Origin of the sequence: Xanthomonas sp. 4461, assembly GCF_024806475.1 — a bacterium.
Classification (GTDB): Bacteria; Pseudomonadota; Gammaproteobacteria; order Xanthomonadales; family Xanthomonadaceae; genus Xanthomonas; species Xanthomonas arboricola_F.
Window position 1 is genome coordinate 114,217 of record NZ_JANTYV010000001.1, and the last position, 115,343, is coordinate 229,559.

The following is a 115,343-nucleotide window of genomic DNA, read 5'->3' on the forward strand; positions in this document are numbered from 1 at the left end:
GAACAATCACGGTCGCCATCCAGACAACCCGTCCTGCGTCATCACCTGCGCCTACTACGACGGCGACGGCAAGCGGCACGACATCAGCCTGGAGCAGATCAGCGATGTGCTGCAGCGCCCGGACGGCTTCGTCTGGGTTGGCTTGTACGAGCCGCAGGAGTCGGTGCTGCACAAGCTGCAGGAGGAATTCGGCCTGCACGACCTGGCCATCGAGGATGCGCTCAAGGCGCATCAACGCCCCAAGGCCGAGAGCTACGGCAATTCGTTGTTCGTGGTGGTCAACACCGCGCAACTGGTCAACGAACGCATCCGCTACGGCGAAACGCATGCGTTTCTGGGCGCACGCTTTTTGCTCACCGTGCGCCACGGCGCGTCGCTGTCTTACACGCCGGTGCGGCACCGGGTCGAACGCGAACCGGCGATGCTGCGCATGGGCGCGTCGTTCTGCCTGTACGGCGTACTGGACTTTGTGGTCGACAACTATCTGCCGATCATGGACGAGTTCCGCGACACGCTGGAAGGCCTGGAAAAAGACATCTTTGCCGACAATTACAAGCGCGAAACCGTGGTGCGCCTGTATGAGCTCAAGCGCGAACTCAACAAGATGCGCCTGGTGGTCGCCCCGCTGCAGGACGTGTTGTCGCACCTCAAGCGCAATCCGGGCTCGCTGATCCATGACGAGGTCGGCATCTACCTGCGCGACGTGCTCGATCACGCCGTGCGCATCAACGACGCCATCGATACCTTGCGCGAGATGCTGGGCACCGCCTTGAGCGTCAACCTGTCGATGGTGACGCTGGCACAGGGCGAAACCGTCAAGCGCCTGGGCGCCTGGGCCGCCCTGCTCGCCGCTCCCACGCTCATCACCAGCTGGTACGGGATGAATTTCACCCATATGCCCGAACTGGACAAGCCCTACGCCTACCCGTTGCTGGTAGGCGGTGTGGTGGCCTCGTGTCTGGTGCTGTATCGCCTGTTCAAGCGGGCGCGGTGGCTTTAGGCCGCTTTGCGGCCCGGGAATGGGGAGTCGGGAATAGGGAATTGGTAGGGCGGCTCACAGGGAGCTTTGGCCTGAATGCGAAGGGGTCCCCTCATCAGTTCCTTCCCCGGCAGATCGACGGAACCGCTCTTACGATTCCCGATTCCCTACTCCCGATTCCCAGCTTTCAAGCTACATAGATCGTCTTGATGTTCATGAACTCGTGGATGCCGTGATCGGCGAGCTCGCGGCCAAAGCCTGAGCGTTTGATGCCGCCGAACGGCAACCGTACATCGCTCTTGACCACCGAATTGACGAAGGCGGCGCCGCACTGCAGTTGCTGCGCCACGCGTTCGCCGCGCTTGGTATCTGCGGTCCACACGCTGCCGCCCAGGCCGAAGGTGGTGTCGTTGGCCACGCGTACCGCGTCGGCTTCGTCGGCCACGCGGATGATCGAGGCCACCGGGCCGAAGAATTCTTCGTCGTACGCCGGCATGCCGGGGGCGACCTGGTCGAGGATCGTGGCCGGGTAGCCCGCATGCGAGCCCGGTACTGGTTCGCCGCCAAGCAATACCTTGGCGCCCTTCTGCACGCTGGCCTGCACCTGCTTGTGCAATTCGTCGCGCAGGTCGGCGCGTGCCATCGGTGCGAGCGTGGTGCCTTCCTGCTGCGGGTCGCCGAGCACGCGCTTGGAGGCAGCGGCGACGAAGCGTTCGATGAACTGGTCGGCGATGGCATCGACCACGATGAAGCGCTTGGCTGCGATGCAGGTCTGCCCGCTGTTGTCGAAGCGCGACTGCACTGCCGATTGCACGGTGTGCTCAAGGTCGGCGTCTTCCAGCACCACGAAAGCATCGCTACCGCCCAGCTCCATCACGCATTTCTTCAGCTGATCGCCGGCATTGGCGGCCAGCGAGCGGCCAGCACGTTCGCTGCCGGTCAGCGTGACTGCAGCAATGCGGTCATCGCGCAGCACATCGGCGGCCTGATCATTGTCGATATGCAGCACGTCGAACACGCCCGGCGGGATTCCGGCAGCGTCGAGCACCTGCTTCATTGCATCGGCGCAACGCGGCACGTTGCTGGCATGCTTGAGCAGCGCCACATTGCCGGCCATCAGACCCGGTGCAAGAAAGCGAAACGCCTGCCACAGCGGGAAATTCCACGGCATCACCGCAAACACGCAGCCCAGCGGTTCGTAACGTACATAGCTGGACTGCGCTTCGGTTGGAATCTCGCGCGGCGCCAGGTACGCGGCGGCATGCTCGGCGTAATACGCGCAGGCCTGCGCGCACTTGTCGACCTCGGCCAGCGCCTCACCGCGCAGTTTGCCCATCTCGGCGGTCATGATGCGCTGCAGATCGTCGCGCCGCTTGGTCAACTCTTCGCCGACCCGGCGCAGCAGTGCACCGCGCTCGACCAAGGGCAGCGCTACCCACTGCGGAAACGCCTTGGCCGAAGCAGCAAGACGCGCCTCGATGGCGGCGGCGTCCAGCGTCTGCTGGGTGTGTTCGACCTGGCCATTGGCCGGGTTGACGGTGTCGTAGGACATGATGGTCTCCTGTTACAGACCCCTCATGCTAGTCGCCGGGAAGTTGCAGCCGCGTCACAACTCCCTGAAATCTGTGCAACGCTGTGTTTACCGGCGCCGCGACGCAATGCCGCACCTCCAGCGCGCAGCCCGCGGACGAGCAGCAGCGGGGATCACACTCCGGACAAGGCAATGAAAACCGCCCTGCCCTGTTCCAACGGTCCAACGGTCCAACGGTCCAACGGTCCAACGGTCCAAGATGCTCTAGCATTGCGCAGTGGCATAGCTATTCATTCATGGAAGACCACCACGATGCGCAGGGATCTCATTGTTCTGGTTGTACTTGGCAGCAGCGCGTGCCTGCCCGGATGCGCCGCCTTCCAGGACCTGTTGCGTGGCCCGCGTCCCGGCCCGGCCGGGTTTGTCACTGTGAGCTGCACCAGCCTGCAGGCCGATCCCGCGCAACCCTGCGAGGACGAAGCACTGCGTGCGTGCTCGGACACGGCCATCCGCCAACTCATCACCGCGCAGTCGTCGCCGAACTTGGTCACGATCTTTCCAGATAAGCGAAAGTCCAAGGACGACAACAAGAACGACCGCAAGGACCGCGCCGACGAACAACCCCGAGTCGAGCAACACGGCTATGACATCCGGGCCGAATATCAGTGCTACCTGACCAAACCGGAGCCCTGGGACAACGGTTACACGCCACCAGCCAGGTAAGAGCCGCACATCGAATTGTTGCGCGCATCGGCCAGCAGACACCTCGAGCGGCCTGACGCGACGTGCAGCCTTCGCACACGTCGGTGGCTCAAGCGTTTGCGTCTATCCGGCAGCGGGCCTCCGCGGTTCATCGGCAGGCTGGCGCTGGCGCGCGCTCAGGGAATAGCTTGCTGCGCCAGTTGCGCATCGCGCTGCCGGCGTTTTTCGCTGCGCGCCAGCAGCCACCACCCGATGACCGCCGCAACCGACACCGCCAGCACCATGACCGTGGCCAGTGCGTTGATCTTGGGGCTGATGCCCAGCCGCACCGAGGAGAACACCTTGATCGGCAGCGTGGTGGAACTGGGCCCGGCCAGGAAGCTGGCGATCACCACATCGTCCAGCGACAGCGTGAACGCGAGCAGCCAGCCTGACGCCAGCGCGGGAGCAATGATCGGCAAGGTGATCAGGAAGAACACCTTCAGTGGGGTGGCACCCAGGTCCATCGCGGCTTCTTCCAGCGAGCGATCCAGCTCCTGAAGACGCGAGGAAATCACCACGGTGACGAACGAGACGGTGAAGGTGACATGCGCCACCCAGATCGCCACCGCACCGCGCGGGGCGATACCGAGCACGCCGCCCATCGAGACCAGCAACAACAGGATCGACAAGCCGATGATCACCTCCGGCATCACCAACGGTGCGGTGATCAGCGCGCCGAACAACGTCTTGCCGGGAAACCGTCGCATGCGCACCATCGCCATCGCGGCCATCGTGCCCAGCACCGTCGACGCACAGGCGGTCCAGAACGCGACTTCCAGGCTGACCCAGGCCGCCTCCAGCAACTGGCGGTCGCGCAGCAGCTCGCCATACCAACGTGTCGAAAATCCGCCCCACACCGTGGCCAGGCGCGAGGCGTTGAACGAGTACACCATCAGCAACAGGATCGGCAGATACAAAAAGCCGAACCCCAGCGCGAGCACGCTGCCGCCCAGCACGCGCCCACCGCGCGAGGCGCGCATCATGTCAGCCGCCCTTCCAGCTCGCGCTGCTGGTAACGGTGGAAGATCACGATCGGCGCGAGCAACAGCAGCAGCATGACGGTGGCCACTGCAGCAGCCACCGGCCAATCGCGATTATTGAAGAACTCGCCCCACAGCACGCGGCCGATCATCAAGGTGTTCGGGCCGCCCAGCATCTCGGGAATCACGAACTCGCCCACCGCCGGGATCATCACCAGCATGCAGCCTGCCACGATGCCGTTGCGCGACAGCGGCAAGGTGATGCGCACAAACGCCTGCCACGGACGCGCGCCCAGATCGTAGGCCGCTTCCAGCAAGCGGTTGTCGTGCTTGACCAGATTGGCGTACAGCGGCAACACCATGAAGGGCAGATAGCAGTAGACGATGCCGATGTAGGCGGCGATGGGCGTATACAGCAACTGCAATGGCTGCTTGATCACGCCCAGTGCCAGCAGCGCCTGATTGAGCAGGCCGTTGCCATCGAGTATGCCGATCCACGCGTAGACGCGAATCAGGAACGAGGTCCACGACGGCAGCACCACCAGCATCATCGCCACGTTGCGCGTGGCCAGCGGCAGGCGCGCGATCACATACGCCATCGGATAGCCTAGCAGCAGCGCCAATGCGGTGGAGATGGCCGCGATCCTGATCGAGCTCAGGTAAGCGGCCACGTACTGGCTGTCGCGCAGCAGTGCCAGGTAATTGCCCCGATGCAGCTTGACGCTGACTGCGCCATCGGCCGCATACGCGAACAGCGGCGTATACGGCGGCATCGCAGTGGCGCGTTCGGCAAACGAAATCTTCAGCACGATCAGGAACGGAATCGCGAAGAACACCAGCAGCCACAGGTAGGGCGCGGCGATCACGCCCCAACGCGCACCCGGCAAGCCGCGACGGAAAAGACGCGGTCTCATGCGGTGAGCACCACGCCATCGTCCTCGCCCCACCCCACCCACACCACATCGCCCCAGGTCAGCGCTTCGCTGGCCCAGCGCTGGCGATTGGCGAAGTTGGCCATCAGCTTGACCCCACTGGGCAGGCGCACGTGGTAGACCGAATGGCTGCCGAAATAGGCGATATCTTCGATCACGCCCTGCGCCTTGTTGCAGGCCTGCGCCGGCTCGTCCTTGCCGATGGACAGTTTTTCCGGGCGCAGCGCAAACGCCACCGCCTGTCCTTCGAACCCGGTGATGCCGTGGCCGATGCGGATACGGGCGTCGAAGGCCGGCGTCTTCAAGGTGACGTAGTCGGGCGCGTCTTCGGCGATGACGGCGTCGACCAGATTGACCGAGCCGATGAATTCGGCGGCAAAGCGATTGGCCGGTTGTTCGTAGATTTCATCGGGCGTGCCGACTTGCTGGATCCAGCCCTGATCCATCAGCGCGATGCGTGTGGCCATGGTCATCGCCTCTTCCTGGTCGTGGGTGACCATCACGCAGGTAACGCCGGAGGTTTCGATGATGTTGACCAGTTCCAGTTGCATCTGCGAGCGCAGTTTCTTGTCCAGCGCGCCCATCGGTTCGTCCAGCAGCAGCAGCTTGGGCCGCTTGGCCAGCGAGCGCGCGAGCGCAACGCGCTGCTGCTGGCCGCCGGAGAGCTGATGCGGCTTGCGCCTGGCCAACGCGCCCAGCTGCACCAGCTCCAGCATCTCGCCGACGCGCGTGGCGATGGCGGCCTTCGCCAAGCCTTCCTGCTTCAGGCCGAAGGCGATGTTCTGCTCCACGCTCATGTGCGGAAACAGCGCGTAGGACTGGAACATCATGTTGATCGGACGCTCGTACGGCGGCAGCGCGTCGATCGGCTGGCCATCGAGCACGATGCGCCCCTTGGTGGGTCGCTCGAAGCCGGCCAGACAGCGCAGCAAGGTGGATTTGCCGCTGCCCGACCCGCCCAGCAACGCGAAGATCTCGCCCTTGCGGATCTGCAGGCTGACATCGTCCACCGCGACAAAACCATCGAACTCCTTGCGGACCTCGCTGATGGACAGGTAGCCGGCATCCGCAGGGCTGGACAGGGGCGGCAGGGCGTCGGTCAGTGACATGATTCCTCTCGATGACGGCGAGCGCAGACTCCGGGGCCAGAGCCTGCGCGCCATGATGGCAAAAGCGTGTGTCGGCTGCCGGGCGCGTGCAGGTCTGCGCGTCTACGGCTGAGAGTGACGGTCAGGCGGCATTGCGGCAAGAGCACGTGACTGTCTCGTTGGTGCCCTGCCTCGATTGCCGCAGACATCGACGGGCATGCCAGTCAATCAAGCGCAGCCAGCGCTGAAGTTGGTCTGATCAACCGCCTGCCCGGATGCAAACCGCACGCCGTCCGAGCCTATGGCGATGCGCAGACCGGCATGTAGGTCGTCATCGTCCGTGCGTGGTTGACTCCAGCAACGTCCAGGCCCGACCACTGATTGACGCGACGTCTGCCCCCCATCAACCGACGGCATCCGTGCGACCAAAGACCGCACTGTCGACCTCACGCGCAACCATCACGGACGGGCGGCAATGGGTTTGGGAGCGCAGGCATCCATGCTGGAGCGCTTCATCGACGATCGGCACTCAAGGCGTCTGCTCCGGTGCCTGGCTCCAACCCAGGCCCAGGCTCTTCTGTAGCGCGACATAATTGACCAGCAACTGCACCTGCGCCTGCGCGGCCGCGTCCTGCGCGGACAGTTGCTGGCGCTGTACGTCGAGCAGATCGATCGACGACGTCGCTCCGGCATCGCGCCGTTGTTGCATCAGCCCGGCCGAGCGCGTGGCCGACGCTTCGGCCTGGCGTGCGACCACCAGTTGCTTGCGCGCCGAGCCGAAACGCGACAGCGCGGAGTTGGCGTCCTGCAACGCCGCCAGCACCGCACCCTGGTAGGCCGCCTCGCGGCCGGCGTTGCCGGCACGCGCCTGCTCCACCTGCGCGCGGGTCTTGCCGAAATCGAAGATCGACCAGCGCAGTATCGGCACCGCCAGCGTGGTCAACGCGTCGGAGTTGAAGTCGCTGGGCGAGCCGGCGACCCAGCTCAGGCCGCCGAGCAAGGTCACCTGCGGGAAATAGCCATTCAACGCCTCGCCGATCTGCGCGCTGGACGCCGCCAGCTCGCGCTCGGCCTTGCGCACATCGGGGCGGCGGCGGATCAACGCGCCGGCATCGTCCACGCGCACGTCGGTGGGCAACATCGGCAGCGGCCGCACCGCAGCCAGTTGCGCGTCCAGCGCACCCGGCTCGCGGCCGACCATCAAGGCGAGCTGGTCCAGCGCTTCCTGCAACTGCATGTCCAGCGGCAGGCGCTGGGCTTGCTGCTGCTGCACCTGGGTGGCGATCTGCTCGACCTGCAGGTCCGAGGCCGCACCGCGCTCGCGGCGCTGCCGGGTCAGCGCCAGCGATTGGCCGATCTTGTCCAGGTTGGCATCGGCAATGGCCAGCCGTGCCTGCAGCCCGCGGTAGTTCAGATACACCTGCCCCACTTCGGCAGCCAGTTGCACCTGCGCATCGGCCAGCTCGGCTTCGGAGGCCTGCGCTTGCGCCAGCGCACCTTCGGCGGCGCGACGGCGGCGGCCGAAGAAATCCAGCTCCCAGCTGGCATCGAAGCCGGCGCTGTAGATCTGGGTCTTGTCCAGATCCAGCGCCTCGCTGCCCTGTGCCGGTGGCTGGCCGTTCTCACCGTTCTGCAAGCCGCCCAACGTGTCGACGATGGTCTGCGGCGGCTCGGCATACGCATACACCGCGCTCGCGTTGAGCTTGGGCAGACGCTCGGCACGGCGCTGGCTGGCCAGTGCACGGTTGGCGCGCAGCCGTGCCTGCGCCGCACGCAGGTTGGGACTGTCGGCCAGGGCCTGGGTCACCAGCTGGGTAAGCTGCACATCGTTGAGCTGCTCCCACCAGTGGTTCAACGGCGCGGCGGCAACCACGTCGGCGCCACCGGCGCGATGCAATGCGGGCGCCTGAATCGCCGCATCGGCCACGGGCGGTGCCTTGGTGTAGTTGGGGCCGAGCATGCAGCCGCCGAGCAACACGGCGCTCAACGCCGCCGCCAGCGGCATGCGGACCAGGCGCATGGAATCAGTGCATTGCAAGGTGCGCCCCCTTGGGTAACGGCTTGAGCAAAAAGGCCAGCGGAATCGTGCAGACCACGATCACGCCGAAGATCCAGAACAGGTCGCTATAGGTCATCACCAGCGCCTGCTGCTGCACCAGGCGCGCCAGCTGCGCAACCGAGCGGATGGCCGCCTCGCCGCCGGCGCTGCCCTGCATCTGCGCGGTCAGGCCGGACAGAAACTCCTGCGCGCGTGTCGCATTGGCGGTGATCGCGCTGCCGATGGTTTCGGTGTGGAAGGTCATGCGGCGCTCCTGGAAGGTGGAGATCAGCGCAAGCCCCACCGAGCCGCCCAGGTTGCGGCCGGCGTTGAACAGGCCTGACGCATCGCCGGCCAGCTCCGGCGGTACCGAAGAGATGGCCGCCTGGTTCAGCGACATCATCGCCAGCGCCAGGCCGCAGCCCTGCAGCAACTGCCCGGCGACAAAATGCGTGCCGACGGTGTCGGCGGTCAGCGACAGGTTGACGAAACAGGCCGCGGCAAAACAGATCAGCCCGGCGATCACCAGGATGCGTACGTCCACCACCTCCAGCAGCTTGGGCATCATCGGCATCAGCAGCACGGTCGGCAGGCCCGACAGCAGCAGCACATAGCCGGCCTGCTCGGTGTTGTAGCCGGAGATCACCGCCAGGAACTGCGGAATCATGTACATGACGCCGAACAGGATCATGCCCACTGCCATGATCATGATGAACACTGCGCCGAAACTGCGGTGCAGCAGCAGCGACAGGTGAATCACCGGCGGCCGCTTGCGGAACTGGCCGATCACCAGGGCGATGAAGCCGCTCAAGGCGATCACGCTCAGCATGTTGATCTCGCTGGATTCGAACCAGCGCTCACGCTGGCCTTCTTCCAGCACCACGGTAAGCCCGCCCAGGCCGGCGGTCAGGCCGTAGATGCCCAGCCAGTCCGCATTGAGCAGGCCGGCCCAGTCGCCTTTTTCATGCTTCAGGCCGAGCAGCAGCAAGGCCACCAGGCCCACGCAGATCGGCACGTTGATGAAGAACGCGTAGTGCCAGCTGACGTTCTCGGTGAGCCAGCCGCCGAGCAGCGGGCCGATCACCGGGCCCATGATCACGGTCATGCCGAACAAGGCCGTGCCCATGGTCTGCTGGCTCGGCGGCAGCCGGGTCGCAACGATGGTCAGCGCGGTGGGAATCAGCGCGCCACCGGCCAGGCCCTGCCCCACGCGGCCGATGATCATCATCGTCAACGAGGTCGACAGCCCGCACACCACCGAAAACGCGGTGAACATCACCGCGCAGATCAGCAGGAAGTTGCGCAGGCCCAGCGTGCGCACGAACCAGCCGGTCAGCGGGATCATGATGATCTCGGCGACCAGGTAAGCGGTGGAGATCCAGGTGCCTTCGGTACCGCTGGCGCCGACCTCGCCCTGGATGGTGGGCAGCGCCGCGTTGACGATGGAGATATCCAGCGTCGCCATGAACGAGCCGATGGTGCCGGCCAGCACCGCCAGCCAGGCGCCCGGCTCGGCCTTTTCGCTGGCAGCGCTGCCGCCGGCGCTCTGGCCGGTGGCTGCCGCTGCACTCACTGCGCGCGCTCCTGCTCCTGCACGCGGTCGGATTCTGCTTCGGCCCGCTGCTTGGCGTCCTTGGCCGAGCGCGTATCCACCGTCACCTCCACCGACATGCCCGGCACCAATACCTTGCGTGCCTCTTCGCCGGCCAGCACACGAATGCGCACCGGCACGCGCTGCACCACCTTGGTGAAGTTGCCGGTGGCATTTTCCGGCGGCAACAGCGCGAACTGCGAGCCGGTACCGGGCGAGAGGCTTTCGACCTTGCCGTGCAGCTTCACGCCGGACAGCGCATCGACCTCGATTTCGGCCGGCTGGCCGGGACGCATCAGGCCGACCTGGGTTTCCTTGAAGTTGGCGATCAGGTACAGCGATTCCTGCGGCACGATGGTCATGGTTCGGGTGCCTGCGGCCAGGAACTGCCCAACCTGCACGGTCTTGTCGCCGACGCGGCCGTGGATACGGCTGGTCAGGCGGGTGTCTTCCACCGCGATGCGGGCCTGGTCGGCGTCGGCGGTGGCCTGCTTCACGCCGGCCTGGGCCTGCTCCAGCTGCGCGGTGCTGGCCTGGATCTGACTCTGCGCTGCCTTGGCCTGGGCCTGGGCGGCGTCGTACTGGGCGCGGGCGCGGGCCAGGTCGTGCTGCAGGCTTTCCTGGTGCTCGTGCGTGTCCGCGCCGGAGGCCGCCAGCGGCGCGAAGCGCTTCACCTCGGCCTGGGCAAACGTGAGGCTGGCAGCGGCGGCAGCGACCTGGGTGCGCGACTGCACCAGCGACGATTCCTGCGCGGACACATTGGCCGTGGCGGCAGCGATGTCGGCCTGGCGCGCGGCGATCGCGGCCTCGGCCTGCTGCAGCGTGGCCTGATAGGTGCGGTCATCGATCTGCAGCAACGGCTGGCCGGCGTCCACGATCTGGTTGTCGCCCACCATCACCCGGGTCACATAGCCGCTGACGCGCGGCGCCACCGCCACCGAATCGGCCTGCAGATAGGCGTTGTTGGTGTCCTGCATGTAGCGGCCCTTGATCAGGTAATAGGCCAGCCAGACCACCAGCAAGACCAGCACCAGCACGCCCACCAGGATCAGCGTCCACTTGACCTTGGGGTTCTTCAAGGGTGAAGGCTTCTGCTCCTGGTCGTCGTGCGCGTCTGCGGCCTGGCTGCGGCCATCGTTGGACTGGCGGTCTTCTTGGTTGCTCAAAGGAAGCGTCCTGTAGGTCGTGGGCGAGGCGCGCGGCGGCATGCCGGATCAGCGGCAGGGCGAAAGCGGCAGAACCATACAATTATTTGAACCCACCAGTACAGGTTGCGTGACGAGCCCGGTCAGCTGGTGCTGAGGCTGGCCGGACGTGCGCTATCGGTCGGTTGATTCACGTCGGCCAGCCGCGTGCTGCGCGCCGGCACGCGCTCGCAGTGCAATCGATGACGATGGCCCAGCTGCGCGCTGCCGCGACCGGGTCTGCAGTCTCTCAGCCAATGATTGGCGATTGATGAAGATGCGGCCACCTGCGCCGCATCGTCGCCCCGCCCCGTCTCAACGGCCGGTCTTGATCTCGGTCCACAGCCGCGTGTACAGGCGATCGACGTCCGGCGAATTGATCGCATAGGTGAACATCTTGGCGGTCACCTCCGGCGGCGGGTAGATGGTGGGGTCGTTGCGGATCGCCGCATCCACCAGCGGCGTGGCGGTGCGCACTGGGTTGGCGTAGTGGATGAAGTTGCTGTTGGCCGCGGCCACCTCCGGCTTCAGCAGGTAATTGATGAAGGCGTAGGCGTTTTCAGGATGCTTGGCATCCTTGGGGATGGCCAGCATGTCGAACCATTGCGGCGCGCCTTCCTTCGGAATGGCGTAGGCCACATTGACGTTGTTGCCGGCCTCCTTGGCACGGTCGCGCGCCTGGATGATGTCGCCCGACCACCCCACCGCCAGGCAGGTATTGCCGTTGGCCAACGAGGTGACGTATTGGCTGGAGTGGAAGTTCTGCACGTACGGGCGGATGGTCTTGATCAGCGCCGCGGCTTTCTCGATCTCGGCCGGCACGCTGCTGTGCGGGTCCAGGCCCAGGTAGTTCAGCGCGATCGGGATCATGTCCGAGGGCGTGTCCAGAATGGTCACACCGCAATCCTTCAGCCTGGACAGATTCTCCGGCTTGAACACCAGATCCCAGCTGTTGGCGACATCGGTGCTGCCGAAGATCGCCTTGAGCTTGTCGACGTTGTAGCCGATGCCTGTGGTGCCGATCATGTACGGCACGCCATAGGCATTGTTGGGGTCCTGTGCGGCGATGCGGCGCATCACGTCAGGATCCAGATTGGCCAGATTCGGGATCTTGCTCTTGTCCAATGGCAGGAACACACCGGCCTGGATCTGCCGGCCGAAGAAGTTGAGCGTGGGCACCACCACGTCGTAATCGCTGCCACCGGCCAGCAACTTGGTTTCCACCATCTCGTCGCTATCGAACACGTCGTAGGTGACCTTGATGCCGGTGCTCTTTTCGAACGCGGGGATGGTGTCTTCTGCGATGTAATCGGAGTAGTTGTAGACGTTGAGCACCTTGGCCTGCGCCTCGGCCTTGCCCGGGGCGCCACCGCCGCCGCAGCCGGACAACAGGGTGATGGACAGGGTCAGTGCGAGCAGTCGCAGCGTCATGTGGGTCTCCAGGGCAGCGCGATGGGGCGGCCCGGCATCGCGGCCGGTCTGCGCCCAGCCTACCCACCGCGCCCGGGTTTGCACAGCGTGCGGTGTGTGGGCGGCGGTGCGCGGCGGCGATGCGCTGCAGCGTCGTGATTGGCGAAGGTCATTGCCGTCGGTGGCGCTTGCTGCACGGCAGCTGCGCGGCCCTGGGGCCGAAGGCAAGCCGCCGCGGCTTACCTGCCCAAGGCGTGGGCGGTATCGTCCAACGCCGCCCAGGCCTTGTCGAACAGCTCATCGACCTGGTCGCAGGTGATGATCAACGGCGGCGACAGCAGCATCGCATCGTAGGTCGCGCGCAGGATCAGGCCCCGCCGCAGCGCGAAGTCGCGACACATCGCGCCGACCCGTCCGCGCCCGGGGAAATACCTGCCGCGCCGGCGCTTGTCCGGCACCAGTTCCAGCGCCCCGACCAGGCCCGCAATCCGCGCCTCGCCGACCAGCCGATGCGCGCCCAGCTCGGCCCAGCGCTGCGCCAGATACGGCGCGATCTGCGTACGTGCGGTGTCCACGATGCCCTCGTCCTGCAGCAGGCGCAGATTCTCCAGCGCCACCGCCGCGCACACCGGGTGCCCGGCATAGGTGCCACCATGCGCCAACTCGCCGCCTTGCTGCTTGAGCACCCCGGCCACGCGATCGCTGAACATTGCCGCCGCCAGCGGGATGTAGCCGGAGGTGATGCCCTTGGCCAGCGTCATCACATCGGGCTGGAAGCCGAAGTAATCGGCGCCGAACCATTCGCCGGTACGCCCGAACCCGCAGATCACCTCATCGGCCACCAGCAACACATCATAGTGTCGGCAGATGCGCTGGATTTCCGGCCAATAACTGCGCGGCGGGATGTACACCCCGATCGCACCCATGATGGGTTCGCCGATGAAGGCCGCCACGTTTTCCGGCCCGATCTCGAGAATCCTGGCTTCCAGACGGCGCGCGGCAAGCAGCCCGTAGTCCTCCGGCGCCATGTCCCCGCCATCGCCGAAATGATTGGGCGGCTCGATATGCACGATGCCCGGTATCGGCAACCCGCCCTGCTTGTGCATGCCCTGCATGCCGCCCAGGCTGGCACCGCCCATGGTGGTGCCGTGATAGCCATTGTGGCGACCGATGAAGACCTGTTTCTGCGGCTGCCCCTGCACGGCCCAGAAATGCCGCACCAGGCGCAGGATGGTGTCGTTGGCCTCCGATCCGGAATTGGCGAAGAAGGCATGATTCAAGTCGCCCGGCGTCAGCTCCGCCAGCTTGGCGGCCAGATGGATGGTGGGCTCGGTGGTGCACTGGAAAAAGCTGTTGTAGTAGGCCAGCTGCTCCATCTGCCGCGCCGCGGCCTGCGCCAGTTCGGTACGCCCATACCCCACATTGACGCACCACAACCCTCCGAACGCATCCAGCAGTTTGTTGCCGTCGGCATCCCACACATACACGCCCTCACCGCGCGTGAGGATGCGCGTGCCCTTGCCCGCCAGGACCGCGTTGTCGTTGAACGGATGCAGATGATGCGCGGCATCGAGCTGCTGCAACGACCTGAGCACAGAAGAATCCACGACCTGCTCCACGCATGAGGAACCAGGAGCATACCCACGCCCTGTTGCCGGACCGTGGACGGCACTGCAGAGTGCCCCGCCAATCCCCTGCATGCCCGACAGACAGGTGGGCCACGAGAACTCGCCCTGCCACCGACGTCGCCCTCATCCGCCCTTGGGGCACCTTTTCCCCATGAAGGAGGACAATGTCCCGATGGGAGAAGGAAACGTCTGACGACGTAGGTGGCCTGCACATTTCGACTACGCTTCCGGCCTCCTGCCCGGCACTGCCTGGCCTGCGCATGGCATCGCCGCACCTTCGAGCGGCGCCCATTGCAGCGCTTGCCTCGCCTTGCTTCGCCCTGCCTTGCCTTGCTTTGCTTGCGCTTTTCCGGGGCCCCATACCGCAGCGGCAAGGCCGGCAGATACAACCCGCAGGGCGGCGCGCATGGATGCGCGACGTTTTTGTAAGGGACATGGATGTCCCTTACAAAAATTTCTGCCGGACTTGCGCACCCGCAGCGCCGAAGGCGCGCAGGGCGCGAGGACGGGGTGTGCTTTCTTTTTGGTTACTTTTTCTTTGCACAAGCAAAGAAAAAGTAACTCGCGCCCGAAGGGCGTGAAAGCTCTGCTTTGGGTTCAACTATCCAGAACATCCCAACGGAGGTGAAGCCCTGCTCTGTTTTAAACCCCCAGAACCGCGCAAGCACACAAACCACGCCACGCTTCAACATCACCCAGCGCCGTACCCTCATCCGTCCTTCGGGCACCTTTTCCCGGCGGGAGAAGGGAAACGCCCGGCACGGGCTTCGGTCACGTCACTCACACATTCAACAACAGGAATTCGCGCTCCCACGAGCTGATCACCCGGAAGAACGTCTCATATTCCTTCCGCTTCACCGAGATATAGGCCCGCACAAACCGTCGCCCCAACATCTCCTGCAACGCATCGCACCGCTCCAGCCCATCCAGCGCCTCGCCCAAGGAGCGCGGCAGATCGTAGCCCTGCTCCTTGCCGTTGCTGCTGATCGGCGCGGTCGGCTCCAGCTTTTCGCGGATGCCCAGCAACCCGCAGGCCAAGGTCGCCGCCATCGCCAGATACGGATTGGCATCGGAGCCGGCAAACCGGCTTTCCACCCGCATGTTCTGCGGCGCATCGATCGGCACCCGCAACCCGCAGGTGCGATTGTCGAAGCCCCACAGCACATTGCTTGGCGAGACTTCGCCGAACATCAGCCGCCGGTACGAATTGACGTTGGGCGCCAGCAGCCCCATCGCCAGCGGAATGTATTTCTGCAGCCCGCCCAGATAGTGCGCGAAGGTGTCGCTGAACCCGCCCTCGCGCTTGCCGCTGAACACGTTCTTGCCGGTGCCGGCATGCAGCAGGCTCTGGTGGATATGCATCGCACTGCCCGGCTCGGTTTCCATCGGCTTGGCCAGAAACGTGGCATAGACGCCGTGTCGCAACGCGGCCTCGCGCATGGTGCGCTTGAACAGGAATACCTGATCGGCGCGCGACAAGGCATCGGCGTGGGTGAAATTGACTTCCAGCTGCGCGGCGCCGGATTCGTGGATCAAGGTATCCACGTCCAGCTCCATCGCATCGCAGTAGTCGTACATCAGGTCCAGGATCGGGTCGAACTCGTTGACCGCATCGATCGAGTACGACTGCCGCGCGGTTTCCGGGCGTCCGGAGCGCCCGGCCGGCGGCAGCAGGGGGAAATCCGGATCGGTGTTCTTCTGCACCAGAAAGAACTCCAGCTCCGGCGCCACTACCGGTTGCAGCTTGACCTGCGCATACGCATCGAGCACGCGACGCAGCACATTGCGCGGTGCCAGCTCGTGCGGCTGGCCATCCTTGGTGTAGCAATCGTGGATGACCTGCGCGGTCGGGTCGGCTGCCCACGGCACCATGCGCACGGTGGACGCGTCCGGGCGCAGATGCATGTCCGAATCCGATGGCGAGGTCAGCGCGTAATAATCGTCCGGGAAATCGCCGGTGACGGTGGTGGCGAAGATGCCTTCCGGCAAGCGCGTGCCGTAGTCGTGCGAGAACTTGTCTGCCGGAATGATCTTGCCGCGCGCATTGCCGGTGATGTCCGGCACCAGGCATTCGACCTCGGTGATGTGGCGGTCCTTGAGCCAGCGGCGCAGTGCGCTTTCCGGCTGCTTGGGTGTGGATTTGCGCGAACGTGTGCGGATCGACATACAACCTCACTGACCGCGCTGAGCGGCATAACGGCGACAGGCCTCGCCGAAGGACTGGAAGATGGCACGGTAGAACGGATGCTGTGTGACACGCCATTCCGGATGCCACTGCACGGCGAGCAAGAATCCCGGTCCCGGGCCGCGAAAGGCCTCGATCAGGCCATCGGGAGCGGTCGCCTCGACCAGCAGGCCATCGGCCAGCGTGGCGATGCCCTGCCCGTGCAGGGAATTGACCCACACCTCGGCTCCGTCGCTCATCCCGGCCAGCCAGCCGCCGGGCTGCAGCTGCAGCGGATGCGCGGGGCCGTATTGCGCCTCCAGCGCCGCGCTGCGGTCTTCGCGATGGTCGGCCAGTCCTGGCACCGCATGCACGCGTTGATGCAGGCGCCCGCCAAGCGCGACATTGACCTCCTGCAGGCCACGGCAGATCGCCAGCAGCGGCAGGCCGCGCGCCAGCGCCTGCGGAATCAGCCCCAGGCTGGTGGCATCGCGCGCCGCATCGTGCGGATTGCCCTCCCAGCTGGATTGGTCGCTGTAGTGGTGCGGTTCGATATTGCTGACCGCCCCGGTCAGCAACACGCCGTCCAGCCGATCCAGCCACACGCCGGCATCCAGGCTGGGCTGCAGGCTCGGCAGCAGCACCGGCATGGCACCGGCCGCGTCCACAACCGCGCGGATGTATTTTTCGCCTGCCGCCAGAAACGGATGCGGCCCTTGCGCGATGCGATCGGTCGGCAATCCGACCAGCGGTACGACAGCCATGCAGACATCCCGATGCGGTGCGTTGAACGGCAGATGCGTTCGAACTTACCGCGCCGCTGCTGCCATTGCCACCGGCCGCGCCCTTGCATGGCCGCAAAAGATCACGCGTGCTTTGCTAGGCTGGGCGGCGACTTCGCAGGTGGTGCCCATGGCTTCCGAGACTTCCGTCGCATCGCTGCCCGCTGCCGATGCCGCCACCCTGGCGCGCATCGCAGGCTGCCACTCCGTCGACCTGTTGTTGCCCGACACCAACGGCGTGCTGCGCGGCAAGCGCGTCACTGCCGATGCGCTGCACAAGGTCTACCGCGATGGCGTGTGCCTGCCGATGTCGCTGATCGCCACCGACATCACCGGCAACACCGTGGAAGAAACCGGGCTTGGCTATGCCATCGGCGATGCCGACCGCATCTGCCGGCCGATCCCCGGCTCGCTGCGCCCGGTACCGTGGGCGCCGCAGCCCATGGCGCAGCTGCTGCTGGCGATGCACACGCCGGACGGCAGCCTGTTCGAGGTCGCACCGCGCGCAGTATTGCAGCGGGTGGTGCACGGCTTTGCCGCACTCGGGCTGACCCCGGTGGTGGCGGTGGAACTGGAGTTCTACCTGTTCGATGCGGTGCCCGATGCGCAGGGACGCCCGCAGACGCCGCGCGACCCGGTCACCGGCATCCGCGGCGACAGCACGCAGGTGTATGCGTTGCAGGACCTGGACGATCACCGTGGCTTTACCGATGCGGTCACCGCTGCATGCCGCCAGCAAGGCATTCCCGCCGATACTGCCGTGGCCGAGTCCGCACCGGGCCAGTTCGAGATCAACCTGCAGCATCGCGCCGATGCGGTGGCCGCCTGCGACGAGGCGATCCTGCTCAAACGCACCATCAAGGCCATCGCGCAGCAGCAGCGCATGCTGGCCAGCTTCATGGCCAAGCCCTTTCCCGGGCAGGCTGGCAGCGGACTGCACCTGCATGTCAGCCTGCTCGATGCCGACGGGCACAACGTGCTGGCCGGCCCGGCCCGGATGCCTGCCGAGAGCCTGCGCCACGCCATTGCCGGGCTGCAACGGCATGCAGACGCGTCGCTGCTGTTGTTTGCCCCGCACGCCAACAGTTACCGACGCTTCGTCAGCAACGCCTTCGTGCCGCTGGATGCCAGCTGGGGCTTCAACAACCGCACCGTGGCGCTGCGTATCCCGCATAGCGATGCCCGCAACACGCGTATCGAACATCGCATCGCCGGCGCCGATGCCAACCCGTACCTGGCCGCGGCCGCGGTGCTGGCGGCCATCCTGGATGGCCTGCAGCAACCCGCCGAGCCCACGCCGCCCATCAGCGGCAATGCCTATGCGCAAGAGGTCTTCGAGCCACGCACCTGGCAGGGCGCGGTCGATGCGTTCGTGTCCAGCGAGTTCATCGGCACGCAGTTGGGCACACAGTTCCGGCATGTGTTCGGGCGGCAGAAGCAACGCGAGCTGCTCGACTATCAGGCGTTGGTGCCGGACATCGATTACGCCCGGTATCTGCGGACCGTGTGATGGGCAGCCCGGCCAACCCGCTGCCGCATGCCGACACCGCGGTTGGCGGCTATCCGGACAGCTGGTACGCGCACAGCGCACCTGCCCTGCCCGCGCAGCCACGCCTGCGCGGCGCCGAACGCGCCGACGTCTGCATTCTCGGTGCCGGCTATACCGGCCTGACCGCGGCGCTTGCGCTGGCCGAAGCCGGCTACCGGGTCGTCGTGCTGGAGGCACGGCGCATCGGCTGGGGCGCTTCCGGTCGCAACGGCGGCCAGGCCATCGTCGGCTACGGCTGCGAACAGGAAACCCTGGAAGCGCTGGTCGGCGATGCAGATGCGCGGCTGCTGTTCGATTTCTCGCGCGATGGCATGCGCCTGCTGCGCCAGCGCATCGCGCGCCATGCCATCGCCTGCGACTGGCGCGATGGTCATGCCCATGTCCCGCTCAAGCCGCGCCAGGTGCGGGCACTGCAGCACGGCATCGTGCGCATGGCCGAGCGCTACGACTATCCGCTGGAGTGGTGGGACCGCGCCCGCACCCGCCAGATGCTGGACAGCCCGCTGTATCTGGGTGCGATGTTCGACCCCGCCAGCGGCCATCTGCATCCGCTGGCCTACGCCTTCGGCCTGGCGCGGGCGGCGCTGGCGGCCGGCGTGCGCATCTTCGAGGACGCGGCGGTGACCCGGCAGGACGCTGGTGCACAGGTGACGATGCACACCGCCGAGGGCAGCGTCACCGCGGACTTCGGTGTGATTGCCGGCAACGCCCTGCTGCACGGCATCGCCGCGCCGCTGGAGCAGCGCATCATGCCGGTCGGCACCTATGTCGGCGCCACCCCGCCGCTGGGCCAGGCGCGTGCGCGTGCCCTGATCGGCAACGACATGGCGGTGGCCGATACCAACTGGGCGCTGGACTATTACCGGCTCAGCGCCGATCACCGGCTGCTGTTCGGCGGGCGTGCCAGTTATTCCTCGCGCCCGCCACCAGGCCTGCAGCGCCTGATGACCCGGCGCATGCACACCGTCTTCCCGCAGCTGCGCGATGTGGGGCTGGAGACCGTCTGGGGCGGCTATGTGGACATCTCGCGCAACCGCGCGCCGCATTGGGGGCGGCTCGCGCCGAATGTGTATTTCGCCCAGGGCTTCTCCGGCCACGGCGTGGCGGCCACGGGTCTGGCCGGTCAGGTAATCGCCGAAGCCATCGCCGGCCAGAGCCAACGACTGGATGTGTTTGCACGTATTCCGCACCGCCCGTTCCCTGGCGGGCAGCGGCTGCGCACCCCGCTGCTGGTGGCGGCCATGAGCTGGTACCGCCTGCGCGATGCGCTGTGGTGACCGCCACCGGGAGAATCGCAAGCTGCGACGAAGCGCTCAAGTTTTGACGAGCAGAGCCGTTAGCTGATCTGACGGTTCGATCCACACGGCCAGCCGATGTCCCCAGGTACCCTACATCGCAATAGTGAGAGCGCAGTCCTGCCGCAACGCGTGTTGCTGGTGGAGAACTCGCGCACGTTCACCAGCATGCTGCGCGAAGCCATCGAGCAACGTGTGGAACTGCCGGTCACGGTCGTATCGACCCTGGCCGAAGCCGCACGCGTGCTCGACGAAGAAGACGGTTGGTTCCTGGTCCTGACCGGCCTGGTGCTGGTCGACGGCGACCGTGACAAGGTGGTGGAGTTCTTCCTCTCGCGCAACCTGCCGACCGTGGTGGTCAGCGGCGTGTACGACGAGGATCTGCGCCAGCGCGTGCTGCAGCAGCAGATCATCGATTACGTGCTCAAGAACGCACCGGGCAGCATCGAATATCTGGCCTGGCTGGTGCAGCGCCTTGAACGTAATCGCCGTATCGGCGCGCTGGTGGTGGACGATTCCTTGTCTGCTCGCACGTATGCCGCCGCCCTGCTGTCGATGTACGGCTACCGCGTGGTGCTGGCCGCCGACGGCGCCGCCGGCCTGGAAGCGATCGAACGCGACCCCGGCATCCGCCTGACCATCGTCGACCAGGAAATGCCGGGCATGGAAGGCGTGGAATTCACCCGCCGGTTGCGGGCGCTGCGCTCGCGCGACAAGGTTGCGGTGATCGGCATTTCCGGCAACAGCGACTCGTCGTTGATCCCGCGCTTCCTGAAGAACGGCGCCAACGACTTCCTGCGCAAGCCGTTCTCGCGTGAAGAATTCTTCTGCCGCGTCTCGCAGAACGTCGACCAGCTGGAATTGATCGGTACGCTGCAGGACCTGGCCACCCGCGATTTCCTCACCGGCCTGCCCAATCGGCGTTATTTCCTGGAACAGAGCCAGCGGGTGATCCCGCAGTTGCTGTCGCAGGACCAGACGGTGACCGCGGCCATGCTGGACATCGACCACTTCAAGCACATCAACGACACCTGGGGCCACGAAGCCGGCGACCAGGCGTTGCGCGCGGTGGCCGCATCGGTGTCCGGGCATGCCCGCCCGCAGGACCTGGTGGCGCGTTTCGGGGGCGAAGAATTCTGCCTGCTGGTGCCGGGGCTGGATGCAGCCAATGCCACCAGCTACTTCGAAGCCCTGCGCGAAAGCATCAGTGCGCTACGTGTGCGCATCGGCGACGACACGCTGAGCATGACGGTGAGCATCGGCGTGTGCATCGCGACCGAAGGCGACCAGTCGCTGCACCACCTGTTGAACGAAGCCGACAAATATCTGTACCTGGCCAAGGCCGGCGGGCGCAACCAGGTGCGCCTGGCGAGCTGAGCGCCGCACGCCCGCACCAACAAGGCAGCTGGCCTGGACGCAGCTCAAAGTGCGTCTTCTCCAGCACCGCAGGAGCGCAGCGGGGCGCGACCAGGCGTTAGCGATCACCCACCATCTCAGGCCGACACCCGCGCTTACCGCAATCGCGTATCGAAGAGCATCGAGCGACGCGAACGCCGCGCCACCATCAGCGCGAGCAGGCTCAGCACCGCGGCTGCGCCAAGGTAGTAACCCACCGCCTGCACCCCGTAGCGTCCCGCCAATTGCGTGGCCACGTACGGCGCCGGTGCCGCGCCCAGGATGCTGGCCAGATTGAAGGATAACGACGCGCCGGTGTAGCGCACCTCGGTGGGATACAACTCCGCCAGCAAGGTGCCGCAGGGCCCATAGGTCAGCCCCATGAAGAAGAAGCCCAGCCCAAGGAAGGCCAACACCTGCAATGGGTGATGGGCCTGGAACAACGGCGCAAACGCCAGCCCGAACGCAATGATGGCGACGCTGGCTAGCATCATCGCCAACGGTGCGCCGTGCCGATCGCCGAACCTGGCCGACAGCGGGATGCCCAGCGCAAAGAACACGATACCGGCCATCTGCAGCAGCAGGAATTGTTCCTTGTCGTAGCCCAGCGTCTTTGTGCCATAGCCCAACGCGAACACGGTCATCAGATAGAACAGCACGAAGGTGGCGAACGCGCCCAACGTGCCAATGATCAACGCCGGCCAGTGCTGCGAGATCACGGTACCCAGCGGCAGCCGCACGCGCGTCTTGCGATCCAGGGCTTGTTGAAAGTCCGGCGTTTCGGTGATGCTCAGGCGTACCCACAGGCCGGTGATCACCAACAGGGCGCTGGCCAGAAACGGCACCCGCCACCCCCATTGCATGAAGGCCGCATCGTCCAGCAGCGCGCCCATCCCCAGGAAGGTGCCGGTGGACAGCAGAAAGCCCAACGGCGCACCCAGCTGCGGAAACATGCCGTACCACACGCGCTTGCCCGGCGGTGCGTTCTCGGTGGCGAGCAACACCGCTCCGCCCCACTCGCCGCCCAGGCCCAACCCCTGACCGAACCGGCACAGCGCCAGCAGCAGCGGAGCCCAGACCCCGATCTGCGCATAGCCGGGCAACAGACCAATGGCGACCGTGGACAGGCCCATGGTCAACAGCGCCGCCACCAAGGTGGCCTTGCGGCCTACCCGATCGCCGAAGTGGCCGAAGACGGCCGAGCCCACCGGACGCGCGATGAAGGCCACCGCAAAGGTTGCCAGCGACTGCAGCATCGCCGCACTGCCGTCGCCGGCAGGAAAGAACAAGGTCGGGAACACCAGCACCGCAGCGGTGGCATATATGTAGAAATCGAAGAACTCGATGGTGGTGCCGATCAGGCTGGCGAACAGCACGCGCGCGGCGGAATTGCGCGAAGTCACGGCAGGGGTCATGCGGAGCGAATCGTCGGGCAGGCCGTCGATTCTGTCAGATTCATGGCGACATCACCCGGATGGTTTCTGCCGACAACGATCCGCGCAGCAGACCTCATGCCACGCAGGCGCGCGCCCGGCCCTCCTGCTTGGCCTGGTAGAGCTGGATATCGGCGTGTGCCAGCACCGTGGCAGGCAACAGTGCCGGTGTCGGCAGCACGGATGCGCCGCCGATACTCACGCTGAGCCAGGGACCAACCGACGAGTCGGCATGTGGCATCCGCAACTGTGCGATGGCCTGCAGCATCAGCCGCGCCACTTCGCGCACGCCGTCGGAATTGCTGTCGGGCAATAGGGCCACGAACTCCTCCCCGCCATACCGCGCCAGCAGGTCCAGCGGACGGGCCAGGCAGCCAGCCAACTGCTGGGCGACCTCGCGCAGGCAGGCATCGCCGCTCAGGTGGCCGTAATGGTCGTTGTAGCGTTTGAAATGATCGACATCGATCATCAATACCCCGCACGGTCGGTTCTCGCGCTGGCAGTTCTTCCAGGCGAGCTGCAACGCCTCGTCGAAGCGGCGTCGGTTGGCAACGCCGGTCAACCCATCCAGCGAGGCCATGGCGCGCAACAGATCGCTCTGCAACTTCATCACCAGTTGGTTCTGCACCCGTGCACGCACCACCACCGGTTGCATCGGCTTGCTGATGAAATCGGCCGCACCGGCCTGCAAGGCGGTCACTTCCTCCTCCGGGGTGTCCTGGCCGGTGACGAAGATCACCGGGATGTCGGCCGTGGCTGGATCGGCCTTCAGATGGCGACAGACCTGCAGGCCGTCCAGCTCGGGCATCACCACGTCCAGCACCACCAGGTCCGGCGGCTGCTCCCGGCACAGTTGCAGCGCCCGCTGCCCGTCCAGGGCCATGCTCACGTCGCAGTCTTCGCGCAACAGCTCGTTGAGCGCATGGATGTTGATCGGCTGGTCGTCCACGACCAGCACGCGAGGACGCCGGCCGTCGGGCGCGAGGCGGCGGTAGGTATCGAACAAACTCATAGGTGCTCCATCAAATCGTCCAGCGTGCGCAGCGCGGCGTCGAATTGAAGCTGCTGCACCTGTTGGCGGAACTGCAGGTAGCGCGCAGCCTGCGCGCCGGCGATGGCAACCGGCGCCTGCGCCAGCAGGTCCAGCGCGTGAAGGTTGGAGGCACGCAGCATGGGCGCCAGCACGTCCAGAAGGTGCAGCACCGTGTGCGCCGAGCCATCGGCCGGCGCCATGGCGGCGCTGTCGAGTTGGGAGTGGCTGTGAGCCAGTGCATCGCGCAAGGCACGCAGCTCGCCATCGGCCAGTCCCGCCAGCGCGTCCAGCGTCGCCGCCGCCGGCAGGCGGCCGCCACGCGCGTCCTGCTCCAGCGCCGATGCAGCGAGCGCCAGACGATCGGCCCCAAGTGTCGCTGACGTCCCCTTGAGCACATGCGCGGCATCGGCACACGCGGCGGCGTCGTTGTCGGCGAGCGCGGTCTGCAGGCACTCCAGCATTGCGTGACGGTCGGTGTCGAAGGTGTCGAGCATGCGCGCCAACAGCGCGCGATTCTGGCCAAAGCGCGCCAGCACCGCATCCAGCGCGATCGTGTGCGGTGGCGATGCATCTGCCTCGACATCGCCGGGTACCACTGCGGCGTTGCGACCGCTCAGCCGCAGCAGTGCATCGACCATGCGCTCCAGGTCGATCGGCTTGCCGATGTGCGCATCCATGCCGGCCTCCAGACAGGCACTGACATCGCTGCTGGCGGCATTGGCGGTCATGGCCAGGATCGGCAGTCCGGCAAAGCGCGCATCGGCGCGGATGCGCCGGGTGGCCTCCAGTCCATCCACATGCGGCATCTGCATGTCCATCACCACCACATCGACCCCCGGGCCCTCGCGCAGGCGCTGCAAGCCTTTTTCGCCGTCCTCGGCCAGCGCCACCCAGGCGCCTTCGCCGCGCAGCAGCTCGTCGGCGACCTGACGGTTGAGCGCATTGTCTTCCACCACCAGCACGCGTAGCCCCTGCAGACGCTGCGGGAGCGCAGGCACCGGCACCGGCACCGGCGGCGGGTCGGTGCGCAACGCCTGTTCGATCGCGTCGATCACCTGCCGGGGCGTGACCGGTTTGACCAGATGATCGACGAAGGGGACCTCGCCGTGCCGTTGGGCCTCGGCCAGCAGTTCGCGCTGGTAGGCGGTGAGCATCAGGATCGCCGGCGACACATGACGGCCGCAGCGCTCGCGGATGCAGGTCGCCGCCGCGATCCCGTCCATGCCGGGCAGGCGCCAGTCCATCAGCACCACATCGAAGGGCCGGCCGCTGCCAGCCGCCTCGACCGCGCGCGTCACTGCAGCCTCGCCGGACGCCACCGCCGCCACCGTCCACCCCTGCGCGACCAGACCCTCGGCCAGTACCTCCCGCACCAGGGCACTGTCGTCGACCAGTAACAGGTGCCGGGCTGCATCGCTCCTGCGGACAGGCAACTGCAACGCCGGCGCCTCACACTCCAGCTGCAGGTCGAACCAGAAGCGGCTGCCCTGCCCGGGCGTGCTGTCCACCTGCAGGTTGCCGCCCATCAGGCCGATCAGGCGGCGACTGATCACCAAGCCAAGCCCGGTGCCGCCGAACCGACGGCTGATCGACGTTTCGGCCTGGGTGAAGCTATGGAAAATCCGCTGCTGCTGCTCGGCGCTGATGCCGATCCCGGTGTCTTCCACCGCCACGCGCAGCGTGACCGCCTGCGCGTGGATGGCCAGCAATTCCACCCGCAACAGCACATGGCCGTACTGGGTGAATTTGAGCGCGTTGCCGGCCAGGTTGATGAGTACCTGCTGCAAGCGCAGGCTATCGCCGACCAGGCGGTCGGGAATGCCCTGGTCCAGGTGATAGGCGATTTCGACCTCGGGACGGTGATGGTTGCCCGACAGCACCACCGACAGATCGCGCAGCAACTCCTCCAGCTGGAAGCCATGCGGATCCAGCTGCAGCTTGCCGGCCTCGATCTTGGAGTAATCCAGGATGTCGTTGAGCAGGCCGAGCAGAGACGTGGCGGCCTTCTGCGCCTTGCCGGCGTAATCGCCCTGGCGCGCATCCAGCCCGGTGCGTTGCAGCAGTTGCAGCATGCCCAGCACCGCGTTCATCGGGGTGCGGATCTCATGGCTCATGTTGGCCAGGAACGATGATTTGGCTTCGCTGGCCTCGTCGGCGCGCGCCTTGGCCAGGCGCAACTCCTGTTCGGCCTCCAACTGCGAGGTGATGTCGCGGTTGATGCCGATGACCCGCGTGATACGGCCCTCCGCATCGCGTTCGGTATGCGCTCCGGCCTGGATATGCCGCAGCCGGCCGTCGCTGCGCAACACACGGAATACCGGATCGTAGACGCCGCGCCCTTCCATCGCGGCCTGCAGGCTCTGCTCGGTACGGTCGATATCGTCCGGGTGCACCTTGCAGCGCCAATCGGAGTAGTACAGGCCGCGCTCGGACAGGCCGGGCGGCCACTCGTACATCTCGTACATGCGCGCATTGCACTCCAGCGCGTTGGTGCCCGGGATCCAGCTCCAGATCCCCAGTTCCGCGGCATCGGCCGCCATCGCAAGCTGGTCGCGCGCGCGGGTGAGCGCCTGCCGCTGACGGTGCCGCTCGGTGATATCGGCGATCACGCCGACCACCAGACGCTGGCCATCCACCCACATCGTGCCCAGGCTGATTTCCACCGGGAACTCGCTGCCGTCCTTGCGCCTGGCCAGCGCCTCGCGGCCATTGTCGATGCCGGTCGGCTGTCCCGCACCGGACTGGCGATAACGCTCCAGGATGGCGTCGTGACGGCCGGCGTAGGCGTCGGGCATCAGCATGCGCACGTTCTGGCCGATGACGTCGCTGGCCGCATAGCCGAACACCCGCTCGCCGGCATTGTTGAACGAACGCACGCCGCCGTAGGTATCGATGGTGATGATGGGGTTGACTGCGGTGTCCAGGATCGCCTGGGTCATCGCGTTGCTGCGCGCGAGCGAGCGTTCGGCCGCCTTGCGTTCGCTGATGTCCAGCGCGATGCCAAGATACCCGGCGATGGCGTTGTCCTCGGAACGGATGGCGGTGACCACCAGACTGACCTGGCGGGTGCTGCCGTCGCGGCGCACATAGGTCCACTCGTAGGTATCGGCGCCGTCGCGCTCGGCTTTCTCCACGAATACGCGGAAACCTTCCACCGGCTTGCCCAGCTCCTGGACCAGAACGCGCGCGCGCGCGTCCACCTCCTCGGGCAGATGGAATAGCGAGGCGCTCACGCGGCCGACGACCTCCTCGCCCTGGTAGCCGAGCATGCGCTCGGCTCCGGTATTGAACAGCGTGACCAGGCCATTGGGATCGGTAGCGATGATCGATACCTCCGAGGCCGCACTCAGCACGCCCTCCAGCATCAGCGTGCTGCGCTGCAACTCTGCGGTGCGTGCGGTCACCTGGTTTTCCAGGCTCGCGTTGAGCGCCAGGATCTGGGAACGCGCAGCTTTCTGCTCGGAGATGTCGCGCACGGTCTTGGAGGCCCCGATGAGGCGGCCATCGGCGCCACGGATCGGCGAGACACTGACCAGCACGTCCAGCAGGCGGCCGTCGGCGTGCCGACGCACCGTTTCGAAATGCGGAATCTCCTCGCCACGGGAAATCCGCTGCAGCACCGCAAGCTCTTCATGGTGAAGATGTTCCGGTACGATCAGGTCGAGCAGGCGATGGCCGATGGCCTGCTCGGCGCTATAGCCGAACAACTGTTCGGCGGCGCGGTTCCAGCTATGCACCACGCCTTCGGGCGTCTTGCCGATAATGCCGTCGGCCGAACTCTGCACCACCGCCAGCAGATTGGCTTGGCCGCGCGCAGCCTGACGGCGGCGCTCCAGGCCGCTGCACAGTGCGCCGGCCAGGGCGGACGCCAGCACGCTCATCAGCAGACCGATGCTCAGCACGCCGCTTACCGGCAAGACCTCCGCCGCCGCTGCGAAGGCTGGGCTGGCCTGCATGTCCAGGCGCCAGCGGCGCCCCATGACCTCGCGTTGCACCCAGGTGCTGGCCACCACGGCCGGCGCGGCGGCGGTGCGATTGCTGTAGAACGGCACCGCCGCCCCGCTGGCATCCACATCGCTCAGGCGCAGGTGCAACCGTTGCGGGTCCAACCGCAGCGCCTGCATCACCTCGGGCATCAGCAGCGGTGTGTAGGTCCAGCCCACCAACCCGTCGCGGCGCTGCGCCGGCGTGGGCGGAGTCGCTCCGCTGCGATAGACCGGCAACAGCATCAGGAACGATTGCGATGGGTGGCCGCCGGCCTGTACCAGGGTGATCGGCCCGGTCAGCTGTGGCGCACCGCTCAGCGCTGCGGCCAAGGCGGCGTGGCGCCGGTTGGACTCGGAGGCGATGTCCAAGCCGACCGCAGCAGCGTTGCTCCGCATCGGCTCGATGTACTGGATGACGAAGCGGTCGCCGTGGTGCGCAGTTAGCGTGCGAATCTGGAAATCCGGCTGCCCGGCTGCGCGGGCGGCGGCCACAAAGCGCGCCTGCTCTGCCTCGGGCACGCGGCGGATGACGCCGAAACCGCGTGCACCGCGAAATTCGCGCGCCAGATCGCGGCTCTGGCTGTAGCGCTGCACCTGCGCGCCGTGCAGGCCCTCCTCGGCGGTGAGCACCACCCCACGCATGCCGCGCAGGCCGTACTCATAATGATTGAGCAACTCCTGGATCTGATCGAATGTCGCCTGCGCCGACGCCGCCAGCTGTGCCTGCGCACGGTGCGCGTTGACCTGGCGCAGCTCCAGCGCGGTGCCGGCAGTGAGCGTTGCGCCCAGCGCGAGCACCGCCGCCGCCCAACGCAGCGGCCTGCGGTTGGCAGCCAGCAAACGCATCATCCGTTCCGTCCTCCCTAGATGGATCCGCCATGAGCACCGCAGCAACATCGCAGCGGCGCGCGTGGCGCACGCCTATGCGGCGTATTCCCCAGATCGGCGCGCCGGCTGCGAACTTGATCGCAACAGCAGAAATAATTCGCGGAAATAGCCGCCAAGCGGACGCGACCGCGATACCGCTCGGAGCTGGGCGGCGTGCCCGTGCGGCCGCTCAGCGGCATCGGGATGGGAGCATCGGCGTGCACGCGCGACAGACCGAACCGCCCCGAGCAGGGCAGCGCATGTCGCAAGGTGCTGCGGCATCGCCAGGGCCTGTCCACGTGGCGCGGGCACGATCAGCCCATGCGCACGGCTGTGTCGCAGGCGCCGCCGACCAGCGCTATCGCCGGCCCGACCGGACTCACTCCTGTTCGCGCGCCCGGGACGTCGTGGCGCCGCGTCCGGCCTCGGTCAGCACCGCGAATTGGCGCTCGCCGCGATCTTCCACCTGGATCCAACCCGGGCCAGGCTGGCCATCCAGGCTGGCGTTGCCCAGCCACGCCAGAGTGCGCAACAGCACGCTCATACGTACGCCTAGCTTTTTGCACAGCCGCGCCAGCGACACGCCGTCGGGCGTGTCAGCCAGCGCGGTGAGCAACTGTGCCGTGAGCTGTGGATCAGCGGACAAGCACCGCTCCGATATCGCGCGGCGCCGCATCGGCAGTCTCGGCGCGATGCGGCAGCACGATCACCGGAATCGACTTGGAGGTGGGCGTGCGCGCTTCGTCGGCGAAGCTGGACAGCGGCACCAACGCGTTGGTTTCCGGGTAGTACGCCGCCAGGCAGCCACGCGGAATGTTGTAGTCCACCAGCAGGAAGCGGCGCGCCTCGCGGCGCACACCGTCCTCGCATAGGCTTTCCAGGTCCACCCAGTCGCCGGCCTTCATGTTCAACGCGGCAATATCGGCGCCGTTGATGAACAGTACGCGGCGCTCGCCGAAGACGCCGCGGTAGCGATCGTCCAGCCCGTAGATGGTGGTGTTGTACTGATCGTGCGAGCGCGTGGTGGCCAGCGTGAACACCATCTGATCGCCACGCGAACGCCGCGCACGATGGATCGGGTTGTCGATGGGCACTGCGTGCGATTTGAACACCGCACGCTGTTCGGGCGTGATCCAGTTGCGGTCGCGCGCGGTGTTGGACAGGCGAAAGCCGCCCGGCGTGCGCACGCGCTGGTTGAAGTCGGCAAAGTCCGGGAACACCTGAGCGATCAGGTCGCGGATGCGATCGTAGTCGCCCACCAGCCAGCGCCAGCGGATGGCGCTACGTGCACCCAACGTGGCTTCGGCCATGCGCGCCACGATCGCCGGCTCGGACAGCAGGTCCGGCGAAGCTGGCGGATTGATGCCGGCCGACAGGTGCACCATGCTCATCGAGTCTTCCACCGTCACGCCCTGCGAGCCGGCGTCCTGGATATCGATTTCGGTACGCCCCAGGCACGGCAGGATCAGCGCATCGCGTCCATGTACCAGGTGGCTGCGATTGAGCTTGGTGGTGACGTGGACGGTGAGCTCGCAGTTACGCAGCGCACGATGCGTGGCGTCGGTATCCGGCGTGGCGGCGGCAAAGTTGCCGCCCATCGCGAAGAACACCTTGCCGCGCCCGTCCAGCATCGCTTCGATCGCGCCGACGGTGTCGAAGCCGTCTTCGCGCGGCGGCGCAAAGCCGAATACCGACTGCAGCTTGTCCAGGAACGCGGCCGGCGGTTTTTCGTAAATCATCATCGTGCGGTCGCCCTGCACGTTGCTGTGCCCGCGCACCGGGCACACGCCCGCGCCGGGACGGCCCAGGTGGCCGCGCAGCAGCAGCAGGTTGGTGATCATGTGGATGGTGGCCACCGAGTGCTTGTGCTGGGTGATGCCCATGCCCCAGCAGGCGATCACGCGCTCGGCCTTCAGATAGATCTCGCCGGCCTTGCGCAGCGCCGCCTCGTCCAGACCGGACTCTTCGACGATGGTGCTCCAGCTTTCCGCATGCACATCGGCAGCGAATGCCTCGAAATTGGCAGTGTGCTCGGCGATGAAATCCAGATCCAGCAGACGCGGCGTGCCGTCGCGCTGGGCCTGCGCATCGCGCTCCAGCACATGCTTGATGATGCCCTTCAATGCCGCCAGGTCGCCGCCGATCTTGAGCTGGAAATAATCCGAGGCGATGCGGGTGGAGCCGTTGTGCAGCATCTCCAGCTTGTCCTGCGGGTCGGCGAACTTCTCCAGCCCGCGCTCGCGCAGCGGATTGAACGCCGCAATCGCCGCGCCGCGCTTGGAGGCCTGGCGCAACTCGCCGAGCATGCGCGGGTGATTGGTGCCGGGATTCTGGCCGAAGATGAAGATGGCATCGGCCAGTTCGAAATCGTGCAGCGACACCGTGCCCTTGCCCACGCCGATCTGCGAACGCAGCGCGGTGCCGGACGGTTCGTGGCACATGTTGGAGCAGTCCGGGAAGTTGTTGGTGCCGAATTCGCGCACGAACAATTGATACAAAAACGCCGCTTCGTTGCTGGTACGCCCGGAGGTGTAGAAGATCGCCTCGTCCGGCGTCGCCAGGCCGTTGAGATGGCCGGCGATCTGCGCAAACGCGTCGTCCCAGCTCACCGGCACGTAGTGGTCGGTGGCGGCGTCGTAGCGCATCGGCTGGGTCAGCCGGCCCTGCCCTTCCAGCCAGTAGTCGCTGTACTGCGACAACAGGCTGACGCTGTGCGAGGCGAACAGTTCCGGCCCGGCGCGGCGCGCGGTGGATTCAGCGGCCACGGCCTTGGCGCCGTTTTCGCAGAATTCGAAGGTGGAGGTATGGTCGCGATCCGGCCAGGCGCAGCCCGGGCAATCGAAGCCGTCCGGCTGGTTGGCGTGCAGCAGCGTCTTGGCGCCCTGCACCGCGATGTCCTGTTCCATCAGGTGCTTGGCCACCGAGCGCAATGCGCCCCAGCCGCCCGCGGGATTGTCGTACTGCTTGATGGTTTTCTTGCTCATGCGGGCTCTCCCACGGCAACGCCCAGATCCAGGCGTTGTGGATGGCTGTAAACGACACAATCGTGATTGCGGGCAAACCCGATCAGGGTCAGTCCCGCGCTGTCGGCCAGGCTGATCGCCAGCGCGGTCGGCGCGGAAATCGCTGCCAGCAGCGGAATCCGGGCCTGCGCGGCTTTCATGGCCATTTCGTAACTGGCGCGGCTGGTGACCACCGCAAACCCTTGCGATGCATCGATGCGCGCGCGCGCCAATGCACCGATCAATTTGTCCAGGGCGTTGTGGCGCCCGACGTCTTCGCGCACGAGCTGCACCACCCCGTGCGCATCGGCCCAGCCGGCCGCATGCACCGCGCCAGTCTGCGCGGCAATCGGCTGCTGCGCATGCAACGCGTCCAGCGCACGCGCCAATGCATCGGCATCGATCTGCAGCGTCGACTGCAGCCGCGGCGGCACGCGCAGCACCGCCTCGATCGATTCGTTGCCGCACACGCCGCAACCGCTGCGTCCATCCAGGTTGCGCCGCCGCTGATCCAACGCGGCCGCGCGCTCGGGCGGGATTTCGATCTGCAACGAAGCGCCTTCCAGAAAGGTTTCCACCGCGACCACGCGCAGGTCCTGCGCATGGTCAACGATGCCCTCGCTCAATGAGAAGCCGAGCGCGAAATCCTCCAGGTCCTCCGGCGTGGCCATCATCACCGCGAACGGCACCTGGTTATAGATCAGGGCAACCGGCATTTCGGCCGCCACCATGTCCTGCACCGTGGCACCGCGACCGCCACGGTGGCGGACCACCGTGCGCACCACACTACCGGGGCGCACTGCGCGGGAAGACGGACTGGTCATCTCACCTCAATGGAACAGCACGAAGGCTTTCTGCAGCGTCACCCAGATACCGAACGCCATCGGGATGCCGACCGCCAGCCAAGCGAACGCGACCAGCGCGGGATTGCCGCCATGCCCGATGCGCGCCATCTGTTCCGGCGGCAGCACCGCATGCCCGCTGCGGTCGACCTTCTCGTGCGCCAGCTGCTTTTCGCGTGCCAGTTCTTCCGGCGTCATGAAATGACGCGCGGCCACCGGGCGCACCAACAGATTGCAGATCAGGCCGAGCACGAGCATGCCGGCGAGGATGTACATGGTGGTGTTGTAGACCTGTGACGGCGGGCTGCCGTGCGCCAGCTGGTACTCGCGCATGTACCCCACCACCACCGGGCCCAGGATGCCGGCGGTGGCCCAGGCGGTCAGCAGACGGCCATGGATGGCGCCCACCATCTGGGTGCCGAACAGGTCGGCCAGATACGCCGGAATGGTGGCGAAGCCGCCGCCATACATCGACAGGATGATGCAGAAGATGCCCACGAACAGCGCAATGCCGCCCACGCCACCGGCCGACGGCGCCGCCGCATACAGGCAGATGCCCAGCACGAAGAACAGCGTATAGGTGTTCTTGCGGCCGAGCTTGTCGGACATGCTGGCCCAGAAGAAACGGCCGCCGATGTTGAACAAGCTGAGCAGACCGGTGAAGCCGGCCGCGATCGCCGCGATGCTGGCCAGCTGGGTCGGATCCAGGCTGCCGAAGCCGATATCCACGCCGATCAGGCGGCCGCCGAACACTTCCTGCAGCATCGGCGAGGACATGCCGATCACGCCGATACCGGCCGAGACGTTCAGGCACAACACGCCCCACAACAGCCAGAACTGCGGGATGCCCCAGACCTTTTTCACGTGCACGTGATTGGCGGTGATCATGGCGTTGTTGCTGGCTACCGGCGCGGTCCAGCCGGCGGGCGTCCAGCCGCTCGGCGGCACGCGGTAACCGAAGGCGCCGGCCATCATGAACACGAAATACAGCGCAGCCATCACCAGGAAGGTTTCCATCACGCCCACCGAGGTGGGGGTGGCGAAGTGGCGCATCAGCGCATCGGCCAGCGGGCTGCCGATCATCGCGCCGCCACCGAAGCCCATGATGGCCATGCCGGTCGCCATGCCGCGGCGGTCGGGGAACCATTTGATCAGGGTGGACACCGGCGAGATGTAGCCCAGACCCAGACCGATGCCGCCGATCACGCCCGAGCCCAGCCACAGCATCCAGATCTGATGGAAGTGGATGCCGGCTGCTGAGATCACCAGCCCGCCGCACCAGCACAGCGCCGAAACCACGCCGGCCTTGCGCGGACCGGCGCGTTCCAGCCAGCCGCCCCAGATCGCCGCCGAACAGCCCAGCAGCACGAAGAACAGCGTGTACATCCACTGCAGCTCGCTGATCTTCCAGTCGCAGGTGGTCGCCACCATGCGCGCGAACAGGCCCATGTCGGCCGGACACGCGATCGACTCGGTGATGCCCAGCGCCTTGGACAACGGCAGCCAGAACACACTGAAGCCATAGGCCATGCCGATGCACAGGTGGATCGCCAATGCAGCCGGCGGCACCAGCCAACGATTGAACCCCGGACGCGCAACGATGCGCTCCTTGGACAGCAGACCGGCGTCAGCGCCGCTGGCTGTCGCCACGGTGGACCCTTGCGTCATTCCCATTTCCCCCAAATAAAAGTGCGATGAACTGCGATGAATACGATTGACGGCTGCGATGGAGTGGCGTGCTGCGATCAGGCCGGCGACAACAATCAGCCCCGACAGGCGCCGGTCTGGCGCATCATCGGCGATCCTCGCGTCATTGCAATGCTCGGCATCGCCTCGCAGCGTTCCATCGCGCTGCCACAGCCGCGCCACGCAAGCCTTCCTTGACGTTAGCGGCAGGCCTTGCGACTAATTGACTAGTTCTTATGGACTAGATCGCGCGCCCCGCCCGGCCCGGCTGGTGCGGTGCCGCGGTCGGCCAGGGTGACCGCCACCGCACAGGCTGCCGTAGAGTCGTGGCATCCCCGTCACGGAGACCGCGATGCACGACCACCCTTCGCACGATACCGCCGGCGCGCTGGCGGCGACGTCGCAGCTGGATGCATTCTGGATGCCGTTCACCGCCAACCGCCAGTTCAAGGCGCGTCCTCGCCTGCTCGCCTCCGCCGCGGGTATGCATTACCGCGATGTCGACGGCCGGCAGATCCTGGATGGCACCGCCGGCCTGTGGTGCTGCAATGCCGGACATGCGCGCGAGCGCATCGTGGCGGCGATTCGCGCACAGGCCGGCACGCTGGATTTCGCCCCGACCTTCCAGATGGGCTCCCCGCTACCGTTCGAACTGGCGCAACGCCTGGCCGCCATCGCACCGCCCGGCCTGGGCCATGTGTTCTTCACCAACTCCGGCTCGGAGGCGGTGGATAGCGCGATGAAGATCGTGCTGGCCTACCACCGCCTGCGCGGCGAAGGCCAGCGCACCCGTTTCATCGGCCGCGAGAAGGCGTACCACGGGGTCGGCTTCGGCGGCATGTCGATCGGCGGGCTGCCCAACAACCGTAAGTGGTTCGGCCCGCTGCTGGCCGGCACCGACCATCTGCGCCACACCCTGGACCTGCAGCGCAACGCCTACTGTCGGGGGCTGCCGGCGCACGGCGCTGAACTGGCCGACGACCTGGAGCGGCTGATCACCCTGCACGACGCCTCCACCATCGCCGCGGTGTTCGTCGAACCGGTGTCCGGCTCGGCCGGGGTGATCCTGCCGCCGGACGGCTACCTGCAACGGCTGCGCGCCATCTGCGACCGCCACGGCATCATCCTGGTGTTCGACGAGGTGATCACCGGCTTCGGCCGCGTGGGCGAGGCGTTTGCCGCGCAGCGCTTCGGCGTCACGCCCGACATCATCACCGCCGCCAAAGGGCTGACCAGCGGCACGGTGCCGATGGGCGCGGTGCTGGTGGCCGATGCGATCCATGACGCCTTCATGCACGGGCCGCAAAACGCCATCGAGTTGTTTCATGGCTATACCTACTCCGGCCATCCGCTGGCCTGCGCGGCCGCGATTGCGACCCTGGACACCTATGCCGAGGAAGGGTTGTTTTCGCGTGCGATCACGCTGGGCCCGCAGTGGGAAGACGCGCTGCACAGCTTGCGCGGGCTGCCGCACGTGATCGATATCCGCAATATCGGCCTGATCGGTGCGATCGAGCTGGCGCCACGCGACGGCGCGCCCGGGGCACGCGGCTATGAGGTCTTCGAGCGCTGCTTCCACGACGGCGGCCTGCTGGTGCGCGTCACCGGCGATGTGATCGCACTGTCGCCACCGTTGATCGTCACCGCCGAGCAGATCGGGCAGATGGTCGAGACCCTGGCCGGCATCCTGCGCCAGGTGGACTAGTGCGGCGGCCGGCAGGAGTGCGCTGCAGCCGGTGACAGGCGGTCACTGATCGAGGCCGCATGGCCGCGTCGCACTGCTCACGGCACACGCGCCGATTTGCTGGCCAGCCCCACCGCGGCGCGTCGAGGCCGCGCCCGACGTCGCTCGCGTGTCACGGCGCGGGTACCACGTCAAGCGCGCAAAGCCGGAGCAGGCTCTCTACAATGCCGGCCCCGCACTCCCCCGCAGTTGCCCCATGAACCTCGTTGTCAAAGAAGAACTCAAGGCCTACATCGACCCGCTGACCCCCGACGAGCACGAGGCGCTGGAGCGCAGCCTGCTGGCCGAAGGCTGTCGCGATGCCTTGGTGTTGTGGGGCGATGTACTGGTGGACGGCCACAACCGCTACGGCATCTGTCAAAAGCACGGGCTGCCGTTCCAGACCGTGCAGAACCCGCGCTTTACCTCGATGCAGGACGTGCACCTGTGGATGATCGAACAGCATCTTGGCCGGCGCAGCGTGTCGGACTTCCAGCGCGGCGTACTGGCGCTGCGCAAGCGCGAGATCCTGGCCGCACGCCAGCGCAGCCAGCGCGACGCCGATGCCGCCGCCGAAGCGCCGGTGGTGGACGCCGAACAAGCCGACACCGGCCTGGACGACAGCGCGGCCCGTGTGGCCGACGACACCGACAGCCCACCGTGGGAGGAAACCTCCACCCCGGTGAGCCGCGCCGAGCTGGCACGCGAAGCGCGCCTGAGCAGCAACCAGGTGGTGATGATCGAGCGCATCCACAAACAGGCCGCACCGGAAGTGGTGCAGGCAGTGAAGGCCGGCGAGATCTCGATCAGCGCCGCGGCCGCCGTGGCCACCTTGTCGGAAGACGAACAGCGCGCTGCCGCGCAGGCCGGCAAGGCCGAACTCAAGCAGGCCGCCAAGCGCGTGCGCGATGCCAAGCGCAAGCCCAAGCCGGACGAGGCCGAAGGCGGCGAAGCCGAGCGCCGCGACGTCAAGGCCTTGCAGCGCCGCGTCACCGAACTGGAAAACGAAAACGCCGCGTTGCAGGCCAAGGTAACGGCATTGCAGGCGCAGCTGGAGCGCCTGCGCGGCTGAGCGCGCGCCCACCGGCCAACCGCATCCCGTAGGATGCGCACCAGGGCGCGACGGGCAGTCCCGATAAAGCCCCTCGCGCCCAGGTGCGCTCCTACAACGGCAAGAGTCTCGTGGTCGCTCCGTTGCAAGCGCAGCGGTTACATCTGTGCGGCTGAGCGCCCCCGCCCGCCAACCGCATCCCGTAGGAGCGCACCTGGGCGCGACGGGCAGTCCCGATAAAGCCCCTCGCGCCCGGGTGCGCTCCTACAACGGCAAGAGTCTCGTGGTCGTCCCGTTGCAAGCGCAGCGATTACATCTGTGCGGCTGAGCGCACCCGCCCGCCAACCGCATCCCGTAGGAGCGCACCTGGGCGCGAGGGGCAGTCCCGATAAAGCCCCTCGCGCCCGGGTGCGCTCCTACAAAGGCGACAGACACGTGCTCGCCCCGTTGCGAGCGCAGCTGGAGCACAGGCACAGGCACAGGCACAGGCACAGGCACAGGCACAGGATGATCGGCCACCACCAACCGTGTACGACGGCGCCATCTGCCGTGGACATGCCCTGGTCAAACGACTGGGTACACTTCGCGGATGGAACCCAGTCTCGGCACTCCCCGCCCCATCGATCCCCGTCGCGCCCAGCTGCAGCGCATGAAGCTGCTGGCGGTGGCCTTGCTGCTGGCGATGTTCGCCGGCTTCGTCGTCAGTCACCTGATGGGCGAGCAAGGCATCTGGGCGTGGGTGTCGGCCTTCTGCGAAGCGGCCACGGTCGGCGCATTGGCCGACTGGTTTGCGGTGGTGGCGCTGTTTCGCCGCCCGATGGGGCTGCCGATCCCGCACACCGCCATCCTGCCGCGCGGCAAGGAACGATTGGCCGACGGGTTGGCGGTATTCGTGCGCGACCAGTTCCTCGCCCCGGCTGCGTTGATGGAAAAACTGCGCGTGTTCGACCCCGCCACCCGCCTCGGCGAATGGCTGGCCAAGCCCGAGCAGGCGCGCATGCTCGCGCAGATGGCGCGCGGCTGGATGTTGCAGGCGCTGGAGCTGCTGGACGAAGCCGCGGTACGCCGCGCCATCCAGCGCTTCGTGGTCGATCGCCTGCGCAAATGGAATGCCGCCGCCACTGTCGGCGATGTGCTGGCCTTGCTGACCACCGACGGGCGCCATCAGAAGTTGCTGGACGAAGTGCTGCTGCGGCTGGGCGAATGGCTGGACCAGGAGCAGGTCAAGACGCGCGCGTCTGCATTGATCGTGCGGTATGCGCGCCGCGAGTGGCCCAAGCTGGTCGGCACGGTGAACTGGGTCAAGCCGATCGAGGAGATCGGCGACAGCCTGGCCGACCGCATGGCGCGTGCGGCCATCGAAGAACTGCAGGACATCCTCAAAACGCCCGAGCATCCAATCAGGCTCGACTACGAAGCGTGGTTGCAAGGCTACATCGCGCGCCTGCGCGACGAGCCGGACATGGCTGCGCGCGTCGAAGAACTCAAGCAACGTGCGATCGAACATCCTGCGCTGCAGGAATACGTGCAGGGCCTGTGGGGCGAGATCCGCGATGCGCTGCGCAACGATCTGGCACGTGAGGACTCGTCCATGGCCGCGCACATGGAGCGCTCCATGCAATCGCTCGGCCAGGCCTTGGCGCAGGATCCGTCGCTGCGTGACGCACTCAACCAGCATATGCTGCAGGCAGCCGACAAACTCACCACGCGCCTGCGTGCATCGGTGACCGACCATATTGCATCGACAGTGAAAAGTTGGGACGAACGTCACCTCGTCGAACAATTGGAATTGGGTGTGGGACGCGATCTGCAATACATTCGCTTCAACGGGACCTTGGTCGGTGGATTGATCGGCCTTGCCCTTCACGCATTATCGATCTGGCTATCGTTCTGATGCATTGAAATGACGTTGATCGCCCAACAGGCCGGCATGCAGCGACTGGGGACACTGCACGCAGCCGGATGATCGTCAGGCGGTACCACGAGGTCGACGTTGCCGTCGGCCAGCACACTGGGCACGCAACAGGCAAGGCGAAGGAACGAAAATGCCGAATGGCCGCTGGGATCTGCGCAGGAAATACGGGCGCCGCGCCTTTATCAGCGCACTGCTGATCCTTACCGCAGGTTTGATCGCCGCCATCGTGACCGGTGTCTGGCTGCAGCGGCATAACGAGCTCGAGCGCGAGCAACGCTTCCAGTATGTCGTGCGTGCCCTGGCGCGTAACATCAGCGAGCGCATGTACACCTTCGAGCACGGCTTGCGCGGCGCCCGCGGCGCGGTGATCGGTGCCGGCAGCGGGGTGATCAGTCGAGAACGCTTCACCCTGTACAGCCGTTCGCGCGATTACGCACGCGAGTTTCCCGGCGTACTGGGCTATGGCTATATCCATCGGGTTGCGCCTGCCGATGAAGAGGCGTTTCTGCAGACCGCGCGAGCCGACGGTGCGCCGGATATCCATCGCCGCGTGCTGGCACCGTGGGATGGGGAGCGCTACATCGTGCTGTACTTCGAACCGGAGTCCTCGGGTAACCGTCCCATCGGCCTGGACATCGCGTCAGAACCCCGCCGCCGCGCCGCCGCATTGCAGGCCGCGCGCAGCGGCGAGCCGATCATGACCTCGCCGATCTCGCTGTCGGGCTATCGCGTTCCCACCGAGAGCGGCTTTCTGGTGGTGTTGCCGGTGTATCGCGAAGGCATGCCGTTGCAAACGCCGCAGCAGCGCATGGCCGCCACCAACGGCTGGGTGTACGCGCCTTTCAGCGTCGAGCAGATGGTGCAAAGCGCGCTGGGCGAACGCGACGACGTAGCGCTGGACCTGTCCGACCGCAACGAGCCCACGCATAACTTCTACCGCAGCGGCACCCCGGCCGCCGCCAGCGCGCGCTGGCGGCCGGTGGTGCAACAGTTGCCCATCTATGGGCGCACCTGGATCATCACCGCGCACCCCACGGCCAGCTTTGTGGCATCGCTCAATCAGACCTCGCCGTGGCTGGTGGGCAGCCTGGTCATGGCAGCGTCCGCCTTGTTTGCCGCGTTGCTGGGGCTGTACTTCAGCAACGGGCTGCGCCGCGAAGAAGTCTTGCGCAAGCAGATGGAGCTGGCCGCACTGGTCAGCCACTCCAGCGAAGCCATCGTGGCCGAAACCCCGGATGGCCGCATCACGCACTGGAATCCGGCCGCGGAAGCGATGTTCGGTTACACCGCCGAGGATGCGATCGACCAGGACCTGACGCTGCTGCTATCGCCGCAACCGTATGCGATGCCGCGCATCGACCACGCCGATGAAGCGTTCCCGGCCAATCCCTCGGCTGCGCAGAGCATGCGGCACCGCGATGGCCATCACGTGCATGTGCTGGCGAGCAAGGCGCCGATCATCGAACCGGATGGCACGCTCAGCGGGCACTCGCATTTTTTCCGCGATATTTCCGAGCGGGTGCGCTCGCATCAACGCATCCTCGACCTCAATGCCTCGCTCGAACATCAGGTGGCCGAGCGCACCAGCGAACTGGTGAAGTTCTCGGTCCTGCAGCGCGCGATCCTGGCGCATGCCGGGTACGCCATCATCGCCACCGATTCCAGCGGTTTTGTCACGCTGTTCAATCGCGCCGCAGAAAAGCTGCTCGGCTATCACGCAGAGGACGTGATCGGCCGGCGCAAGGCCAGCCAGTTCGTCGAACCGGAAGAACTGCAGGAACGTGCGCACCTGCTGTCCGAGCAGACCGGGGTGCCGGTGGCGCACACGCTGGAAGCGGTGGCCGCCCTCACCAGCCTGGGCCGCAGCGACACCAGCGAATGGACCTATGTCGGTCACGACGGTCGCCGCCTGCCGGTGCTGCTGACCTTGAGCACGCTGCGCGACGACAACGATCAGGTGATCGGTTACCTCGGCGTTGCGGTGGATCTCACCGAGCAGAAGATGCACGAACAACAGCTGCGTCTGGCGATGGATGCGGCCAAGAGCGCCAATCAGTCCAAGTCCGATTTCCTGGCCAACATGAGCCACGAAATCCGCACGCCGATGAATGCCATCCTGGGCATGCTGTACCTGCTTCAGCGTAGCGAGCTGCCTGGCGCGGCGCAGGACATGGTCACCAAGATCGACCGCTCCGCACGTACCTTGCTGGAAATCATCAACGACATCCTGGACTTTTCCAAGATCGAGGCCGGGCGCATCGACCTGGAACGCGCACCGTTCGATCTCAATCAATTGTTCGACAACATCGCCGACCTGATGCGCTCCTCGCTCAGCGCCAAACCGGTGGAGATGATCGTCGAGCCGTTGCCGCGCGACAGCCGCTGGCTATTGGGCGATGCGCTGCGGATCAACCAGGTGCTGGTCAATCTGGTCGGCAACGCGATCAAGTTCACCGAGCAGGGCGAAGTGGTGCTGTCGGTGCGACGCTTCCCCAGCGGCGATCCGAACAAGGTCAAGCTGCTGTTCTCGGTGCGCGACACCGGCATCGGCATTTCCAAGGAAAAGCAGAGCCTGATCTTCTCGCCGTTTCTGCAGGCCGACACCTCTACCAGCCGGCGCTATGGCGGCAGCGGGCTGGGGCTGACCATCAGCCGACGCCTGATCGAACTGATGGGCGGCGAGCTGGAAGTGGAAAGCGTGCCCGGCCGCGGCAGCGAGTTCTATTTCGTGGTGACCCTGGAAAAGGCCGCGCCACCCAAGACGCAGCAGGACCTGCCTGCGCTGCCGCCGGAAGCGATGCCGCGCGTGCTGATCGCCGACGACCACGATGCCGCGCTCAGCAATCTGGTGCGCATCACCACCGACCTGGGCTGGCGCGTGGACGCAGTGGCCAGCGGCCAGGCCGCGCTGCAGGCGATCGAACAGGCTAGCGAGCCGTACGACATCTTCCTGCTCGACTGGCGCATGCCCGACATCGACGGTGTGGCGATCGCACGCGAAATCCGCGCACGTGCCGCACCTGGCCCGCATCCGGTGATCGTGATGGTCACCGCCTACGAGCGGCGGTTGCTGGAGCAGCATCCCGAACAACAGGATCTGGACGCGGTGATGACCAAGCCGGTGACCAGCGCCGCACTGCATCGCCTGGTGGAGCAATTGGTCGACGAGCGCCCGGGCGCGCGCCCGGTCACGCCTACCTTCGTGAGCCGACGGCTCGAAGGCACGCACCTGTTGCTGGTCGACGACAGCGAGATCAACTGCGAAGTGGCACAGCGCATTCTCGAAGGCGAAGGCGCCATGGTCACCGTCGCCCACGATGGCGAGCAGGCGGTCAGCACGCTCAAGCGCGCGCCGGATCTGTTCCATCTGGTGTTGATGGATGTGCAGATGCCGGTGGTGGATGGCTACGAAGCCACCCGGCGGCTACGGCAGATCCCTGCCCTGGCCAGCCTGCCGGTGATCGCGCTGACCGCCGGCGCGTTCCGCCCGCAACAGGAAAAAGCGCTGGAGGCAGGCATGAACGGTTTCATCGCCAAGCCATTCAACGTCGAGGAACTGGTCACCGCCATTCGTCACTTCATGCATCCCGGGATCAAGCGCATTCCCTCGCTGCCGCACGAAACCGACCTGGCTAACGGCCCCGAGTGGCAGCACGACGACCCCGAGCTGCTGGACGCTGCGCGCGCGCGCAGCCTGTGGCGCGAGCGCGAGCCGTACGCGCGTTACCTGAGCAAGCTGCTGCGCGACAATCCGGACCCGGCCGAGGTCGCGGCCGAGCACCTGCGCCGCAACGAGTTGTCGGCCATCGGCGCAATGGCGCACAAGTTGCGCGGTGCGGCGGGGTCGCTGGCGCTGCCGGCGCTGGCCGGGGCGGCAAGTGACCTGGAAACGCGCATCGAAGACGGTCACGACATCAGCGCGTCGCTGATCGCGCTCAAGGACGTCATGCGCCGCACCGCCGAGGCGATTGGCGCCTTTCTGCAACACGACCAAGCCACTGCAGCAGCCAACGAAGACGATGTCGCACTGGACGCCAGCAGCCTGCAGATCCTGGAGGCCGCCCTGTCCACCGACGACGCCGACAAGATCGACCAGGCGCTACTGACGTGTGCGCCGCACCTGCCACCGACGTTGCAGGAAGAACTGCAACGCGCCGTGGAAGATTTCGACTTCCGCCGTGCCCAGGCCACCCTGCACGACTGGCAGGCCACCCACCCACGCTGACGGCGATCTCGCGTGCCGTCGGCAAGGACTTCCCATGCCGTCCCGTCCCCTGCTGTGTGTCGACGACGAATCCAGCAACCTGGCGACCCTGCGCCAGCTGTTGCGTGACGACTTCCCGCTGGTGTTCGCCAAGACCGGCGGCGAAGCGCTGGATGCGGTGGCGCGGCATGCGCCTGCGTTGATCCTGCTGGACGTCGAGCTACCGGACATGGACGGCTACGCGGTGGCACGCACGCTCAAGCAACATCCCTCCAGCAATGCCATCCCGATCCTGTTCGTGACCTCGCGCAACAGCGAACACGACGAGCGTGCCGGGCTGGACGCCGGCGCGGCCGATTACGTCAGCAAGCCATACTCGCCGGCCCTGCTCAAGGCACGCATCAACACCCAGCTCAGGCTGGCCGAAAACGCGCGCCTGGCACAGCAATACCGCGATGCGATCCATCTGCTGGGCACTGCAGGCCAGGGTCAGGACGCGGACACCGGCGCGCATATCTGGCGCATGGCGGTGTATGCACGCGTGCTGGCCGAAGCCGCCGGCTGGTCGCCGCAACAGGCGCAGACACTGCAGGATGCCGCGCCGCTGCACGACGCCGGCAAGATCGCCGTGCCCGGCAGCATCCTGCACAAGCCTGACGCACTGGACGAACACGAACGCTCGGTGGTGCGGCAGCACCCGCAGGCCGGGCACGACCTGCTGCGGCACGGCCGTGGACCGGTTTTCCAGCTAGCCGCCGAAATCGCGCTGCATCACCACGAATGCTGGGACGGCAGCGGCTACCCCAGCGGCCTGGCCGGCGAGGCAATTCCGGAATCGGCCCGCATCATCGCAGTGGCCGATGTCTTCGACGCACTGTGCGGACGGCGCGCATACAAGGCGCCGTGGACGGTAGAAGACGCAATGCGCAAGCTCGAAAGCATGTCGGGCAAGCAACTGGAACCGCGCCTGGTGCAGCACTTCCGCAATGCCCTGCCACGCATCCTGGAGATCAAGGACGCCTGGGACAGCCGGAGCGCGCAGCGCTGATCCAGCGCTTCAAGCTGCATATTGCGTGGTACGTAGTACTTGCTGCTTGGTACTTGCTGCTTGTTACATGGTGCAAGATGCTGGGCGGTGAGTGCTCGCGAGCGAGCCACGATCGGCATGCACATCACTTCCCTTCTCCCACGGGAGAAGGTGGCGCGTAGCGCCGGATGAGGGTACGACTCAACCATCGTCCCCCTCGTCCCCCGACATCGCCCTCACGCAATACGGTCGCTTCGCCGTACACGCTGCCGCACGACGAACGCTGGCAGCTCCTTTTCGGCTGAGAACAGGACCATGGCGACAACGAGCCAGCGATCCAGCGCGCTTCATCAAGCCCTTGAAGACCGACCCACCGCGCCTACGCCACCCAGCGGCTCGCCCACCAGCCAGCGCGCAACCGCGCTCTCAAACGCACGCAGCGTTGCCGACACGCGCTTGAACCGCGCGCCACACCGGCGGACAATGCATATGTTGCGCCGCACAACACCGTGCGACGCGGGCCGATCCAGCGCTGTCAGGTGCCGTGGACACGGCCCGGCAACCGAGAGTCCGATGTCTTCCAGCGTGTCCGAGGCCGGCGTGACGCCGCCGCGTTATCCCGATTACCGCATCATTTCGCTGATCCTGGCGTGCGCCATCTTCATGGAGCAGATGGACGCCACGGTGCTGGCGACCGCGCTGCCGACGCTGGCGCGCGACTTCGGCGTGGCCGCGCCGGCGATGAGCATCGCCATGACCAGCTATCTGCTGGCGCTGGCGGTGCTGATCCCGGCCAGCGGCGCCATCGCCGACCGCTTCGGCCTGCGCCGCGTGTTCGGCGCCTCGATCTGGGTGTTCGTGGGTGGCTCGATCCTGTGTTCGCTGGCCGACAGCCTGCCCACCATGGTGGCCGCACGCGTGCTGCAAGGCGCCGGCGGCGCGATGATGGCCCCGCTGGGACGGCTGATCCTGCTGCGCACCGTGGAGCGCCGCCATCTGGTGTCGGCGATGGCCTGGACGCTCGTCCCCGCCTTCATCGGCCCGATGCTGGGCCCGCCGCTGGGTGGCTTTTTCGTGTCGTATCTGGATTGGCGCTGGATCTTCTACATCAACGTGCCGATCGGCATTGCCGGCTTTTTGCTGGTACGCCGTTTCATCCCGGAAATTCCCACCGAAACCGCGCCGGCACGTTTCGACCTGCGTGGTTTCGTGCTGTGCGGCACGGCGCTGGGCTGCCTGCTGTTCGGCCTGGAAATGGTCAGCCAGCAGGACGGCATCGGCATGGCAAGCTGGTTGCTGGCCATCGGCGCCGCCGCGTCCGTGGGTTATCTGTGGCATGCGCGTCACCACCCGGCGCCGCTGCTGGATCTGACCCTGCTGCGCATCGACTCGTTCCGGCTGTCGGTGATCGGCGGTGCGCTGATGCGCATCACCCAGGGGGCGCACCCGTTCCTGCTGCCGTTGCTGTTCCAGATCAGCTTCGGGTTCAGCGCCGCACACAGCGGGCGGCTGATTCTGGCCACCGCACTCGGCGCGTTGCTGATGCGCAGCGTCACTCCGCAATTGCTGCGCCGGTTCGGCTACCGCAACAGCCTGATCGGCAACGGCATCCTGGCCAGCCTGGGCTACATGGTGTGTGCGCTGTTCCGGCCCGACTGGCCGCCGGCGCTGATGTTCGGCCTGCTGCTGTGCTGCGGCGCCTTCATGTCGTTCCAGTTCGCCGCCTACAACACCATCGCCTACGAAAACGTGCCCGGCGCGCGCATGAGCCGCGCCAGCAGCCTGTACACCACCTTGCAGCAACTGATGCTGTCGGTGGGCGTGTGCGCCGGCGCGATGATCCTCAAGCTGGCGATGCTGGCCGGCGATCACACCCAACCGGCGCAACGCGATTTTTCGCTCGCGTTCTGCGTGGTCAGCCTGATTTCGCTCAGCGCCACCTGGTGGCATGTGCGCTTCGACAAGAACGCCGGGCAGGAAATGAGCGGACACCGGGCTTCGCGTGGCTGACACAGCTGTTGCGTAAACGGCGGGCTGCAGTGCCGTCAGCCGGCCTTCGCGCGTCCTCCGCAGCTGCTGCACTCCGCCAGCATCCTGGATTGCCAGGTGCCCAGCACAGTGGGTCAGCCACCCATGGCACCTGCGCATGCCCATCGATTGCATGACGGTACCCACCGGGTGCCGTCATGCCTCGATCAACGCGCGTGGTTGGCGCGTCGCTGCGCCGCTTCGGCACGCGTCACCAGCAAAAACGCCAGCGGAAACGCGATTTCGATGGCAACCGCCGGGAAGATACCGGCGTTGACATGCCCGGCCGCCCATTCCGACACGCCCAACACTGCCAGCAACAGGCACGCGGTGGCAAAGCCGGCAATCACCGCGCTGCGCCCCGGCGATGGCGGCGCAGCGCGCACCAGCAACAGCATCACGCCGATGGCCGCATACATCGGCGCGGCGCGTCGGCCGACCACGCCCAGCGCATCGCTGTCGAAGGCGACGCCCCAGTTGGCGAGCATGCTTGCAGGCGCCAGCAGCCAGGCCGCGCCCAATGCAAAAAACAACAGTGCCGACAGCGTGGCCAGGTAGCGGAATGCACGCGATGCAGTTGGCGCGCTCATGCGTTCACATCCACGACCGTGCGCCCCTGCACCTTGCCGTCCAGCAGCTGGGCGGCAGTCTGCGCCACCTCCGCCAGAGCGATGGTAGTGGTGGTCAATGCCAGCTTGCCCAGCTCCAGGTCGTGCGCCAGACGCGACCACGCCTGCAGGCGTACCGCCTGCGGCGCGTTGACCGAATCGATGCCGGCCAGCGTGACATTGCGCAGGATGAAAGGCAGCACCGAGGCGGGCAATTGAACGCCTTGTGCCATGCCGAACGAGGTCACCACGCCGCGGTACTGCGTCTGCGCAAGCGCATTGGCCAGCGTGTGGCTGCCCACCCCATCCACCACGCCTGCCCAGCGCTCCTTGCTGATCGGCGCGCCGGGTTCGGACAGAGTGCTGCGGTCGATGACCTCGGCAGCGCCCAGGCTGTGCAGATATGCGGCCTGTTCCGGCCGGCCGGTGGAAGCGACCACGCGATACCCCAACCCTGCCAGCAAGGCGATGGCCACCGAACCGGCGCCGCCATTTGCGCCGGTGACCAGGATGTCGCCGCGTTCGGGCGTCAGCCCGCCGTGCTCCAGCGCCATCACCGCCAGCATGGCGGTATAGCCGGCCGTGCCGATCGCCATCACATCGTGGGTGGAGAACGCCGCTGGAATCTTGATCAGCCAGTCGCCGGGCAGCCGCGCCTTTTGCGCATAGCCGCCGTGATGGGTCTGGCTCAGGCCCCAACCATTGACCAGTACCCGGTCTCCCGTCGCAATCCCGGGGTAGCTGGACGCTTCGACCACACCGGCAAGATCGATACCGGGAATCAGCGGAAAGCGGCGAATGATCGGGCCACGTCCGGTGATCGCCAAGGCATCCTTGTAGTTGACGGTCGAGTACTCGACGGCGATCGTCACCTCGCCTGGCATGAGGTCGTCGTCGTCGAACTGCACGCGCTTGGTCACGACGATGTCGTTGGTTTGCGTGGCGAGCAATGCAGTGAAGGTCATTGTCTTCTCCTGTCTGGATGAAGGCCGCCGATCACGGCGCCCCTGATAGCGGTGAGTGACCGGTTGGCGTCGCGCTGCGGCTGAGTGAGATGGCTGAGCGGTGCGGAATCCAGCGGCGATTGCGGTGCAAGGCTTCTTGAGTTGTTGCGGCAGCAGGCGTGCCCGCGTCGGCCTGAAATGGACGGTGTCGATCGCCTGCAACGCTTGCCAGGGTCGTTTGCGTGTTTGCAGGTTCGCGATGCAGCGGCGGCGCGCTAGGCAGATGACGCTCCCGAGGGATCTGCACGAACGCTCTCGCGTTACGTGGCGTGTCAGGCATGTGTGTATTGCTCAAACGCTCCTTACCGGCCAAACCCGCGATACGCGGCGCGCTGATGGATCGCTCTCGGCTAGTTGGACGGTTGCAACGACGACAGCACCCGGTCGCGGCACACCGCAATGATTTCGTCGGCCAGTGGCGAATCGTCCGGGCACGACCGCGACAGCACGATGGCGCCGATGGCGTGCGCCATCATGTCCAGGTTGCTGGCGCGCTCCTGCGTCGCCTCGGCAGTGCCGGGCGCAGCGCCGCTGCGGTCGAGCGCAGCCAACAGGTTTTCGACCCCCACAGCAAACGCTTCGCGCACTTCCTGTGGCTGACGTGCGGCGTCGGCGCCCAGCGCAGCCATCGTGCAACCGGTGGCAGGGCTGTCGCGATGCCCGCGCGACAGATAGAAGTTCACGAAATCGGGCTTGTCCACGTGCTCGGACTGCGCGGCGATGTTGGCCAGACCGCAGGCGGCCGACTCGGCCATCAGATCCGCCTTGGAGCGGAACTGCTTGTAGAACCCACCGTGGGTGAACCCGGCAGCGGCCATCAAGTCGGCGATGCCGATCCCTTCATAACCGCGCTCGCGAAACAGCAACGAGGCTGTTTCGACGACGTGCGCGCGATTGGCCTGCGCCTGTGCCTTGGTCACTTTCATCGTTGGACCCTCCGTGGGGTGTTCGGGCTGGGGAGAGCTCCAGCATACTTTGATGTCACCTATCATCAAAGCATTGACATCTTAGATTTTGGTCGTAATCTTTGATGCGCTTCTTCCACGCGTTGCCACGGCGCCACGTTCGGCCATTCGATCCCACGCCATGGGCAACCTGCCCCTGGCCAACCGCAAGGAACTTCCATGCCCACACTTCCCGCTGTCCTCATCACTGGCGCCTCCACCGGTATCGGTGCGGTCTATGCCGAGCGCTTCGCCCAACGCGGCCACAACCTCGTGCTGGTCGCTCGCGACAAGCAGCGCCTGGACACCCTGGCAGCGCGCCTGCGCGACAGCCACCGCGTCAGCGTCGATGTGCTGCAGGCCGACCTGACCCAGCCCGCCGACCTGACTGCCGTGGAAACCCGCCTGCGCGACGATGCGCTGATCGGGATCCTGGTCAACAACGCCGGCATCGCGCAATCGGGCGGCATCGTGCAGCAGGACGCTACGGCGATCGATCGCCTGATCGCACTCAACATCACCGCGTTGACACGCCTTTCCGCCGCCGTTGCGCCGCGCTTTGCGCAATCCGGCAGCGGCGCCATCGTCAACCTCGGATCGGTCGTGGGGCTGGCGCCCGAATTCGGCATGAGCGTCTATGGCGCCACCAAGGCCTTCGTGCTGTTCCTGTCGCAGGGCCTGCACGTGGAGCTTGGAGCCAAGGGCGTGTACGTACAGGCTGTCCTGCCGGCCGGCACCCGCACCGAGATCTGGGAGCGCGCCGGTATCGACATCAACACGCTCAGCGACTTGATGGACGTTGGCGAACTGGTCGATGCCGCGCTGGTCGGCTTCGATCGCCGCGAACTGGTCACCATTCCGCCGTTGCACGTGGCCGAACGCTGGGACGCACTGGATGGCGCGCGCCAGGGGTTGTTGTCGGACATCCGGCAGGCCAATGCCGCAGAGCGTTATCAACCGGCGGCCTGAGCGACTTTGAAGCAGCGCCGGTCTCGATGGCCAGCGCTGCGCGCCTGCGGCATCGGCCGTGCACGCGCAGCGCTGCACGACTCATGACCCGCACCAGTCCGCATGCAATGACGCAAAAGGCCGCCCTCGGGCGGCCTTTTGCGTCACAGGCAACAACCTCATGCTGACCGACAACGCGACGGTAGAGCGAGCGCTCCACCGTCGCGTCGCGGCACGCAATCACACCCCGTGCGCGGCCAACTGGCCCAGCCGCTGCACCGCCACCGAGACGGTCGGATAGTCCAGCGTCTTCTGCTCGGCCACGTCGGCGAGCATGGCCAGGGTGAAGCGCAGGCTGGAATCGTCGCGCGCCAGCCAGTTGGCCACCTTGTCCTCGGCACTGCTGCCGGACATGGTCAGCACCTGGCCCACCAGCGCACGCTGATGCGCGGCCAGTTCGTCACGCAGCACGCCACGTGCCACTGCATGCCAGCGGCCGTTGACCTCCAGCGCGTCGATCTGCTCGAACAACCACGGCAGCCGCAGCGCATCGCCCAGGCGGAAATGCACCTTGGACACTTCCACCGGCTTGAGCTTGCGGGTGCGTGCTGTTTCGATGATGTCGAAGGCCGGTTCCAGATAACGCAACTCGCACAGTTGCTGCGCCAGTTGCGGCGGCAGGCCCTTGTCCTGCCACTCCCTCACGCTGCCTTCGTACTGCGGACGCTGCGCATCCGACAACACGCCCGAGGCCACGCGGATATCGTTGAACGGGCCGTGATAACGCTCCACCGCCGCAGTGATGCCCGGCATCTGGCCCGGACGCAGCAACAACCAACGCACGAACGAGCGTTGCAGGCGCCAGATCACTTCCAGTGCATCGATCTGCACCGACTCGGGCACCTTGCCGTCCAGCGCATCGATCTGCGTCCACAGCGCGCGCGCATCCAGCGTTTCGCGGCTGATGGTGTAGGCCTTGGCGACCTCGCCGATGCTGCGACCGGTGTCTTCCTGCATGCGCATCAGGAAGGTGGCGCCCATGCGGTTGATGGTGGTGTTGGTGACCGCAGTGGCGATGATCTCGCGCTTGAGGCGATGGCGCTCCATCGCATCGGCGTACTTCTTCTGCAGCGGCTGCGGGAAGTAGCGCTGCAATTCCTTGGACAGGTACGGGTCTTCGGGAATATCCGATTCCAGCAGCTGCTGGAACGCCACCAACTTGGAGTACGACAACAGCACCGACAGCTCCGGCCGGGTCAGGCCCTGCCCGCGCGCCTTGCGTGCGGAGAGTTCGGCATCGGACGGCAGGAACTCGATCTGGCGGTCCAGCAGGCCCTGCAGTTCCAGCGTGCGGATGAAGTGCTGCTTGGAACCCAGGCGCTTGACGCTCATGCGCTCCATCAGGCTGATCGCCTGGTTCTGGCGGTAGTTGTCCCACAACACCAGGTCGGCCACTTCGTCGGTCATCGAGGCGAGCAGCGTATTGCGCGCGTCGTAGGTGAGCTTCTTGGCCTGCACCATGTCGTTGAGCAGGATCTTGATGTTCACCTCGTGATCGGAGGTGTCCACGCCGGCCGAGTTGTCGATGAAGTCGGTATTGAGCAGCACGCCAGTCTGCGCGGCCTCGATACGGCCGAGCTGGGTCAGGCCCAGGTTGCCGCCCTCGCCCACCACCTTGCAGCGCAATTCGCCGCCATTGACGCGCAGGCCGTTGTTGGCGCGGTCGCCCACATCGGTATGCGACTCGCTGGACGCCTTGACATAGGTGCCGATGCCGCCGTTCCAGAACAGGTCCACCGGCGCCTTGAGGATGGCGTTCATCAGCTCGTTGGGCGAGAGCTGCTTGACGCTGGATTCCAGGCCCAGCACCTCGCGCACCGGCGCGCTGATGTCGATGGATTTGAGCGTGCGCGGATAGATGCCGCCACCGGCGCTGATCAGCTTAGCCTCGTAGTCGGCCCAGCTGGAACGCGGCAGCTTGAACAGGCGCTCGCGCTCGGCAAACGAGGCGGCCGGATCCGGCGCCGGGTCCAGGAAGATATGCCGATGATCGAACGCGGCCAGCAGGCGGATATGCCTTGAGAGCAGCATGCCGTTGCCGAACACGTCGCCGGACATGTCGCCGATGCCGACCACGCTGAAATCCTGGCTCTGGCAATCGCGCCCCATCGCGCGGAAGTGGCGCTTGACCGATTCCCACGCGCCGCGCGCGGTGATGCCCATGCCCTTGTGGTCGTAGCCCACCGAGCCGCCGGAGGCGAACGCATCGCCGAGCCAGAAGCCGTGATCCAGCGCCAGCCCGTTGGCGATGTCGGAGAACGTGGCAGTGCCCTTGTCGGCGGCAACCACCAGATACGGGTCGTCCTGATCGTGGCGCACCACCTGCGGCGGCGGCACGAGCTTGCCGCCGACGATGTTGTCGGTGATGTCGAGCAGGCCCTGGATGAACAGCTTGTAGCAGGCGATGCCTTCGGCCTGGATCGCATCGCGGTCGCCACCCACCGGCGAGCGCTTGACGTAGAAACCGCCCTTGGCGCCGACCGGCACGATGACCGTGTTCTTGACCATCTGCGCCTTGACCAGGCCCAGCACCTCGGTGCGGAAATCCTCGCGACGGTCCGACCAGCGCAGGCCGCCACGCGCGACCGCTCCAAAGCGCAGGTGCACACCTTCCACGCGCGGGCCGTAGACGAAAATCTCGCGGTACGGGCGCGGCTTGGGCAGGTCCGGCACCAGTGCCGAATCCAGCTTGAAGCTGATGCAATGGCCGTGTTTGCCGTATTTGTCGGTCTGGTAATAGTTGGTGCGCAAGGTCGCATCGATCACGTCGATGAAGCTGCGCAGGATGCGGTCTTCGTCCAGGCTGGACACGCGGTCCATCAGCTTGAGCAAGGTGGCGCGGGTGGCCTCCTGCTGCGCGGCGCGGTCGCTGCCGCGTGCTTCCAGCACCGGCTCCAGTGCCTTGAGCGTGGCTTCGTCGCTGCCTGCCAGTGCGGACAGTTCTTCGCGCAGGCGCTCCTGGCCGGCGAAGATCTGCGCCTTGGTTTCCGAGCCGGTGGACGGGTCGAAGCGCGCTTCGAACAGCTCCACCAGCAGGCGTGCCAGCAACGGATAGCGGGTGAACGTGGCCTCCACATAGGCCTGCGAGAACGGCACTGCGGTCTGCAGCAGGTACTTGCAGTAACCGCGCAGCAGCGCGACCTGGCGCCAGTGCAGGCCGGCGGCCAGGATCAGGCGGTTGAAGCCGTCGTTCTCAGCGTCGCCATTCCAGATCCGCTCGAACGCTTCGCCGAAGCTGGCATCGGCGCTGGCTGCATTGATCTTGCCGGCGGTCGATTCGACCTCGAAATCCTGGATATACACCGGCGTCTCGCCCACCTGCAGCCGATACGGCCGCTCGGAGATCACGCGCAGGCCCATGTTTTCCATCATCGGCATCGCATCGGACAACGGGATGTCGTCGAGCTGGCGATACAGCTTCAAACGCAGGCCTTCGCCGGCATCCAGCCGCATACCGTCATCGCGGCGGATTTCCTGCAGGCTCAGATGCAGATCGTCCGGGCCATCCAGGGTTGCCAGATGTTCGACGTCGGACACCGCCGATTCGATCGAGGAATCTTCGATATAGCCGGCCGGCAACGCGCGGCCGAAATTGGCCGCCATGCGCAGGCCATTCGCTTCGCCATGCCGCGCCACCAGCGCCTCGCGCAAGGCGTCGCGCCAGTTGCGCAGCAGATGCGCCAGCCGCGATTCGAGTTCGGTGGTATTGAATTCCAGCGCTTCGCCGCTCTTGGGCCGCACGATCAGATGCAGCTGCGCCAGCGGCGACTCGCCCAGCACCACCGACGAGTCGATGTATTCGCCGTGCAAGGCGTCTTTGAGCAGCGCCTCGATGCGCAGGCGCACATCGGTGTTGAAACGCTCGCGCGGGATGTACACCAGCGCCGAGATGAAGCGGCTGTACTTGTCGCGGCGCAGGAACATGCGGCTGCGCACGCGCTCCTGCAGGCCGAGAATGCCGATCGCGGTGCGATACAGCTCTTCCTCGTTGGACTGGAACAGCTCCTCGCGCGGCAGCGTCTCAAGGATGTGCCGCAGCGCCTTGCCGCTATGGCTGCTCGGGGTCAGCCCGGACTTGCTCATCACATATTCGTGGCGCTGGCGCACCAGCGGGATTTCCCACGGCCGGCGGTTGTAGGCGCTGGAGGTGAACAGGCCCAGGAAACGCTGCTCGCCGACGATGCGGCCCTTGGCGTCGAATTCCAGGATGCCGATGTAATCCATGTAGCCAACACGGTGCACGCGCGAGCGCGCATTGGTCTTGGTCAGGATCAACGCGTCCTTGAGCTTGGACGAGGCGTTCAGGCCGTGCGCCGCCAGCGTGGTGACCGGGCGTGCCGGCGAGGTGTCGTGGCCGCGCATCAGGCCCAGGCCGGTTTCTTCCACCGGTGCCAGCACGTCCTGGCCATCCTGCTTTTCCACGCGGTATTCGCGGTAGCCGAAGAAGGTGAAATGGTCGGCAGCGGCCCAGCGCAGGAACTCCTGCGCTTCGTGACGGCTGATGTCGTCAATCGGCAGGCGGCGGGTGGCCAGGTCGTCGGCCAGCATCACCATCTTTTCGCGCATCGATGCCCAGTCGTGCACGATGGCGCGCACTTCGCCCAGCACCTTGCGCACCGCCGCTTCCACCTTGGCCATCTCATCGGCGGGCTGACGGTCGATCTCCAGCACCATCAGCGACTCGCTCTTGCCCTCGCCCACGGCGGTCAGCTTGCCGGCCTTGTCGCGCGCGATGCGCAGCACCGGATGGCCGAGCACATGCACGCCGATGCCCAGGTCCGACAAGGTCATGCTCACCGAATCCACCAGGAACGGCATGTCGTCGTTGACGATCTGCAGCAGCGTGTGCGGCGACTCGTAGCCGTGGCTCTTCAGGGTGGGGTTGAACACCCGTACATTGACCGTACCGGCCTTGCGCACGCGCGCAAATTCCAGCATGTCGGCCGCCAGCGCCGCCCACTGCTCCGGCGGATGGTTCGGGAACTCGTCCTCTTCCATCCGCCGGTAGAAGTCGGCGGCGAACGCCTGCACTTCGGCCTGGCGGGCGGCCGGGTAGCGCTTGCGCAACGCGGCAAACACCGGCTCCAGGGTGACCGCCTGCGGTTCGGTGGCGAGCACGGGGACGGCACGTTCGGCGACCGGTTTGACCGACGTCGTGGACGATTTCGAAGCGGCTTTCTTGGCTGTCATGAGAGAGCTGGGATGCTCGGTGGAAAACCTGAATTGTACCGATGCACCGTGACAACGCCTTGCTGCATAGCGCAAATGCCGAGCCTCCAGCAGGCGCGACAGCGGCGCCAAAGCATTATGGCTCTGTAGTTCCCACACGCTTGGCCGGTTGACGGGTCGCTGGATCGCCAGATCCGGCAAAGTCCGGCCCAATGCTTGGCACACAAGGCGTTGTGCAGACCAAACTGCGATCGTCAAGGCTGTTTAAAAACTAAACTGGACGGTATAGTCTACCGCCATGACCCCTCGTTCCCCCCGTGCTGCCCGGCGTTCGGATTGCGATCGCCGCATCCATGCTGCCGTGCATACCTTGCTTGCCGAGCGCGGAATGCGGCTGAGCATGGACGCGGTGGCCGAACGCGCCGGTTGTTCCAAGCAGACGCTCTACAGTTATTACGGATGTAAAGAAAATCTGCTGCGCGATGTCCTTCAGGACCACGTGCACCTGGCGACGGTGCCGCTGGGCGCAGTGTCCGGCGATCTACGCGAGGATCTGCTGGCCTTTGCACTGGCCCATCTTGACCGCCTCAACAGCCCGGATGTGTTACAGACCTGTCGTTTGGTGGAGGCCGAGTCGCACCGGTTCCCGGATCAGTCGCAACAGATCTTCCATGAGGGCGTCGTCGGCATGCAGCAACGCCTGGCGCATCGCTTCGAGCAAGCGATGGCCGCCGGCCAGCTGCGCCATGACGATCCGCACTTCATGGCCGAACTGCTGCTCAGCATGATCGTCGGCCTGGATTTCGATCGCCAACGCTTCCAGGTACCCCACCGCGCCGGCCTTGCCGCCAGGCAGCAGTGGGCGCAGTTCGCCGTCGAGACCTTTTTGCGGGCGTTTGCCGCGGCCAATGCCGCGCCTGCGCCGGCCCCGCTTGCTCTTCTCTCTTCAAGACCCTAACGGAGTTCCTCCTGATGATTGCCCCGCTCCGCACCTTCGGCCTGGCCTTGGCCATCACCGTGGCGCTCGCTGCCTGCAGCAAGCCCGAACAACAGCAGGCGCCCCCGCCGCCGGAAGTGTCGGTGCTGGAAATGAAACCGCAGACGCTGCCGCTGGAACGCGACCTGGTGGGCCGCCTGTCGGCGTTCCGCTCGGCCGACGTGCGTGCCCGCGTGGACGGGGTGCTGCTCAAGCGCCTGTACACCGAAGGCACCGACGTCAAGGAAGGCCAGCCGCTGTTCGAGATCGATCCCATGCCGCTGCGTGCCTCGTTGCTGCAGGCCCAGGGCCAGCTGGCCGCCGCCGAGGCGACCTACGCCAACGCCCAGATCGCCGCCAAGCGCGCGCGCAGCCTGGCGCCGCAGCAGTACGTCTCGCGTGCCGACATCGATAACGCCGAAGCCACCGAGCGCTCTTCCGGCGCTAGCGTGCAGCAGGCGCGCGGCGCGGTCCAGGCCGCCCGGATCCAGCTCAGCTTCGCCAGCGTCACCTCGCCGATCACCGGCCGCGCCGGCATCCAGCGGGTGACCGAAGGCGCGCTGGTCGGCTCCGGCGAAGCGACCCTGCTGACTACGGTGGACCAGATCGACCCGTTGTACGTCAATTTTGCGATGAGTAGCGAAGAACTCGCCGCGCTGCGCCAGGCGCAGAGCAGCGGCAACGTGCAGCTCAGCGGCGACGGCAAGTCCGCCATCAACGTGGAGCTGGGCAACGGCACCCTGTACCCGCACCCCGGTACGCTGGACGTGTCGGCGGTGACGGTGGACCCGAGCACCGGCGCGGTGTCGCTGCGCGCGACCCTGCCCAACCCGGAACTGGCGCTGCTGCCGGGCGCGTTCGTGACCTTCAAGGCCAGCCTGGGCCAGCGCAACAACGCCTACCTGCTGCCGCAGCAGGCGCTGCAGCGCGATGCCACCGGCGCCTATGCGCTGGTGCTGGGCAAGGACGGCAAGGTGGTGCGCAAGAACCTCACCGTCGACGGCCAGCAGAAGGGCCAGTGGATCGTGACCGGCGGCGTCACCCCGGGCGACCAGGTCATCGTCGATGGCGTGCAGAAGGCCAAGGAAGGTCAGCCCGCCAAGGGCGTGCCGTGGGATCCGAACAAGCCGGCCGCCGGCGCCCAGCCGGGTCAGCCCGGTGCAGCTGGCGCGGCGCCCGCCGCAGGCCAGGCCGGCGATGCCAAGGCCGCACCGGCTGCCAACGCTGCCGATGCCGCAGCACCGGCAGCGCAGGAGCAGCCCAAGCAGGATGCGGCGGCGCAGCCGGCCGACTCCCAGTCCAAGCAGCAGTGACGGAACCCGGACATGCCTAAGTTTTTTATCGAACACCCGATCTTTGCCTGGGTGGTGGCGATCCTGATCTCGCTTGCCGGCGTGATCTCGATCCTGAATCTGGGTATCGAGTCGTACCCGACGATCGCCCCGCCGCAGGTCACCGTCACCGCCAACTTCCCCGGCGCCAGTGCCGATACCGCCGAAAAGGCGGTGACCCAGGTCATCGAGCAGCAGCTCACCGGTATCGACCACCTGCTGTACTTCAACTCCTCGTCGGCCTCCAACGGCCGCGTGACCATCACGCTGACCTTCGAAACCGGCACCGACGCAGATATCGCGCAGGTGCAGGTGCAGAACAAGGTGTCGCTGGCCACGCCGCGCCTGCCCTCGGAAGTCACCCAGCAGGGTGTGGTGGTGGCCAAGGCCAACGCCGGCTTCCTGATGGTGGCCGCGCTGCGTTCGGACAACCCGTCGATCAACCGCGACGCGCTCAACGACATCGTCGGCTCGCGCGTGCTCGAGCAGATCTCGCGCGTGCCCGGCGTCGGCAGCACCAACCAGTTCGGCGCCGAGTACGCGATGAACATCTGGTTGAACCCGGAAAAACTGCAGGGCTACAACCTGTCGGCCACCCAGGTGCTGACCGCGGTGCGCAACCAGAACGTGCAGTTCGCGGCCGGCTCGGTCGGTGCCGACCCCACGCCGGACGGCATCAGTTTCACCGCCACGGTGTCGGCGGAAGGCCGCTTCAGCTCGCCGGAAGAGTTCGAGAACATCATCCTGCGCACCGACAACAACGGTGCCACCGTGCGCCTGAAGGATGTGGCGCGCGTCACCGTGGGGCCGAGCAACTACGGCTTCGACACCCAGTACAACGGCAAGCCCACCGGTGCCTTCGGCATCCAGCTGCTGCCGGGCGCCAACGCACTGAACGTGTCCGAGGCGGTCGGGGCCAAGCTCGACGAGCTGCAGCCCACCTTCCCGCAGGGCGTGACCTGGTTTGCACCGTACGAGTCGACCACCTTCGTGCGCATCTCCATCGAGGAAGTGGTGCACACGCTGGTGGAAGCCATCGTGCTGGTGTTCCTGGTGATGTTGCTGTTCCTGCAGAACTTCCGCGCCACGGTCATCCCGACCCTGGTGATTCCGGTGGCGCTGCTGGGCACGTTCTTCGGCATGTACGCCATCGGCTTCACCATCAACCAGCTGACGCTGTTTGCGATGGTGCTGGCGATCGGCATCGTGGTGGACGACGCGATCGTGGTGATCGAGAACGTCGAGCGCATCATGAGCGAGGAACATCTGGAGCCGAAGGCCGCCACGCAGAAGGCGATGACCCAGATCACCGGTGCGGTGGTGGCCATCACCGTGGTGCTGGCGGCGGTGTTCATCCCCTCCTCGCTGCAGCCCGGTGCCTCCGGTGCGATCTACAAGCAGTTCGCGCTGACCATCGCCATGTCGATGGGCTTCTCCGCGTTCCTGGCGCTGACCTTCACCCCGGCGTTGTGCGCCAGCTTCCTCAAGCCCACCCATTCGGACAAGAAGAACTGGGTCTACCGCACCTTCGACAAGTACTACGACAAGCTGGCCCATCGCTATGTCGGCGTGGTGGGGCACACGCTGAAGCGCTCGCCGCCGTGGATGATCGTGTTCGTGGTGCTGGTGGTGCTGTGCGGCTTCCTGTTTACCCGCATGCCGGGCAGCTTCCTGCCGGAAGAAGACCAGGGGTTTGCGGTGGCCATCGTGCAGCTGCCGCCGGGCGCCACCAAGATCCGTACCAACGAAACGTTTGCGCAGATGCGTGCGGTGCTGGAAAAGCAGCCGGCGGTGGAAGGCATGCTGCAGATCGCCGGCTTCAGCTTCCTGGGCTCGGGCGAAAACGTCGGCATGGGCTTCATCCGGCTCAAGCCATGGGAAGACCGCGACGTCACTGCCGAGCAGTTGATCCAGCAACTCAACGGTGCCTTCTACGGCATCAAGGGCGCGCAGATCTTCGTGGTCAACCTGCCTACCGTGCAGGGCCTTGGCCAGTTCGGCGGCTTCGACATGTGGCTGCAGGACCGTTCCGGCGCAGGCCAGGAAGCATTGACCCAGGCGCGCAACATCGTGCTGGGCAAGGCGGCGCAAAAGGCCGACACCATGGTGGGCGTGCGCCCGAACGGCCTGGAAAATTCGCCGCAGCTGCAGTTGCATGTGGACCGCGTGCAGGCGCAGTCGATGGGCCTGGAAGTCAGCGACATCTACAGCTCGATCCAGCTGATGCTGGCGCCGGTCTATGTCAACGATTACTTCTCCGAAGGCCGCATCAAGCGCGTCAACATCCGTGCCGACGACCAGTTCCGTACCGGCCCCGAGTCGTTGCGCAACTTCTTCACTCCCAGCAGCACCGCCACCGGTGCGGACGGGCAGCCCGGCATGATTCCGCTGAGCAATGTGGTCAAAGCCGAATGGACCTACGCCTCGCCGGCGCTGAATCGCTACAACGGCTATTCGGCGGTGAACATCGTCGGCAACCCTGCCCCGGGCGGTAGCTCCGGCCAGGCGATGACGGCGATGGAAGAGATCGTCAACAACGATCTGCCGCCAGGCTTCGGCTTCGACTGGAGCGGCATGTCGTATCAGGAAATCATTGCCGGTAACGCGGCGACGCTGCTGCTGGCGTTGTCGGTGGTGGTGGTGTTCCTGTGCCTGGCCGCGCTCTACGAGAGCTGGTCGATTCCGGTGGCGGTGCTGATGGTGGTGCCGATCGGCGTGCTGGGTGCGATCGTGTTCTCGATGCTGCGTGGCCTGCCGAACGATCTGTACTTCAAGATCGGCATGATCACGGTGATCGGCCTGGCGGCGAAGAACGCGATCCTGATCGTGGAATTTGCGGTGGAGCAGCGTGCGGCGGGCAAGACCCTGCGCGAGGCGACGCTGGAGGCGGCGCACCTGCGCTTCCGCCCGATCCTGATGACCTCGTTCGCCTTCATCCTGGGTGTGTTGCCGCTGGCGATTTCCACCGGTGCCGGCGCCAACTCGCGTCACTCCATCGGTACCGGCGTGATCGGCGGCATGGTGTTCGCCACCGTGCTCGGCGTGATCTTCATCCCGCTGTTCTTCGTGGTGGTGCGGCGCATGCTGGGCGACAAGCTGGACGAACAGTCCAAGGAATACCTGACCGCACAGAACGACTCGGGTACGCATCGTCCGGATCGCTAAGCCAAGGCGTTTGTTGCAAACCAAAAGCCCCGGCAGTGCCGGGGCTTTTTTGTGCCACCCACCAAGGACCCCGTAGGAGCGCACCCGGGCGCGACAGGCCTTATCGATCGTGATCACGCTATCGGCAAGTCCCTGTCGCGCCCGGGTGCGCTCCTACGGTTCGCTGCGGCGGTGCGCTGCGGCGGTGCGCGGAATAGGCAGGCAAGTGGCTATGCAGGTGTGCTGCCAACACAGAAGCGCAACACCTCTGTAGGAGCGCACCTGGGCGCGACGGGGCTCCATCGACCGCGATAAGGCTATCGGCAAGGCCCTGTCGCGCCCGGGTGCGCTCCTACGGGGTGGTGGGGATTGGTGATATTCCGCGCTTGGGCAGGACCCGCTTCACGTGCAGGCTGTTGACCAACGGCACAGCGTGATCCACGACAAACGCCACGCCGTTGTAGGAGCGCCCTTGGGCGCGATGGGCCTTACCGGTAAATCCCATCGCGCCCAAGGGCGCTCATACATCGTCAGCTAGATGCGCGTGCGTGCACCTGTGGAGCCACGCACCACGCAACGCCCGGTCATCACCATGCGGCGGATCGGCAGCTGCGGGTTGCCCAGGCGTTCCAGCAGCAGCGACATCGCCGCGCGGCCCATGTCCTCCACCGGCTGTTCCACCACGGTGATGCCCGGCTCGACCAGGTCGGTCCAGCGCTCGTTATCGAAGCCCGCCAGGGCGAGATCCTGCGGCAGCCGCAGGCCGGCGGTGCGCGCGGCTTTCAATGCGCCCATCAGCAGCAGGCTGTTACTGGTGACGATGGCTTCCGGGCGGTGATCGCTGGCAAGCCAATGGCCTAGTTCGGCAATCGCCGCTTCGGCAGTCGGCGCCACTTCGCGGTAGTCAGGCTCCAGTCCCTGCGCACGCATCGCGGCCAGATAGCCGTCGCGACGCTCGGCCGCGGTGGTGCTGGTGCTGCCGAACAACCCGCCGATGCGTCGATACCCCTGCGCCTGCAGATGCGCGACCAGCTCACCCATCGCTGCCGCATTGTCCAGCACCACGCTGTCGTAACGGCTGCCGGGGCCGGCGCGATCGACCAGCACGGTGGGGTAATCCAGCGCCAGCTCGTGCATCCGCCCCACGGTCACCCGGGTCGGAGCGAAGATCAGTCCGGTGATGCGTTCTTCCTGCATCAGCTCCAGATATAGCGCCTCGCGCTCGGGATCTTCATCGGTATTGCACAGCGTGACGCGCATACCGGCACGGTAAGCGACCTCTTCCACCGCTCGGATCAAGGCAGTGAAGTAAGGGTTGCGGATGTCGGCAACGATCACGCCCAGGATGCCGGACTGCTGCGATCGCAGCCGCCGCGCCATCAGGTTGGGGCGGTAACCGGTCTGACGCACAGCCGCCTCGACCTTGGCACGCACTTCCTCGCTCACCGGGCCAGTGCCCAACGCGCGCGAGACCGTGGACTTGGATACACCGGCCACCCGGGCCACGTCATTGATGCTGATACTCACTGGGACCGTTCCCGCTCCATTTGCGCACCTGACCTAGGCGCCGTGTCTACTCAGATGCTAACCCGAAAGCACTACAAGGATTTTGTGCACTGCACATTGACCTGGATCGTGGGAACGTTCCCACTATACTTCCCAGCCTGATCCCCCAATCGGAGCCCGCCTTGTCTTCTCCGTCGCCCGCCCCCGTCACTCCCGAGCTCATCCGTCTGCGTGCGCAGGCCCGCGACAAGGACGATGCCATCGCCCAGGCCGCCCAGTTGCTGGTCGCCGCCGGCTGCGTGGCGCCGGGCTACGACGCCAGCATGCGGCGCCGCGAAGGCCTGGCCAATACCTTCCTCGGTCACGGCCTGGCGATCCCGCACGGCGTCGGCGAAGACCGTCACCTGGTGCGCCGCGACGGGATTGCGGTGCTGCAGCTGCCCGAGGGCGTGGAGTGGAATCCCGGCCAGACCACCCGGCTGGTGGTGGGCATCGCCGCCCAGTCCGACACCCATATCACCCTGCTGCGCCGGCTGACCCGCCTGATCCAGGACCCGGCGCAGCTGGAAGCGCTGTTCACCACCGACGACCCCGGCGTGATCGTGGCCGCGCTCACCGGCGACCGCGCGCCGGACACCAGCGCCGCACCGGCCACCGACCTGGCCGAAACCTTCGCGTGGACCATCGCCTACCCCAGCGGCCTGCACGCCCGCCCCGCCACACGCTGGGCCGAGACCGCACGCGGCTTCTCGGCGCGTGCGCAGGTGCGCGCCGGCGACCAGGCCGCCGATGCCAAGAGCCTGGTCGGCCTGCTGCAGCTGGGCCTGCGTGCCGGCGACAGCATCACCGTCTCGGCCGAAGGCCCCGATGCCGCTGCCCTGCTCAAGCGCCTACGCGCGGTGATGGACAGCCTGACCGCGCAGGAAAAGGCCGATGCCGAACGCGCCGCGCAACGCCGCGCCGCGCCGGTGGCGGGCTGGACGCCGCCGCAGGCGCAGCCGGCCATCGTCGGCATCGGCGCCAGCCCGGGCGTGGCGATCGGCATCGTGCACCGGCTGCGCGCGGCGCAGACCGAAGTGGCCGATCAACCGGTCGGCCTGGGCGATGGCGGCGCGCTGCTGCACGACGCGCTGACCCGCACCCGCCAGCAGCTGGCGGCGATCCAGGACGACACCCAGCGCCGGCTCGGTGCTTCGGACGCGGCGATCTTCAAGGCCCAGGCCGAGCTGCTCAACGACACCGACCTGATCACCCGCACCTGCCAGCTGATGGTCGAAGGCCACGGTGTGGCATGGTCGTGGCATCAGGCGGTGGAACAGATCGCCTCGGGCCTGGCGGCGCTGGGCAACCCGGTGCTGGCCGGGCGCGCGGCCGACCTGCGCGACGTCGGCCGCCGCGTGCTGGCCCAGCTCGACCCGTCTGCGGCGGGCGCCGGCCTCACCGACCTGCCCGACCAACCCTGCATCCTGCTCGCCAGCGACCTGTCGCCGTCGGATACCGCCAACCTGGACACCGCACGCGTGTTCGGCCTGGCCACCGCGCAGGGCGGCCCGACCTCGCACACCGCGATCCTGTCGCGCACCCTGGGACTGCCGGCGCTGGTCGCCGCTGGCGGCCAGTTGCTGGAGATCGAGGACGGCGCCACCGCCATCATCGACGGCAGCAGCGGGCGCCTGTACGTCAACCCGTCCGCGCAGGATCTGGACGCGGCCCGCACGCATATCGCCGAGCAACAGGCCATCCGCGAGCGCGAGGCCGCCCAGCGCGCTCTGCCCGCCGAGACCACCGACGGCCACCACATCGACATCGGTGCCAACGTCAACCTGCCCGACCAGGTCGCGATGGCGCTGACCCAGGGCGCCGAAGGCGTCGGCCTGATGCGCACCGAATTCCTGTTCCTGGAAAGCGGCAGCACGCCCAGCGAAGACGAGCAGTACGCGACCTATCGCGCGATGGCGCAGGCGCTGGACGGCCGCCCGCTGATCGTGCGTGCGCTGGATATCGGCGGCGACAAGCAGGTGGCGCATCTGGAACTGCCGCACGAAGAAAACCCGTTCCTGGGCGTGCGTGGCGCGCGCCTGCTGCTGCGTCGCCCCGACCTGCTCGAACCGCAACTGCGTGCGCTTTATCGCGCTGCAAAAGATGGTGCGCGGCTGTCGATCATGTTCCCGATGATCACCTCGGTGCCGGAGCTGATCGCCTTGCGCGAGATCTGTGAACGCCTACGCGCCGAACTCGACGCGCCCGAGGTTCCGATCGGCATCATGATCGAAGTCCCCGCCGCCGCCGCGCAGGCCGACGTGCTGGCGCGGCATGCGGACTTCTTTTCGATCGGCACCAACGACCTCACCCAGTACGTGCTGGCGATCGACCGCCAGAACCCGGAGCTGGCCGCCGAGGCCGACAGCCTGCATCCGGCGGTGCTGCGCATGATCCGCAGCACGATCGAGGGCGCGCGCAAGCACGACCGCTGGGTCGGCGTGTGCGGCGGCCTGGCCGGCGATGCGTTCGGCGCCAGCCTGTTGGCCGGCCTGGGCGTGCAGGAACTGTCGATGACGCCCAACGACATCCCCTCGGTGAAAGCGCGCCTGCGCGCGTCGTCGATCGGCCAGTTGCGGCAGTTGGCAGAACGGGCGCTGGACTGCGAAACCGCCGAGCAGGTGCGCGCACTGGAAGCGCAGCGCGGGGACGTGGCATGAGCCTGCAGGCCATCACCGTTACGCTGAATCCGGCGATCGACCAGACCATCCGGCTCGACAGCCTGCAGCCCGGCGCCGTGCATCGCGCCAGCAGCGTGCGCAACGATGCCGGCGGCAAGGGCATCAACGTGGCTGCCTGCCTGGCCGATTGGGGCACCGATGTCGCCGCACTCGGCGTGCTCGGCGGCGGCAATGCCGGCGTGTTCGAAGCGCTGTTCCGCGAGCGCGGCATCGTCGACCACTGCCAGCGCGTGGCCGGCGAAACCCGCACCAATCTCAAGCTGGTGGAGGCGCGCAGCAACGACACCACCGACATCAACCTGCCCGGCCTGCAGCTAAGCAGCGCGCATCTGCAGGGCGTGGCCGATCAACTCGCCCCGCTGCTGCGCCCCGGCCTGCCGGTGGTGCTGTCCGGCAGCCTGCCTGCCGGCCTGCCGGACGACAGCTGGGCGCAGCTGCAGGCGCAGGCCAGCGCCGCCGGCGCACGCGTCCTGCTCGATACCAGCGGTGCGCCGCTGGTGGCTGCATTGGGCGCCGCCCGCGACGCCCTGCCGTACGCGGTCAAGCCGAACCGCCACGAACTGGAAGCCTGGACCGGCCGACCGCTCACCGACCGCGCCGCGCTCAGCGCCGCTGCGCACGAACTGCTCGCGCGCGGCATCCAGCTGGTGGTGATTTCGATGGGCACCGACGGTGCGTTGTTCGTGCAGCGCGACCAGCGACTGATCGCGCGTCCGCCGCGGCTGGCGCAGGGCAGCAGCGTGGGCGCAGGCGATGCGATGGTGGCCGGCCTGGCCGCCGCACTGCTGGATGTGGCCACCGATCTGGAGCAGTGCGCACGGCTGGCCACGGCGTTTTCGATGTGCCGGCTGGAAAGCGGCGACGCGCGCAGGCTCAGCGCCGACGGCGTGAGACGTGCTGCGACCGAAGTCGTGATCCAGACGCTGTCGTGAGCGCGGCCTTGCACCAGGCGGCGACCGCCACGCAGGTCTCCGCGCATCGTTCCGACCGCCGCCATCCCGGCACGCGTCACCCGTACGCGTAACGCCCCAATTCCCCAGCCGGCCTCACCGGCGACCGCAATACAGCAGGAGTTTTGCCATGTCCTCTTCCATCGTGGTCATCGCCGCCGGCGAACGCAGTACCGAAGCCGTCCTGGCGGCCGAGGCGCTGCGCCGCGCGGCCACCGCCGCCGGACGCAGCGTGACGATCGAAATCCGCAGCGACCAGGGCGTGCTCGGCGCGCTGCCGACCGACCTGACCAGCGGCGCCGCGCAGGTCCTGGTCGTCGGCGATGCCGATGCCGACACCGCGCGCTTCGGCGATGCGCAACTGCTGCATCTGAGCCTGGGCGCGGTGTTGGACGATCCGGCCGCCGCCGTCAGCCAGCTCTCTGCCCCCGCCGCACCAGCCAGCACACCGGCAGCGACCGACGCTTCCGGCGCAGGCGGCAAGCGCATCGTTGCGATCACCTCCTGCCCCACCGGCATCGCGCACACCTTCATGGCCGCCGAAGGCCTGCAGCAGGCCGCCAAGAAGCTTGGCCACCAGATGCGCGTGGAAACGCAAGGTTCGGTGGGTGCGCAGGACGCATTGACCGACGAGGAAATCCGCGCGGCCGATGTGGTCATCATCGCCGCCGACCGCGAAGTGGACCTGGCCCGTTTCGCCGGCAAGCGCGTGCTCAAGAGCGGCACCAAGCCGGCCATCAACGACGGCCCGGCCCTGATCAACAAGGCGCTGGCCGAGGCCGGCGTGCACGGCGGCGCGGCACCGGCCACCGGCACCGCCGCCAGCACGGCCGCCAGCACGGCCGCAAGCAAGGGCAACAGCCGCACCGGCGCCTACAAGCATCTGATGACCGGCGTGTCGTTCATGCTGCCCTTCGTCACCGCCGGCGGCCTGCTGATCGCACTGGCCTTCGCGCTCGGCGGCATCTATGCCGGCGACGATGCGCACCAGGGCACGCTGGCCTGGTCGCTGTTCCAGATCGGCGCCAAGGCCGGTTTCACCCTGATGGTGCCCGCGCTGGCCGGCTATATCGCCTACTCCATCGCCGACCGCCCCGGCATTGCGCCCGGCATGATCGGCGGGCTGGTCGCGGCCAATCTCAATGCGGGTTTCCTCGGCGGAATTATTGCGGGCTTCATCGCCGGCTACGGCGTGGCCGCGCTCAACCGCTACATCCGCCTGCCGCGCAACCTGGAAGGGCTCAAGCCGGTGCTGATCCTGCCGGTGCTGGGCACGCTGCTGGTCGGCCTGGCGATGATGTACGTGTTCGGCCAGCCGGTCGCCGACCTGCTGGCCTGGCTCACCGCCTGGCTGCGCGGCATGCAGGGCAGCAGCGCGCTGCTGCTGGGCCTGTTGCTCGGCGGCATGATGGCCTTCGACATGGGCGGGCCGGTCAACAAGGCCGCCTATGCGTTCTCCACCGGCCTGATCGCCAGTCAGGTCTACACGCCGATGGCCGCCGCCATGGTCGCCGGCATGACCCCGCCGCTGGGCATCGCGCTGGCTACCTGGGTGTTCCGCAACCGTTTCACCGTCGAAGAGCGCGGCTCGGCCACCGCTGCCGGCGTGCTCGGGCTGGCCTTCGTCACCGAGGGTGCCATCCCGTATGCCGCCCGCGACCCGCTGCGCACCATTCCGGCGCTGGTGATCGGCTCGGCCGTGGCCGGTGCGATCTCGATGTCGGTCGGCGCCGAACTGAAGGCGCCGCACGGCGGCATCTTCGTGCTGCTGATCCCCAATGCCGTCACCCATCTGGCGATGTATGTGCTGGCCTTGCTGGCCGGCGTGGTGGTCACCGCCATCGCCCTGCGCGTGCTCAAGAAGCCGGTGGCCGACGTCGTCGCCTGAGCCAACCCCCGGCGGCAGGCATCTGCCGCCGCATCCGACGCGCCGGACGCGCGTCACCGCTGATTGCTGTTACCGCCGCGCCGCGCATTGATCGCGCGCCGCCAGCGGCTTGCCCATCCCCTTGCTGTCGCGTCCGCCATCTCGGCCACACCCTCTTTGTTCGGAGTCCTGCCATGTCCGCCCTGCTCTCCCACCGCGCTTCCCATCGTCTGCTGTGCCTGTCGCTTGCCATGGCGCTGGCCCCCTTGGCCCACGCACAGGAGGCCGCCGATGCCTTCAAACTCAAGCTGGGTTACACCGGCGAAGCCGCCTCGATGATCGACGGTGGTCGCAAGAGCGGCGACGCCTACGCCGGCCAGCTGATGGTCGGCACCGACGTGGACATGGACCGCCTGTTCGGCTGGAACGGCGCCACGGTCAAGCTCTATGTCACCAACCGCCACGGCACCAACCTGTCCAACAGCAGCATCGGCAACAGCACCTCGGTGCAGGAAATCTACGGCGGCCAGGGCACGCGCCTGGCCAACTTCACCCTGCTGCAAAAACTGTTCAACGACCGCCTGGAACTGGAAGCCGGCCGCAGCGTGGCCAACATCCACTTCCTCGGCTCGGACCTGTGCCAGTACTTCCAGGGCAACTCGGCCTGCGGCAACCCCACCTTCGTGTTCCGCACCAGCAACTTCACCTATTGGCCGGTCTCCAGCTGGGCGGCGCACGCCACCGCCTGGGTCACGCCCAAGGTCTATGTGCATGTCGGCGCGTATGAAGTGAACCCGGTGCAGGCCCAGGACGGCCAGCACGGTTTGAAGTGGAGCACCGACGACACCACCGGCGTGGTGGTGCCCTACGCCATCGGCTACAAGAACAAGGGCGGCGACGGCACGCTGGCGGCGATGTACGAACTCGGCGGCTGGCAGGACAACTCCGACTACACCGACCCGCTACGCGACCGCAACGGCAACCCTGCCGTCCTCAGCGGCCTGGGCTATGAAAACAAGCAGGGCCGCTCTGGCCTGTTCGGCCGCTTCGAGCAGCAGGTCACCAACCCCGACCCGTCCGGCACCCGCGGCCTGACCGTATTCGCCGCCATGCTCAAGAGCACCGGCGGCCAGGCCATCGAAGACCACTTCGTGCAGCTCGGCCTGGTGCAGAAAGGCACCTTCGCCAGCCGCCCGCAGGACAACATTGCGTTTGTGATCACCCAGCAGAAGTACAGCGACGAAGCCATCGAAAACCTGCGCCTGGCGCGCGCCTCCGCCGGCGGCACCGGCACCCCGGCCGACAACCAGATCATGATGGAGCTCAGCTACGGCATCCAGGTCACCAAGCGCCTGCGCATCGCTCCCAACCTGCACTACGTGATCAACCCCGACCAGTTCAACGAACCCACCCGCACCAGCGATCTGAAGAACGCGCTGATCGCGGGCATGCGGATCGACTGGAATCTATGACCCGTCGAGAAGCTGCGCGCGTTGCGCGCATGCTTGGCGGTCACCATTGCCTGAAGGCAGTGGCGGGTGCATTGTACTTGTGTAATGAACCGCCACTGTCTAACTCTTAAATTAAGCGGAGTTGCGAAGCGGGCTCGGCTTGAATGAATTGTTAGGCCGCACGCTGTTTAAGAACGGTCGGCTCAGTAGGCGAAGCTTGCCACAGCTGCAGGCGGTAGTGATCTTGGCCATCAAGACCGTCCTCCGACAGCGAGCACAGGCCGGAGGAAGAAAGACGGACTCTGTACTCGCCAGGCGCCAAGTCGAAGCGTGCTGCATCAGGGAAGTAGTCCGTGCAGCCAGCCACAACGAGCGGGCCTTTTGTGATCGCGAGTGAGCCCTCGACAACATGATCGAATTTAATGAAGTCAGCAGACGGAGCCGAATCCAGGAACTCAAGCGTAACTGGTACGTGCATGTTGCGCGCAGTGCCGATCCCGACGACGCCCATTGAGACAGCGAACATGCGTTGAGTGGCTACTGGACTCCACGCATCCGAAAGGTCGCCGCTTGCTCCCTCGTCCTGCAGATAGAACTGAAAGTAGTCAGCAAATAGTTCGAGAGTGTGTGATTGCATCAGTGCGGTCTCACGCTGGAGTTAAGCGGAGCGGAGCCGTCCGCGTGGATGAGTGGTTATGGCTTACGCCGCATGCCAAAGCGTGCCCGATAAGCGTATGCCGCGCCTGGTACACCAATAAACAAGAGATACAAGAAAGCGTTTAGAACTGATGGCTGACTGCGCGCACCAGGCCAAGCTGGATCGCTAGAAAGCTGGATCACGAGGTACCAGATGCCAAGACCGAAGATGGTGCAGCCAATGAGGCTGCCAATAAATTGCCTTACTCGCCCTTGAGTGAAGCACGCGAGGAAAAGTAGCAAGCAAAAAGCGGAAAACAAATAGAAATAAATCGCCTTGTCGGTAGGCGGCGCGACAAGGACCAAGACAACGCAAAACAGCATGGCAAAGACGCCAAGGAGCAGTCTGGCGCCAAGGCTGAGGCCGTGATTGATGATCCTTTCAGCTTCCTGATGCATGGCTGCAGTCCTTTAGCCCCTAACAGCTGAGTTAAGCCGCGCCGCGAAGCGGCCTCGGCTTGGACGAATTATTAGGCCACATTAGCCCGCACAGTACTGCTCTGAATTAGGAAGCTCGCCGGCTAGCCAGCACTTGTGAATCTTGTAACTTGCTCGGTTGAAAGCGCGGAGATCTTCATCGCCGGCCATAGGCCGCACTAGCTCAGTGTTCCCAGTTTGCTTGTCTATTCGGAAGACACCCGTAACGTGTCCCAGCTGATCAAGACGCTCAGTGCCGATCCGCTGATACTCCGTGCAGATGAACTCATAGTCGCACAGCTCTTCGGTCTCAGACTGCTTCCGGATGCCGATGTAATGCCGGTCGAGATAGTCCGCTGCCTGCATAGATGTGCCCGAATGTGGCCCAACGCTTGAATTAAGCCGAGTTGCGAAGCAACTTCGGCTTGAATGAGTTGTTAGGCAGTGAGTGGCCGCAGAAGTTGGATAGTGCAAACCTGCACCCCAGCAATGCCGCCTCGGCCTAGTCTGCCACAGCTTGCGGGACGAAGCTTGCGCCATCATGCCCGGAAGCGGCTTGCCACCGAAGACAAGTGCAATGAGCGCAGCGCTGGAACGACGTGCCAAGGCGAAGCACCGAACCTACCGCAATACACAACGGTCATGATTGCCAGCCGGAGCCGACTGCATGCACGTCTGCGAACTCACCGAAGCGGCAAACACCAACGCATTTGCTCCACAACCGCCTAACGCCGGAGTTAAGGCGCGTGCGGTACGCACGTCGCCTCGACCGAATTGTTAGGCCGCTGCCTTGAAGAAGGCCCCACGCCGTCGTGCCGCGCGCAGCAACAGTACAACCACGACTGTGGTCGACACGATCGCCAGCAGTGAACTTTCCGGACCGAATATTCCGCCGGTCAGCCAGTCGGGCCCGGCATAGCGGCTTTCGAGCGGCGCTACGGCGCGCCAGTCCTCGATGCCGGAAAGCGGCACGCCAGTGAGCAAGATGGTGAAGTTCCATGCCGCGTGATTGGCGGCCACCACCCACAGGTTGCGCGTCAGGACGAACAGCCCGCCCCACAGCAGGCCCAGCACTGTCACCGACATCAGCATGGCCACGATATCGCCGGGTCCACCGTGCGCCACATTCTCCAAGTGCGGCAGGGCGAACAGCACCGCTTGCACCGCCAATGCCACCACGGTTCCCCAGGCCCGCTCCAGCAGCCGAAACAACAGGCAGCGGTGGACCAGCTCTTCGAGGGTGGCCGCAATTCCGATGAGGGCCGCCACGCCCAACAGCGCCGGCGAGGCGCCGCGGAACAGCACCAGTTCGTAGGCGCCGAACGCGAACAGCATGGCGATCGGCAACGCCACCAGGGCGGCGCCGCCTACACCGCCAAGTATCAGGGCAACCGGCTGCAGCTGCAGCTCAGTCGCTTTGCGCTTTTCATGCCAGTGCACATAGGCCCAGTAGCCCGCTATGGCCAGCAGGATGATGCCGGCACGTCTGCACACGCTGAGCCATGCGGGCCCAGGCTGAAACACCGTATCGATCAGCGGCAGCAGGCCTTGCCGAAAGACCAGTACCGAACCCATGATCGCCATCCCGCCCAGCAGGAGCGAGCCCAACATCCGGAGGGTGACGCGTATGCGCTGGCGAACGATGCCTTCCGGTTCCGCAGGAGGTGTGCGGCTCGGGTCGAAGCTATCAGAAGACATGGCATCTTTGCTGGGTAGGGACGAGTCAAGGAGCAGAGAATCTGCAAATGGGTCATGACCTTTCATATCGGCCTAACGCCTGAATTAAGCCGACTTATGAAGCAAGTTCGGCTTGAATGAATTGTTAGGCAGTGAGTGGCCGCAAAGGTTGGATGGTGCAACCATGCTCCCCAGCACTGCCGCCTGCACCGAGTGTGCCACAGCTTGCGGGATCGAGCTTGCCAGCGATGCCCCGACGCAGGGTGCCATCGAAGTCAAACACAATGAGCACAGCGCGGCAACGACAACCAAGCAAAGCGCCGAACTTACCGCAATCAGCAACGGCGATGGATGCTGTACGGAGCCAACCGCATGCGTGCCTGCTAAGTTACCGAAGCAGGACCCAAGAAGTTCCTTGCTCTAACACCGCCTAACACCTGAGTTAAGCCCCGCTGCGAAGCGGCGTCGGCTTGACTGAATTGTTAGGCCACATGGCCAGGTGCTGCCAGTGCGAGCATTTATCAGCCGGATCTATGATCTGCGCTCGCCAACTACCAACCAGCGGATCCCAAGCGCGCTGACCCGAGAGAATATGCCCATCAAGAAGCGAGAAAGTAACCGAATAGTAGCTATTGCTATAGCTGCGAAGATCATATTTTCCGCTATAGAAAGTCAGTGATACGTAGGCAGGTAGGCTTACGCGCGTATGATACCAAGAGCCGCTGGCCTCAACTTTAGTTACATCCCGAAGCTTGCCTAGGATGCATTGATTCAACACGACGTTGAAATGAGGCGATGAAATCGCAACTCTTGTCAATGTTCCAGGATTTCCCTTAGTACGATTGATATGAACTTTGACAGGACCATAGGTGGCCGGTACGGCACCCAGAGTCCCATCTTCGCCAATCGGGAAAATGCGATCTTGATGAGCAGAAGCCGCGGCTGCCACCAAGAAGAGCAAGACACCAGCTGCAATCTTTCTCATGTGGCCTAAGCTTGAAAGAGATATTAGGCGATGAGTGGTCGCAAAGGTTGGATGGTGCAACCATGCTCCCCGGCATCGCCGCCTGGACCGAGTGTGCCAAAGGTTGGGTAGATGGAGCTTGCCCAGCGACGCTCCGATGCGGTGTGCCATCGAAGCCGGACGCAACGAGTGCAGCGCGGCAATGAGGTACACGGGCGAAGTATCGCCCCTGTCGTCACCAGCAACGGTAATGATTACTGCCCGAAGCCGATTGTACGCCTGTCTACAAACCGACCGAAGCCGGACCCACCAAATGATGTGCTCTACCACTGCCTAACCGCCTGAATTAAGCCGACCCGCAGCGGGGCGGCGACTGAGTGCAATATGGCCGAAGGCGTGCACTCCGGCGCCGCCCTGATGCGGGATCGGCTTGAACGAATTGTTAGGCATACGTCACTTGAAGGAAAAATCAGCTGCGTACATTTTTGGAAGCGTCCAAGAAGGATCCGACTCTATTACCCAATCAATATTTTCTTCTGGGAATCTCTCTTGGAATGCCCTTAACTGACTATCCTCATATCTTGATCGTGCGTAAAAATAATAAGTGCGCTTTGCCGCAAACGTCTCAACGAGAAATGTAATGCCAACACCCTGCTCGTGGAAGAGACTGATTATGCCTGCATCAAAGTCAAAGAGAGATTTGTTGTACTCCGACTCTGGTAGCCCATTGTCTTTGACGTGCCTCAGGTACTGCGTGATTGCTACCCGTACCGGGTACTGTGACGAAAGTCCTATGTACTCGGATGGCCTTATATCTAATCGGCGAAAATAAATTGGAAGGCCTTCATACAGAGTGTCGCCATTGAGCCAGCGCCGTGAAGAGCTGATTGAATTACTCTTTCTCTTGAGAAAATTGAACACAGAAACCTGCCCGATCAAGTATGCCTAACACCTGAATTAAGCCGAGCCGCGAAGCGGCTTGGGATTGAATGAATTGTTAGGCCGCAACCGCGCCATACAACTGCAGCGCGGAGCCGGCCAATACGAATAGAAAACCAACCAACTGCTGCCGGAACTGTCCGCCGACCTCTCGCGCCAAGTCCGCGATGATAGAACTGAAATTGTCGTACGTGACCTGAGCGTCGTACTTCCCAAGTTTGCGAAAGGTACGCAAAGACTGGTAGACGAGAAAGGCCGCGCCCCCCAATTGAAGGATGATGCCAATAACCGTCAAGCAGACTGGAGTTGTCATAGAGGCCTAACACCTGAATTAAGCCGAGCCGTAAAGCGGCTTCGGCTTGAATGAATTGTTAGGGCGCGCTGCAGGGAAAGGCAGCGGCCATGCTCTCAACGATACCAACGGCTGCTGGTAGGTGGTGACGCGCAGGATTGCTGGCCGCCCACTGGACAAAGACTGCGGCAGCTTGGCGGGATAGAACCGTGGGCGGGACGCAGGCCTTTGGGGAGCTTGGACCTAACGAAAGTTTGTAGAGGGTTTGCACATCAAGCACCGCTCCAACGTAGGTGAAGCAGTAGGTCCGGAAAAAGTGGCCATCTGGCTTTTGGCAGTTCTCCATCATCTCGCCGATGGTCACTCCGTCACCCTCGGCTCTGACCGAATGTGGGAGCGCAGCAAGAAGAGCGGCAAGAACAATAGTGGGTGAACGCATCTCAATCCCCTCGGCCTTCAGATGACGATATTGCTGGAAAAGCGCCCTAGCACCAGAGTTCAGCCGCGTTGTAGCGGGCTGGGAGGCAGGTGGCAAGCTCTACCTGCCGCCTGACTCACGGACCGATGCAACGTCGGCTGCAACGACTCGTTAGGCCCCCGAGCGTGAGCCTGCTCTTTCTGTAATCAAATTTGCGCCAGTGAGTATCGGCATTCCATTGATTGCTCACCACGGTGTGCTCATACCCAGAGGAGTTTCTACAGCACTTCTCCGTTTGCTATACGAACTGCATTCTGTAGCTCCTCTTCGTACAGCTCCGTCTCATCTACAAACTTCGCCTCTAGACGCCTGTGAGCTTCCGGCAACACGATCTCGAGCGCGCGCTTCTGCCGAAGAAAGGTTGAAAGTGCATGATTGTTTAATTTCCCGACTGGGACCGACCAGTTCTTTCGAAGGCGCTGGATTAGCCCCGAGTTGAGCTCGGGCTGAACCCACGGGCCTTCGATATCAGAGACGCTTCGTAGTTCCATTGGGGGTCTAACGCCTGAGTTAAGGCGTGCCGCGAAGCGGCATCGCCTTGAACGAATTGTTAGCCTTGCCGATCAGTGACATTGAAACCATTGCTTGAGCGGTGGCTTCAGCGTTGTCGGAGGTGGTGAGGATGAACAGGAGCTCATCTTTGTCTTCTGGTCGCCCCCACGAGTAAACCGTCGTGCGAGTGTGCGGGGCTTGGGGGCCAAGCGCGGTTGCTTCCTGTGCCGCTGCCAAAAGTGGCTCCGGGGCCGTACTAACCATCTTCGAGAAGCCTGAGTGAGCTCGATCAGCATCAGCGCGCTGAGCGAACACTGCGCAGACAGAGTCATCTCTGAGCGCGACCACATATGCGGTGGAGGGCGCTACAACGAACCAAGCTTTGCCTGGCTTGCCGGCAAGAAAGAACTCCGCTTTATCTGGTGGAGCCTCCGGAGCGCCGGTGTCGCTCATGAATTTCCGCAGGGCGTCCTGCGAATAGAAGTGCGTCATGCACGTGCCGGCGAAGAGGTCGTTGATGCTGTCCGGCGGTGTAGACGCCATAGCGAAGGCCGGAAGTAGCGCTGCGATTGCCAGAAGCTTGCGCATCATCAGTCTCGGAAGGCTAACTACTATTGGACCGCCGAAATGCGGTGTTGCGCCGAGTATCTCCGATCGCCGGTGCTTTGTGAATGGGGGAAATCCCAGCCAGGGTCACGGGATTGCACGATGGCAAGCGGCCGCGACCAAGCGGATGCTTGCAGTGTTATCCAGTAAGGACACGGGTGTATGAAATACCCCCCTAAAAACAATGGTGTAACAGCACATCCGCCGACGCGATTGCTCGATCGAGTGCGCGGCCGCTTGCGCGTTCTGAACTACAGACTGCGCCCCGAGCAAGCGTATCTCAGTTGGACGCGGCGCTTCATCCTGGTCAGCGGCTCTCTACCGCGACGTAATGCGTATCGATCGGCATCACGTGCCCGACGAAATCCCGAGTTGTCACAATCTTGAGTAGTGGCGTTACGGTGCACAACCGTGCAGTCACCAAGCCCAACGCCAGAAACAAAAAAACCGCGCAATGCGCGGTTTTTTCGTCACACCTTTTACCAACCTATCAAGGACGACGCGCCAGCGCCTCCACGTCCTTGGCCTTGGGCAGCAGGTCCTGCTTGGTCACCGCAAACGGGCCGATACTCAGCATCGGCACGGCCACGATCACCGAGGAGATCACCACGATCACCGCGCCGATCATGTGGGTCTCGGCCAGGCCTTCCATCGACTCGCCGCCGTACATATACAGCGCCAATGCCGAGAGGAAGAACATCACCGCGGTGATGATCGTGCGCGACAGCGTCTGGTTGATCGAACGGTTGAGCACTTCCAGCGGTTCCACACGCAGCGCACGGAAGTTTTCGCGCACGCGGTCGAAGACCACGATGATGTCGTTGATCGCAAAGCCCATCACCGACAACAGGCCGGCCAGCACGGTCAGATCGAACTCGCGACCGGTCAGCGATACGAAGGCCACCGTCACCAGCAAGTCGAACAAGGCCGTCAGGCTGGCCACCACCGCAAATTTCCACTCGAAGCGGAAGGCGATGTAGATCAGAAAGCCCACCAGCATGAACACCGTGGCGTACACGCCGTTCAAGGCCAGGTCCTTGCCGACCTGCGGGCCGACGAATTCGCCCGGCTGCACGGTGGCCGGGTTCTGTTCGGTGCTCACGGCCTTGCGCACTTCTTCGGCAACGGTGCGCGCCGCATCGTCGCGGTTATTGTGCTGCTCGCGCGCCTGCAGACGGATCATCACTTCGTTGCCGCCGCGGGCGTTTTGCACCTGGGCGTTTTCGAAGCCGGCCTTGGACAGCTGCTCGCGCACCTGATCCACGTCCACCGTTTTCTGGAAGCTGGTCTGCACCAGCGTGCCGCCAGTGAACTCCAGCGCGTAATTGAAGCCCTTGCCCACGATGATGCCGACAGACGCAACCGCCAGGATCAGCATCAGGATCAGCACCGGCTTGCGCGGGCGCATGAAGTCGATCCTGGTGTCGTTGGGAATCAGGTGAAGCGGAAAAATTTTCATTGAAAGATCTTCCTAAGAAGTCCGCACATGGATGTGCGGGCTCTTGCGAGGGACTCGCGTTACAGACGGGCTCTTGCGAGGGACTCGCATCAAATAGCGACGGTCTTCAGCTTCTTGCGGCTGCCGTAGATCAGCACCGCCAGCGCGCGCGACACGGTGATCGCGGTGAACATCGAGGCGAAGATACCGATCATCATGGTCAGCGCGAAGCCCTTCAACGGGCCGGTGCCGAACGCGTACAAGGCCACCGCCACGATCAGACCGGTGAGGTTGGCGTCCAGGATGGTGCCGCCGGCCTTTTCATACCCTGCGGCAATTGCCGATTTGGCAGGCACGCCCAGCCGCAATTCTTCGCGGATACGCTCGTTGATCAGCACGTTGGCGTCCACCGACAGACCCACCGACAGGGCAAGGCCGGCAAAACCCGGCAGCGTCATGGTGGCGCCGAACAGCGACATCACCGCCACCACGATCAGCAGGTTGAACAGCAGCGCCACCGAGGTGATCGCACCGAACACGCGGTAATAGATCGTGAAGAACACCAGCGTGAAAAGGAACGAGTAGACCACGGCAGTGACGCCGCGCTCCACGTTCTCCGCGCCCAGGCTCGGGCCGATCACGTATTCCTCGACAAAATCCATCGGCGCAGCCAGCGAGCCGGACTTCAGCAGCTTGGCCAGGTTCTCCGCTTCCACCTTCTCCAGGCCGGTGGTCTGGAAGTTCTTGCCGAACACACCGGCAATGCGGGTCGGCGACAGGGCTTCTTCCTTGACCCGAACGCTGCGCACTTCCTTGCCGTCGACCATGGTCACGGTGGGGATGCGCTCGATGTAGACAACCGACATCAGCTTGCCGACGTTGGCGCTGGTGTAGTCGAGCATGCGCTGGCCGGCAACGTTGTTGAGCGTTACCGACACTGCGGGCATGCCGTTCTGGTCGTTGCTGACGCTGGCGCTGACCATCTGGTCGCCGGTCACCAGCGCGCGCTTGTTGAGCAGCACCGGCGCGCCGGTATCGCGCACGCGGTAGACCTTGGCTTCCGGCGGAATGCTGCCGCTGCGCACCGCGTCTTCGGCATTGCCTTCGACCACCGCACGGAATTCCAGCGAGGCGGTGGCGCCGATCAGGCGTTTGGCCTCGGCGGTGTCCTGCAAGCCGGGCAATTCGACCACGATGCGGTCTTCGCCCTGGCGCTGGATGGTCGGCTCGGACACGCCCAGCGCGTTGACGCGGTTGCGCAAGGTGGTGAGGTTCTGCTCGATCGCGCCGCTGGCGATCTGCTTGAGCTCGGCCTCGGGCACCTTCACTGCGATGTTCTGGCCACTGACGTCATAGGTCAGCGTCGGCTGCGCCTTGGCCAGCGCAGTGCGCGCCGCGTCGGCGCTGGCGCCCTCGCCCAGGCTGACCTGGATGCTGTTGTCGCCGCGACGCTCGACCGCCCGATAGGCAATACGGCTGTCACGCAAGGTGGTGCGGATGTCTTCGGCAAAGCCTTCGATCCGCTTTTCCACTGCGGCCTTCTGATCGACCTGCATGGCGAAGTGCACGCCGCCGACCAGGTCCAGGCCCAGCACCATCGGCTTGCCGCCCAGCTTGGCCAGCCACTCCGGCACGGTGGACGCCAGGTTCAGCGCCACCGTGTAGTTCTCGCCCAGCTGCTGGCGCAGCACGTCGTTGGCGCGGGTCTGCGCCTGCAACGAAGGCAGGCGCACCATCAGACTGTCGCCTTCCTTGGTGACGGCCTTGGGCGTGATGCCCGCGCCCTTGAGCTCACCGTCGATGCGGCTGCGCAATGCGTCGTCGAGCTGCGCACCGCGGCTGGCGGTGATCTGCACGGACGGGTCTTTCTGGTAGATGTTGGGCAGCGCATACAACGCGCTGACCGCCAGCACCAGCAGGATCAGGAAATACTTCCAGCGGGGAAATTCGAGCATTGCGACAGTCCCGCACAGCACCATCCCGGCGCCGCGCCTAGCAGTGAGAACGACTTCAAGCGGCCGATACAGCGTCGCGAGCGGTCATCCGGTGGATACGGGCAGTGCGCGGAGCGAAAGCGCCCGAAGGGCGAGTTCCGACTTCGTGCACCGACTGCGCCCGCCTGACGGTGCGCGCAGTTGTGGTGTTGCAGGTGTTCGTGTGCAGCGACGTCTTGAGCAGACCCAAGCACGCATCGGCAGCACGACGACAGCGGAGTGTACGAGCGGCCGCTGGCGTTTTCGAGCACCGGCCGGCAGCGCCAGACGGTGCCCGATGCCGATGGCGCGACTCAGCTGGCGGACTTGAGCGTGCCCTTCGGCAGCACATGGCCCACGGCGCTCTTCTGCACGCGGATGCGGACGTTGTCGGCCACTTCCACGGTGATGAAGTTGTCGCCGATGTCGGTGATCACGCCGGCGACGCCGCCGGAAGTGATGACTTCATCGCCGCGCGCCAGCTTGTCCAGCAGCGACTTGTGCTCCTTCTGACGCTTCATCTGCGGGCGGATCATCAAGAAATACATGACCGCGATCAGGATGATCGGCAGCGCGAAGGTAGACAGGCTACCCATCGGGCCGGGCGCCGGTGCGCCGCCAGTGGCCTGCGCCTGGGCGACCGGGATCAGGAAATCGAGCAAATTCATTCAGTGCATCCTAGTTTGGTGCCAGCGCGCCCTCGCGGGCCCACTCGCTATTCAGGTACCGCCAGGGCGGAACAGCCGGGAATTATGCCACGCAGGTTCCACCCCGTCCGCGCTGAGGGCATGGACGGCAGGGCTCAGCTGGCTTCCCCCGGCAACGGCGGCGTGGTGGCGCCGCGTGCCGCATAGAAGGACCGCCGGAACTGCACAAAGGTTCCCGCCGCGATCGCCGCACGCAGGTCGGCCATCAGTTTTTCGTAGTACCAGAGGTTGTGCAGGGTTCCCAGCATCGGTGCCAGCATCTCGTTGCAGCGGTCCAGGTGACGTAGATACGAACGCGTGTAGCCACTGCTGCAGGCGTGGCAGCCGCAGCCGGGCTCGATGGTGTCCAGATCGCGCTCGTACTTGGCATTGCGGATGCGCACGGTGCCGAACGAGGTGAAATAGTGGCCGTTGCGCGCATTGCGGGTGGGCATCACGCAGTCGAACATGTCCACCCCACGCGCCACGCCTTCGACCAGGTCTTCCGGGCGGCCCACGCCCATCAGGTAGCGCGGGCGGTCGGCCGGCAGCCGTGGATGCAGGTGTTCGAGCATGGCGTTGCGCTCGTGCTCGGGCTCGCCCACTGCCAGGCCACCGATGGCATAACCGTCGAAACCGATGCCCTGCAGTCCGTCCAGCGAGCGGCTGCGCAGGTCCGGATGCACCCCGCCCTGCACGATGCCGAACAGCGCCGCATCGTTGCCCAACCCGTCGTGCGCATCGCGCGAGCGCTGCGCCCAGCGCAGGCTCAGCTCCATCGAGCGCCGCGCCACCTCTTCGGTGGCCGGGTACGGCGTGCACTCGTCGAAGATCATCACGATGTCCGAATCGAGCACCTTCTGGATCTGCATGCTCTCTTCCGGCCCGAGGAACACCCGTGCGCCGTCGGTGGGCGAGGAAAAGGTCACGCCCTGCTCGGTGATCTTGCGGCGATGCGCCAGCGAGAACACCTGGAACCCGCCGGAGTCGGTGAGGATCGGCCCATCCCAGCGCGCAAACCCGTGCAAGCCGCCATGGTCGCCGATCACATCCAGGCCCGGGCGCAGATACAGATGGAAGGTATTGCCCAGGATGATCTCCGCCCCCAGCGCGCGGATCTGCTCGGGCAGGATGCCCTTGACCGAGCCATAGGTGCCCACCGGCATGAACGCCGGGGTCTCCACCGTGCCGCGCGGAAAGGTCAGACGGCCACGGCGCGCGTGGCCGTCGGTGGCTTGGAGCTGGAACTGGAGTCGGGACATTGGAAAGCCGGGAATGGGGAATCGGGATTGGGGAATCGGAGAAGCGGTTGGCAGGTGGCTGATCGTTCGGCGGGTACTGCCTTACGATTCCCCATTCCCGATTCCCGACTCCCTGCTCCACAACAACATCGCATCGCCGTACGAAAAGAAGCGATAGCGCTGCGCGATGGCGTGCTGGTAGGCCTCGAAAATGCGCTCGCGGCCGGCGAAGGCCGAGACCATCATCAGCAGCGTGCTTTCGGGCAGATGGAAGTTGGTGACCATCGCATCGACGCTGCGGATGCGGTAGCCGGGCAGGATGAAGATCTGGGTTTCGCCGGCGAACGGCAGCAACTCGCCCTCGGGCGCGGCGTCGGTGGTGCGCCAGGCGCTTTCCAGCGAGCGCACCACCGTGGTGCCCACCGCGATGACGCGGCCGCCGCGGGCACGCGTGCGGCGCACCTGCTCGACCAGCGCGGCACCGACATTGAGCCACTCCTTGTGCATCACGTGCTGGTCGAGCGCATCCACGCGTACCGGCTGAAACGTCCCGGCACCCACATGCAGCGTGACGTGGCCGAACTCGACACCGCGCTCGCGCAGGCGCGCCAGCAGCTGCTCGTCGAAATGCAGGCCGGCGGTCGGCGCGGCGACCGCACCGACCTGGCGCGCAAACACCGTCTGATAGCGCTCGCGGTCTTCCACCCCCGGCTCGCGCCGGATGTACGGCGGCAGCGGCAGGCGGCCGGCCTCGGGCAGCCACTGCTCCAGCGGCAGCGGGATCTGGAAGCGCAGCAGATAGAACTCGCCGTCGCGCCCCAGCACCTCGGCCTGGCCGCCGGCATCGAGCGCGATCAGGCTGCCGGCCTTGGGCGACTTGCTGGCGCCGATCTGCACCCGCGCCTCGCGTTCACCCAGCAGGCGCTCGATCAGGATTTCCACCCGCCCACCGCTGGCCTTCTGCCCGAACAGCCGCGCCGGGATGACGCGGGTGTCGTTGAAGATCAACAGATCGCCCGGCTGCAACAGTTCGGGCAGATCGCGGACCTGGCGGTCGGCGAATGCCTGCGGCGACGGCGGAACGACCAGCAAGCGGCTGGCCGCACGCTCGGCCAGCGGCGTCTGGGCGATCAGCTCGTCGGGCAACGCATAGTTGAAATCGGACTTCTTCAAGGCCGCAGGATGTGTTGGCTGAGGAGCCGGCTATTGTAACTGCGGCCGGGAATGGAGAATCGGGAATCGTAAAAGCGGGCCAGTCTGCGCCGTAAGAGTTTCGGCCCTCGGATCTGGCTCTTACGATTCCCCATTCCCCACTCCCGATTCCCGCCCCTCACCGCTCGAACTTCGTCGACAAAATGATCGAGGTCGTGGTGCGCTCCACCCCGTCGATCGCGCCGATCGCGTCGGTGAGCACGTCCATCTCGTTGACGCCGCCGACCACACCCAGCGCGATCAGGTCGTAGGCGCCGCTGACCGAATGCAGCAGGCGCACCTCGGCGATGTCGCGCAAGGCCTTGACCACCGCAGGCATCTTCTTGGGCAGCACGGTGATCAGGATGTGGGCGCGGATGCGGCCATGTTCGTAGTCGTCGTGGGTGCGCACGGTGTAGCCGCTGATCACGCCATCGCGTTCGAGCTTTTCGATGCGGCTTTGCACCGTGGTGCGCGACAGCCCGAGCCGGCGTGCGATCTGGGCAGTGGACGCTCGCGCGTCCTCGCGCAGCAGCGACAACAGGCGTTCGTCGGACGGGGTGATCTTCACAATGCGCATCCGGTTCGGCGAATCGACGAAAATACCGCACATCGTGCCCAGATTCACGCTGCCAAACGCCGATCGTCTGCCGATAATAGGAAGGACAACGCCACCTGCAGGAGATGCGCCATGTCCGTCCTCGCCCCGCTCGCCCCGCTGCGTGCCCACGCCGGCCGCCGCCTGACCGATGGCCTGGACGATGCCGCCATCGTGCGTCTGGCCGCCAATCACCCGGACCTGGCCCACGCCATCGACGCCGCTTCCGCCGAATACGCGCAGGTGCGCGAAGACGCCGCCGACCTGCTCGACCTGGACGAAGACGCCCAGATCGCCGCGGTGCAGGATGGTTTCATCAACTTCTACGCCGACGATGCGGTGACGCCCTACGTGGCGCTGGCCGCACGCGGGCCGTGGGTGGTCACGCTCAAGGGCGCGGTGCTCTACGACGCCGGTGGCTACGGCATGCTCGGCTTCGGCCACACCCCCGCAGCGGTGCTGGAGGCGATGGCACGCCCGCAGGTGATGGCCAATGTGATGACGCCCAGCCTGGCGCAGCGCCGGCTGGACCGTGCCCTGCGCGCCGAGATCGGCCACAGCCGCGGCGGCTGCCCGTTCGCACGTTTCATGTGCCTCAACTCCGGCTCCGAAGCCGTGGGCCTGGCTGCGCGCATCGTCGATACCAACGCCAAGCTGCACACCGACCCGGGTGCGCGGCACGCCGGGGCCACCATCAAGCGCCTGGTGGTCAAGGGCAGCTTCCATGGCCGCACCGACCGACCGGGGCTGTATTCGGACTCCAGCCGCAAGACCTACACCAAGTATCTGGCCAGCTACCGCGACGAAGCGTCGGTGATCGCGATCGCGCCCTATGACGTGGCCGCCCTGGAGCGCGCCTTCGAAGAGGCCGCGCATAACCATTGGTTTATCGAAGCGGTGTTCCTGGAGCCGGTGATGGGCGAAGGCGACCCGGGGCGTGCCCTGCCGGCCGAGTTCTACGCCGCCGCACGGGCGCTCACCCGCTCGCACGGCAGCCTGCTGCTGGTGGATTCCATCCAGGCCGGGTTGCGCGCGCACGGTGTGCTGTCGGTGGTGGACTACCCCGGTTTCGAGCAGCTGGACCCGCCGGATCTGGAGACCTATTCCAAGGCGCTCAACGCCGCCCAGTACCCGTTGTCGGTGCTGGCCGTCACCGAGCACGCCGCGCAGGTGTACCGCAAGGGCACCTACGGCAACACCATGACCACCAACCCGCGCGCGCTCGATGTCGCCTGCGCCACGCTGGCGTTGTTCACGCCTGCAGTGCGCGACAACATCCGCACCCGCGGCGCGCAGGCGATTGCCAAGCTGCAGGCGCTGCAGGCGGAACTGGGCGGCCTGATCACCAAGGTGCAAGGCACCGGACTGCTGTTTTCCTGCGAACTGGCGCCGCAGTTCAAGTGCTACGGGGCCGGCTCCACCGAGGAGTGGCTGCGCCATCGCGGCGTCAATGTGATCCACGGCGGCGAGAACTCGCTGCGCTTCACGCCGCACTTTGCGATGGACGAAGAAGAGCTGGATCTGCTGGTCGGTCTGATCGCACGCGCCTTGAAGGAAGGCCCGCGCCAGGTGCAGGCCGAGGCGGCCTGATCCGTGCCGGGCGGTACATCGGCCGCGCAGGTGCCGCCGACGCGGCGCCCGCTTGAGTATTGGAGTGCCACCCGCGCGGTGCTGTCTGGGTTGACACCCTGAGCCGCACCGGCGGGCATCGCGCAAGGCATCGTCCGCATACAGTCAGTTGCCATGCCGTGGCCAGGCGCATCTCACCTGGATCACCGCGCCTTGCCGCATAAGTGCAAGGCGCACTGCGAAGCCAAACCGGCGTGCAAGCGTTCGCTTGCATGAATCGCCAGCAACGTGCTTGTCGGATTGGCTGAACACCCTCGTCCTGCACCGCATGCGCCGAGGTCGGTCGCTGTGTCACAACGGACAAGCACCAATCAGATCGGCACCGCACTCAACTTGCGGCGCAGGTAATTGCTCACTGCGCGGTGTGGCGATTTGCCGCGCCACGATGCCCAGCACAAGTGCGAGCCGACTGCGATCTGGCCGCCACGATGGCCAAGCCCGAACCAGGTGCGATCCGGATGGAAGGCATTGCGCGGCGGGAACACGATGCCGGCGAACTGCCCGCCATGCGCGTTGTAGAAGCGAGTGAGCCCGCGCGGGCCGGAGATCATCGGAATCTCGCGGTGGTCTTCCAGCGCTTCCGGTGCATGCACGTTGAAAATGTGCTCGATGAACGCGCGCCAGAACGGATGCCCCGCTTCGGAGCCGAACACGGCATTACCGATCTTGAAGTCGTCGTTGCCGGGCGTGCCCTCCTCGATGGGCAGCACGCATCGCTGCGACAGCACGTCCGCACCTAGCGGGCGCAGTAGCTTGTAGTCGGTGTCGAAGTAGAAACCGCCATGCGCATGCATGTATGCACAGCGCGCGATGTCGGCTTTCATCACGCCAAAACGGATGCGCTCGTAGCGCTGCGCAAACTGCGGAAACGCACGTCGCATCAATTCCGAGTTATCGGCATCGTCCCAGAGGTGACAGGTCCATCCGGGCAACAAACGCTGCAGGCGATCGCAAACCCTGCGCTCCTCCCACAGCAGCTGCTTGGTGGGTGCGGTCAGGTGAATGAGTTGGGGAATCATGGGGGGCGACTCGGTGGGCTGGGGGAGCCAGAGCCGTCACCGCAGCACCGCGTTGAAGCGGGTCACTCGGCTGGCGACTTGGCCGCAGCAACCGTAGTCTCACTATCGATGTGATGTAATCCACAGTATCTGATCGTGCAACGCACTCCCCATCCATAAAATCTATGGCGATGCGAAGTTTTGCAACGACGCATAAATCTTGGCGGATGCCGTTTCAACCTTTCGCCGCTTTGTCATCGTTGCGTGATCGAGACCCGGCGATAACCGTCAGATCGCAGCACAAGGCGTACCTGTGCAGGGTTCGCGCCTTGCACATCATCGGGGCAGCGCCGCCATCTTCGAGAGTGCGCAATCGCCATTCCTGCGCCCTGCCCGGCTCACTCCCAGCAACGATCCGCACGGCCCTTGAGCGTGGCATCGCGCGGGCAATCGCGTGGTGCGATACGCCCTTGCGGGTGCTCGATCAGTCGTTTGTCGCCGTGCGCGTCGCGCCGCAGCTCGAAGGCGTCATACAGGCGGCCGGTGGCGGTGCGCGATTCGTAGACCAGATGCTGGCCGTCGATGCGCAGCACCTGATACAGCTGGGTGTCTTCACCCACCGGGCGCATGGTCTTGCGGGCCATGTCCGAAAGCCGGTATTGCTTGGGCCCGGCGACCGATACCACGAACACCGGCGTGGCCTGCCCGGCCTGGTCGCCGCGCCGGCCATAGGTGTGGTCGTGCCCTTGCAGCACCAGATCCACCTTGTGCCGGCGGATCACCGGCAGCACCTGTTCGACCAGCTTTTCGTTCTCGCGATCGGCGCGCGGCGAAAAGAACGGCTGATGGATCAGCACGATCGACCACGGGTGCGGGTTGTCGGCCAGCACCGTGTCCAGCCATTGCGCCTGTGCCGGGCCGGTGCCCAGGTCCAGTACCGAGGTGCCATCGAGCACGGCGATGCGCACGCCCTGATAGTCGAACCAGTAACTGGTGCGCGCCGTGGCCGAGGGCCCGTTACGCGGCAGGGCGAAGGTTACCGGCCAGTGGCTGCCAAGCGTGCGGGTGGCCTGCGGGGTGTCTTCGCCCTCTTCGTGGTACTCGTGATTGCCCGGTGCCGGCGCCACCGCGGTGCCTTCCAGCAACCAGCGCCCGGCTTCGAACCACTCAGCCCATTCGTTGTCGTCCTGGCCGTCCTTGCCGCTGACCAGATCGCCGGCAAACAGCGCCAGACGCGCGTCCGGCGCCGAGCGCCAGGCCTGGCGGATCACCCGCGACACCAGGCTGAGATTCTTGTTCTGGGTATCGCCGAAGTACAGCAGCGTCAGCGGTGTCTGCGGCGTGGCCGCGGTGCGGAAGTGGTTCCATGCGCCCCAGGTGTCGTGCCCCTGCACGCGGTAGGCGTACAAGGTGTCGGGCTGCAAGCCGTCGATATCGGCACGATGGTGATGCGAGCTGCCGTTTTCGCTGCTCAGCGTGGCGGTGCTGGCGCGGATGCGCCGTGGCGTACCGACGTCGGGCGAATCGCCGGCAATCACCAGTTCCAGCCACGGCTGATCGACGCTGGCATCGGTGCGCCAGGCCACCGCGAAACCGGTCGCCGCGTCCTGTGCGGGCGTGGCGACGATCCGGTCCGGAAAGCCATCGGCCACGTAATGGGCGGAACCGGCCGGCACCTGCGTATTCGGCTCGGCCGCCCGCTCGCCAGCCAGCGCCTGGGTACCCGCCAGTGCGATCGACAGGAGCGCTGCATAACACGCTGCACGCGCCACGCTCATGGCGCGCAGTCCTTCAACCGCAGGGTGCGTGCGATGTCGCGCCAATCGAATGCGGCCACGGCCTGGTCGTCGTGCAGCGCGTAGAACACGCCGCCGGGGAAGCGCGCATCGCCGCGCTGATCCAGCCACACGCCATCGGTATTGGCGGTGACGCGGCCGGCGAAGGCGCCTACATGCGCCAGCGTGTTGCGATCGAACACCTGGAACACGCTGCGATCCTTGAACTGATCGGTGGCGATCCAGTAGCCGCTGCCATCGGCGCACTGCAGCAAGGTCAAGCCCTCGGCCTGCGCCTTGAACAGCCCGGCGCCGACATCGCGCCCGCGGTAGCGCCCGTCCATGCCGTACTCGCGCAACTGCGTGCCCACCGCCACGTCTTCTTCGGCAATCAGCAGCCGCGCATTGGCCTCATCGCCAAACACCGATTCGGCGATGCGCACCGCGCCAGCGGCGGTGGTGTCGCCAAAACTCTGCGTCAGCCGCGCCTGCCAGCCCTGCCCTGCCGCATTCAACTGATAGCGACGAAAACGCTGGCCCAGTTCGGCCAGCGGCGGCGGCTGATCCTTGTTGGCCGGCGACATGTAGTTGTCGCTGACCACCACCTCGTAGCCGCCGTCATGCTTGCGCACCCATAGCCCGTAAGGCTCGCGCAGGTCTTCCTGGCCGAACGCGGTCAGCGGTTTGAAATCCGGCAGCGAAAACACCTGCACGCGGCGGTTGTCGCGCTCGACCACGAAGACCAGATCGTCGACCACCGAAATCCCGTTGGGCCGGTCCAGCTTGCCCAATGCCTTGCCCTTGCCGCCGACCACGCGCAGCCGCTTGCCGCTGTCGCCGTCGAACACCACCAGCGCATGCGTGGCCTTGGCCGTGGCGATCACCCAGCGGCTGCCATCGGGCGCAATCCAGCTGGCCGGCGAATCCAGATTGTCGGACGGCGTCAGCGCGGTGATGAAGGCTTCCGGCACCACTTCGTGCGCGACCTTGGCGTCGCTGAGCGTGGGATCGGTGAGCAGCGCTTCGTCGGCTTCGCGGTCGACCGGCTTGGTCGCACACCCGGCCAGCAGCAACGCGCTCGCAAACACTGTGGAGTGCAGCAGCCCGCCAGCGCGCATCACAGCGCCACCTTCAGGCCCAGCGCATAGGTGCGGCCGTACTCTTCGTTCTGCAGCGTGCGCGAGGGCACGCCCTGGTACAGCTCCAATGGCTCATCCAGCAGGTTCTGCGCTTCCAGGTACAGGCTGATGTGGCTGTTGAACTGATAACTCATGCTGACATCCAGCTGGGTGTGCGGGGCGACATAGATATCGTACGCACGGCTCTGGCCGATGGTGTCCAGGTACTCGCTGCGATACACCGCAGCCACGCGCGCACTGAAGCCGTATTTTTCATAGCCCAGATGGCCGCTGTAGATGCGCTTGGACGAGCGCGGCAGCATGAAGTCGTCGCCGGCGCGATCGCTCAGGCCCGGGTCGAAGTCGCTGTCCAGCGCGGTGGCGCTGGCACCGACCAGCAAGCCATTCCAGCCTTCGGGCAGGAAGTCCAGCGTCTGCTGCCAATTGAACTCGGCGCCGCGCACCTTGGCGGTGTCGCCATTGATCGAGCGCGTCACCTGCAAACCGGGGAACTCGACATCGGTGGTACTGATGGTCTGCACGATGTAATCGTCGATCGACTTGTTGAACACGCCCAGCGACACCAGGCCGGTGCTGCCGATGTATTTTTCGAACGACAGATCCAGATTGGTGGAGCGATACGGGTTGAGATCCGGGTTGCCGATGCTCACTTCCTCATCGCCGCGGTTGATGCTCACGCGTGGCGACACATCGCCGAACGACGGGCGCGACAAGGTCTTGTTGGCTGCAAACCGCAACACCCAGTCGTTGCCGCTGTCGTAACGCAGGTGCAGGCCCGGCAGCACGTTGGTGTAGCTGCTGGACGCCTCGCGCGGCGTGACCGTCGCAGTACGGCCGTTTTCGGCAACGTCGACCTGGTTGCCGGTGGCGTTGAACTGGGTGTTCTCCACGCGGACGCCGGCAATCATGCGCAATGCACCGATATCCCAGGTGCCCATCGCATAGGTGGCGAACACGTCTTCGGTTGCGGTGTAGTCGTCCTGCAGCGAGACCTGCTGGTTGCCGCCCACATCCTGCGGCCGTGCGCTGTACAACCCGCCCGACGCGCGCCAGTAGCGGCGCATGCCGTCCGAGCCGATGCTTTCGCCCAGCGTACCGCCGCGGTGCTCCGGTGCGGCGGTGGTCCAGCTGCTCAGACCGATGGCGGGGCCACGCCGCAGCTCCTGTTCGTCGACGTCCACATCGCGTTCGCGCCAGCGACCGAGCACGCCCATCTTCAGGCTGGAATGTTCGCCATCGAAACGCACATTGACCTGCGCGCTGTGCTCGCTATCGTCCACCGTCTTGGGCGCCAGCACGAAGCGGTCGAACACGAAATCCTGGTTGCTCTGCCATCGGTTGTCCGAGAAGCCCAACCGCGGGATGCCGCTGCGCTGATCCACGCTGGCCGACAGGTCGTCACCGTCGTAGTTGAAGCGCGCTTCCATCTCATCGTTCACCCGCTCGGTGGTCTTGGTATAGCCCACCTTGTAATCGACGGTGGCGCTGCTCAGGCGGTTTTCGCCGCCAAAGCTGATCGCCGTGTTGTCTTCCTTCTTGGTGCGGTAGCGCACCCGCTTGGAGATGCTGTCGGCCGGCAGATCGGCCACGTTGTAGGTGCCATCGCCGTTGGCGCTGACCTCACCGTCGCCCAGGCCGAAGATGGTGCGCTGGCGTGTTTCGGCATCGTCGAAACGGCTGTACAGCGAGCGCAGGTAGTAGCGGTTGTCGGCGTCCGGGCGCCAGTCCAGATTGAGGTTGGCGCCCATGCGGGTGCGCTCGATGAAGTATTTGCGGCGCTGTACTTCGCCGGCGAACAGGTCGTCGGCAGCGCCACCGTCGAAGCGGTCGTACGCCACTTCGGTGTTGTCCGATTCGAACTCGCGGTCCTGATAGTTCACACCCACCGCCACACCGAAGGTGCCGTTGTAGATGTCGCTGTAGTTGAACGCGCCCTTGGGGCTGGTCTTGCCCGACAGCGACTGGTGGCTGCCTTCGATCGAACCGCGCAGGGTGCGCCCGTCTCGATCGAACGCAGAGGTGGATTCCACCTGGATGGCGCCGCCGATCGAATCGCCCGGCATGTCCGGGGTGGGCGACTTCACCACCTTCAAGCGCTCGGTGGAATCGGACGGAATCACGTCCAGCGGCGCCGAGCGGGTGCCGTCTTCCGGCGTGCCCATGCTCATGCCGTCGATGGTCACGCTGTTGAGCGACGAATCCAGGCCGCGGATCACCACAAAACGCCCCTCGCCCTGATCGCGGGTGACGCTGACACCGGGCAGGCGCTGCAAGGATTCTGCAACATTCTTGTCGGGGTAACGCCCCATCGCATCGGAGGCCACGGCATCCTGGATGGCATCGGACGCACGCTTGAGATCGACTGCGCGCTCCTGCGCTTCCAGCTGCGGGCGCACTTCCAGACGTTCCAGATCAATGGCCGCCGCACCGCTGGCCGCGCCGGATGCGGCCGCCGCCTCTGCCGCATGTGCCTGCGGGCCCCAGCCGGCCGATGCCAGCGTCAGCGTGATCGCCAGGCAGAGCGGAGTCTTGTTGGACACGAGTGCTTCCCCAATCGGTTAAGAATGGGTGTGCACACTATGTCTGCGACGTTTCAACGACATGACATATGCAAGCGCGATCACACCGGACGTGTGGCAGCGCAACGCATGGCTGCGGCACACTGTGCGTCTCTCCCGCCTGTCGCTTCCCATGAAAATCGTCGAAGTCCGCCACCCTCTCGTCCAGCACAAAATCGGCCTGCTGCGCGATGCCGCCTTGAGCACCAAGGGATTTCGCGAATTGGTCACCGAGCTGGGCACGCTACTGGCCTATGAGGCCACCGCCAATCTGGACACCGAATCGCACGTGCAACAAGGCTGGGCCGGCCCGGTCGATGTGCAGCGCATCGCCGGTGCCAAGATCACCCTGGTGCCGATCCTGCGTGCCGGCTTGGGCATGCTGCCCGGCGTGCTGGCGCTGATTCCGGCCGCACGCGTGAGTGTGGTCGGCCTGCAGCGCGACGAAGAAACCCTGCAGCCGGTGCCCTACTTCGAACGCCTCACCGGGCGCCTGGAAGAGCGCGACGCACTGATCCTGGACCCGATGCTGGCCACCGGCGGCACGTTGATCGCCACCATCGACATGCTCAAGCGTGCCGGTGCGCGGCGCATCAAGGGCATCTTCCTGGTCGCCGCACCGGAAGGCCTGAAAGCGCTGGAAGCGGTGCATCCGGACGTGGAGGTGTATACCGCCGCAATCGACGATCATCTCAACGAAAAGGGCTACATCCTGCCCGGGCTGGGCGATGCCGGCGACCGGATTTTTGGTACGCGGGTGGAGTGAGCTTTCCAGCTGAAGTGAGTTTCCCAGCTGAGATGAGCGTCCCAAGCGTCCAGATCAAAGACCGATGCGCGCTGCACTATCCGACCGCGCTGCAACCGCGCCGACAAGATGAATCGGCGGCTTCAAGCCCCTCCCCTACGGGCGAGGGGTTGGGGTGAGGGGACGGTGCGTCAGCGTTCGTGCACACGCCGTACCCTCACCCGGCGCTATGCGCCACCGTCTCCCGACGGGAGCAGGAAAAACCGCGTCGACGCGCTGAAGCCTGCCTCAGGGTGTCGACGCCTCGATTGCCGCACTCACATATACCAGCGGCGCATTCCAGTTGATGGCGACTTCATTGCTCGCGTAACTGCAGGTGTCGTCCAGGTACGACAGCGCCGGCAATCTGGACGGATACGGCACCTTGCAGTCCTTGGCATCCTGCTGTCCCGGTTGCGGGCCGCCGGCCAGCCAACCCGGCACCGGCGCCTCGATGCCGTCGGCCTCCGATGGGCGATGATGGATATGCATCGGCGTGCGCTGGCCCACGCCGGTGACGAACGATAGCCCCAGCGGATTGCGGCCCAGGATGTAATCCAGGTGCGATTGCGCGGCATCCAGCGTCGCCCGTTGCCGGGTCAGCCGATAGCCCTGCAGCAGCATCATCGCGCGGTTGAGTACGGACGCATTGCTGCCCCATACGAAATCCTTGTCGGCCATGGCCAGGCGCCACGGAGACGCCTGCCACTGGTCGGTCAACTGCTGCGCCAGACCGGTGATCTCGCGCGTGATGCGCGCACGGTCCGCATGCGCGGTCAGCGTGTCGCGATGCGAGGCCAGCGACATCCACGCCAGCCCGCCCACATTGCTCCAGCCAGGTACGCTGGCCGGCACGTTGCGCGCCAGCATCGCGTCGTAGAAAGCATCCTCGCCGGTGGTGACATACAGCTCCGCTGCCGCCCACGCGAACTCGTCGTCGACCTGCGCATCGTCATAACCGCCGGTGCGCACGTCGTCGGGCTGGCGATAGATCACGTCCGGATGTTGCTGCGCCCAGCTCCAGGCAGCGCGCGCGGCCTTCAACATGCGTGCCGACACCCCGGGATATTGTTTTTCGAACGGCGCATAGACGCGGCTGGCGGCCGCCATCACGGCCGCAAAATCCAGCGTGGCCGCGGTGGCCTTCATCACCACATAGCGCTGCTGCCCGGCCTGCGCCGGCATCACCAGTCCATCGAACTGCTTGTCGGTGAGCTTGTGGTACACCCCGCCATCGGCCGGGTCCTGCATGGCCAGCATCCATTCCAGGTTCCACCAGGTTTCCTGAAGGATGCCGGGCACGCCGGGCGCGTCGTCGGGGATGGTCAGGGCCTGCGCGTTGAACAGCGCCGGGTAGTGCTCGTAGGCCGCCAGCAAGGTGTAGGTGCTGATGCCGGAATTGACGATGTACTTGTTGTAATCGCCGGCGTCGTACCAGCCCTTGGGTGCGCTGATCACGCTGTCGGCCGGACGCGTGGCAGACGCGGCGGAAGGATGGATGCGCACCTGCGTGTCCGGATGTCCGGCCGCACGCGCGTAACGCCCGGCGAACTGCGCCGGCAACGCGGTGCTGGCACGGTTGTAGTAGAACGCCTTCAGCGACGCATCGACTACCGGCTGATACGCACGCGCATCGATCGCAAATGCATCCGAGGCCGGCAGCCCGTCGATCTTCAACCGGTAGGTGCCCGGCGCACGCACGCTGGAGAAATCCGCCACACGCGCCTGCTGACCAGCAGGCGACCACAGCGCTGGCGGTAGCAAGCTGCCTTGCAGCACCTTGCGGCCCTGTGCATCTTCGACCGTGAAACGGTCCGCCCCCGGCGCCGCGCCCTGCGGCAACCCGACCACCGCCAGCTTGGCTGAGCCGGGCAGATAGCCGAGCTGATTGACGTGGATGGCAGCGCCGGTCTCCGTTGCGGTGCCGGCAGTGCCGGTGGTATCGGCCGCACAGGCGGCGATGGGCGATGCGATCACCATGGCGGCAATCAAGGTCTGGAAAATGGTCATGCCACGATGGTCGCCAAATCGACGCACAGCGACAAGTCCAATATCGACATAAGCCACCGCGGCAAATCGCATTGCCGCTGGCGAAGCCGCGACGGGCAAGCCATCGCGCTGACGCAGGCCAGCACCTTGCACGCACGCGCCTGAGACGTTTCGCAGCGCGACAGCTGGCAACGCTGCCGCGCGAGCCGCCCCCGCTGACAAGACGCCACCGCAGCAGAGGGCATGTCCGGTCGTCCGCTTCGGCTTGCCTGCTCCGGCGCACGGAGCAGGCAGGACGGACTCATCGCGCCGGTGCAGCCAACTGCACTTCTGCCTTGCCCACCGGATTGCGCGGGTCGCTGCCGCCGCTGAGCACGTTGCTGCGCTTGTCCCATTCCACGGTCTGCAGGTTGCCCCACACGTGGCTGGAACCGCGCCCGCCCTCGGCGGTGTCGCCCGGCAGCTTGAGCGCGTGGCCCATCGCCTGCAGGCCCTTGGCGGTCTGCGGCGAGAACGCGTCGGTTTCGGCGTCGATGACGTCCGGCAGCCACTGATGGTGATAGCGCGGCAAGGCACTGACCGCCTGCGCATCCAGCCCGGCGTCGTAACCCAGGATGCCCAGCAGCACCATGGTGATGATGCGGCTGCCGCCCGGCGTCCCCAGCACGATCGCCTTGTCGGCCGATTCCATGAAGGTGGGCGTCATCGAGCTGAGCATGCGCTTGCCCGGCTTGGGCGCGTTGGCGGCATAGCCCATCACCCCGAATGCGTTCGGCGTGCCCGGCTTGAGCGCAAAGTCGTCCATCTCGTCGTTGAGCAGCACGCCGGTGCCCTTGGGGATCAGGCCCGAGCCATACAGCAGGTTGACGGTCTGGGTGGCGCCGACGCGGTTGCCTTCGCCATCGATGATGGAAAAGTGGGTGGTCTCGTCGTCTTCCAGCGGCGTGGGGTTGCCCGACAACAGATCGCTGGGCGTGGCCCTTTCCGGATTGATGGTGGCACGCAGGCCTTGCGCATAATCCTTGCTGGTCAGCACACGCTGCGGCACGTCGACAAAGTCCGGGTCGCCCAGGAAGAACGTGCGGTCGCGGTAGGCACGGCGCATCGATTCCACCACCAGATGGGTGCGATGCACGTCGTCGAGCTTGCTCAGATCCCAGCCTTCCAGAATCTGCAGCATCGCAGCGAGCGCGATGCCGCCGGACGACGGCGGCGGCGCGGTGGTGATCTTCCAGCCGCGGTAATCGAATTGGATCGGCGTGCGCTCTTTGACCGCATAACCGGCCAGCTCCGCCGCGGTCCAATGGCCACCGGCCTGCTTGACGCCGGCGATCAGCTTCTTGGCGGTCTCGCCCTTGTAGAACCCATCGAAGCCCTTGTCGCCGAGCAGCGTCAAGGTGTGCGCCAGCTCGGGCTGCTTGAAGAGGTCGCCTTCGGCAATCGGTTTTCCGCCGCGCAAGTACACCTCGCGCGTGCCGGGATAGCGCTCCATCACCTCGCGCCGCGAGGCGTAGCCCTTGGCCATGCGCGCATACACCGGGAAGCCCTCGGTGGCGATGCGGATCGACGGTGCCAGCGATTGCTTCAGCGGCAGCCGGCCGTGTTTGGCCGCCAGCTCCACCAGCGCGGCGGGCAGCCCGGGAATACCGGCCGACCACGGGCCGTTGACCGAGCGGTCACGGTCGAGCTCGCCCTGCTTGTTGAGGAATTTTTCCGGCGTGGCCGATTCGGGCGCGTATTCGCGCGCATCCAGCATCACGTCCTTGCCGGTCTTGGCATCGTGCAGCAGGAAGAAGCCGCCACCGCCCAGCCCCGAGCTGATTGGCTCGACCACCGCCAGCGTGGACGACACCGCAATCGCCGCATCGAACGCGTTGCCGCCCTCGCGCAGGATCTGCAGGCCGGCATCGGTGGCCAGGGCATGACCGCTGGCCACGGCCGCACCGGGCGGATGCGCGGCGACCGCCGCAGCTGCGCCGGCGGACGGCTTGGCGCCGTCGGCGGACCAGGCCGGCGGCGCCAGCACCAAGGCCAGCAACAGCAGGCCGCGTGTCGAAAAACGTCGGGACAAAGTGCTCACGGGACGGGAGGCTCCTGTTCGTACAGTTCGGGATGATCGCGCTGCAGCTGCATGAGCTTGGCCAGCAATTGATCGTGGGTTTCCGGGATGTCCGGATCCGGGTCGATGCATTCGACCGGGCACACCACCACGCACTGCGCCTCGTCGAAATGGCCCACGCACTCGGTGCAACGCGCCGGATCGATCACGTAGATGGTCTCGCCCATCGAGATCGCCTGATTCGGGCAGGCCGGTTCGCAGACGTCGCAGTTGACGCAGAGCTCGTTGATTTTCAGCGACATATCGACAACACCATGCGATGCAAGGCAGCGCGATTCAACTGCAGGCGCTGGAACGCAACGTACTGCTGCAGGCAGGCGCACACGGCGCAGATGATCAGCAAATGGACAACGCCGTGGGCGCTGTCGGACACCGGCCTGACACGGCCAGCTCCGGCGATGTGCGAAGTCAGCATGCTGCTGGCTCCGCACACGGCGGCCGGCTGCGCCCTCCCGCGCATCCGGCCTGGTACGGCATTACTTGGCTTCAACGAAGGTGTATTCCGCGCCCTTGGGCTGGACGATGGTCTGCACGCGCGCATTCTCGGCGGCGTCGCCGATGAACAGCACGCGCACGCCCTTCATCGAATCCGGCTGCACGTCCTTGAACGCGGCGTCGATCAGGTCGGCCATCTTGGTGGATGCGGACGAACCGAAGGCCAGCATGTTGCCCGGCTGCACGCCACGCGCCAGCGCGGTCTTGACGCTTTCCAGCTGACGCTCGTAGCTGCCGGCGAACTCGGCATCGGACTCCGGCGGCAAGTAGTACAGGAACGGGCTGTTGGTGGTCGCGCCCAGGTTCTGGCCGACCACTTCCTGCAGATACTTCTTCCAGCCGGCGTTGTCGTCCTTGGCCGGGGCCTTCAGCGCTGCCGGGGCGGCAGCGGCGGTCGGCGCCGGCTCTTCCTTCTTGCAGGCGGTGACCGCCAGAGCGGCGATCGAAGCGAGCGCCAGAGCGCGCATGGTGTGTTTCATGAAACTCCTCCCTTTGAAAAGCGTGGTGATGGAACGACAGATGAGATCAGGCCTGCGCGCGGGACTCGCGCACCTGCCGCAAGGCTTCGACCACAGAGGCCGGCACGAAGCCGGAGACGTCGCCGCCCAGCCGCGCGATTTCGCGCACCAGCGACGACGAGATGAAGCTGTATTGCTCGGCCGGGGTGAGGAACAGGGTTTCCACTTCCGGGATCAGATGGCGGTTCATGCTGGCCATCTGGAATTCGTACTCGAAGTCCGACACCGCGCGCAGGCCGCGCAGCAGCACCCCGGCGTTCATGTCGCGCACGAAGTGCGCCAGCAGCGTGTCGAAGCCGCGCACCTCCACGTTCTTGTGCGCCGCCAGGGCTTCCTGCGCCAGCGCGACGCGCTTTTCCAGCGGCAACGCCGGGCCTTTGGACGGGCTGTACGCCACGCCCACCACCACGCGCTCGAACAACGGCGCGGCGCGGTTCACCAGGTCGATATGGCCGTTGGTGATCGGGTCGAAGGTACCAGGATAGACGGCGGTGCGGCTGCTGGCCACGCTCATACGGAAACTACCGGGGCTGGATCGCCGTTCAGTGTAGCAGCGGCCCGGCGATACAGCGCATAGCGCACCTGCCGGGTACCGCCCTCGCGGTGCAGGTGCCAGCCGGCCGGCAGCTGCAGCGCCGCGTCGGCCGGCGCTTCCAGATACAGCCAGGCCTCGGCGGCCAGATGCGCGGGCAGGCGTTCGAGCACGCTCGGCCACAGGCCGGCGGCGAACGGCGGGTCGACAAACACGATATCGGCCTGGGCCGCAGGCGCGCGCTCCAGCCAGCGCAGCGCGTCCTCCTGCAGCACCTGCACCTGATCGGCCGCATCGAGCTTGGTCACCAGCTCGCGCAGCCGCTGCGCCAGGCCGGGGTCGCGCTCGATCAGCGTGGCATGCGCAGCCCCGCGCGAGACCGATTCCAGCCCCAGCGCGCCGGAGCCGGCAAACAGGTCCAGCACGCGCGCACCGCGCAGGCGCGGCATCAACCAGTTGAACACCGTTTCGCGCACACGGTCGCTGCTGGGGCGCAGCCCCGGCGCGTCGGGCACCGCCAGCCGCGTGTTGCGCCAGCGTCCGCCCACGATGCGCACCTGCCCTTCCGCGCCACGCGGCGCCGGCCGCGCCGGGCGGCTCATCGCAGCGCGCCTGTGGCAGGCGGACGACGGGGGAGTACAGGTGGTACGAATGGCAGCATGGTTCGGAGTGCAGGCGATGGCCGCCCATGATACCGCTGCCGCCGACATGCCCGCCCTGCCCTGACCGGACACCCACGCGCCACATCTTGCGCGGCACGCCTTGAAAAAATCCGCCGACGGCCTCATCCCCCAGGCCATCGGCCGCAGTGCGGCCCGGACCACCATGGAGCACGACCCCAATGACCGTTGACACCGACAAGCAGACGCTGGGCTTCCAGACCGAGGTCAAGCAGCTGCTGCAGCTGATGATCCATTCGTTGTACTCGAACAAGGAAATCTTCCTGCGCGAGCTGGTTTCCAACGCTGCCGACGCCGCCGACAAGCTGCGCTTCGAAGCCTTGGTCAAGCCCGAGCTGCTGGAAGGCGGCAGCGAGCTGCGTATCCGCGTCGACTACGACAAGGACGCGCGCACCGTCACCATCGACGACAACGGCATCGGCATGAGCCGCGAGGATGCGGTCTCGCATCTGGGCACCATCGCCAAGTCCGGCACCGCCGACTTCCTCAAGCACCTGAGCGGCGACCAGAAGAAGGACGCCAACCTGATCGGTCAGTTCGGCGTCGGTTTCTACAGCGCCTTCATCGTCGCCGACCAGGTGGACGTGTACTCGCGCCGCGCCGGCCTGCCCGCCAACGAGGGCGTGCATTGGTCTTCGCGTGGCGAAGGCGAATTCGAAATCGCCAGCATCGACAAGCCCGAGCGCGGCACCCGCATCGTGCTGCAGCTGAAGGAAGGCGAAGACTCCTTCGCCGACGGCTGGACCCTGCGCAACATCCTCAAGAAGTACTCCGACCACATCGGCCTGCCGATCGAAATGCGCAAGGAGCATTACGGCGAAGACGCCGACAAGCCCGCCGAGCCGGAGTGGGAATCGGTCAACCGCGCCAGCGCGCTGTGGACGCGCCCCAAGTCCGAGATCAAGGACGAGGAGTATCAGGAGTTCTACAAGCACGTCGCGCACGACGCGGGCAACCCGCTGGCGTGGAGCCATAACAAGGTCGAAGGCAAGCTGGAATACACCTCGCTGCTGTTCGTGCCCGGCCGTGCGCCGTTCGACCTGTACCACCGCGATTCGGCCAAGGGCCTGAAGCTGTACGTGCAGCGCGTTTTCATCATGGACCAGGCCGAGCAGTTCCTGCCGCTGTACCTGCGTTTCATCAAGGGCGTGGTGGATTCGTCGGACCTGTCGCTCAACGTCTCGCGCGAAATCCTGCAATCGGGCCCGGTGGTGGACTCGATGAAGTCCGCACTGACCAAGCGATCGCTGGACATGCTGGAGAAGCTGGCCAAGGACAAGCCGGACGACTACGCCACGTTCTGGCGCAACTTCGGCCAGGCGTTGAAGGAAGGACCGGCCGAAGATTACGCAAACCGCGAGAAGATCGCCGGTCTGCTGCGCTTCTCCTCCACGCACGACACCACCGGCGCGCAGAGCGTGGGCCTGACCGATTACGTCGGTCGGTTGGCCGAAGGTCAGGACAAGCTGTACTACCTCACCGGCGAAAGCTATGCGCAGATCAAGGACAGCCCGCATCTTGAAGTGTTCCGCAAGAAGGGCATCGAAGTGCTGCTGCTCACCGACCGCATCGACGAGTGGTTGATGAGCTATCTCACCGAGTTCGACGGCAAGTCCTTCGTGGACGTGGCACGCGGCGACCTGGATCTGGGCAAGCTGGATTCGGAAGAAGACAAGAAGGCGCAGGAAGAAGTCGCCAAGTCCAAGGAAGGCCTGGCCTCGCGCATCAAGGCCGCCCTGGGCGACGACGTGGCCGAAGTCCGCGTCTCGCACCGCCTGACCGACTCCCCGGCGATCCTGGCCATCGGCCAGGGCGACCTGGGCCTGCAGATGCGTCAGCTGCTGGAAGCCAGCGGCCAGGCCGTGCCGGAAACCAAGCCGGTGTTCGAGTTCAACCCCGCCCACCCGCTGATCGAAAAGCTGGATGCGGAAGCCGACACGGACCGCTTCGGCGACCTGAGCCGGGTGCTGTTCGACCAGGCCGCATTGGCGGCGGGCGATAGCCTCAAGGATCCGGCCGGCTATGTGAAGCGCTTGAACAAATTGTTGCTGGAGTTGTCGGCCTAGGCCACATCAAGTTTGAGCATCCAAGACCGGCGTAATTGCCGGTCTTTGTTTTTAAGACGATGCTTACTTAGAGAAGGCCTGAACAACACCCTTTAATGCTGCCACATTGGATCAACGAACCGAGCAGATGATCTCGATGCAACTATCTTTCGGCTACGCGGAGTACAACAGCAAGTGCACTCGACCTGGTCAAGAACACTGCGTAGGTGCTGACGTTGTTTTCGCTGTCGAACCTATTGCTGAATAGAATTCAGTTGATGCCTGCCCTGGGCTAGGTGTGCTTGTAATCGGGGCAACATCCGAAAATGCGCCGGAACAGCGAAAAATCCAGCATCTAAACGCGGTCAGCGCGACCAATGTGGCTTACCACATCAACCAGCCGCATTGATCAGACTATCCCTAACGTATTGGTACTGAAGACTCGGGGTGAATGCCTGGCCGAGCAGGACCTCGTACCACTTGTTGGCGGGGATGCTGGGGTTACCGTAGCTACGCCGAATCACGCCCCAACCGAACTGCGCCACCATCAGTAGTGCTTGCTCCACGATGGCGCTTGGCACGTTGTCGTAGTCGACCGGTCTGACTTCCTTACATGCCCTCCCAACCGCTGCCGCTGACGAGGCCACCCCTACTTCAAGCGATCTTTCTGCCCGCAAAGGCTTGCTTGTCGCCGCATCACTAATCCGATATCGTTGAAACCTAGCCATTCCTTTCATGGGATTGGTTGTAATCACCACCGCTGCCAGCGTGGGGTGGGTGGGAATGGATTCCTAACTGATGCTGCAAGTGCAGCTGACAAGGAGTGTTGCCGTGTCGAATCGGGCCGTGGCGCGTTTCTCTGCTTCCTCAGTTTTGTCAAAGGGCACGCGTTACGCGACGCTCTTGATGCCGGTTGTTTTTGGTGCCTATGCGTTGCAAGTTGCTAGTCCTGCGCAGGCGCAAAACCCGCCTAAAGCTACGTTCTGTGCGCTGTCCCTCGGCTGCTACGACACGATGGAGAAGGCTGCCGATGCCCTTCGCAACTCCAAGGACTACCAAGGCATCGGTCAGTATTTGAAGGCCTACTCAAGAGGTTTTTTGAATCGGGGAGCCGGAGAGGTCTGGACCTATTTCCGTGTCCCGTCTCTAAAGGCCACCTCGGTCTCTAACCCATCCTATGGAGTCAACCTGGGTATCTACGGGGTCGGAAACCCCGGCTGCACAGCGTCCCCAGAGTTTGGCTCAAGCTGGTGCACGGATGAAGGCGCACTCATCGCCAAGTCGTTGGACATCCTAACGACCAAGGTCGGGAAATCGTGTTCGCTTCAGTCCAATACTCAAACGTCGGATTACAACACGACGGGGCTGGGCCTCCTCCCCAATGGCGATGTTAGTTATAGCTCAGACAAATATTTCACTGCGAAATTTAATTGTCAGTCGAACTCGGGGGTGCCTGTCTCGGTGTCGCAGCGCTGGAATGTCTACAAGAAGCGAAGGTTAACTTGCGAGGCTAACTTCACACCTTACCTTCGAACCTCAATTCTTACAGAGGCCACTCTCACGACGGAGCCTGTGTGTAGGCCCAAGAACGACGATAATACCTGGGTCACGTCGCCCTTAAAGCAGTTCCAAAGCTGTAGCACCAACAATCCTTGCCATCCCACGACAGGCGACAAGTCTCGCGAAGAGAAAGACTTTGAGTTCGCGGGTCGCTCGTTCAATCGCTACTATCATTCTGTCAATCAGACCAAGAGTGTCATTCCAGTCGGAGAAGGCTGGTCGCTGAGTTACAGCGACCGATTCGACAGTTCCAACACAGCCTATCTCGACGAAGCGGGCAACAGGGATGTTTTCACCACGGTTGCTGCTGGCACCGGCCGTGCCGGGAATTCGGGGCGGCTATATCGCCGCATCAGCAACAGCACGACGTATTACCGTGTCATCGAAGAAACTGGCGAATACCGCGATTTCGGCAAAGATGGCGAGCTGCTCGCGGTGCGCAATCCAGCCTCGCCGGATCGTGACGTAACGGTGGTTTACGAGGGCACGCGCATTGCGCGATTGGTTGATGGCCGTGGCCGCGCCGTGACGTTTGCCTACACCGACGGGCGTGTCACAGGAATGGAGATTCCGGGTGGCGGAATCATCCTTTACGACTACGATGTCGATGGGAATTTGATTACCGCCACCTATCCCGACGATGCGAAGCGCCTTTACCACTATCACGAGAAGGGACTTGCGGAACCTCAGCTGGTCAACTATTTGACTGGTATCACCGGGGAGAGCGGACAGCGTTATGCTTCGTTCGGTTACGACACCTATGGACGCGTGATCAGCAGCGTTCTCCATGGCGATACCGGGGCGGTCGACGGAGTGACCCTGAATTACGTGGCCGAAGGCGTCACGGAAGTCACCCAGGCCTCTGGCGCGGTCAAGCGCTTCGAATATGGGCCGACCATCTTCAGCCCAGTCAACAACGTGACCGAGGGTGCAGCCAGCACGTCCAGCACCTACTTCAGCGATGGTCGCCTGCAAAGCGTGACGGACGCATCGGGCAGCAAGGTGTCCTACGAATACGCGCCTGCTTATCAATCAGCGGTGACGGTCGGTGACGGCACGCCGGAGGCAGTGCGCACCGAGAGCGTGCGGGATGCGCTGACCCATCAAATGACCGAGCTCAACATCAAAGGGGCGCAGGGGCTGGTTGTGTCCAAGCGATGGACTCGCAATGAGCGTGGCCAAGTGCTGACCCAGGTCGAGCAAGATGCTGCTTCCGGGAAGCAGCGTCAGCAGACCTTCACCTATTGCGAGCAGGCCGACGTAACCGCAGGAAGCTGCCCCCTGGTGGGAGTGCTGCTGCGTGTGGACGGTGCGCGCACGGATCTCAGCGACGCCACCACCTACGACTACTATCCCGCAGCCCAGGGCGGAGACCTGAAGACGATCACCAATGCAGCGGGCCAGGTTACACAGTTCCTTAGTTACGATGGCGCCGGCCGCTTGCTGTCGCAGAAGGATCCGAACGGAGTCGTGACCGACTACAGCTACGATGCGCGAGGCCGGCTGACGGCACGCATCGTCCGGGGACAGGACAGCGGCTCGGAGGCGGATGACCGCATTACGCGCTACAGCTATTGGCCCACCGGCTTGGTCAAGCAGGTCGCGCTGCCGGGCGGCGACGTGTCTAACTTCACCTACGACAGCGCATTTCGGCTGACCAAGGTATCGGATCGTTACGGCAACTCCTTCGTCTACACGCTGGACGCGTCGGGACACCGGATCAAGGAAGACATCACGGATGCCAAGAACACCTTGATGTTCACGGTGTCACGTATTTATGACGAACTCGGTCGCCTGAAGACGCAGGCGGATGCTCAAGGCAACCCGACCGTTTTTGCCTACGACGCGGTCGGCACGATGAAGGGGCGAACCGACGCCATGGGCCGGTCTAGTGCCTACACCTACGATGCCTTGCATCGCTTGAAGCAGAGTATCGAAGACGCCGGCGGCATTAAGGCGACGAGCGCTTTCCAATACGACGTGTTTGGACAACCGTCAGTGGTGACGGACCCGAAAGGCTTGAAGACGACCTACCAGCGCAACGGGCTGGGCGAACTGCTGGCGCTGATAAGTCCCGACACGGGCAGCACCGGCTTCACCTACGACGACGCAGGCAACGTGCTGTCCAGGAAGGACGCAGCCAACCGGCAGGCCACCTACACCTATGACGCCTTAAACCGCCCAGTGTCGGTGACCTATGCCGATGCAGCGCTTGAGACCCGTTTTGTCTACGACGTGGCCCCGGTTGTCTGCGTGGCGGGAGAGCAGTTCGCCGCCGGACGCCTGGCCAGCATGAAGGACGGCAGCGGCACGACGCAGTATTGCTACAACCGGTTCGGCGATCTGGTGCGCAAGGTCCAGACGACCAACGGCAAGGCACTGACGCTCCGTTACGCCTACACGGCAGGCGGGCGCCTGACGAGCATGGTCTATCCGGACGGGGCGGTGGTTGACTATGCGCGCAATGAGCTGGGGCAGATCGCCGAGGTAGGCTATACCGCGCCGGGGAGCTTGCGCGAGGTGTTGGTCAAGGGTGCCACGTATTTGCCGATGGGCCCGGTGGCTGGCTGGACCTACGGCAACGGCCGCATGCTGACCCGAGCTTACGATCAGGATTACCGCCCCAAGGCCATTCAAGACAAAGCGGTTGGCGGTCTGGATGTCGGGTTCGGGTTTGATGCGGTGGGCAATCTCACCGCACTAACCCCAGCCGGTAATCCCACGCCGGAGATCGGCCTGGGCTACGACGCCTTGGGCCGCCTCACCGCCCTCACCGATGGCATCACAGGAACAGTCATTGACGGCTATAGCTATGACGCCACCGGCAATCGCCTCAGCGCCAAGGTTGGCAGCGTGACACAGGCTTACACCTATCCAACGACCAATCATCGCCTGAGTGCAGCAGCTGGCGTGGCGCGCACCTACGACAAGACAGGCAATACGCTGAGCATCGGTGGCAAGGCGCGGGAGTTCCCCTACGACGCATCCGGCCGCATGAGCTTGGTCAAGCGTGCAGGCGCGGTGGTGATGAATTATCGCTACAACGGTAAAGGCGAGCAGGTGCGCCGCTTCCTCGGCACCGCCAACACCTACACGCTTTACGATGAAGCCGGCCACTGGCTCGGTGACTACGACACCAATGGCGTGCCCAAGCAGCAGGCGATCTGGCTGGACGACCTACCGGTCGGCCTGCTGGCCAACGCCAACACGCTGCACTACATCGAACCGGACCACCTGGGCAGCCCGCGTGTGGTGGTTGAACCGGTTCGTAACGTGGCGGTGTGGAGTTGGAGCCTGAAGGGCGAGGCCTTCGGCAACACGGCGCCGAATCAGGATCCGGATAGCGATGGTGCGGCGCTGGTGTTGGATATGCGGTTCCCGGGGCAGCGGTTTGATGCGGCCAGTGGCTTAAATCAGAATTACTTCCGGGATTACGACCCTGCTACCGGGCGATACGCGCAGAGTGACCCAATCGGTCTTTTGGGCGGACTTAGCACTTTTTCATATGCTGGCAGTAGCTCCCTTGAAAAATTTGATGTGCTTGGTCTTATGGAGGGAAGCTTAACCAATTTACAGAAGCGTAACGCCATCTCGAGTTGGGCGATGCAAAATGTAGGATCAACTGCTTACGGATTCTACCAGTCTAGGTCTACGCAATATCCTGCAAATTCCTGGAAATGCTCGTCATTTGTCTGTGATGCGGCCTCGAATGCAGGAGCCCCAACAACTGTTACGATCAGAGATAAAAATGACCAACAGATAGATAGATGCGCTACCGCCGCCGAACTGGCAAAAGGATATATTCCAAATTGGAGGCAGCTAGGCAAGTACGAAGAACGCATGCCTGGGGATATTGCAGCAAATAGAAATGTGGGTCCAAATTCGACAGGCCATACTGCTATAGTAGTTCCAGGCGTGAATGGCGGCGTCACTACGATGGGGGCGCATGACATATACGTTGGACCTGCCGGGGTTGATCAGTTCCCCGAAGGCTCCACCGTCTTACGTTACATAGGAGACTAAAATGAGGCACTTAGCTGTTGTAGCTATCGGGGTCGCCGGGATTCTTCATACTTCATACGCTGCGGCTTCAACCTCTTGCGATGCTCGGGATTTAGTCATAGTGGAACTTGACCTAGTTAAAAATATTGAAGTAATGAAAGTGAATGAGCACCCTGTCAAGGGGCGAGATTCATTCGAAGTTTTTTTTAAGAATTGCGCTCGCAAAACTGTGATTCTAGCAAGTCCACGAGCAAAACTTTCGCAGATACTTGATATCCAGGTATTTCTGGGAAAAATTGGAGCGCGTCCAAAAAATGATAATTTTTTTATATTTTCCGCCAGCCCTGAATCTGGTGCGATGACCTACATGGGGACGTTCGCAACAATGAAATACACCAGAAAGCACGACGAGCTTATAAAGCTAATTGAAAGTCCGCCGGAAGAAAGTAATTGGTTCTAAAAGTTTACCAGGAGAAAGATAAAGGAGAAGGCTGTGGGGAATATCTCATGCGGCCACAATGCCCTGGGCAAGCTGACTACGTGGACCATCCGACAACCAGCATCTACACCTAACAATTCAGCCAGACCACCTGCGCCAGCGGCGAGACCTACCCCATCTACCGCCTGGCCCAATGCAGGACGGCAGCAGCAGCATCGACTACTGCTACGACGCTTCTTCGATCTGATGCGCAAGGTGCAGACCACCAACGGCAAGGCGTTTTTGTGCTGCGCTACGCCTACACCAAAGCCGGCCAACCTATCCCGATGGTGCAGCGGTGGACTATGTTCGCAATGCCCAAGGTGAGACCGCAGAAGTGGGCGTCACCACCGCCGGCGGCACGCGGCAGGTTTTTCTGGGCTCGGCCCTGTGGCCGCCTACACCTATGGCAATGGCCGCACACTCGCCCGCCTCTATCATCTGGATTACCGCTCGCAGCCCATCCAGGACACCCGACCAGGCGGGCTGGAGATCGGCTTTGGCTTTGAGCCGGCCGGCAATCTCACCGCGCTGACGCCAACACCCAACACCCGAACGCCGGCCCTGCCGAGTAGCCGGTCTCCGGTTCGATGCGGATCTGCAGGGTGGCGCGGCCGGCCACTGCTGCGGGCAAGGCGTAATCCACATCGACGAAGTCCAGGCCGCGGTTGCCGTCGAGGCGTTCGTTGGCGATGAGTTCGCCGTCGGCGAGGATGCGGAAGCGGCGGCGGGTTTCGTCGCCCCAGTAGCGTAGGCGCAGAATGCGGGCCTTCGCGGTGTTGCGCAGGGTGAAGGCAATGAAACCACCGGTGCGGGCGTCGCGGCCGGCGCGGCGGCGGTAGCTCAGTGCATAGGAGCTGTCGCTGGTGAGGGCGTGCGCCTTTTCCGATGCTTCCTCGCCCAGGGCGATGCGATCCAGGGCACGCGCGTCGAGTGCGCGTTGCGCCGCATCCGCTGCCGCCTGTTCGGCCTGGCGTTGTTGCCAGGCGGAGGCGTCGCGGTGCTCCAGGTAGACGGCGCTGCGGCGATCGAACTGGGCGTAGAACGGGGAAAACAGCCATTGCTGGGCGCCATCGCCATCGCCATCTGCATAGGCGTAGTGGCCGTGGGCCGGCAGCGGCCGCAGGCGTTGCAGGACATCATCGCCACCGATCAGCGCCGGGGTCTTGTTGCTCCACGGCGTTGCGGCATCGCCGAGGTCGGCCGCCAGCACCAGCGGGCCGCGCATGATCGCGACCCATGCCGGATCGTCCGCTGTGGGTTCCAGGCGCAGCGGCATCTCCAGCTGCAGGGACACGGTGTCGCCAGCGGCCCAAACCCGTTCCATGCGCAAATACCCATCCATCGGTTGCAGGTTCTGCAGCTGACCATTGACCTGCAAGGTGAACGCGCCGGCCCAGCCAGGCACGCGCAGCGCAAGGGTACGCGCCGTTGCGGGCGCTGCGGCGATCTGCAGTGTGACCTGGCCCTGTTCGGGCAGCGTGCTGCGCAGGCTGAGCGCAAACCCGGCTGCATCGCGCACCGTGGACGGCACATACAGATTGACGTAGACGCCCTGCCCGTCTTCCCAGTAGATGGAGTCGCCGAACTGCGCATGCGCCTCCATGCCACTGCCAACGCAGCACCAGAAATCGTCGAACGGTGTGGACCAGCCGCGCGCTTCGCCGGCCAGCAGCGGTGTCATGTAGGTGAACATGCCGGTGCGCGGATGCTGCTGCGCCATCACGTGGTTGAGCAGCGTGCGTTCGTAATAGTCGAAATATGCAGCCTGCGGCCCCCATTGATACAGATGCCGGGTGAGCTTGAGCATGTTGTAGCTGGCGCAGTGCTCGCAGGTCTGCTCGGTGAGAAACTTCGAAATGCTGTCCGGCTGCTGAAAGTACTCGCGGTCGCCGTTGCCGCCGATCACGTAGGTGTGGTGGTCGGTGACGGTGTGCCAGAAGAAGCGCGCGGCCGCACCGGATGCGGCATCGCCGGTGACTTCGTACTCGCGTGCCAGACCGATCAGCTTGGGGATGTTGGTATTGGAATGCTGGTGCACCAGTTCGTCGCGCTGGGCAATCAGCGGGTCGAGCACGGCGTGATGATGCAGGCGCTGCGCCAGTGCCAACCACTGCGCATCACCGGTTTGCACATGCAACTCGACGAACGACTCGTTGAGGCCACCGAATTCGCAGGAAAGCACCTTCTGCAGCTGCGCATCGTCCAATGCCGCAAAAATGCCTTGCAGATAACCGGCCAGCCCCACCGCCACCTGCAGCGCCTGCGCATTGTCGCAATGCGCATGCACGTCCAGCAGGCCGGCAAAGAGCTTGTGCCAGGTGTACAGCGGCGCCCAGCTGCCATTGAGGTAGAACGGTGCGGGGTCGATCTTGCCGCGCTTGAGTTCATCGAAGACCGCACGCCCGCTTTCGATCTTGCCTGCGGCGTTCTTGCGGGTGAAGCCGGCCACATAGCCATCGCCTGCATGCGCCTGGCAACGCGCCAGCTCACTCACCAGATACGCGGCACGCGTGGCGCATTGCGCATCGCCGGTTTGCGCATGCATCAAGGCCAACGCACTGAGATAGTGGCCCAGCGTATGGCCTGCGATGGTGTCCGCTTCCCAACCGCCATAGGCAGGCGCCTTGGGGTCGAGACCGGCGTACAGCACGAAGTTGTGCAATAGCCGGTCCGGCTGCAGCCGCATCAGGTAGCGGCGATTGGTGTCGAGCGCATCCAGGAACAGCGACGGCGTCAGGCGGACCTGGGCCAGCGGCACCGCGCGCATGCGGCCAGGCTGGGCGGCGCTGGCATCGGCGGGGAAGCGCAGGAAGCCCGCAGCCACTGCCAGACTGCTCCAGGCCAGAAAGCGCCGCCGCGACAGGGACAAGGTGTGATCGGTGACGCGCTCGGTGCGGGATGGCTCTGTCATGGGCTCAGCTTAGCTCCTGCCGCTGCTTGCGGACTGCGCGCGCGGTTACAGCACAGGCCGACACTCGCACTGCAAAGCAGTCGGTGACGTGGTCTGCTGCCGCCCGGCCGGATCGGAGAGCAGCAGTGCGATCGGGCAGCGGCGGCGCCATGGCCGCACTCAAAACTTCACCGTTGCACGCGCCCAGTAGAACCGGCCGAGCAGATCGTAGGTGGCTACATCGGTGTTCGCATTGCCCACGTTGTTGGAGTAATACAACGGCGGCTGCTTGTTGGCGATATTGTCCACGCCCACCTCGAAGCGCGTATGCCAGGGCTCCACGTTGTAGCCGAGCTGCAGGTTGTTGTAGACGTACGCACCGATCTTGCGCACCACTGTCGGCGTGCTGGAATCGGCCGACAGGCTCTGGTCCGGATCCGAATTGCCGATGGCGGTGTGGCCGACATAGCGGATGCGCCAGGTAGCGCTCCAGTCGTCCAACGCCCAACTCACCGTCCCCAGCGCGCGCCAGCGCGGGAAGTTGCCGTACGCCTGGGTGTAGCGGCCGACATTGTGGATGGTGACCGAGCTGGGGTCGGTGGTGTCGGGCAGCACGTCGTAGCGGGTGAGATAGGTGCCGTTGAGGCCGGCAGTGATGTTGCCCCATGGCGTGGACGGCAACCGGTAGGTCAGATTGAAGTCCATGCCCTTGGCCCACAGCTTGCCCAGGTTGACGGTGGGCTCGGCGATGTAATTGATGGTGCCGTTACCGTTGCGATGGATCAACGCGCAGAACGCGCTTGCCGAGTTGGCGTAGCACTGGTTGAGCACCGTTTGCGCGGAGACGGTGGTGATGGTGTCTTCCAGATCGATGCGCCACCAGTCGGCGCTGATCGACAGGCCGTCGATCCACTGCGGGTCATAGACCAGGCCAACGTCGTAGGACTTGCCGGTTTCCGGCTTGAGCTGGTAGCCGGCCACTGCCGCGCCGGACACCTTGCCCGACACCTGCCCGTCCGATTGCTGGTAGCTGCCGTCGGTGGGCACATTGGCGCAGGCGACGTTGTTGCCGCCGGTGTAGCCGTTGCAGGGGTCGTTGACGGTGGCTGCATCGCCTGCGACGCCGGCATACAGTTCATTGATGTTGGGCGCGCGGAACACCTGCGAGACGGTGCCGCGCACCAGCAGGTTTTCGATCGGCCGATACTCCAGCGACACCTTGCTGTTGGTCTTGCTGCCCACCGAGCTGTAATCGGAAAAACGCGTGCCCAGGGTGATATTGAGCGCGTTGATGCCAGGCAGCTCCTTGAGCAGCGGGAACAACGCTTCGGCGTACGCTTCCTTGACGTCGAAGCTGCCGCTCAGTGTGGACGAACAGTACTCGATCACCCCGCACAGTCCGTTCTCGTCGCCGGTCCACAGCGCATCCGACGCCGTCGTCGAGCGCTCCTTGCGATACGAAAGCCCGGCCGCCAGGCTCGCCGCGCCAGCTGGCAGTTCGAACAACGTGCCGTTGGCGTTGGCTTCGAACTGCTTGACCGTATACACGCTGGTCACGATCGGGTTGACCACCATGCCCTGCAACGTGGCCAGGTTGGAGCTGTCGTTGAGGTTGAAGAAGTTCAGCGGTGTGCACCCTGCAATCGCCGCGCCTGCGCTACCGCACTTGACCACACCATCGCTGTCCAGAAAGGACGGCCCGATGGCCTGGTTGAACGCGGCATAGTCCAGGAAGCCGTTGTTGATCGACTTCTGCTTGACCTTGCCGTAGTTGAAGTTTGCATCCCACTGCCAGGAACTGTCGCCGAAGCGGCCACGCAGGCCGGGGCTGATCTGGAAGTTGTAGGTGTTGTATTGATAACTGCGGTTGCCGAGCACCGTGGCGCGCGTGTTGAGGTCGTTGTACGAGGTACCCGTGATGCGATCGGTGCCGAAGTTGACCCCGAACGGGTTGTAGTAACTCTGCGACGACACCAGGATGTTGTCGCCGTTGGAGAAGATCGGGATCGGCGCGATGATCGAGGCCGACTCGGTTTTACTGAACCAGGTGTTGAGGTAACCCTCGACGCTGTCGCTGAAGCGGAACGTGCCCAGCAGGAAGGCATTGGTGCGCTTTTGCGGGGTCTGCAGCAGGTTGAACGGCTGGTAGTTGTAGGAGTCGGCGCTGGCGTTGTAACAGTGGAAATCGCCAGGGCCCGCGCGGCCGCTGACGCCGCCATTGAGCGTGACGCGCGCGCAGCCGTTGGCCTGCCGGAGCTGATTGGATTGATCCGAGCCATCGTTGAAGTTGACCGTGCCGGTCGGGGTGGCAGACGAGCCCTGCTTCACCGGCACGCCATCGGTCAGCGCCAGCGCATCCTTCGAATAGTCGCGCGCACCGGCCGAGACCGGGTCGATGTTGTGATACGACAGCCCACCGATCAGGCTGCCGCGCTCCCAGGTCTTGCCGGCGGTGAGGGCGAAGTTGCGCCGATTGCCGTCGCGCTCGCTGCTGGTGCCGAAGTCGCTGCTGAACTGCACGCCATCGAAGTGCGTGCGCAGGATGAAGTTGACCACGCCACCGATGGCATCGGAGCCGTACACCGCCGAGGCGCCATCGCTGAGCACCTCGATGCGCTCGATCATGCTGGACGGAATGGCGTTGACGTCGTTGTAGGCCAGGCGGATGCCGTTGACCAACACCAGGGTGCGCTTGTCGCCCAGGCCGCGCAGCGAAATCGCCGAGGCCCCGGTGCCGCCGCCGTTGTTGGTGTAGGGATTGGTGGCGTTGCCGGCGATCGATGGCAGTTCCTGCAACAGATCGCCCACCGTCGCCTTGCCGGTCGCCGCGATCTGTTCCTGGCTGACCGTGACCACCGGATTGGCGGTCTCGGTATCCACACGACGCAGGCGCGAGCCGGTGACCACGACACTGTCGAGCGTCTGCGTTGCATCGCCGTTGCCGGCTTGCTGCGCCAGCGCGGGAACCACCGTGCCTGCGCAAAGCGCCACGACCAGCGCGGCGGCAAGCGTGCTGCGCAGCGGGCGCGGCCCCGTGACGGGACGACGATGGATGGGCAGCGACAACATCGACATGCAGGACTCCTGATTAGAAAAAAGCGGGTAACCGACGGGCAACACACGCCCGTACCGGCATGCACCAGTGCGGAAAACATCGAAGGCGGGAAACAGCCACGGCGAGATGCTTCGCCATGACGACAACGCAGACGCAGACACCCGGCGACGCACGCGATCGGCATCGATCGCGTCACCACGCGTCGTCAGATGGAGGTTGGTTCGTTAATGGAGGCGCCCATGCGCTCCAGTTTCATCAGCTGGTCACAATGTGCCTGTGCGCACGCGCCGCGTCTTGTCGCATTTGGCGACAGTGCATGCGGAAAACAGCATGGTTGGCATGCGCACTGGCGTACGCGGACACATCGCTGCAGCAAGACTGCATGCAGATGCCGCCTGCCGCCAGACCGCGCGCGACTGCAAAAACCCTGTCCGCGCCAGACAAGCATAGGGTGCTCAGAGCGGCATATCGCGCGTACGCGGCGGCGTCGCAGCGACACCTGCACTCACCCCACAGGTGTTGGCATCGTCGCGTTGGCCATCGTCCGCCCCGGCGGCAGATCCAGATGCCGGGCCTACCGTCGGGTACGCTCACTGCCGAAAGATCAGCGCCTTATCTGCACGGCGTGTCATCGGTGCGATGTCCGTTGGTATTCCAGTTCTGATCCAGCCCATCGGTTCCTGCATAGGCGTAGCAGGTGGTGGCCAGGCCCGCTAGCGGCGTAGCCCCGGTGATGCTGACTTCGTACGGAAACTGCAACGGCCTCTTGCCTGCCAGCTGTTCGACGGCGGTCGGCACAACGCTGTAGCGATACGGCGTGGCGGTCACGACCAGATAGGTCTGCGTGCTGCCGGCAGGCAGCGTCAAGGTCACCGCGCTCTTCGCCGTGCCGTCCACTGCGCCCAGCGGTGCGTACGTGGGATGCGACTGCGCATCCAGACTGACCAGGGTGAAGCGCCACGCAGCCTGATCAGCCACGGTCTTTCCCTGCAGGCTCACGCTGATCGCCTTTGCTCCAGTCTGCGGGGTCAGCGGAATGACGTGGGTGCCATAGATGTTCAATGGCCGCTCCGGTGAGGAGGCATAGCGGCCGCGCGTGGCCAATGCCTTCAACGGTACATAACGCTTGGCGGCAGCACGATCCTTGCTGATGTCCAGCAAGGCCTTCTGGCTGACGAAGTCGAATGCGGCAAGCCGAGCGCCATAGCGCCCGATGGAATCTGCAAACGAGCGAAAACCCTGCGGAAACACGCCCTGTTGCTGGCCGAGGCGAACCACTGTCTGAATCGGCAGCTCCAGGGTATCGCCAGCGGCATTGCGCTGATTTTTCAGCCACATCTCCCAGACCAGCGAGCGGGTTGCATCGGTTTCGGCCAGAAACATCAACAATGGATGCGCACCATAGCGGCTCTCCGGAAAGAGCGGTCCGTTCTCCAGGTTCGACTGGTAGTACGCCACTGCAGAATCGTCCATCCGCGCGGTCTGAAACGCACTCCAGTTGGCATGGGTTTCCCAGAACCAGCCGGCGGCCGGCAAATTGCGGTAGCCGCCACTGTAGTACTGCAAGGTGTGCATGAACTCATGCGCGACCGAGTGCGAGCCGTACCCAAGCGCCCAGGACGAGATACCGATCGCCTGCCCTCCACTGGCACCGCATTCGGTGAGATCGCCGCCCTGCACATACGGCAGCCCGGTGCCACACAGGTAGACATTGATACGTTTGGGCGCCGTCGCTGCCGCATAGGGCATCGGTGCGCCGAGCAGGTCGGCATTCATCTGCCAGACCTTTTCGAACCAGGCGGCGCTCCGGGTAACGAAAGTTGTCCACGCGACGCCGCGCGTGGCCACATCGCGATAACTCTCCGCGGCCGTATTCGCTCCGTACCAGAATGCGAAGTGCTGCGTTTCGTATTTCTTCGCGGATCCATTCGCCAGCATCGCGGCGGTAATGGTGTCCGGTTCGGCCTTGGTCAGATACGTGCGTCGATCCACCCGCGCCGGATGCGCCTTGGCGACGGTGGCGACGTATTGCCGGTCGGACGCGGCGAACGAAAGCAGTTGATACCGCCGTCGGCAACCATCGGGGTACTCGAGCACCACCGATCGCACCGACACCGCCGAATCCTCGCCGAACGCAGTGATCAATCTGGCCTGAAACGGCGCCCCGTCGGCAGCGCCGACCGCATTCAATGCCGCCGAACTGCGGACCGGCGTCCAGGTACGCAATGGCTGGGCGGCCCCCCAGGGAGCGTCGTTGGAAAGCGACTGGCACCCCACAGCCTCCGCGGCTGCGGCAATGCCGGGGAGTGCCGCCGATAAGACGGTTGCAAGAATGGCTCTGACGATGCCGCGTGTTCGATGCTGCATGAGGTTCTCCAACGGGACACGCCGGAATGGCGGCCTTTGAAATGAAGCTGCGCTCGCTGCCTGCACCGGCCCCGCTGACCGTGACACGCGCGTGCGATCACGCTGGCGGCTGTGTGACCGATAGGGTGGACGATGTGCGATTCCACTCCGGCGTCGGTGCCTGCTGCATCCAGCGCATGAAGAAATCCAGCAGGCGCCGGCGGCCATACTCGCCACCGGCGCCATGGTCGCCACCGGGCACCACCAACAGGTCGAACTCCTTGCCGGCCTTGATCAGGCGATCGGCCACCTGGAAGGTGCTGGCGGGATCGACATTCATGTCCATGTCGCCGGTGACCAGCAGCAAATGCCCTTGCAGGCGCGCGGCGTTTTCCACGTTGGACGATTCGGCATACCACGGCCCCACCGGCCAGCCCATCCATTGCTCGTTCCACCAGATCTTGTCCATGCGGTTGTCGTGACAGCCGGAGTTGGCCACGCCCGCCACATAGAACTCAGGATGGAACAGCAACGCGCCCAAGGCATTCTGGCCGCCAGCCGAGGTGCCGTAGATGCCGACGCCGCCATTGATGGCGTACCACGGATACTGCGCGGCAGCGGCCTTGTGCCAGGCGATGCGATCCGGCAGGCCGGCATCCTTGAGGTTGCGCCAGGCCACGTCGTGGAAAGCGCGCGCGCGATTGTTGGTACCCATGCCATCGATCTGCGCCACCGCAAAGCCCAGCGCGGTCAGCGAAGGCACCGCCGTGGTGAAACCCTTCGGCACGAAGGAGCCTTGCGGGCCGGCATAGATGTCTTCGACCACGCGGTAGCGCTGCTGAGGATCCAGCTGCTGCGGGCGATGGATCACCCCCCAGATCTCGGTCTTGCCATCGCGCCCGGTGGTATGGAACGGCAACGGCGCCTGCCAACCGGCCGCCAGCAGGCGGCTCAGATCGGTGCGCTCGATGGTGCGCGCCACGCTGCCGTCGACGTTGCGCCGCAGCTCGAGCACCGGCCCCAGATCCACGCGCGAGTACAGATCCAGCAACCACGTTCCGTCTGGCGAGTACTGCACGGCATGGTCGGCCTGCTGCGGCGTCAACGCCGTGAGACCGCTACCGTCCAGGCCGATGCGATAGGCATGGCGATAATACGGATCTTCGCCGGGCTGCATGCCGGAGGCGCTGAAGTACAGCTGCCCGGCTGTCTCGTCGATGCGATCGAGCTTGCGCACCACCCAGTCGCCACGCGTGAGCTGGCGGACCACTGCGCCGGTGCGGCCGTCGTACAGA

The 115,343-nt window shown here is 65.0% G+C and carries 74 protein-coding genes and 1 pseudogene (2 of these 75 only partly in view); 25 read left to right on the forward strand and 50 right to left on the reverse strand.

Annotated features, from left to right (window positions below):
* On the forward strand, positions 1-1,000 hold the 3' portion of the coding sequence (locus FHY19_RS00520; RefSeq protein ID WP_259150701.1) for a magnesium and cobalt transport protein CorA. The gene continues 2 nt to the left of window position 1, outside the view; 1,000 of the gene's 1,002 nt are visible here — the last part of the coding sequence; only part of the start codon is in view: it crosses the left edge, with 1 base visible at position 1; the stop codon is at positions 998-1,000.
* Positions 1,001-1,166: 166 nt separating this feature from the next.
* On the opposite strand, the gene FHY19_RS00525 is transcribed toward FHY19_RS00520, so the two are convergent.
* A complete protein-coding gene (locus FHY19_RS00525) occupies positions 1,167-2,531 on the reverse strand; it encodes an NAD-dependent succinate-semialdehyde dehydrogenase (protein WP_259160780.1) in 1,365 nt (454 codons plus the stop codon).
* 171 nt (positions 2,532-2,702) lie between these two features.
* On the opposite strand from FHY19_RS00525, the gene FHY19_RS00530 reads away from it, so the two are divergent.
* Positions 2,703-3,233 (forward strand): hypothetical protein, encoded by a 531-nt coding sequence (locus tag FHY19_RS00530; protein ID WP_259160782.1) that lies wholly within the window; start codon positions 2,703-2,705, stop codon positions 3,231-3,233.
* A 155-nt stretch (positions 3,234-3,388) separates the two neighbouring features.
* Here the strand turns inward: FHY19_RS00530 and FHY19_RS00535 are convergent, their stop codons facing one another.
* From FHY19_RS00535 to FHY19_RS00580, 10 genes are all read right to left on the reverse strand, one after another.
* Complete coding sequence (locus FHY19_RS00535) at positions 3,389-4,237, reverse strand: ABC transporter permease subunit (protein ID WP_259160784.1); 849 nt, start codon at positions 4,235-4,237, stop codon at positions 3,389-3,391.
* On the reverse strand, positions 4,234-5,148 hold the full coding sequence (locus FHY19_RS00540; protein WP_259160786.1) for an ABC transporter permease subunit: 915 nt from the start codon (positions 5,146-5,148) through the stop codon (positions 4,234-4,236). Before FHY19_RS00540 ends, FHY19_RS00535 begins: the two co-directional genes overlap by 4 nt.
* Positions 5,145-6,275 carry a polyamine ABC transporter ATP-binding protein gene (gene potA / locus FHY19_RS00545; protein WP_259160788.1) on the reverse strand — a complete coding sequence of 377 codons (1,131 nt, stop codon included), beginning with the start codon at positions 6,273-6,275 and terminating at the stop codon, positions 5,145-5,147. Before potA ends, FHY19_RS00540 begins: the two co-directional genes overlap by 4 nt.
* Positions 6,276-6,783: 508 nt before the next feature.
* Positions 6,784-8,274: an efflux transporter outer membrane subunit gene (locus FHY19_RS00550; RefSeq protein WP_259160789.1), complete on the reverse strand. Its 1,491-nt coding sequence runs from the start codon at positions 8,272-8,274 to the stop codon at positions 6,784-6,786.
* A gap of 4 nt (positions 8,275-8,278) precedes the next feature.
* Positions 8,279-9,865, reverse strand: a complete 1,587-nt coding sequence (locus FHY19_RS00555) for an MDR family MFS transporter (protein ID WP_259160790.1) — start codon at positions 9,863-9,865, stop codon at positions 8,279-8,281.
* Positions 9,862-11,049 carry an HlyD family secretion protein gene (locus tag FHY19_RS00560; protein WP_259160791.1) on the reverse strand — a complete coding sequence of 396 codons (1,188 nt, stop codon included), beginning with the start codon at positions 11,047-11,049 and terminating at the stop codon, positions 9,862-9,864. The genes FHY19_RS00555 and FHY19_RS00560 overlap by 4 nt, the downstream gene beginning before the upstream one ends.
* A 333-nt stretch (positions 11,050-11,382) precedes the next feature.
* A complete protein-coding gene (locus tag FHY19_RS00565) occupies positions 11,383-12,498 on the reverse strand; it encodes a polyamine ABC transporter substrate-binding protein (RefSeq protein ID WP_259160792.1) in 1,116 nt (371 codons plus the stop codon).
* A gap of 218 nt (positions 12,499-12,716) precedes the next feature.
* The gene (locus tag FHY19_RS00570; protein WP_259160793.1) at positions 12,717-14,084 is read right to left on the reverse strand and encodes an aspartate aminotransferase family protein; all 1,368 of its coding nucleotides are present in this window, start codon (positions 14,082-14,084) and stop codon (positions 12,717-12,719) included.
* A gap of 801 nt (positions 14,085-14,885) precedes the next feature.
* Positions 14,886-16,271, reverse strand: coding sequence for a glutamine synthetase family protein (locus tag FHY19_RS00575; protein ID WP_259160794.1), 1,386 nt, complete (start codon positions 16,269-16,271; stop codon positions 14,886-14,888).
* A 6-nt stretch (positions 16,272-16,277) separates the two neighbouring features.
* Positions 16,278-17,033, reverse strand: a complete 756-nt coding sequence (locus FHY19_RS00580) for a gamma-glutamyl-gamma-aminobutyrate hydrolase family protein (RefSeq protein WP_259160795.1) — start codon at positions 17,031-17,033, stop codon at positions 16,278-16,280.
* Between the two features lie 148 nt (positions 17,034-17,181).
* On the opposite strand from FHY19_RS00580, the gene FHY19_RS00585 reads away from it, so the two are divergent.
* The 3 genes from FHY19_RS00585 to FHY19_RS00595 all read left to right on the forward strand — a co-directional run bounded on the left by FHY19_RS00585 (position 17,182) and on the right by FHY19_RS00595 (position 21,272).
* Positions 17,182-18,561: a glutamine synthetase family protein gene (locus tag FHY19_RS00585; RefSeq protein WP_259160796.1), complete on the forward strand. Its 1,380-nt coding sequence runs from the start codon at positions 17,182-17,184 to the stop codon at positions 18,559-18,561.
* Positions 18,561-19,877 (forward strand): FAD-binding oxidoreductase, encoded by a 1,317-nt coding sequence (locus FHY19_RS00590; RefSeq protein ID WP_259160797.1) that lies wholly within the window; start codon positions 18,561-18,563, stop codon positions 19,875-19,877. The genes FHY19_RS00585 and FHY19_RS00590 overlap by 1 nt, the downstream gene beginning before the upstream one ends.
* A 96-nt stretch (positions 19,878-19,973) precedes the next feature.
* Complete coding sequence (locus FHY19_RS00595; RefSeq protein WP_259150727.1) at positions 19,974-21,272, forward strand: diguanylate cyclase; 1,299 nt, start codon at positions 19,974-19,976, stop codon at positions 21,270-21,272.
* A gap of 134 nt (positions 21,273-21,406) precedes the next feature.
* On the opposite strand, the gene FHY19_RS00600 is transcribed toward FHY19_RS00595, so the two are convergent.
* The 7 genes from FHY19_RS00600 to FHY19_RS00630 form a co-directional block, all read right to left on the reverse strand.
* Positions 21,407-22,705 (reverse strand): MFS transporter, encoded by a 1,299-nt coding sequence (locus FHY19_RS00600; protein WP_259160799.1) that lies wholly within the window; start codon positions 22,703-22,705, stop codon positions 21,407-21,409.
* 94 nt (positions 22,706-22,799) lie between these two features.
* Positions 22,800-23,735, reverse strand: a complete 936-nt coding sequence (locus tag FHY19_RS00605; RefSeq protein WP_259160801.1) for a diguanylate cyclase — start codon at positions 23,733-23,735, stop codon at positions 22,800-22,802.
* Positions 23,732-28,591 (reverse strand): PAS domain S-box protein, encoded by a 4,860-nt coding sequence (locus FHY19_RS00610; RefSeq protein WP_259160802.1) that lies wholly within the window; start codon positions 28,589-28,591, stop codon positions 23,732-23,734. Before FHY19_RS00610 ends, FHY19_RS00605 begins: the two co-directional genes overlap by 4 nt.
* Positions 28,592-28,988: 397 nt before the next feature.
* Complete coding sequence (locus tag FHY19_RS00615; RefSeq protein WP_259160803.1) at positions 28,989-29,255, reverse strand: hypothetical protein; 267 nt, start codon at positions 29,253-29,255, stop codon at positions 28,989-28,991.
* Positions 29,245-31,593, reverse strand: a complete 2,349-nt coding sequence (locus FHY19_RS00620; protein WP_259160805.1) for an FdhF/YdeP family oxidoreductase — start codon at positions 31,591-31,593, stop codon at positions 29,245-29,247. Before FHY19_RS00620 ends, FHY19_RS00615 begins: the two co-directional genes overlap by 11 nt.
* Positions 31,590-32,435, reverse strand: coding sequence for a formate dehydrogenase accessory sulfurtransferase FdhD (gene fdhD, locus FHY19_RS00625; RefSeq protein WP_259160808.1), 846 nt, complete (start codon positions 32,433-32,435; stop codon positions 31,590-31,592). The genes FHY19_RS00620 and fdhD overlap by 4 nt, the downstream gene beginning before the upstream one ends.
* Positions 32,436-32,441: 6 nt before the next feature.
* Positions 32,442-34,121: an OFA family MFS transporter gene (locus tag FHY19_RS00630; protein ID WP_259160809.1), complete on the reverse strand. Its 1,680-nt coding sequence runs from the start codon at positions 34,119-34,121 to the stop codon at positions 32,442-32,444.
* A 370-nt stretch (positions 34,122-34,491) separates the two neighbouring features.
* Here FHY19_RS00630 and FHY19_RS00635 point away from each other — a divergent pair, with 370 nt between their 5' ends.
* The 6 genes from FHY19_RS00635 (at position 34,492) to FHY19_RS00660 (ending at position 46,069) form a co-directional block, all read left to right on the forward strand.
* Positions 34,492-35,844, forward strand: a complete 1,353-nt coding sequence (locus FHY19_RS00635) for an aspartate aminotransferase family protein (RefSeq protein ID WP_259160811.1) — start codon at positions 34,492-34,494, stop codon at positions 35,842-35,844.
* A gap of 235 nt (positions 35,845-36,079) precedes the next feature.
* Positions 36,080-36,934 (forward strand): plasmid replication/partition related protein, encoded by an 855-nt coding sequence (locus FHY19_RS00640; RefSeq protein WP_259160812.1) that lies wholly within the window; start codon positions 36,080-36,082, stop codon positions 36,932-36,934.
* Positions 36,935-37,502: 568 nt separating this feature from the next.
* Complete coding sequence (locus FHY19_RS00645) at positions 37,503-38,807, forward strand: DUF445 family protein (protein WP_259160813.1); 1,305 nt, start codon at positions 37,503-37,505, stop codon at positions 38,805-38,807.
* Positions 38,808-38,958: 151 nt separating this feature from the next.
* On the forward strand, positions 38,959-43,053 hold the full coding sequence (locus FHY19_RS00650) for a CHASE domain-containing protein (protein WP_259160815.1): 4,095 nt from the start codon (positions 38,959-38,961) through the stop codon (positions 43,051-43,053).
* A 34-nt stretch (positions 43,054-43,087) separates the two neighbouring features.
* Positions 43,088-44,080, forward strand: coding sequence for an HD domain-containing phosphohydrolase (locus FHY19_RS00655; RefSeq protein ID WP_259150746.1), 993 nt, complete (start codon positions 43,088-43,090; stop codon positions 44,078-44,080).
* A gap of 552 nt (positions 44,081-44,632) precedes the next feature.
* A complete protein-coding gene (locus tag FHY19_RS00660; protein WP_259160817.1) occupies positions 44,633-46,069 on the forward strand; it encodes a DHA2 family efflux MFS transporter permease subunit in 1,437 nt (478 codons plus the stop codon).
* Between the two features lie 185 nt (positions 46,070-46,254).
* Here FHY19_RS00660 and FHY19_RS00665 read toward each other — a convergent pair whose 3' ends face one another.
* From FHY19_RS00665 to FHY19_RS00675, 3 genes are all read right to left on the reverse strand, one after another.
* Positions 46,255-46,677, reverse strand: a complete 423-nt coding sequence (locus FHY19_RS00665; RefSeq protein WP_259150748.1) for a hypothetical protein — start codon at positions 46,675-46,677, stop codon at positions 46,255-46,257.
* Positions 46,674-47,660 carry an MDR family oxidoreductase gene (locus FHY19_RS00670; RefSeq protein WP_259160818.1) on the reverse strand — a complete coding sequence of 329 codons (987 nt, stop codon included), beginning with the start codon at positions 47,658-47,660 and terminating at the stop codon, positions 46,674-46,676. The genes FHY19_RS00665 and FHY19_RS00670 overlap by 4 nt, the downstream gene beginning before the upstream one ends.
* A gap of 389 nt (positions 47,661-48,049) precedes the next feature.
* On the reverse strand, positions 48,050-48,625 hold the full coding sequence (locus FHY19_RS00675; RefSeq protein ID WP_259160819.1) for a TetR/AcrR family transcriptional regulator: 576 nt from the start codon (positions 48,623-48,625) through the stop codon (positions 48,050-48,052).
* A gap of 198 nt (positions 48,626-48,823) precedes the next feature.
* Between FHY19_RS00675 and FHY19_RS00680 the strand changes: the two genes are divergently transcribed.
* Positions 48,824-49,612 carry an SDR family oxidoreductase gene (locus tag FHY19_RS00680; RefSeq protein WP_259160820.1) on the forward strand — a complete coding sequence of 263 codons (789 nt, stop codon included), beginning with the start codon at positions 48,824-48,826 and terminating at the stop codon, positions 49,610-49,612.
* Between the two features lie 219 nt (positions 49,613-49,831).
* Here the strand turns inward: FHY19_RS00680 and FHY19_RS00685 are convergent, their stop codons facing one another.
* On the reverse strand, positions 49,832-54,841 hold the full coding sequence (locus tag FHY19_RS00685; protein ID WP_259160821.1) for an NAD-glutamate dehydrogenase domain-containing protein: 5,010 nt from the start codon (positions 54,839-54,841) through the stop codon (positions 49,832-49,834).
* A 277-nt stretch (positions 54,842-55,118) separates the two neighbouring features.
* Here FHY19_RS00685 and FHY19_RS00690 point away from each other — a divergent pair, with 277 nt between their 5' ends.
* From FHY19_RS00690 to FHY19_RS00700, 3 genes are read left to right on the forward strand one after another with little or no spacing between them, the layout of a single operon-like run.
* Positions 55,119-55,778, forward strand: a complete 660-nt coding sequence (locus FHY19_RS00690; protein WP_259150753.1) for a TetR/AcrR family transcriptional regulator — start codon at positions 55,119-55,121, stop codon at positions 55,776-55,778.
* Between the two features lie 14 nt (positions 55,779-55,792).
* Positions 55,793-57,109 (forward strand): efflux RND transporter periplasmic adaptor subunit, encoded by a 1,317-nt coding sequence (locus FHY19_RS00695; protein WP_259160822.1) that lies wholly within the window; start codon positions 55,793-55,795, stop codon positions 57,107-57,109.
* A 12-nt stretch (positions 57,110-57,121) separates the two neighbouring features.
* Entirely contained in the window at positions 57,122-60,292 is a 3,171-nt protein-coding gene (locus tag FHY19_RS00700) for a multidrug efflux RND transporter permease subunit (protein WP_259150756.1), read from the forward strand.
* 513 nt (positions 60,293-60,805) lie between these two features.
* Here the strand turns inward: FHY19_RS00700 and FHY19_RS00705 are convergent.
* Positions 60,806-61,798 (reverse strand): LacI family DNA-binding transcriptional regulator, encoded by a 993-nt coding sequence (locus FHY19_RS00705; protein ID WP_259160824.1) that lies wholly within the window; start codon positions 61,796-61,798, stop codon positions 60,806-60,808.
* A gap of 161 nt (positions 61,799-61,959) precedes the next feature.
* Here FHY19_RS00705 and ptsP point away from each other — a divergent pair, with 161 nt between their 5' ends.
* The 4 genes from ptsP (at position 61,960) to FHY19_RS00725 (ending at position 68,786) form a co-directional block, all read left to right on the forward strand.
* Positions 61,960-64,476: a phosphoenolpyruvate--protein phosphotransferase gene (ptsP, locus tag FHY19_RS00710; RefSeq protein ID WP_259160827.1), complete on the forward strand. Its 2,517-nt coding sequence runs from the start codon at positions 61,960-61,962 to the stop codon at positions 64,474-64,476.
* Entirely contained in the window at positions 64,473-65,429 is a 957-nt protein-coding gene (pfkB, locus tag FHY19_RS00715; RefSeq protein WP_259160828.1) for a 1-phosphofructokinase, read from the forward strand. The genes ptsP and pfkB overlap by 4 nt, the downstream gene beginning before the upstream one ends.
* A gap of 148 nt (positions 65,430-65,577) precedes the next feature.
* A complete protein-coding gene (locus tag FHY19_RS00720; protein ID WP_259160830.1) occupies positions 65,578-67,335 on the forward strand; it encodes a fructose-specific PTS transporter subunit EIIC in 1,758 nt (585 codons plus the stop codon).
* Between the two features lie 173 nt (positions 67,336-67,508).
* A complete protein-coding gene (locus FHY19_RS00725) occupies positions 67,509-68,786 on the forward strand; it encodes a carbohydrate porin (RefSeq protein ID WP_259160832.1) in 1,278 nt (425 codons plus the stop codon).
* 151 nt (positions 68,787-68,937) lie between these two features.
* On the opposite strand, the gene FHY19_RS00730 is transcribed toward FHY19_RS00725, so the two are convergent.
* The 12 genes from FHY19_RS00730 to FHY19_RS00785 form a co-directional block, all read right to left on the reverse strand.
* Positions 68,938-69,402 (reverse strand): hypothetical protein, encoded by a 465-nt coding sequence (locus FHY19_RS00730; RefSeq protein WP_259160834.1) that lies wholly within the window; start codon positions 69,400-69,402, stop codon positions 68,938-68,940.
* A gap of 56 nt (positions 69,403-69,458) precedes the next feature.
* A complete protein-coding gene (locus FHY19_RS00735) occupies positions 69,459-69,860 on the reverse strand; it encodes a hypothetical protein (protein ID WP_228419233.1) in 402 nt (133 codons plus the stop codon).
* 795 nt (positions 69,861-70,655) lie between these two features.
* On the reverse strand, positions 70,656-71,576 hold the full coding sequence (locus FHY19_RS00740) for a type II CAAX endopeptidase family protein (RefSeq protein ID WP_259160836.1): 921 nt from the start codon (positions 71,574-71,576) through the stop codon (positions 70,656-70,658).
* Positions 71,577-71,997: 421 nt separating this feature from the next.
* Complete coding sequence (locus FHY19_RS00745) at positions 71,998-72,540, reverse strand: hypothetical protein (protein ID WP_259160838.1); 543 nt, start codon at positions 72,538-72,540, stop codon at positions 71,998-72,000.
* A 976-nt stretch (positions 72,541-73,516) separates the two neighbouring features.
* Positions 73,517-73,771, reverse strand: coding sequence for a hypothetical protein (locus FHY19_RS00750; RefSeq protein WP_259160840.1), 255 nt, complete (start codon positions 73,769-73,771; stop codon positions 73,517-73,519).
* A gap of 967 nt (positions 73,772-74,738) precedes the next feature.
* Complete coding sequence (locus FHY19_RS00755; RefSeq protein ID WP_259160842.1) at positions 74,739-75,308, reverse strand: hypothetical protein; 570 nt, start codon at positions 75,306-75,308, stop codon at positions 74,739-74,741.
* A 508-nt stretch (positions 75,309-75,816) separates the two neighbouring features.
* On the reverse strand, positions 75,817-76,785 hold the full coding sequence (gene secF, locus FHY19_RS00760; RefSeq protein WP_259160844.1) for a protein translocase subunit SecF: 969 nt from the start codon (positions 76,783-76,785) through the stop codon (positions 75,817-75,819).
* Between the two features lie 89 nt (positions 76,786-76,874).
* Positions 76,875-78,719: a protein translocase subunit SecD gene (secD, locus tag FHY19_RS00765; RefSeq protein WP_228419226.1), complete on the reverse strand. Its 1,845-nt coding sequence runs from the start codon at positions 78,717-78,719 to the stop codon at positions 76,875-76,877.
* Positions 78,720-79,051: 332 nt separating this feature from the next.
* Positions 79,052-79,405, reverse strand: coding sequence for a preprotein translocase subunit YajC (gene yajC / locus FHY19_RS00770; RefSeq protein WP_228419225.1), 354 nt, complete (start codon positions 79,403-79,405; stop codon positions 79,052-79,054).
* A gap of 134 nt (positions 79,406-79,539) precedes the next feature.
* Positions 79,540-80,685, reverse strand: a complete 1,146-nt coding sequence (tgt, locus tag FHY19_RS00775) for a tRNA guanosine(34) transglycosylase Tgt (protein WP_259150781.1) — start codon at positions 80,683-80,685, stop codon at positions 79,540-79,542.
* A gap of 81 nt (positions 80,686-80,766) precedes the next feature.
* Entirely contained in the window at positions 80,767-81,837 is a 1,071-nt protein-coding gene (gene queA / locus FHY19_RS00780; RefSeq protein ID WP_259160845.1) for a tRNA preQ1(34) S-adenosylmethionine ribosyltransferase-isomerase QueA, read from the reverse strand.
* Between the two features lie 157 nt (positions 81,838-81,994).
* A complete protein-coding gene (locus FHY19_RS00785; RefSeq protein ID WP_259150784.1) occupies positions 81,995-82,426 on the reverse strand; it encodes an Lrp/AsnC family transcriptional regulator in 432 nt (143 codons plus the stop codon).
* 120 nt (positions 82,427-82,546) lie between these two features.
* Between FHY19_RS00785 and FHY19_RS00790 the strand changes: the two genes are divergently transcribed.
* Complete coding sequence (locus tag FHY19_RS00790; RefSeq protein WP_259160847.1) at positions 82,547-84,043, forward strand: aminotransferase class III-fold pyridoxal phosphate-dependent enzyme; 1,497 nt, start codon at positions 82,547-82,549, stop codon at positions 84,041-84,043.
* A 350-nt stretch (positions 84,044-84,393) separates the two neighbouring features.
* Here FHY19_RS00790 and FHY19_RS00795 read toward each other — a convergent pair whose 3' ends face one another.
* The 4 genes from FHY19_RS00795 to FHY19_RS00810 all read right to left on the reverse strand — a co-directional run bounded on the left by FHY19_RS00795 (position 84,394) and on the right by FHY19_RS00810 (position 90,534).
* A complete protein-coding gene (locus FHY19_RS00795) occupies positions 84,394-85,101 on the reverse strand; it encodes a glycosyltransferase (RefSeq protein ID WP_259150787.1) in 708 nt (235 codons plus the stop codon).
* A 377-nt stretch (positions 85,102-85,478) separates the two neighbouring features.
* Positions 85,479-86,858 (reverse strand): metallophosphoesterase family protein, encoded by a 1,380-nt coding sequence (locus tag FHY19_RS00800; RefSeq protein ID WP_259160849.1) that lies wholly within the window; start codon positions 86,856-86,858, stop codon positions 85,479-85,481.
* A complete protein-coding gene (locus FHY19_RS00805; RefSeq protein WP_259160851.1) occupies positions 86,855-87,973 on the reverse strand; it encodes a phytase in 1,119 nt (372 codons plus the stop codon). Before FHY19_RS00805 ends, FHY19_RS00800 begins: the two co-directional genes overlap by 4 nt.
* On the reverse strand, positions 87,973-90,534 hold the full coding sequence (locus tag FHY19_RS00810) for a TonB-dependent receptor (RefSeq protein ID WP_259160853.1): 2,562 nt from the start codon (positions 90,532-90,534) through the stop codon (positions 87,973-87,975). The genes FHY19_RS00805 and FHY19_RS00810 overlap by 1 nt, the downstream gene beginning before the upstream one ends.
* 151 nt (positions 90,535-90,685) lie before the next feature.
* Here FHY19_RS00810 and upp point away from each other — a divergent pair, with 151 nt between their 5' ends.
* Positions 90,686-91,318, forward strand: a complete 633-nt coding sequence (gene upp / locus FHY19_RS00815; protein WP_055852279.1) for a uracil phosphoribosyltransferase — start codon at positions 90,686-90,688, stop codon at positions 91,316-91,318.
* 267 nt (positions 91,319-91,585) lie between these two features.
* On the opposite strand, the gene FHY19_RS00820 is transcribed toward upp, so the two are convergent.
* The 6 genes from FHY19_RS00820 to rsmD all read right to left on the reverse strand — a co-directional run bounded on the left by FHY19_RS00820 (position 91,586) and on the right by rsmD (position 97,591).
* Positions 91,586-93,346, reverse strand: coding sequence for a glycoside hydrolase family 9 protein (locus FHY19_RS00820; protein WP_259160855.1), 1,761 nt, complete (start codon positions 93,344-93,346; stop codon positions 91,586-91,588).
* 280 nt (positions 93,347-93,626) lie between these two features.
* Positions 93,627-95,405 carry a gamma-glutamyltransferase gene (gene ggt / locus FHY19_RS00825; protein WP_259160858.1) on the reverse strand — a complete coding sequence of 593 codons (1,779 nt, stop codon included), beginning with the start codon at positions 95,403-95,405 and terminating at the stop codon, positions 93,627-93,629.
* Positions 95,402-95,686, reverse strand: coding sequence for a YfhL family 4Fe-4S dicluster ferredoxin (locus tag FHY19_RS00830; RefSeq protein WP_104612443.1), 285 nt, complete (start codon positions 95,684-95,686; stop codon positions 95,402-95,404). Before FHY19_RS00830 ends, ggt begins: the two co-directional genes overlap by 4 nt.
* Before the next feature lie 234 nt (positions 95,687-95,920).
* A complete protein-coding gene (locus tag FHY19_RS00835) occupies positions 95,921-96,418 on the reverse strand; it encodes a hypothetical protein (protein ID WP_055851674.1) in 498 nt (165 codons plus the stop codon).
* A 46-nt stretch (positions 96,419-96,464) separates the two neighbouring features.
* On the reverse strand, positions 96,465-96,971 hold the full coding sequence (coaD, locus tag FHY19_RS00840) for a pantetheine-phosphate adenylyltransferase (RefSeq protein WP_259150798.1): 507 nt from the start codon (positions 96,969-96,971) through the stop codon (positions 96,465-96,467).
* A complete protein-coding gene (gene rsmD / locus FHY19_RS00845) occupies positions 96,968-97,591 on the reverse strand; it encodes a 16S rRNA (guanine(966)-N(2))-methyltransferase RsmD (RefSeq protein ID WP_259160859.1) in 624 nt (207 codons plus the stop codon). The genes coaD and rsmD overlap by 4 nt, the downstream gene beginning before the upstream one ends.
* 239 nt (positions 97,592-97,830) lie before the next feature.
* Between rsmD and htpG the strand changes: the two genes are divergently transcribed.
* The gene (gene htpG, locus FHY19_RS00850) at positions 97,831-99,735 is read left to right on the forward strand and encodes a molecular chaperone HtpG (protein ID WP_259160861.1); all 1,905 of its coding nucleotides are present in this window, start codon (positions 97,831-97,833) and stop codon (positions 99,733-99,735) included.
* A 371-nt stretch (positions 99,736-100,106) separates the two neighbouring features.
* Here the strand turns inward: htpG and FHY19_RS00855 are convergent, their stop codons facing one another.
* Entirely contained in the window at positions 100,107-100,280 is a 174-nt protein-coding gene (locus FHY19_RS00855) for a hypothetical protein (protein ID WP_259160864.1), read from the reverse strand.
* Positions 100,281-100,512: 232 nt separating this feature from the next.
* Here FHY19_RS00855 and FHY19_RS00860 point away from each other — a divergent pair, with 232 nt between their 5' ends.
* The 3 genes and pseudogenes from FHY19_RS00860 to FHY19_RS00870 all read left to right on the forward strand — a co-directional run.
* Positions 100,513-105,297 carry an RHS repeat-associated core domain-containing protein gene (locus FHY19_RS00860; RefSeq protein WP_259160865.1) on the forward strand — a complete coding sequence of 1,595 codons (4,785 nt, stop codon included), beginning with the start codon at positions 100,513-100,515 and terminating at the stop codon, positions 105,295-105,297.
* 1 nt (position 105,298) lies between these two features.
* Entirely contained in the window at positions 105,299-105,736 is a 438-nt protein-coding gene (locus FHY19_RS00865; protein ID WP_259150810.1) for a hypothetical protein, read from the forward strand.
* Positions 105,737-105,790: 54 nt separating this feature from the next.
* Positions 105,791-106,294: pseudogene (locus FHY19_RS00870) on the forward strand (RHS repeat protein); the annotation flags it as partial.
* On the opposite strand, the gene FHY19_RS00875 reads toward FHY19_RS00870, so the two are convergent.
* The 4 genes from FHY19_RS00875 to FHY19_RS00890 all read right to left on the reverse strand — a co-directional run.
* Positions 106,278-108,668: a glycoside hydrolase family 127 protein gene (locus FHY19_RS00875; protein WP_259160867.1), complete on the reverse strand. Its 2,391-nt coding sequence runs from the start codon at positions 108,666-108,668 to the stop codon at positions 106,278-106,280. The pseudogene FHY19_RS00870 and the gene FHY19_RS00875 overlap by 17 nt on opposite strands.
* A gap of 159 nt (positions 108,669-108,827) precedes the next feature.
* Positions 108,828-111,722, reverse strand: coding sequence for a TonB-dependent receptor (locus tag FHY19_RS00880; RefSeq protein WP_259160869.1), 2,895 nt, complete (start codon positions 111,720-111,722; stop codon positions 108,828-108,830).
* 592 nt (positions 111,723-112,314) lie between these two features.
* A complete protein-coding gene (locus FHY19_RS00885) occupies positions 112,315-114,276 on the reverse strand; it encodes a DUF6055 domain-containing protein (RefSeq protein ID WP_259160870.1) in 1,962 nt (653 codons plus the stop codon).
* Positions 114,167-115,343, reverse strand: partial view of a S9 family peptidase gene (locus FHY19_RS00890; RefSeq protein ID WP_259160872.1) — the 3' portion only. Its footprint extends 1,118 nt past the window's final position; the window shows 1,177 of its 2,295 coding nt (coding positions 1,119-2,295); the start codon falls outside the window, past its right edge; it ends in the stop codon at positions 114,167-114,169. Before FHY19_RS00890 ends, FHY19_RS00885 begins: the two co-directional genes overlap by 110 nt.

What these genes read in the sequence shown, in the direction of transcription:
- FHY19_RS00805 (WP_259160851.1), bottom strand. Translation starts at nt 87,973, where the DNA reads ATGCGCGCTGGCGGGCTGCTGCACTCCACAGTGTTTGCGAGCGCGTTG.
- FHY19_RS00700 (WP_259150756.1), top strand. Translation starts at nt 57,122, where the DNA reads ATGCCTAAGTTTTTTATCGAACACCCGATCTTTGCCTGGGTGGTGGCG.
- FHY19_RS00540 (WP_259160786.1), bottom strand. Translation starts at nt 5,148, where the DNA reads ATGAGACCGCGTCTTTTCCGTCGCGGCTTGCCGGGTGCGCGTTGGGGC.
- FHY19_RS00585 (WP_259160796.1), top strand. Translation starts at nt 17,182, where the DNA reads ATGGCTTCCGAGACTTCCGTCGCATCGCTGCCCGCTGCCGATGCCGCC.
- FHY19_RS00790 (WP_259160847.1), top strand. Translation starts at nt 82,547, where the DNA reads ATGTCCGTCCTCGCCCCGCTCGCCCCGCTGCGTGCCCACGCCGGCCGC.
- FHY19_RS00575 (WP_259160794.1), bottom strand. Translation starts at nt 16,271, where the DNA reads ATGTCGATCCGCACACGTTCGCGCAAATCCACACCCAAGCAGCCGGAA.
- FHY19_RS00655 (WP_259150746.1), top strand. Translation starts at nt 43,088, where the DNA reads ATGCCGTCCCGTCCCCTGCTGTGTGTCGACGACGAATCCAGCAACCTG.
- FHY19_RS00670 (WP_259160818.1), bottom strand. Translation starts at nt 47,660, where the DNA reads ATGACCTTCACTGCATTGCTCGCCACGCAAACCAACGACATCGTCGTG.
- FHY19_RS00535 (WP_259160784.1), bottom strand. Translation starts at nt 4,237, where the DNA reads ATGATGCGCGCCTCGCGCGGTGGGCGCGTGCTGGGCGGCAGCGTGCTC.
- FHY19_RS00605 (WP_259160801.1), bottom strand. Translation starts at nt 23,735, where the DNA reads ATGAGTTTGTTCGATACCTACCGCCGCCTCGCGCCCGACGGCCGGCGT.
- secF (WP_259160844.1), bottom strand. Translation starts at nt 76,785, where the DNA reads ATGAAAATTTTTCCGCTTCACCTGATTCCCAACGACACCAGGATCGAC.
- FHY19_RS00640 (WP_259160812.1), top strand. Translation starts at nt 36,080, where the DNA reads ATGAACCTCGTTGTCAAAGAAGAACTCAAGGCCTACATCGACCCGCTG.
- FHY19_RS00630 (WP_259160809.1), bottom strand. Translation starts at nt 34,121, where the DNA reads ATGACGCAAGGGTCCACCGTGGCGACAGCCAGCGGCGCTGACGCCGGT.
- FHY19_RS00635 (WP_259160811.1), top strand. Translation starts at nt 34,492, where the DNA reads ATGCACGACCACCCTTCGCACGATACCGCCGGCGCGCTGGCGGCGACG.
- FHY19_RS00690 (WP_259150753.1), top strand. Translation starts at nt 55,119, where the DNA reads ATGACCCCTCGTTCCCCCCGTGCTGCCCGGCGTTCGGATTGCGATCGC.
- FHY19_RS00835 (WP_055851674.1), bottom strand. Translation starts at nt 96,418, where the DNA reads ATGAAACACACCATGCGCGCTCTGGCGCTCGCTTCGATCGCCGCTCTG.
- FHY19_RS00525 (WP_259160780.1), bottom strand. Translation starts at nt 2,531, where the DNA reads ATGTCCTACGACACCGTCAACCCGGCCAATGGCCAGGTCGAACACACC.
- FHY19_RS00530 (WP_259160782.1), top strand. Translation starts at nt 2,703, where the DNA reads ATGAAAACCGCCCTGCCCTGTTCCAACGGTCCAACGGTCCAACGGTCC.
- FHY19_RS00880 (WP_259160869.1), bottom strand. Translation starts at nt 111,722, where the DNA reads ATGTCGATGTTGTCGCTGCCCATCCATCGTCGTCCCGTCACGGGGCCG.
- tgt (WP_259150781.1), bottom strand. Translation starts at nt 80,685, where the DNA reads ATGTCCCGACTCCAGTTCCAGCTCCAAGCCACCGACGGCCACGCGCGC.
- FHY19_RS00550 (WP_259160789.1), bottom strand. Translation starts at nt 8,274, where the DNA reads ATGCGCCTGGTCCGCATGCCGCTGGCGGCGGCGTTGAGCGCCGTGTTG.
- FHY19_RS00650 (WP_259160815.1), top strand. Translation starts at nt 38,959, where the DNA reads ATGCCGAATGGCCGCTGGGATCTGCGCAGGAAATACGGGCGCCGCGCC.
- FHY19_RS00755 (WP_259160842.1), bottom strand. Translation starts at nt 75,308, where the DNA reads ATGCGCAAGCTTCTGGCAATCGCAGCGCTACTTCCGGCCTTCGCTATG.
- FHY19_RS00875 (WP_259160867.1), bottom strand. Translation starts at nt 108,668, where the DNA reads ATGACAGAGCCATCCCGCACCGAGCGCGTCACCGATCACACCTTGTCC.
- FHY19_RS00620 (WP_259160805.1), bottom strand. Translation starts at nt 31,593, where the DNA reads ATGAGCAAGAAAACCATCAAGCAGTACGACAATCCCGCGGGCGGCTGG.
- FHY19_RS00740 (WP_259160836.1), bottom strand. Translation starts at nt 71,576, where the DNA reads ATGTCTTCTGATAGCTTCGACCCGAGCCGCACACCTCCTGCGGAACCG.
- FHY19_RS00730 (WP_259160834.1), bottom strand. Translation starts at nt 69,402, where the DNA reads ATGCAATCACACACTCTCGAACTATTTGCTGACTACTTTCAGTTCTAT.
- rsmD (WP_259160859.1), bottom strand. Translation starts at nt 97,591, where the DNA reads ATGAGCCGCCCGGCGCGGCCGGCGCCGCGTGGCGCGGAAGGGCAGGTG.
- FHY19_RS00590 (WP_259160797.1), top strand. Translation starts at nt 18,561, where the DNA reads ATGGGCAGCCCGGCCAACCCGCTGCCGCATGCCGACACCGCGGTTGGC.
- FHY19_RS00660 (WP_259160817.1), top strand. Translation starts at nt 44,633, where the DNA reads ATGTCTTCCAGCGTGTCCGAGGCCGGCGTGACGCCGCCGCGTTATCCC.
- FHY19_RS00750 (WP_259160840.1), bottom strand. Translation starts at nt 73,771, where the DNA reads ATGACAACTCCAGTCTGCTTGACGGTTATTGGCATCATCCTTCAATTG.
- pfkB (WP_259160828.1), top strand. Translation starts at nt 64,473, where the DNA reads ATGAGCCTGCAGGCCATCACCGTTACGCTGAATCCGGCGATCGACCAG.
- FHY19_RS00675 (WP_259160819.1), bottom strand. Translation starts at nt 48,625, where the DNA reads ATGAAAGTGACCAAGGCACAGGCGCAGGCCAATCGCGCGCACGTCGTC.
- FHY19_RS00860 (WP_259160865.1), top strand. Translation starts at nt 100,513, where the DNA reads ATGCTGCAAGTGCAGCTGACAAGGAGTGTTGCCGTGTCGAATCGGGCC.
- htpG (WP_259160861.1), top strand. Translation starts at nt 97,831, where the DNA reads ATGACCGTTGACACCGACAAGCAGACGCTGGGCTTCCAGACCGAGGTC.
- FHY19_RS00720 (WP_259160830.1), top strand. Translation starts at nt 65,578, where the DNA reads ATGTCCTCTTCCATCGTGGTCATCGCCGCCGGCGAACGCAGTACCGAA.
- FHY19_RS00800 (WP_259160849.1), bottom strand. Translation starts at nt 86,858, where the DNA reads ATGAGCGTGGCGCGTGCAGCGTGTTATGCAGCGCTCCTGTCGATCGCA.
- FHY19_RS00680 (WP_259160820.1), top strand. Translation starts at nt 48,824, where the DNA reads ATGCCCACACTTCCCGCTGTCCTCATCACTGGCGCCTCCACCGGTATC.
- FHY19_RS00600 (WP_259160799.1), bottom strand. Translation starts at nt 22,705, where the DNA reads ATGACCCCTGCCGTGACTTCGCGCAATTCCGCCGCGCGCGTGCTGTTC.
- FHY19_RS00820 (WP_259160855.1), bottom strand. Translation starts at nt 93,346, where the DNA reads ATGACCATTTTCCAGACCTTGATTGCCGCCATGGTGATCGCATCGCCC.
- FHY19_RS00685 (WP_259160821.1), bottom strand. Translation starts at nt 54,841, where the DNA reads ATGACAGCCAAGAAAGCCGCTTCGAAATCGTCCACGACGTCGGTCAAA.
- fdhD (WP_259160808.1), bottom strand. Translation starts at nt 32,435, where the DNA reads ATGACCAGTCCGTCTTCCCGCGCAGTGCGCCCCGGTAGTGTGGTGCGC.
- upp (WP_055852279.1), top strand. Translation starts at nt 90,686, where the DNA reads ATGAAAATCGTCGAAGTCCGCCACCCTCTCGTCCAGCACAAAATCGGC.
- coaD (WP_259150798.1), bottom strand. Translation starts at nt 96,971, where the DNA reads ATGAGCGTGGCCAGCAGCCGCACCGCCGTCTATCCTGGTACCTTCGAC.
- FHY19_RS00665 (WP_259150748.1), bottom strand. Translation starts at nt 46,677, where the DNA reads ATGAGCGCGCCAACTGCATCGCGTGCATTCCGCTACCTGGCCACGCTG.
- FHY19_RS00830 (WP_104612443.1), bottom strand. Translation starts at nt 95,686, where the DNA reads ATGTCGCTGAAAATCAACGAGCTCTGCGTCAACTGCGACGTCTGCGAA.
- FHY19_RS00580 (WP_259160795.1), bottom strand. Translation starts at nt 17,033, where the DNA reads ATGGCTGTCGTACCGCTGGTCGGATTGCCGACCGATCGCATCGCGCAA.
- yajC (WP_228419225.1), bottom strand. Translation starts at nt 79,405, where the DNA reads ATGAATTTGCTCGATTTCCTGATCCCGGTCGCCCAGGCGCAGGCCACT.
- FHY19_RS00565 (WP_259160792.1), bottom strand. Translation starts at nt 12,498, where the DNA reads ATGACGCTGCGACTGCTCGCACTGACCCTGTCCATCACCCTGTTGTCC.
- potA (WP_259160788.1), bottom strand. Translation starts at nt 6,275, where the DNA reads ATGTCACTGACCGACGCCCTGCCGCCCCTGTCCAGCCCTGCGGATGCC.
- FHY19_RS00865 (WP_259150810.1), top strand. Translation starts at nt 105,299, where the DNA reads ATGAGGCACTTAGCTGTTGTAGCTATCGGGGTCGCCGGGATTCTTCAT.
- FHY19_RS00610 (WP_259160802.1), bottom strand. Translation starts at nt 28,591, where the DNA reads ATGATGCGTTTGCTGGCTGCCAACCGCAGGCCGCTGCGTTGGGCGGCG.
- FHY19_RS00745 (WP_259160838.1), bottom strand. Translation starts at nt 72,540, where the DNA reads ATGAGAAAGATTGCAGCTGGTGTCTTGCTCTTCTTGGTGGCAGCCGCG.
- FHY19_RS00595 (WP_259150727.1), top strand. Translation starts at nt 19,974, where the DNA reads ATGTCCCCAGGTACCCTACATCGCAATAGTGAGAGCGCAGTCCTGCCG.
- FHY19_RS00795 (WP_259150787.1), bottom strand. Translation starts at nt 85,101, where the DNA reads ATGATTCCCCAACTCATTCACCTGACCGCACCCACCAAGCAGCTGCTG.
- FHY19_RS00885 (WP_259160870.1), bottom strand. Translation starts at nt 114,276, where the DNA reads ATGGCCGCCGGCGCCTGCTGGATTTCTTCATGCGCTGGATGCAGCAGG.
- FHY19_RS00645 (WP_259160813.1), top strand. Translation starts at nt 37,503, where the DNA reads ATGGAACCCAGTCTCGGCACTCCCCGCCCCATCGATCCCCGTCGCGCC.
- FHY19_RS00725 (WP_259160832.1), top strand. Translation starts at nt 67,509, where the DNA reads ATGTCCGCCCTGCTCTCCCACCGCGCTTCCCATCGTCTGCTGTGCCTG.
- FHY19_RS00735 (WP_228419233.1), bottom strand. Translation starts at nt 69,860, where the DNA reads ATGCATCAGGAAGCTGAAAGGATCATCAATCACGGCCTCAGCCTTGGC.
- FHY19_RS00695 (WP_259160822.1), top strand. Translation starts at nt 55,793, where the DNA reads ATGATTGCCCCGCTCCGCACCTTCGGCCTGGCCTTGGCCATCACCGTG.
- secD (WP_228419226.1), bottom strand. Translation starts at nt 78,719, where the DNA reads ATGCTCGAATTTCCCCGCTGGAAGTATTTCCTGATCCTGCTGGTGCTG.